Below are 115343 nucleotides of genomic sequence, written 5' to 3'. Positions count from 1 at the left end.
GGACGCTATCGAGTACATGTGTTCCGTGGGCCCGGAAGCGGTGTTCGAACTCGAGCACATGGGTCTGCCGTTCTCCCGTACCGAACAAGGCCGTATCTATCAGCGTCCGTTCGGTGGCCAGTCGAAAGACTTCGGCAAAGGCGGCCAGGCTGCCCGTACATGCGCCGCTGCTGACCGTACCGGTCACGCGTTGCTGCACACGCTGTATCAAGCCAACCTGAAAGCCAACACGGTATTCCTCAACGAATACTATGCAGTGGATCTGGTGAAGAACCAGGACGGCGTTTTCGTCGGCATCATCGCTATCTGCATCGAAACTGGTGAAACCTCGTACATCCGCGCCAACGCCACCGTGCTGGCAACGGGCGGTGCGGGCCGTATCTACTCGTCGACCACCAACGCCCTGATCAACACCGGTGATGGTGTTGGTATGGCGCTGCGTGCTGGCGTGCCGGTACAAGACATCGAAATGTGGCAGTTCCACCCCACCGGTATCGCCGGCGCTGGTGTACTGGTTACCGAAGGCTGCCGTGGTGAAGGTGGTTACCTCATCAACAAGCACGGCGAGCGTTTCATGGAGCGTTACGCTCCTAACGCGAAAGACCTGGCTGGTCGTGACGTGGTTGCCCGTTCGATGGTTAAAGAAATCATCGCTGGCAACGGTTGCGGTCCGGATGGCGACCACGTGATGCTGAAACTCGACCACTTGGGCGAGGAAGTACTGCACAGCCGTCTGCCAGGTATCTGCGAACTGTCGAAGACCTTCGCCCACGTTGACCCGGTTGTTGCGCCGGTTCCTGTGGTTCCAACTTGCCACTACATGATGGGCGGCGTTGCCACCAACATTCATGGCCAGGCGATCACCCAGGATGCTGCGGGTAACGACCACATCATTCCGGGCCTGTTCGCAGTAGGCGAAGTGGCGTGCGTATCGGTGCACGGTGCCAACCGTCTGGGCGGCAACTCGTTGCTCGACCTGGTGGTGTTTGGTCGTGCGGCCGGCATCCACTTGGAACAAACTCTGAAAGAAGGCGTCGACTATCGTCGTGCCACTGAAACCGACGTTGATGTTGCTCTGGCGCGTTTGAATGGCCTGAACGAGCGCACCAGCGGCGAAGACGTTGCGTCCCTGCGTAAGGAACTGCAGAGCTGCATGCAGAACTACTTCGGTGTATTCCGTACCGGCGAATACATGCAGAAGGGTATTGCTCAGTTGGCTGACCTGCGTGGCCGCATCGCTGCCGTCAAGATCGACGACAAGAGTCAGGCCTTCAACACCGCGCGCATCGAAGCGCTCGAGTTGCAGAACCTGCTGGAAGTGGCCGAAGCCACTGCCATTGCCGCTGAAGTCCGCAAGGAATCTCGTGGTGCTCATGCTCGTGAAGACTACGAAGATCGGGATGACGAAAACTGGCTCTGCCACTCCCTGTATTTCCCAGGCGAGAAGCGTGTGTCCAAGCGTGCCGTCAACTTCGCGCCTAAGACTGTTCCGGCGTTTGAACCCAAAATTCGTACTTATTAAGGGTGGCCATTATGTCTCTTGGTAAAACTCTGCAAGTTAGCGTTTACCGCTACAACCCGGAAACGGATGCCGCACCGTTTATGCAGGACTTCAATGTCGATATCGACGGCAAAGACCTGATGGTGCTGGACGTTCTGGCGTTGATCAAAGAACAGGATCAGGGCTTCTCGTATCGCCGTTCCTGCCGTGAGGGTGTTTGTGGCTCCGACGGCATGAACATCAGCGGTAAGAACGGCCTGGCCTGCATCACGCCGATTTCGGCTGTAGTGAAGGGCAACAAGCTAATCGTTCGTCCACTGCCAGGTTTGCCGGTTATCCGTGACCTGGTCGTCGACATGAGCATCTTCTACAAGCAGTACGAAAAGGTGAAACCTTTCCTGCAGAACAATACTCCGGCGCCGGCTATCGAGCGTCTGCAGACCCCAGAAGAGCGCGAAAAGCTCGACGGTCTGTACGAGTGCATTCTGTGTGCGTGCTGCTCGACGTCGTGCCCTTCGTTCTGGTGGAACCCGGACAAGTTCCTCGGTCCAGCTGCGCTGCTGCAAGCCTATCGTTTCCTGGCCGACAGCCGCGACACCCACACCGAAGAGCGTCTGGCTGCACTTGATGACCCGTTCAGCGTATTCCGCTGCCGCGGGATCATGAACTGCGTGAACGTTTGCCCTAAGGGTCTCAACCCGACCAAGGCAATCGGCCACGTACGCAGCATGTTGCTACACAGCGGTACCTGATTTACTGGCAATACCTGCATAACCAGCAATACCTGCGGCGCCGACCTTTCGGCGCCGTAGTTTAAGACCGGGTCGCTACCCAAAAGGCGGCGGCCCTCACTTTGAAAAATTGACGACCAGCAGGGGCATCCGGGCTGGTACCCGGACTATCTGCGGGATCCGAAGTGGCTTTACCAGGTCGCTGGTTTTGGGCTGGGTAATTTCATGCGGTTTCCACGCCGGTGGTGTCCCCTTACCGAGGGTGACCAAGCATGCAAGAAAGCGTGATGCAGCGCATGTGGGACAGTGCCCACCTATCCGGTGGTAACGCTGCCTACGTGGAAGAGCTCTACGAGCTCTACCTGCACGATCCCAACGCTGTGCCAGAAGAGTGGCGCACCTACTTCCAGAAGCTGCCGGCCGATGGCAACGTCACCAATGACGTTTCCCACTCGACGGTGCGCGATCATTTCGTGCTGCTGGCCAAGAACCAGCGTCGCGCTCAACCGGTGTCTGCCGGCAGCGTGAGCAGTGAGCACGAGAAGAAGCAGGTCGAAGTCTTGCGACTGATTCAGGCGTATCGGATGCGTGGCCATCAGGCCTCTCAGCTCGATCCGCTCGGTCTGTGGCAGCGCCCGGCACCGGCTGATCTGGCGATCAATCATTACGGCCTGACTGATGCCGATCTCGACACAACCTTCCGTACCGGTGAGCTTTACATCGGTAAAGAGGAGGCGACGTTACGCGAGATCTATGTGGCTCTGCAGCAGACATATTGCCGCACCATTGGCGCCGAGTTCACGCACATCGTCGATTCCGAGCAACGCAAGTGGTTCCAGCAGCGTCTGGAAAGCGTGCGCGGTCGGCCGACGGTTTCCCCTGAGGTTCAGAGCCATCTGCTCGAGCGCCTCACCGCCGCTGAAGGCCTGGAAAAATACCTGGGCACCAAGTACCCGGGCACCAAGCGTTTCGGTCTGGAAGGTGGCGAGAGCTTGATTCCGCTGCTCGACGAACTGATTCAGCGTTCCGGTTCCTACGGCACCAAAGAAATCGTCATCGGCATGGCCCACCGTGGCCGTCTCAACGTGCTGGTCAACACCTTCGGTAAAAACCCGCGCGACCTGTTCGACGAGTTCGAAGGCAAGAAGAAGCTGGTCGAGCTGGGCTCCGGCGACGTGAAGTACCACCAGGGTTTCTCATCCAACGTGATGACCACTGGCGGTGAAGTTCACCTGGCAATGGCGTTCAACCCGTCTCACCTGGAAATCGTTTCGCCAGTGGTTGAGGGCTCTGTTCGTGCCCGCCAAGACCGTCGCAACGACACCACGGGTGACAAGGTTCTGCCGGTTTCCCTGCACGGTGACGCGGCGTTCGCCGGTCAGGGTGTGGTCATGGAAACCTTCCAGATGTCGCAGACCCGCGGCTTCAAGACTGGCGGCACCATCCACATCGTGATCAACAACCAGGTTGGCTTCACCATCAGCAACCCGGAAGACTCCCGTTCCACCGAGTACTGCACCGACGTCGCCAAGATGATCCAGGCGCCGATCCTGCACGTAAACGGTGATGACCCGGAAGCCGTGTTGTTCGTGACCCAGCTGGCCATCGACTACCGCATGCAATTCAAGCGTGACGTGGTAATCGACCTGGTTTGCTACCGTCGTCGCGGCCACAACGAGGCCGACGAGCCGAACGGCACTCAGCCTTTGATGTATCAGCAAATCGCCAAGCAGCGCACTACTCGTGAGCTGTATGCCGACGCGTTGATCCAGTCCAACAGCCTTGATGCCGACAGCGTTCAGCACAAGGTCGACGACTACCGCAATGCGCTGGACAACGGTCTGCACGTTGTAAAAAGCCTGGTCAAAGAGCCGAACAAAGAGTTGTTCGTGGACTGGCGTCCGTACCTGGGCCACGCCTGGACTGCGCGTCACGACACCCGCGTACCGCTGAAAACCCTGCAGGAACTGGCGACCAAGTTGCTGGAAGTGCCAGAAGGTTTCGTGGTTCAGCGTCAGGTTTCGAAAATTCTCGAAGACCGCCAGAAGATGGCTGCCGGTGGCTTGCCGATCAACTGGGGCTTCGCTGAAACCATGGCGTACGGCACCTTGCTGTTCGACGGGCACCCGATTCGCTTGACCGGTCAGGACGTTGGCCGTGGCACCTTCTCGCACCGTCACGCGGTGCTGCACAACCAGAAGGACGCCGGCACCCACGTTCCGTTGAAGCACCTGTACGAAGGTCAGCCGCGTTTCGACCTGTACGACTCGCTGCTGTCCGAAGAAGCCGTGCTGGCCTTCGAATACGGCTACTCGACCACCAAGCCGGATGCGTTGGTGATCTGGGAAGCGCAGTTCGGTGACTTCGCCAACGGTGCACAAGTGGTTGTCGACCAATTCATCACCAGTGGCGAGCACAAGTGGGGCCGTCTGTGCGGTCTGACCATGCTGCTGCCGCACGGTTATGAAGGGCAGGGGCCTGAGCACAGCTCGGCGCGTCTGGAGCGTTACCTGCAACTGTGCGCTGAGCACAACATTCAGGTGTGCGTACCGACTACCCCGGCGCAGGTCTACCACATGCTGCGTCGCCAGGTGATCCGCCCGCTGCGTAAGCCATTGGTCGCATTGACGCCGAAGTCGCTGCTGCGGCACAAATTGGCTATTTCGACCCTGGAAGACCTGGCCGAAGGTTCGTTCCAAACGGTACTTCCAGAGATCGATGCACTCGATCCGAAGAAGGTAAAACGGTTGGTACTGTGCAGCGGCAAGGTCTACTACGACCTGCTGGAAAAACGCCGTGCCGAAGGCCGCGACGATACCGCCATCGTGCGTATCGAGCAGCTGTATCCGTTCCCTGAAGACGACCTGGCTGAGGTGCTTGCTCCGTATAAGAACCTGGAGCACGTGGTCTGGTGTCAGGAAGAGCCGATGAACCAAGGCGCTTGGTATTGCAGTCAGCACCACATGCGTCGCGTGACCAGCGCGCACAAGAAAGGCCTGTTCCTCGAGTACGCCGGCCGTGAAGGCTCTGCTGCTCCGGCCTGTGGTTACGCTTCGATGCACGCCGAGCAGCAGGAAAAACTGCTGCAAGACGCCTTTACTGTTTAACGCCTTCGTCCCACAACGGGCTGCAGCGATCCTGCAGCCCGTTCGCTGAAGAACCCGAATTTAAGGAACCGTACACAATGGCTATCGATATCAAAGCCCCGCAATTTCCGGAATCGGTTGCTGACGGCACCGTTGCTACCTGGCACAAGAAGCCGGGCGACGCCGTCAAGCGCGACGACCTGATCGTCGACATCGAAACCGACAAAGTGGTCATGGAAGTGCTGGCTGAGGCCGACGGCGTTCTGGCTGAAATCGTCAAGAATGAAGGCGACACCGTTCTCAGCGGCGAACTGCTGGGCAAACTCGGTGATGGCGCCGGCGCTGCTGCCGCCCCAGCCGCCGCGGCACCGGCTCCTGCAGCCAGCGCTGCTGCCGCTCCGGCTGCTGCCCCGGCTGCCAAGTCCGAAGACCTGATCCTCGCGCCAGCTGCGCGCAAGCTGGCTGAAGAAAACGGCATCGACGTCAACAGCATCGCCGCCAGCGGTAAAGGCGGTCGCGTCACCAAAGAAGACGTAGTTGCTGCCATCGAAGCGAAGAAAAACGCTCCGGCTGCACCGGCCAAAGCTGCTGCTGCACCGGCTGCTGCCGCTCCGGTTTTCGCTGCTGGCGATCGCGTGGAAAAACGCGTTCCGATGACCCGCCTGCGCGCCAAAGTGGCCGAGCGTCTGGTTGAAGCTCAGTCGACCATGGCCATGCTGACCACCTTCAACGAAGTCGACATGACTGAAGTGATGGCCCTGCGCAGCAAATACAAAGACCTGTTCGAGAAGACCCACAACGGCGTGCGCCTGGGCTTCATGTCGTTCTTCGTCAAAGCCTCGGTTGAAGCCCTCAAGCGCTTCCCGGCGGTGAACGCGTCGATCGACGGCACCGACATCGTGTACCACGGCTACCAGGACATCGGCGTTGCCGTATCCAGCGACCGTGGCCTGGTGGTTCCGGTTCTGCGTAACGCCGAACTGATGAGCCTGGCAGAAGTCGAAAACGGCATCGCCACCTTCGGTAAGAAGGCCAAAGAGGGCAAGCTGTCCATCGACGAGATGACTGGCGGCACCTTCACCATCACTAACGGTGGCACCTTCGGTTCGATGATGTCGACCCCGATCGTCAACCCGCCGCAGGCTGCCATTCTCGGCATGCACAACATCATTCAGCGCCCCATGGCAATCAATGGTCAGGTTGTCATCCGTCCAATGATGTACTTGGCGTTGTCTTACGACCACCGTCTGATCGATGGCAAGGAGGCCGTGAGCTTCTTGGTAACGATCAAGAACCTGCTGGAGGATCCGGCGCGCCTGTTGCTGGATATCTAATCCGTTCTCTGATCACGGCGGCCCCCAAAAGGGGCTGTCCGGTTTCATCCGAAAAGGAATGAGTTATGACGCAAAAATTTGACGTGGTAGTGATCGGTGCTGGCCCAGGGGGCTATGTAGCCGCTATCAAGGCCGCTCAACTGGGTTTGAAAACTGCCTGTGTCGAGAAATATCAGGGTAAGGAAGGCAAAACTGCCTTGGGCGGTACCTGCCTGAACGTCGGTTGCATTCCATCCAAGGCGTTGCTCGACAGCTCCTACAAATTCCACGAAGCCCACGAAGGCTTCGCTGTGCACGGCATCAGCGCCAAGAATGTCTCTATCAACGTGCCGGCCATGGTTGCGCGCAAAGACACCATCGTTAAAAACCTGACTGGCGGCGTTGCCACCCTGTTCAAGGCCAACGGTGTCACCCTGCTGGAAGGCCACGGCAAGCTGCTGGCGAACAAGCAGGTTGAAGTGACTGGCCTTGACGGCAAAGCGATTGTCTACGAAGCCGACAACGTGATTCTGGCCTCTGGCTCGCGTCCGGTAGACATCCCGCCAGCTCCGGTTGATCAGGACGTTATCGTCGACTCCACCGGCGCTCTGGATTTCCAAGCCGTACCGAAAACCCTCGGCGTGATTGGCGCTGGCGTTATCGGTCTGGAGCTGGGTTCGGTGTGGGCCCGTCTGGGTGCCGAAGTGACCGTGCTTGAAGCACTCGACAAGTTCCTGCCAGCGGCTGACGAAGCCATTGCCAAGGAAGCACTGAAGATCCTCACCAAGCAGGGTCTGAAAATTAAACTGGGCGCTCGCGTAACCGGTTCGGAAGTGAAGAAGAAGCAAGTCACCGTTACCTACACTGACGCCGAAGGCGAGCAGAAGCAGGTATTCGACAAGCTGATCGTGGCTGTAGGCCGTCGCCCGGTAACCACCGAGTTGCTGGCAGCGGACAGCGGCGTCGACCTCGACGAGCGCGGTTACATCTTCGTTGACGACCACTGCACCACCAGCGTCCCAGGCGTTTACGCCATTGGTGACGTGGTACGTGGCGCCATGCTCGCCCACAAAGCCTCGGAAGAGGGCGTGATGGTTGCCGAGCGTATCGCCGGCCACAAAGCGCAAATGAACTACGACCTGGTGCCATCGGTTATCTACACCCACCCGGAAATCGCATGGGTTGGCAAAACCGAGCAGGCGCTCAAGGCTGAAGGCGTTGCCATCAACGTCGGCACCTTCCCGTTCGCTGCCAGCGGCCGCGCCATGGCTGCCAACGACACCGCCGGTTTCGTCAAAGTCATCGCCGATGCCAAGACTGACCGCGTACTGGGCGTTCACGTAATCGGCCCAGCCGCGGCTGAGCTGGTGCAACAAGGCGCTATCGGTATGGAATTTGGCACCAGTGCCGAAGACCTCGGCATGATGGTGTTCTCGCACCCAACCATGTCCGAAGCGCTGCACGAAGCGGCCTTGGCAGTGAATGGCGGCGCCATCCACATCGCCAACCGCAAGAAGCGTTAATAGCGACAACAAGAACCACGCCGGGCGGCCCGTCGTGCATCTTCACAACGAAGACGCACCGCGGAATGCCCAGGCGGACTGTTTCTAGAAAACGGTCACAGGTGGCGCGGCAATTATCACGCAGCGTCGAATGCGCAATACCTAACGAAGACGGTAGACAAGCATGAATCTTCACGAGTATCAGGGTAAGCAACTGTTTGCTGAGTACGGCCTGCCCGTATCCAAAGGCTTTGCAGTAAACACCCCGGAAGCGGCCGCTGAGGCCTGCGACAAAATTGGTGGCACCGAGTGGGTTGTCAAAGCCCAGGTCCACGCAGGTGGTCGCGGTAAAGCCGGTGGTGTGAAACTGGTCAAGAGCAAGGACGAGGCCAAGGCCTTCGCCGCTCAGTGGCTGGGCAAGCGTCTGGTGACCTACCAGACCGACGCCAACGGCCAGCCGGTCAACCAGATTCTGGTTGAGTCCTGCACCGATATCGCCAAAGAGCTGTATCTGGGCGCAGTCGTTGACCGCTCCAGCCGTCGCATCGTGTTCATGGCCTCCACTGAAGGCGGCGTGGACATCGAGAAGATCGCTCACGACACCCCTGAGAAGATCCTCAAAGCCACTATCGATCCATTGGTTGGCGCTCAGCCGTACCAAGGTCGTGACCTGGCCTTCCAACTGGGCCTGCAAGGCGACCAGATCAAGCAGTTCACCCACATCTTCGTTGGCCTGGCCAAACTGTTCCAGGACTACGACCTGGCACTGCTGGAAGTGAACCCGCTGGTAATCAAAGCTGACGGCAACCTGCACTGCCTCGACGCCAAGATCAACATCGACGCCAACGCCATGTACCGCCAGCCAAAACTGCGCGCCATGCATGACCCGTCGCAAGATGACCCACGTGAAGCCCACGCTGCCAAGTTCGAACTGAACTACGTAGCCCTGGAAGGCAACATTGGCTGCATGGTCAACGGTGCCGGCCTGGCCATGGGTACCATGGACATCGTCAACCTGCACGGCGGCAAGCCAGCCAACTTCCTCGACGTAGGCGGCGGCGCTACCAAAGAACGCGTTACCGAAGCGTTCAAAATCATTCTGTCCGACACCAACGTTGCAGCTGTTCTGGTGAACATCTTCGGCGGCATCGTTCGTTGCGACATGATTGCCGAAGGCATCATTGGCGCAGTGAAAGAAGTTGGCGTGAAAATCCCGGTGGTTGTGCGCCTTGAAGGCAACAACGCTGAACTGGGCGCCAAGGTACTGGCAGAAAGCGGCCTGAACATCATCGCGGCAACCAGCCTGACCGACGCTGCTCAGCAAGTCGTCAAAGCTGCGGAGGGCAAGTAATGAGCGTCCTGATCAATAAAGACACCAAAGTTATCTGCCAGGGCTTCACCGGCTCGCAGGGTACTTTCCACTCCGAACAAGCCATTGCCTACGGCACCCAAATGGTTGGCGGCGTGACTCCGGGCAAAGGCGGCACCACTCACCTGGGCCTGCCAGTGTTCAACACCGTGAAAGAAGCTGTAGAGAAAACTGGCGCTACCGCCAGCGTGATCTACGTTCCGGCTCCTTTCTGCAAAGACTCGATCCTGGAAGCCGCTTTCGGTGGCATCAAGCTGATCGTGTGCATCACCGAAGGCATCGCGACCATCGACATGCTGGAAGCCAAGGTTAAGTGCGACGAATTGGGTGTACGCCTGATCGGCCCTAACTGCCCAGGCGTGATCACTCCGGGCGAATGCAAGATCGGCATCATGCCTGGTCACATTCACCTGCCAGGCAAAGTCGGCATCGTTTCGCGTTCCGGCACCCTGACCTACGAAGCTGTTAAGCAGACCACTGACGCCGGTTTCGGTCAGTCCACCTGCGTCGGCATCGGCGGTGACCCGATCCCAGGCTCCAACTTCATCGACATCCTGAAGCTGTTCCAGGAAGACCCGAAAACCGAAGCCATCGTAATGATCGGCGAAATCGGTGGTTCGGCTGAAGAAGAAGCCGCTGCTTACATCAAAGCTCACGTGACCAAACCAGTGGTTTCCTACATCGCTGGTGTGACTGCCCCTCCAGGCAAGCGCATGGGCCACGCAGGCGCCATCATCTCTGGTGGTAAAGGCACCGCTGACGAGAAATTCGCAGCGCTGCAGGACGCAGGCGTTAAAACCGTGCGTTCGCTGGCTGATATTGGCAAGGCGCTAGCCGAGCTGACCGGCTGGACCGCCAAAAACGCTTAATTGCGTTTGGGCAAGTAAAAGGCCACCCCTCGGGGTGGTCTTTTTTTTGCCCCCGCGATCTCCGGGTCGTCGGCCATGCTGCGTTGCGAACGCTCCTGAAATGCTCACGTACTAAATGTACGCTGCGCTTTCAGGAGCGCCCGCGCCTTGCCTGACCTTAGCCCCGGAGATCTCGACCGAGGCGCCTGTTAGAAGATCGCGTCGAAACTGTAGGAGCGGCTTCAGCCGCGATGCTTTTGATCTTCAAGAGCATCGCGGCTAATCGGAATGCCGCCCAGCCGCTCCCACAGGAAAAACTTGCTCCCGTAGGCCGCAAACCACGCCCACAAAAAAGCCCGCATCTGCGGGCTTTTTCTTTTATGCCCTTCTTCGAAAGAGGGGCAGGGGTTGGTCAGCGGACGCTTGGTAAACCTCGTTGAATTCGCTGAAGGCTTTCAGCGCATCGTCCGGGTCTTTGTCTTCGCGCAGGGCGAAGGCGTCGAAGCCGCAGCGGTGCAGGGCCCAGAGTTGGTCGCGGAGCACATCGCCAATGGCGCGGATTTCGCCCTTGTAGCCGTAGCGGGTGCGCAGCATGTAGGCGGTGGAGGAGTGGCGGCCGTCGGTGAAGGCGGGGAAGTTCAGGGCGATGACCTGGAAGTTGTCCAGTTGATCGGCGATCTCTTCAATTTCTTCACCGGCTTCCAGCCATACGCCGAGACCGCCGTCGCGGGCTTTCAGAGCGCTGCTGTGTTCCACGTACAGGCCCAGCGGTACGATCAGGTCGTCGCAGTTGGACACGCCTTCCAGCGTCGCGTCCTTGGGCAGCAGGTGCCAGGTTTCGTCGACCAGCTGACCGTTCTTAATGATTCGCTGCATATACGCGCTCCTTGAACGGGTCAATGCCGACACGGCGGAAGGTGTCGAGGAAGCTTTCTTCTTCGTGACGGGTTTCCACGTACACGTCGATGATTTTGCTGACCACGTCCGCCATGTCTTTTTCGGCGAACGATGGGCCGAGAATCTGCGCCAGGCTGGCGTCGCGACCCGAGCTGCCGCCCAAGGAGACCTGGTAGAACTCCTGACCTTTCTTGTCCACGCCCAGAATGCCGATGTGGCCTACGTGGTGGTGACCGCACGCGTTCATGCAGCCGGAAATGTTCAGGTCGATATTGCCGATGTCGAACAGGTAGTCCAGGTCGTCGAAACGGCGCTGGATGGCTTCGGCAATCGGAATCGACTTGGCGTTTGCCAGCGAGCAGAAGTCGCCGCCCGGGCAGCAGATGATGTCGGTCAGCAAGCCCACGTTTGGCGTGGCGAAGCCGTTTTCGCGCAGCTCGCCCCACAGGGTGAACAGCTGGCTTTGCTCGACGTCGGCCAGAATGATGTTCTGGTTATGGCTGTTGCGCACTTCGCCAAAGCTGTAGCGATCGGCCAGGTCGGCGATAACGTCGAGCTGCTTGTCGGTCACGTCGCCAGGGGCAACGCCGGTGGGCTTCAGCGACAGGGTGACGGCGACGTAGCCCGGCTTCTTGTGAGCGAACACGTTGCGGCTGGCCCAACGATCAAAACCGGGGTGCTCGGCGCGCAAGGCGGCGAGGGCGTCGGTCTGGTCTTCCAGCGCTTTGTAGGCCGGATCAACGAAGTGAGCTGCAACACGTGCCACTTCAGCTTCGGTCAGGGTGGTGGGGCCGTCTTTCAAATGCGCCCATTCGGCGTTAACGCGTTCAGCGAATACGTCCGGCGTCAGTGCTTTCACCAAGATCTTGATGCGCGCCTTGTACTTGTTATCGCGGCGGCCATAGCGGTTGTACACACGCAGAATGGCGTCGAGGTAACTGATCAGGTGCTGCCACGGCAGGAATTCGTTGATGAAGCTGCCAACGATTGGCGTACGGCCCAGGCCGCCACCGACCGAGACGCGGAAGCCCAGCTCGCTGGCTTCGTTCTTCACCGCTTCCAGGCCGATGTCATGCACTTCGATGGCCGCGCGGTCGCTCACGGCGCCGTTGACGGCGATCTTGAACTTGCGCGGCAGGTGCGAGAACTCGGGGTGGAAGGTCGACCACTGACGAATGATTTCGCACCAGGGGCGCGGGTCCACGATTTCGTCTTTGGCCACGCCGGCGAATTGGTCAGTGGTGGTGTTGCGAATGCAGTTGCCGCTGGTCTGTACCGCGTGCATTTGCACGGTGGCCAGCTCGGCAAGAATTTCCGGTACGTCCTCCAGTTCCGGCCAGTTGAACTGCACGTTCTGGCGGGTACTGATGTGCGCGTAGCCCTTGTCGTAGTCGCGGGCGATCTTGGCCATCATGCGCACCTGTGCCGACGACAGCAGGCCATAGGGCACGGCCACGCGAAGCATCGGCGCAAAACGCTGGATATAAAGACCATTCTGCAAGCGCAACGGGCGAAATTCTTCGCCAGAAAGTTCGCCAGCCAGATAACGGCGGGTCTGATCACGGAACTGCTTGACGCGGCTCTCGATGATGTCTTGATCGTAACTGTCGTAGACGTACATACGGGTCCTGTTTTCAGGCTACTTACTGCCAAATCAGCGCGCACGGCCGCGCACTCCTTGCGGAGCCGGGGGAAGATACCAGTTCAGGTTTATGCGCAAAAGTGATGTTTTAGTATAAGAACGAAACTTATGGTGCTAAGAGCCGCGCGCTATAAGGCGCAGCCCTACATGCCCCATCGAAAGGCTCCTGTCTGATGGGAGAAAACCCCTATCGCGGCAGCTCGATTCTTTCGGTTTCGCCGGGCACCGTTGGCCAATCGCCCGCGGCCCATTTCGCCCGGGCGCGGTCGATCAATGCCGAGTCGCTGGCGACGAAATTCCAGTTCATGCGCCTTGGGCCGTCCAACGGGCTGCCGCCGACCATGATGATCTGGCAGTCGCTCTCGGCGAACAGCGTGTACGTTTCGCCAGCCGGCAATACGACCATGCTGCGCGCCGCCAGAGGTTCGTCTTCCAGGCGCGCTTCGCCGCTGATCAGGTACAGCGCGCGCTGCTCATGTTCGGCGGCAATAAATTGCGCCGAGCCGGTGCTCATATACATGTCGGCGAGCAGGGTAGGCGTTGGCACCGGCACGGGCGACTTGAGGCAGAAGCCTTCTCCGGCAACCAGCCGAATCTTCACCCCCAGTGCTTCGCTCTCGGGCAACTCAGCAACGCCGTGATGGCTGTAGCTCGGCGCGCCTTGTTCCAGGTGCTGCGGCAGGGCCAACCACAGTTGGAGGCCGTGCAGCTGCGAACCGGTTTCCCATAGCTCGCTTGGGGTGCGCTCAACATGGGCAACGCCGTTGCCAGCCGTCATATAGCTGACATCGCCAGCCCCTACGCGCTGATCCGAGCCGAGGCTGTCTTTGTGCAGCAGGGCGCCTTCAAACAGATAGCTCAGCGTTGATAGGCCGATGTGCGGGTGCTGACGCACATTCATGCCGGTGCCCGGCGCGTAGTGGTTGCTGACGATGTGATCGAAGAACACAAACGGCCCCACGCTGCGGCATTGCGCGGACGGCAGCGGCCGCAAAATCGGCTGGCCTTCAACGTCTTCGGGGCGGGGGCGAATCACCAGGGGAGAGGCCATTACGATTACTCAGCAAGTTGGGTGTCGACGTGAATCTCAGTGCTGGTCATCAGCTTGTGCACCGGGCATTTATCGGCGATGGCCAACAACTTGGCGCGCTGTTCATCGGTGAGCTCGCCTTCCAGCGTCAGGCTGACCGCCAAGGTGTAATGGCCTTCACGCTCTTTGCTGGCGTCGCGGCTGACCGCCACCTTAATTCCGGTCAGCGGCATGCCACGGGCGCGGGCATATTGCGTGACGGTCAGGGCTTTGCAGGCGCCGAGGGCGGTGTCGAAGTAATCGTGTGGGTCTGGCGCCGAGCTTTCGCCGCCCAGTTCCGTCGGCATGTCGGTAGCCAACGGCGCCAGTTCGGCGATCTGAATGTCGTGGCGATAGCTGGTGGCGGACTGGCTGGTGATGGTTATGGTCATGGCACATCTCGGCGTCGAAGGGCGTGGTAGAGCATCGTGCTTGGCGCCGCTTGAACCTGCAAGCCCGACGCGGGGTCTATGCTTGTCACGCACTTTCAGGGAGCGAAGCGTTGTCCAGTCAGCCCACGTTCATTGCCACATTCTTTCTCACGCTGCTGCTTGCCAGCCCCAGCCACGGCCGCGACTACCACTACACCGACGCCCATTTGCACTACGTCGATTTCTTCCAGGAAACCGAGGGCATGCCGGCGTTGCTAAAACAGATGGACGCAAACCGCGTTGATCACGTGATGATCGCCGGCATCCCCCTGGCCAAGAAATGGCACGAAGACGAACCCAAGCGTCCCCGTTATTACGCCGGCGATGACGCCGATGCCTACTGGTACAGCGCCACCGATTTCTACGTCGCTGCTGCGTTGGGCGAGCTCAGCCCCAAACAGCGCGAGCGCTTCCACCCGTTTTTGTCCGGCTTTAACCCAGTGGATAAAAACGCCGACGCCCATATCGCACGGATGCTCAAGCTGTACCCCGATTTCTGGCAAGGCATCGGCGAGGTGTTCACCCGCCACGATGACCTGACAGCCATCACTTCCGGTGACACGCCAAGGGCCAACAACGAAGCCATGGCGCGCGTCTATCACCTGGCCGCCGAGCATGATCTACCGGTGCTGCTGCACAGCAACATCACCTCCAAGCGCGAGAAAAACCCGCTTTACCTGGCCGAAATCGAAGAGCCGCTGCGTAACCATCCGCACACGCGGTTCATCTGGGCGCACGCCGGCACGAGCATGGAACTGCACCGCCATCAGACCAAGCTGGATTTCGTGCTGCCGACGCTGCAACGCATGCTCGAGGCGTACCCGAATTTGTATATCGACCTGTCGTGGAGCGTCTTGCACCCGTATTTGCTAGACGAGCAGGGCAAGCCGGATGCCGATTGGGTGGCGCTGGTTAAACGCTACCCGGAGCGTTTTATGCTCGGCTCCGATGTGGTGGGCAAGTTCGACAACGTGGGCAAAGAGCTACGCGGCTTCGACCCGTTTCTCGATGCGCTGCCGGCCGACGTCGCGCAGAAAGTTGCCCGCGATAACTTTCTTGCCGTGCTGCCGCGAAATCTGAAACAGCCGGCGCCGTAACGCGGCGCTGTCATCAGTCTGTCATTGCATGGTCATAAGCTCGCGCCATCCAAAACTAAGGAGCGCGACATGCAAGTCATCCGTAAGAGTTCGCTGGCGGCGTTGCTGCTGTGTGCAGTCAGCCAATTGGCTCAGGCCGAAGTGCGGGTTGAAGGCCCGGTTGAATTCGGCATTTTCGAAACCACCGCCACCGACCTGCAACCCGGCGAGCGCGTGCTGACCCGCAGCAAACAAGCCATTCAGCCAACGGATGTAATTCCCGCCAAGCTCGGCACCAAATTCGGCATTCGCTACACCCTGGCAAACAAGAAAATCGACGACACACCGCTGACCTTGCTCTACCTCACCCCCGGCATCCAATCCGCTGATGGCCGCCACGACAAACTGGTGGTTGAACAGAAATTGGTAGTCGGCGCTCCGCAAGACGTGATGGCATTCGAGTTCAGCGAATACAACGAACTGGTTAAGGGCGACTGGCACTTTATGGTCTTCCAAGGCGACCGCCTGCTGGCCGAAAAGCGCTTCACCGTGCAGTAACTTTCCCCGCTCCACCGAGCCCGAGCCGCCATACTCACCAAACACACCGTCATCCCCGCGCAGGCGGGGATCCAGGCTCGCCGCCCGCCTAAAGCCCTCGAAATTCCGTACGCATTCCCCACAACCAGCTAATTTCTTCCCACCGGTTGGCAGCAAGGCAACACTTTGTTACTTTGCCTGCACTATCGTACCAACTCGAAACGTGCGCACCGGTCACGGTGACGCCGCAACGGACGATGGAGTTTCTGTTGCAGGTCGCAGTTGCGTGCGCGCCGACCTTCAGCAGCCGAGAGATGAATAAAAAACAGGGTGGCCGTTAGCGCTGCCCAAATAATCTTGGCGTATAGGGAGCGATGTCGATGAACACACGTGTGTGCGGTTCCAACGGAAAGGGGCGCCCATGGCGGGCGGGGGCAACGATGGCGTTACTGCCGTTGCTGGTGGCAGGTGCCGCGGAGGGCGCTGAATTCAGCTTTGCCGACAACGAAGTCACCGGCTCGTTGGACACCACCCTTTCATATGGCTCGATGTGGCGCGTGCAGGGCCGCGACAAGGGCAACGTCACCGACATCAACGCCGACGACGGCAACCGCAACTTCGACACCGGCCTGGTTTCCGAAGTGTACAAAGCCACCTCCGACCTCTCGGTCAAATACCAGAACTACGGCGCGTTTGTGCGCGGCACGGCGTTCTACGACACGCAGATCATGGACAAGCGCAACGACTATTACGACACCACCGGCGGTGTCGAGCGCCCCAGCCAGAACTTCCCCAACGACAACGAATTCACCGAAGACACCCGCCACAACGCCGGGCGCAAAGCGCAGATTCTCGATGCGTATCTGTATGGCAACTGGGACATCTACGACAAACCCCTCGCCGCCAAAGTCGGCCGCCAGGTATTGAGCTGGGGCGAGGGCGTGTTCTATCGCGGTGGCGTGAACACCATTAACCCGGTCGACGCGGCCAAATTCCACCTGCCGGGCTCCGAGCTCAAAGAAGTATTGGTGCCGATGGAAGCCTTCAGCTTCAACGTCGGGCTGACCGACGATTTGTCGATGGAAGCGTTTTATCAGTGGAAATGGAAAGAGACCCAGCTGGACCCAGCGGGTACGTATTTTGGTGATACGGACCTGTTCGCGGAGGGGGGGAATACGGCGTATACGACAGACGAGCGCTTGATTCCGGCGATGGTTGGATACAACACAATCTTGGACGTGGCGCCTGGAATTCTAGGCGTGGGGCCAAGAGGGCCTAACGGGTATTTGAATCCGGAAACGGGCGTCTTTAAGGTCGCCAATATTGGCAAAGACATTGAGGCAGACGACAGCGGGCAGTACGGCGTGTCCTTCCGTTATGTGGCCGAGGAACTGAACTCCACAGAGTTCGGCTTCTACTTCGTTAATTACCACGCGAAGGAGCCGCAAATTGCGATCGATCTAAGCAAGTTCGATGGCGTCGATATGGCCACGTTGGGCAGCATCGTCGGGACTGATGCCGGCGCACTGGCAACCTTGGACCTGGCGAGCAACGCCGAGGCGCGCCGCGACTACGTTGAAGACATCCGCATGTACGGCTTCAGCTTCAATACCACCGTGGGAGATGCCTCGTTCTCCGGCGAACTGGCGTATCGCCCCAACGCTCCTATCAGCATTGCCGCGACCGACGACTTGCTAGGTGACCTGCTCATCCAGGGGGTTAACGGTTCGCCATTGGTAGACAGCGCGATAGCTGGCGGCGAGGCGTGCGCAGCGGTTGCAGGCAAACAACTGTGCCGCTCGCAACTCTTCGAAAACTACCAGCGCGCCGAAACTTACAACATCTCGCTTTCCACCATTTACAACTTCGGCCCCATGGTCAGCTTTGACTCGGTCATGGGCGTGGCCGAAGTGGCCTCGCAACACATCCGTGGCAGCAGCTTGAAATACCGCGCCTATGACGGCAGCACGCGCAAATTCGCCAGCACCACCGACAAGGCCTATGTCGACCCTGAAAACGGCGACTCCGACCAGATTACCCGCGACAGCTACGGCTACACCTTGCTGGTTTCCGGCACCTGGAACGACGTTTACGCCGGGGTGAAGTTGGCGCCGTACGTGGTTTACCAAGACGACTTCCAGGGCAACTCCGACCGCACCGGCAACTTTATCGAAGGCCGCAAGGCATACACCCTGGGCATGGACGCTACCTACCTGAACGCCTTCGAAGTCGGGCTGCAGTACACCGAGTACTACGGCGCCGGCCGCAATAATTCCATGCGCGACCGTGACAACGTGTCGTTAAGCGCCAAGTACTCGTTTTGATGCCTGACAGAATTCTGGAGAACCGTGCATGTTGAACAAAAATTCACTGCTGCTCGCCGCCATTCTGCTGGCCGTCGGCACCACCGATAGCCTGGCCGGCGTTTCTGCACAGCAAGCCGCCACGCTGAAAACCACCCTGACGCCGCTAGGCGCGGAGAAAGCCGGCAATGCCGCCGGCACCATTCCCGCCTGGACCGGGGGCATGACCCAGGCGCCGGCCGGCTACAAAGGCCCGGGCGCGCACCACGTCGACCCGTTTGCCGGCGAGAAGCCGCTGTTTACCATCACCAAAGGCAATCTGGAACAGTACAAAGGCAGCCTCACGGCGGGGCAGATCGCCTTGTTCAACGCCTACCCGGAAACCTTCCAGATGCCGGTGTACCCCACGCATCGCACCGGCTCAGCGCCGCAGTGGATCTACGACAACACCTTCAACAACGCCACCAGCGCCAAGGTGCTGGACGGTGGCAACGGCTTTGCCGAAGCCTATGGCGGCACGCCGTTTCCCATCCCGCAGAGCGGCGTCGAAGCGGTGTGGAACCACATCGTGCGGTATCGCGGCACCTACGTGATTCGCCGCTCGGCCGAGGCGGGCGTGCAGCGCAACGGTCAATACTCGCTCGTGACCTCGCAGGACGAAGCGCTGTTTCGCTTCTACAACCCCAAGAGCAACTACAGCGAACTGAACAACACCTTGTTCTATTACATGACCTTCACCACCGCCCCGGCGCGCCTGGCCGGCAATGGTGCACTGGTGCAGGAAATGCTCGACCAGGTTAAAGAGCCGCGCCAGGCCTGGGGCTACAACCCGGGCCAACGCCGCGTGCGCCGCGCGCCGACCTTGGCCTACGACACGCCAATTGAATCGTCCGATGGCCTGCGTACTGCCGATGACACCGACATGTACAACGGCGCGCCAGACCGTTACGACTGGACCCTGGTTGGTAAAAAGGAAATCTACATTCCCTACAACAACTACCTGCTCACCAGCCCGGCGGTGAAATACGACGACTTGCTAAAGCCCGGCCACATAAACCCGCAATACGCGCGCTATGAACTGCACCGCGTATGGGTAGTGGAAGGCAAATTGAAAGCGGGCGCGCGGCACATCTACTCCAAACGCACGCTGTTCCTCGACGAAGACAGCTGGGGCGCGGCGGTAGTCGATCAATACGATGGGCGAGGGGAGTTGTGGCGCGTGTCCATGGCCTACCTGAAAAGCTTCTACGAACTGCCCACCGTATGGACCGCGCTGGACACCTTCCACGACCTGCAAGCGCGGCGCTATAGCGTGCAATGGCTCGACAACGAAGAGCCCGGCACCGCCGACTTCAGCAAGCCCTCACCCGACGACGCCAACTTCAGCCCCGCCGCCTTGCGCCGCAAAGCATCGCGTTAGCCGCCCCCACGGTCGCGATGCACTTGATGCAAAAAGCATCGCGGCTAAAGCCGCTCCCACAGGTACTCGAAATCCTGTAGGAGCGGCTTTAGCCGCGAGCTTTCAGCTTCAGCCCCGCCGCCTTGCGCCGCGACACAGCGCGCCAACCGCACACCAGCAAACTCTGTAGGAGCGACTTCAGTCGCGATGCTCTTGATCTAAAAGCATCGCGGCTAAAGCCGCTCCCACAGTGGTCGCCGATGTCCTGTGGGAGCGACTTCAGTCGCGATGCTCTTGCGCGGCTAAAGCCGCTCCCACAGTGGTTGCCGATGTCCTGTGGGAGCGACTTCAGTCGCGATGCTCTTGCTCTAAAAAGCATCGCGGCTAAAGCCGCTCCTACAGGTGAGTGGCGACGCTGCGGATCAATCGCCGCGGTATTCGCAGCCGCTGGTGCAGGTTTCGTGAATGCGCACGCGCGACAGCTCGGGCAGCAACGGTTTGAGCTGTTGCCAGATCCACTTGCTGAGCACTTCGCTGGTGGGGTTTTCCAAGCCGGGAATGTCGTTGAGGTAGTTGTGATCCAACTGCTCGTACAGCGGCTTGAAGATCGCTTTGATTTCGGAGAAGTCGCGGATCCAACCAGTGTACGGATCGACGTCGCCTTCGATGTAAATGGCAACGCGGAAGGAGTGGCCGTGCAGGCGTCCGCATTTGTGCCCATCAGGCACGTGAGGCAGGCGGTGTGCGGCTTCGAAGATGAATTCTTTAAACAGTTCCACGGCGTAACGCTCTGAGAAAGGGGGCGGCAAAAACAGCCGGCGAGTCTAGCAGTTCGGCCTGGGCTTTACCCATAGCGAGCTTGTCTCGCCGGTCAGGAAGTGCCTTACGCTTTCATGTTCAGGCGCTTGGCCAGGCGGTTGAGGTTGGCGCGGTCCAGGCCCAACTCCCGCGCCGCACCGGCCCAACTTCCTCGATGACGCGCCAGGCATGCGCTGATCAGTTGGCGTTGATAGTCGTCGAGGTGCTGGCGTAAATCGCCCACCGCGCCCTCAGCGGCTGGCACTTCCAAGGTCTGGCCCAGCGCCGCCGGCTGGGCGTCGGGCAAGGCCAGTTCGGCGGCGTTGAGGCTGAGAATTCGTGGCCGTTCGCGGCACGCTGCCAGCGCTTTGAGCGAGGCGCGGCCGATCAGATGCTCCAACTCGCGCACATTGCCCGGCCAGTCGTAGGCCAGCAAGGCCGCCTGCGCATCGGCCGCCAGGCGCAGGCTGCGCAAGCCCAGGCGCGGGCGGTTGTCTTCGAGGAAAAAGCCGGCGAGCAGCAACACATCGCGGCCCCGTTCGCGCAACGGCGGCACCCGCAGCGGATACACGCTCAAGCGGTGATAAAGGTCGGCGCGGAAACGACCGGCGCGCACTTCTTCGGCCAGGTCGCGATTGGTTGCCGCCAGCACCCGCACATTCACGTGGTGCTCTTTGTCAGACCCCACCCGTTGCAGTTGCCCGCTCTGCAGCACCCGCAGCAACTTGGCCTGCACCGGCAGCGGCAGTTCACCGACTTCATCGAGAAACAACGTGCCGCCATCGGCCAGTTCGAATTTACCGCGCCGCTCGTTTACCGCGCCGGAGAACGCGCCACGCACGTGGCCGAACAGCTCGCTCTCCACCAGGGTTTCCGGCAAGGCGGCGCAATTGAGGCTGATCATCGGCGCCTTGGCGCGCGGTGACTGGGCGTGAATGGCCTGGGCCACCAACTCTTTGCCGACACCGGTTTCGCCGCTGACCAACACGCTCAGCTCGCTATTCCCAACCACCGCGATCTCTTCCACCAAACGCTTGTGGGCGGGGCTCTGACCGATCATTTCTTTGGTCTGCGCCTGAGCCGCCGCCTGTTTGTAGACCTCGGCGAGTTGGTGTTGGTCGTGGGCATCGCGGGCCAGATGGCTGATGCGCTCGCCGGCTTTCACGGTGGCCGCCGCCAAGCTGGAAAAGGCCGCCAAGGTGTTCAAATCGGCAGGACTAAAGCAGGCCGCGTCCAGCGCGTCGAGCGTCAATACGCCCCACGGGCGGTCGTCGAGGTACAGCGAGCAGCCCATGCAATCGTGCACTTCCAAATGGCCGTGCACGCCTTCAACCAAGCCGTCATACGGGTCGGGCAAATCGCTGTCGGCGGCAAAGTGTGTGGGCTCGCGGTTTTCCAGCAGCGCTTTTAAACGCGGGTGCTCCGCCACTTTGAAGCGTCGTCCGAGCGTGTCGGCGCTTAAACCATGAACGGCCAGGGGCACCAGCTGCTCGCCTTCCAGGCGCAATAGCGCAGTGGCGTCGCACGGCAACAGGTCGCGCAGGGCGTCGAGCAAACGGCGGTAACGCTCGCTCTCCGGCAGCTCACGTGACAGGTCGGCCACCAGAGGAAGAAAGGCATTGAGCAGCGAAGTGGCGGTCATAACGACCCTCTTTGAGTCATATCGACTCGTGTCATAACGACTTTAAGTATAGGTAAGTCATTGAAAATAAAGGGCTAATAAGCTGGCATGAAAACTGAAATGGTGAGCTCGCGAAAAACCCTACCACAGCCCAGGAAAGAACTCATGCTCACTGCCCCGCAAACCGCTTTGATCAAAGCCACCGTGCCGCTGCTCGAATCTGGCGGCGAAGCGCTGACCACGCATTTCTACGACACCATGCTGCGCGACTATCCGCAGGTGCGCCCGCTGTTCAACCAAACCCACCAAGCCAGTGGTGCGCAAGCCCGGGCGCTGGCCAATGCGGTGCTGATGTACGCCAAGTTTATCGATCGCCTGGAAGCCCTGGGGCCGCTGGTGGGGCAGATCGTGAACAAGCACGTGGCGCTGCAGATTCTTCCCGAGCATTACCCCATCGTCGGCACGTGCCTGCTCAACGCCATTCGCGAAGTACTGGGCGCGCAAGTGGCGACCGACGAGGTGATCGATGCCTGGGCTGCCGCGTACGGGCAATTGTCGAACCTGCTCATGGGCATTGAAGAAAACATGTACAGCGCCAGCGAGCAGGCTGAAGGCGGCTGGCGCGGTGGTCGGCAATTCCGCCTGGCGCGTAGAGAAGCGGAGAGCGAAGAGATCACTTCCTTCTACTTTGTGCCGGCTGACGGCGGGGCGCTGATGGACTTCGTGCCGGGCCAGTACATCGGGTTGCGCCTGGTAATCGACGGCGATGACCTGCGCCGCAATTACTCGCTGTCCGCCGCCCCGAACGGGCGCGACTACCGCATCAGCGTGAAGCGTGAGCCAGGCGGGCGGGTATCTGGTTACCTGCACGAACGGGTGCAAGTGGGCGACAGCCTCGAACTGTTTCCACCGGCGGGCGCGTTTATCTTGCAGGCGTCTGACAAGCCGCTGGCCTTGATCACCGCCGGCGTTGGCATCACCCCGGCACTGGCCATGTTGGAACAGGCGTTGCCCAGTGGCCGCGAGATTCACTTTATTCATTGCGCACGGCATGGCGGGGTGCATGGGTTTCAGGCGTGGCTGGAGACAAAGGCGCAGGACTATCCGCAGCTCAAACGCTTCTACTGCTACAGCGAGCCGCGTGAAGAAGACCAGCACATTGAACAGGGCTTTTTGACCGAAGAGCGCTTGGCCCAGTGGCTACCCGAGAGCCGCGACTTCGACGCCTACTTCCTCGGCCCGCAACCGTTTATGGCCCACGTGAACCGCAGCTTGCGCGGTTTGGGGGTGCCGGCGGAGCAGTGTTATTACGAGTTCTTTGGGCCGGCTGGGAAGCTGGAGTAATGCGTTCGGCTCGAAATTCTGGGTTCCCGCCTGCGCGGGAACGACGGGTTTTTTAAGCAAGCCGCCACGTTCCGCTCCCTCTGCCCGCTTGCGGGAGAGGGCTGGGGTGAGGGTTTTCAACTCGGTCAGGGCGTGCGAATCCGCTGCAATTCCCCATTCAACCAATCGGCCGACGGTTGCTGCTGGCCGTTGCAGTCGACGCTGTAGGCTTTGCCGCTGATGCTGCTGCCGGTAGCCGCGCGTTTGATGAAGTCTTCGCTGCTGTCGACCAGGCCTTTGTTTTCCAGGTAGTCGAGCTTCTGCTGCAGGTGCATGCGCGCTTCCTTACCGTCGTAAGCACTGCCGTTGCGGATAAAACTGCAGCCGCTGTTCTCGACGAACACCAGCAATTTGTCGACTTCGCCACGGCTCTGCGCGCTTAGTGCTGCGTGGGTTTCAGTCGCTGCAAGCAGGCAGCAGCTGATGCAGATAATCCGCCACATAGGCGTGAAAGCCACCATCGTTCCAATACTCCATATGACTCAAAGGGGTGTGCCGTTTGTACCAGGGCCCTACGGCCATGGCACGGTCTTCGTACACCACGTCGGCGTAGTTCGGCAGCGGACGCAAGGGATAGCCCAGTGCATCCGCCGGTGCATAAAGGTTAAGCCAGCGCGCCCGTTCGCGCACGGTCGGGCTCAGGCAATTGCCAGGAAAGCGAATCGGCAGCACCGGGTTATAGGCGAAGGTGAACAGCGGAATATTGCAGCCAAAGGTGATCAGCCCCGCCAGGGTTTCCAAGCCCAGGAAGGGGTCCAGTGGGCAACTGGGCGTGGCATTCAGCTGCTGTTGGTCCCAGGCGTAATTGGAAAAAATATGTCCACCCAGCGAGTGCGCCAACACCACCAGCGGCGTGTCGGCGTCCACCTTGGCGCGCAGCGCTTGCAGGCCCTGACGCACCGTTTGGTGCACTTGTTGGTAGGTGGTGTCGTACGCTTCGCTGACCTTGCGATAGCCGCTGGCATCGCCGAGAAAAAGCGTGACCGCACGGCGCAGCCAGCGCCACGTCACCGGCTCGGCTTTGAGCTTTTCCAGGTAGGCAAATTCGCGGTCATCCAGCACGTCGGCCCAGTACAGGCTCTGAAATGCCACTTGGTCCGCCTGATCGCCGAGGCGCAAGCGCAGCTGACTGATCAGGCCCTGAGCGAATACGTGGTAACCGTCGCTGTTGAACTGCGCGGGTTGTGTGCCAATGCCGTGAATGATGGCAACTGCAAGCTTCATGACCGGTCCTTGGTATTGCTCGGAAGTTTCCCTGTGCGTTTTTACAGCGCCAGCAAGCGCTCGCCAAGTTTGTTGCCGTCAACCAGTTCGAGAAACTCATCGCCCATTCGGCGGCTCGCGTCCATCGCGGTGCGCCAGTAGCGTTCGCGCCCGGCGTCGTCACCAAGGAAACGGGTGAAGTCTTTGCGGTCTGGCAGTTTGCCGAAGGGCAGTTTGGCTAGGTACTCGCGAGAGGGCGCCAGCAGCAACACGTTTTGCAGGCGCACGTTGTCGCCTTTGCGCCACGGCAGGCCTTTGTCGAACCAGCCGGGAATGACTTTGTCGGTGAAGTGCGGATACAGCACCACGTCATCGCCGCTGTACGGCAGGTCGAGGTGGTAATCGAGCAAGCCGCCGTCGCGGTAAGTGCCGGCGCCAGCACCGGGAATATCGCGCACGCCTTCCATCACCATGGGAATGGAGCCGGAGGCGAGCAGGGCGTGGCGCAAGTTATTGGCGTCCAAGTGCAGCAAGCGCGAGGGGAAATCGCTGAGGGCGCTGAGCGGCGGCTGGTTGCGGGCGTCGTGCAAAATCACCCGCTCGAAATGGCGCGACAGGCGCGGGCGGCCAAGCAGGTTGTTGCCGATTACCGACGACAACCCCAACCCCAACGCGCCACGACGGTCGTGGGCGAGCAGACCAAGGCTGCGCACCACCATGATGTTGAGGCTGTAGTGGGGATTATTGAGGACGTGATCGTCTTGGCCTTCAAGCAAGTCGTCGAGCATGCGCACGCAGCTCTGGGTGACTTGCGCCATGGTCACGCCCTTGGCGAAACGCTGCTGGGTATACAGCTCGCCCAGGCGCTGAATGCCGGCCGCCGCGTCAGGCAGACAAGCACTGGCGAAGCGCCAAGAGCCGATGGAAGCACCGATCAGCGCGCGCTGACGCGGCGCACGTGGCAGCCAATCGCCGAACAGGGCCAGGTCTAGTCCTTGAATACCCAACGCCTTCGGACCGCCCGCAGCGCCCGGCAAAATGCCAACGTCCGCTGGCGACAAGCCACGCTCACGAATGCGCGCCAAGGCTTTGCTGCCGGCTTTAAGGATCAGGGCGGGGGACTTGATTTGGATCGCGCTCATGTAGGCCTCCATCACGCAAGGGCGCGATTATAGAGCGGTGAGCGGTAAGACCAAGGAGGTTTTGTTGTGTGAATGTGGGGGTAAAGCGTGCGGGGTGAACAGTACGCTCTTCTCGCCCTGTCGTCCTGCGTCAACTTCAGCCCAACCTCCGTCATTCCCGCGAAGGCGGGAATCCAGAGTTTTGCAGGGAGATGCGTCGTCGGACCCGCTATGGATTCCGAAGCGTCTGACCACCGCCTTCGCGGGAATGACTGCGTCCGGTGTGAAAGACATAAAAAAACCACCGCCCTCGCTAAGAGCACGGTGGTTTGGTGTTACGACCAACAATCAAAAACGGTACGAAACCTGAGTACCGAAACCGTGCGCGCTGTTTTCGTAGGTGGCGCGGTACGAGCCTTTCGCCGGGTCGGTGTCGTTAACTTTGGTGTCTTCTTCCCACAGGTAGGAATAGGCCAGGTCAACAGTCAGATCCTGAGTCGGATTCCAACCTACACCGAAGCTGACAGCAGTACGGTCGCCAGTAGGAATGCGCGGCGAGCGGTTTTCGTTGTTAGTCGGGCTTTGATCGAAAGCCAGACCGGCGCGCAACGTCCATTCCGGGTTCAGCTTGTAGGCGGTGCCCACGGCGTAACCCCAGGTGTCATGCCAGTTCTGTTCTTCGGTGATGGTGGAGAACGAAGCGGACGCACGACCGGCGGGAACGCCATCGTTTTCTACAACGATTTCTTTCAGGCGGCTCCAGCGAGTCCAGGTGCTGCCGGCATATACCGTCCAGGCACTGTCGATTTCGTGGGTGATCGAGGCGTCGACCGATTCCGGGGTGGTCAGGTCGAGCGAAGCATCGTATTTGCCGTAGGCGCCAATCGCACCGAGAACCAGGTTGTCGCCGGTGACTTTGGTGTCACCTTCCAGCTTGTATTTCACTTTCGAGTGATACGTGAGACCGGCACGGGTTTGCGGCGTGAATTCGTACAACACGCCGATGTTGTAACCAATGGCCGTGTCGTCACCTTTGACTTCCACGTTGCTCTCGCGAGGGTCCAGGCCCGGGACGCCGGAAACCGCGCTTTCCAGTTTGCCGCTGATGCGGTTGATGGTCGGACCGAAACCCACCGACAACTCGTCGTTCACGCGGAAGCTCACGGTCGGCTGCACGGTGACCACTTTCACTTCGCTGTAGTCGCCGAATTTACGGCCCTGGAAGTCGCCTTCGTAGTCAGTGATCAGGCCGAACGGGGCGTACACGCCGACGCCAAACGCCCATTGCTCATTCACCGGGTTCACGTAGTAGCCCATGGGCACGGCAGTGAACGGCACCATGTCGCCGTCGTTGCTGCCGGCAGTGGAACCGCTGGCGTGCTTGATGTCGGTTTTGGCGGAGATGGCCGCCGCGCCAACGCTGACTTCCTGGCGCTTGAGGCGTGACATGCCAGCAGGGTTGCCGAACAAGGTGGTCGCATCTTCAGCCGAGGAGGAGCGCCCGGCGAAGGAAGAACCCATGCCGCTGACGCTTTGTTCGTTAAGGGCAAAACCGCCAGCCAGGGAGTAGCTGGAAGCGGCAGAAATAGTCAGGGCTAGGGTGGTCTTGAACCAGGCGTGTTTCATTGAATAGTCCTGTTGTAATTGTGTACGGGTGGCGGAAATTATCAGGATTCATATTTCCTGGCCAGTCGCTCAAGATCCCAAATTTACCCGTAATTGTCCTACAAGTAAGGGCATTGTGATGGCAACGTCGGCAATCTTGTACGAGCGTACTTTTGCCGTTTTGTTCCAGTTGTTTTTACGCCGCCTGGCGAGCTTTGCCGACGTAATGATGCCACGCGCGGCTGAATTCACGCTCGCGGCCCTCCGGTTGAAACACCTGCCGCCACACGCGCGCCATGCCCATTATGTCGTCTCCCTCAGGCAGGCCGGGGCTTTGCGCCTCGACCATAAGCCAGGCAATGGCGGTGGCGTAACGCAGGTTCACCGTCAGTTCCAAATGAGGGGCGGCAAGGAAGGCGTGCTGGCTGGCTAACCCGCGAACGCGGCTGGCCAGTTCTGGGTCGAGTGCGAGGTGGTGGTCCCAGAGCGTTTGGTGACGCAAATCGGCGATTCGGTACAAGCCGTGACCATGCGGGTCATCCAGCGCCGAACCGAGGGCCGACTGACAAGCGGCGGTGCACAGCAGAAAGGATTCAGCGCACGGGCTGTGCCGATCCAGGTAGAGGAGGGTAGGGCGGATGACGTGTTGGCATAAATCACTGGCGGCAATGCCCATGGCAACCTCGAGAAAAGGTGACCGGTGAGACCTTGGCGCCTGGCAGCGGTGTTAAAACGATTTTTCGAAAAGGCCCCACCGGGAGCGGGGTTAGCCGCTCCTGTTGAAGCATAGTCAGACGATTACGCTGTAAAGGGCTGTTTTTAAATCATTTACGCCCCAGGCAAGGCGCGTATATGCCTCAGGGTGATTAAAAGCCGCTTGGAAGGGAGATTGCGGATGGGGTTGTTGGGCTTCGCTTCGCTCAACCCAACCTACGAGATGTAGCCGTAGGTTGGGTTGAGCCACCGGCGAAGCCCAACGGGATGACCGTTACAACCAGTTCGCCACCGCCCACCAGCCCAGCAGGCTCATCACGATGGTGTACGGCAACGCCATCCACGCCATGCGGCCGTACGACAACCGCACCAGCGGCGCCAGCGACGAGGTCAGCAGAAACAGGAACGCCGCCTGGCCATTGGGCGTGGCCACGCTCGGCAGGTTGGTGCCGGTGTTAATCGCTACGGCCAGCGCTTCGAAATGCTCGCGGCTCATGTTGCCGGCGGCGAATTCGCGTTTCACCTCGGTGATATAGATAGTGGCCACGAACACGTTGTCGCTGATGGCCGACAGCAAGCCGTTGGCAATAAACAGCATGGTCGGCTGCTGCTCGGACGGCAGCGCCAGCACGGCCTGGATAATCGGCGTGAACAGCTGCTGTTCGTGAATCACCGCCACCACGGCAAAAAACACCACCAGCAACGCAGTGAAGGGCAGCGCGTCTTTGAAGGCGTTGCCGATGCGGTGCTCGTCGGTGATGCCGCTGAACGCGGTAATCAGCACGATAACCAGCAAACCGATCAAGCCCACTTCCGCCACGTGAAAGGCCAGGCAGCCGATCAGAATCAACGCCGCCAGGCCCTGCACGATCAGGCTGGCTTTATCGGCTTGTGTGCGGTGTTGCGATTCGCGGGCGGCGTGTTCGGCCAATACGTTGCGCACCGACTCCGGCAGCTCGGTGCCGTAGCCAAACCAGCGCAGCTTCTCCAGCAGTACGCAGGTCACCAAGCCAGCCGCCAGCACCGGCAGCGACACGGGCGCCACCTTCAAGAAGAAGGTGATGAAATCCCAGCCCACTTCGTGGCCGATCAACAGGTTCTGCGGTTCGCCCACCAGCGTGCACACGCCACCGAGCGCTGTGCCGACCGCGCCATGCATGAGCAAGCTGCGCAAAAACGCGCGGAATTGGTTGAGGTCGTGGCGTTTCTGTTCGTCGATATCGCTGTCGTCACTGCCGTCTTTCGGCGCGCTGTGGCACGAGGCGAAGTTATGGAACACCTGATAAAAGCCAAGGCAAACGGTGATGACCACGGCGATCACGGTCAGGGCGTCGAGAAATGCCGAGAGGAAGGCGGCCATCAAACAGAACGTCAATCCCAGCAACGCCTTGGACTTGACCCCCAGCAGCAGCTTGGAAAACACCAGCAGCAACAGGTCTTTCATAAAGTAGATGCCGGCGACCATGAACATCAGCAGCAAAATGACCGGGAAGTTATGCACCAGCTCGTCATACAGCGCCTGCGGGCCGGCCATGTGCAGCAGCAGCGCTTCGATCACCAGCAAACCGCCGGGTTGCAGCGGGTAGCACTTGAGCGCCATGCCCAGGGTAAAGATGAACTCGGCCACCAGCATCCAGCCTGCCACCATCGGCCCGAGCGTCCAGAGTGCCAGCGGGTTGAGGATCAGAAAGGCGAGAATGCAGAGCTTGTACCAGCGTGGCGAGTGGCCCAGAAAGTTGCGCGCGAAGGCGGGGGCGAGCGAGGTTGGCATTGCGGGCGGACCTTATTCGAATGTGGGTTTGAGGCGCTGGCAAGATACCAGACAGATCAAGCGCTTAAAGCCTTTAGTCGAGCAGTGGTGTGAAGACCGGCAGCGTGGTCTGCGTCACACCCTCGGCATCGACTTTTATGACGTGCTTGTTATAGTTGCGCGGTTTTATCCACAACAACATTCTATGCGCGCACGCGCAGCAGAAATGAGGAAGGCCAAGATGTCCGCCTACAAAGCGTTCCGTGTAGAACTGGCCGACAAGATCGCCCATGTGGTGATCAACCGCCCAGAAAAGGTCAACGCCATGAGCGCGGACTTCTGGACCGAAATCGTGGAAATCTTCAATTGGATCGACGCCACCGACGACGTTCGCGTGGTGGTGATCTCCGGCGCGGGAAAACACTTTTCCTCCGGTATCGACCTGATGATGCTGGCGCAAGTCGGCAGCCAGCTCGGTAAAGACCCTGGCCGCAACGCCGAAGTGCTGCGGCGCAAAATTCTCGAACTGCAGGGCTCGTTCAACGCCGTCGACGCCTGCCGCAAGCCAGTGCTGGCGGCCATTCAGGGCTACTGCCTGGGCGGCGCCATCGACCTAATCAGCGCCTGCGACATGCGTTACTCGACGCTGAACGCGCAATTCTCGATCAAAGAAATCGACATGGGCATGGCGGCCGACGTCGGCACCCTGCAACGTCTGCCGCGCATCATTGGCGACGGCATGATGCGTGAACTGGCCTACACCGGCCGCACCATTGGCGGCGAAGAAGCGCGCAGCATCGGCCTGGTCAATCGCACGTTTGTAGACGAAGCCGCGTTGCTCGACGGTGTGTTCGGCATCGCCCGGGAAATCGCCAGCAAGTCGCCAATCGCCATTCGTGGCACGAAAAAAATGATCGGCTACATGCGTGATCACCGCGTGGATGACGGCTTGGAATACGTCGCCACCTGGAACGCCACCATGTTGCAATCTGCCGATCTGCGCGTGGCCATGGCCGCGCACATGAGCAAGCAAAAGCCTGAATTCGCAGACTGATGCGCGCGTATTTCTCACTGGCGCGGGAGGCGCAGTAGGCCATGGTTTCTGGAGCCACATCCCTGAGTTTGGTGCGCGACGAGCTGTTCGCCACCATGGAAGAGGCGGAACTGAGCCTTGAGCAGTTTATTGCCGAGCGCAACAACGGCAGCCTGCTGCAACAAGCGGTGGAATACCTGCAGCAAATTCGCGGCACGCTCAATCTGATCGAGCTGGCCGGTGCCGAATTGCTGGCCCAGGAAGTGCTGGAACAGGCCACCGACATTCCCGAAGGCGCCGGTGAAGAGCGCGACGTGCAGCTCTCGGCATTGAACAATGCCTTGCACGTGCTGCGCCGCTACCTCGAAAACGTCGAGATGCATCGCCAGGAGTTGCCGGAATTGCTGTTGCCGGCGATCAACGACCTGCGCGCTGCCGGTTCGCAGCCGCCGCTGCCGGAAAGCTTTTTCTTCAGCGCCCGTCTGGACCAAACCCGTCCGCAAACCGGTACGCTGGTCGATGTAGCCGCCCACGCCGATGACCTGCGGCGCCTGCGGCATATGTACCAGGTTGGCTTGCTCGGTTTTATCCGTGAAGAAAGCCCGCAAGCTGGCTTGAAGCTGATGGGCCGCGCTTTGACCCGGCTCGACAGTCTGTTCGCCAGTCAGCCGCGTGGCCGCCTGTGCTGGATCGGCGCCGCCGCGCTTGAAGCGCAGGTAGACGGCCAGTTGCTGCCGCGTAAAGCGCGCAAGCAATTGTTCGCCCGAATCGACCGCGAGCTGAAACAACTGCTCGGCAATGCCGGTTACGAAGCGCCGCGCAATCTGCTCAAAGAATTGCTTTACCTGGTAGCGCTGGCTGACAGCCATGGGCCGCAAGCGTCTCAGGTGCGCGAAGTGTTCGGCCTGCTGCCGCTGCCTTTTACCGATCAGTTGCTCGAGGAAGAATCACAATTGCTGGCCGGCCCGGGCCGTTCGGTGATGCGCTCGTTGTCCTCGGCCATTCGTGAAGAGTTGGCCAGCGTGAAAGACCTGCTTGATCTGATCGAGCGCGGCACCGTCGACAGCGAACGCCTCACCACCTTGCACGGCCTGCTCGGCAAGTTGGCAAAAACCCTCGGCATGGTGGGCCTCAGCTCGGCGGGTGCGACCCTGCAGAATCAATTGCAGGTCGTGGCCGGCTGGAACGACGCGGAACCGATTGAAGTGCCGGCGTTGCACAAACTTGCCGACGCCGTGCTCTATGTCGAAAGCATGGTCGCCAGCCTGGAAAGCGGCGAGCGCCGTGATGCGCGTCCTCAAACCGCGCAGCCAGGCGATGAAGCCACCTCGTTTGCTCAGCACCAATTGAACGAAGCGCGGATTGTGGTGGTCGATGAATCACAGGCGGGCTTGGTCATGGCCAAGCGCGCGATTACCTCGTACCTCGAATCCAATGGCGACAAGCTGCACCTGGCCAATGTGCCGTTCAGCTTGCAGGCGGTGCGCGGCGGCTTGTGGTTCCTCAATCAGGAACGTGCGGCGCTGCTGGTGGGTGCCTGCGCCGATTACATTCAGACGCAGATGTTGGAGAGCGCGCAAATGCCATCTGAACAAATGCTCGAAACCCTGGCCGATGCCCTGACCAGCCTTGAGTACTACTTGGAAGGCGGCGCCGTGCTGCGGCCGGAAACCGTGCCGAGCGTGCTCGACCTGGCTGCCGAAAGCGTGCGTGCCCTGGGTCTGCAGGTGGCCGCGTAATGAGCAAAAGCTGGGAGCCGGCGGTACTCGATATCAGCCAGAACGGCGGCTGGGCACTGGCGCATTTTCGCCAGGGTTTTCTCGCCGACAGCAACGGCGTGCTGTTTCCCCGCGACTGGCTGAAGCGTCAGGATATACCCGCCTTTGAAGAGCACGGTCTCGGCCATTTCGATGGCGATGCCGTCTACCTGCTGGACTTCGCCCACGCGCCCGAACTGCCCGGCTGCACCTTGCAGAGCTTGCGGCAGTTCATGATGCAGAGCGATGCCGACACCTTCCGCCTGCTAGGCTTCGCCGCGCAGATTGCCACCTGGGCCGACAACTACCGCTTCTGCGGCAGCTGCGGCACGCGCATGCAGCGCTCGCTCACCGACCGTTCCTCAACCTGCCCCAATTGCCAAGTGGCGCATTACCCGCGCTTGTCGCCGAGCATGATCGTGCTGGTCACGCGCGGTGATGAAATTCTGCTGGCCCGCTCGCCGCGCTACGTGCCGGGCATGTACAGCACGCTGGCCGGTTTCGTTGAGCCGGGCGAGTCGGTAGAAGCCTGCGTGGCGCGCGAAGTGCGCGAAGAAGTGGGTATTGAAATTCAGCACATTCAGTACCTGGGCAGCCAGAGCTGGCCGTTCCCGCATTCGCTGATGTTCGGCTACCACGCCGAATACGCCAGCGGCGATATCGTCATGCAGGAAGAGGAAATTGAAGACGCGCAGTGGTTCAGCATCGACAACCTGCCGCCGCTGCCGGCATCGCGCTCGATTGCCCGTTACCTGATCGATGTGTACCTGGCGCGCCGCTCAGGCCTGCCCGAACCAGTGCTGCCAAACTAGCCGCGCGGTCAACGCCAACACCACCAAGATGAACACCGGGCGGATAAATTTAGAGCCGCCCGAAATCGCCGTGCGCGCGCCCAGAAACGCACCGGCCATTAGCGCCACGCCCATGCTCAAACCGAGCACCCACGCCACTTGTCCGCCGATGATAAACACCACCAGCGCGGTGATATTGCTGACGAAGTTCATGGTCCGCGCCACGCCGCTGGCGCGCAGCAGATCGAGCGGGTAGAGCAGCAGCGTGCTCACTGTCCAGAACGCTCCGGTGCCGGGGCCGGCCACGCCGTCATAGAAACCCAGCGTAAAGCCTTGCGGCCATTGGCGGCGGCGCGCGATAGGCGCGTCGCTGTTCACCGGCGCGGTGGGCGTGCGGCTGAACAGCAGGTACAAACCGCAGGCGAACACCACCACCGGCAGCATTTGCATCAGCCATTCGGCCGGCAGCCAATGGGCGACGATGGCGCCCAGCGTTGAGCCGATGGCGGTGGCAATCAAAGCGAAGCGCCAGGCGCTGGGGTCGAATAATTTGCGTCGGTAAAAAGTCAGGCTGGCCGTGGCCGAACCGAAAGTTGCGCAGAGTTTGCTGGTGCCCAGCGCCAGGTGTGGCGGAACGCCAGCGGTGAGCAGCGCGGGCATAGTCAACAGGCCGCCACCGCCGGCTATGGCGTCGATAAAGCCAGCGAGAAAGGCGACGCCCGCGAGAATGGCGAGGGTGGTTGGGTCTACAAGCAGTTCGAAGGGCATAAAAAAGTCGACTGGTGTCAGTTGCGCCGAATGCCGGCTGGCCGTGGCGGGGGAGGCTGCGCATAATGCCGCCTATTTGCCGCAGAAGGAATTGGCTTTATGCAGTATGACGGTCTGGCGTGGGGCATCGCCCTGCTGGCTCTACTGGCCGTATTGGTCGCCGCACGAATTCTGCTCAACCGCAGCTGGTTTCTCGGCTGGTTACGCGGCACGGTCGGCCTGGCCTTTCTGGCATTGGCCGGGCTTATCGGCACCGTCGCCTACGATCTGGTCAGCTACGACGCCATTCCCGAAGACAAACCTGTGGTCACCCTCAGCTTCCAGGCCGATGGCCCGCAGCGTTATCGCGTCACCCTGCTTGAAGGCGCCGATGAGCGCAGCGTAAACCTGGAAGGCGACCTCTGGCAGCTGGACGCGCGCATGATCGAATGGAAAGGGCTGGCTGCGCTGATTGGCCTGCAACCAGGCTACCGCCTGGAAAAACTCTCCGGCCGTTTCCTGGCTATCGAACAACAAGAGTTGGCGCAGCACGCCAGCGCGCCGTTGGCGCAAAGCCCGTTCGGTATCGACCTGTGGCGCTGGCTGCGTCTGGGCCAACACGACCTGTTCCTGTTCAAGCCACAAGCGTTGCGCGTGACCTACCTGCCCATGGCCGATGGCGCGGTGTACGCCGTGAGCCTGGCACCCACGGGGTTGATGGCCAAGCCCCTGAACCAGGCGGCGGATCAGGCGCTTAAAGACTGGAAGTGAAGCGCTAATCCCTGTGGGAGCGGCTTCAGCCGCGATTGGCCGGACCTGAAAACGGCGATATCCGCCCAAAAGCATCGCGGCTAATCGGAATGCCGCCCAGCCGCTCCTACAGAACACTGATTTGTTCGCTAGCAAGCTAGCTCCTACGGGGTCGGTGAACGGCTTCATCTTCGCCCAAAAATAATCATCATCACCCCACCCAGCGTCACCAGGCACGCCACCAGCGCGGCCATTCCCAGGCTTTCGCCCAGCAGCAGATAACCCAACAACAGCGCAATCACCGGGTTAACGAAGGCAAAGGTCGACACCAAACTCGGGCGCACTTCGCGCAGTAGCCAGAAATACGCCGGGTAAACCCCCAGACTCACGGGCAGCACCAAATACGCCAACCACCACCAGCCATGGGCGGACAGCTGCGTCAGGTCGAGTTGATTCCATTCGCCACGCCAGGCGGCAAACAAGGCGAGCATCAGCGCGCCGATGAGCATTTGCAGGCTCATGCCTAACCAAGTGGAGCGGAACGAAGGGCGGCTGCGTAGAAGCCAGGCGCCAATGGCCCACATCAGCGTGGCGGCCACTACAAGGCTGCCGGCGAACCATTGCTGGGCGGTGGCGGCGCTGCCCAAGCCGTTGCTCATCAGCAACACGATGCCGCACGAGGCCAACACCAAACCGCACAACACCCACAGCGGCGGCCGGTCGCCGAGCAGCCATTCCAGCGCCACGCTCCAGATGGGCAGGCTGGTGTAGAGCATCGCCAGCAAACCGGTGGGCAGGTATTGGTTGGCGTAGAGCAGGGCGCCTTGGCCGACGGTGATCAGCATCAGCCCGCCGATAAACGCGCCGCCCCAATCGCTGCGTTGAATGCGCGCCTGGCCGCTGATAAACACCCACGCCAACGCCAGGCTGCCGGCGAGGAAAAAGCGCAGGGTGACGATCACAAACGGCGGCAATTCCAGCAGCAGAAAATGGTTGGCCAGGTACGTGGTGCCCCAGCCGATGTACACCGCTGCAAAGGAAAGCAGCAACACCAGGGAACGAGCACGAGGGGAAAGCGTGGAAGACATGGAGGGCCTGAAATGACGCGCGCCGGCAGGGCGCCGGCGCATCGTTAATAGATGGAGTGATGAGCTTAGTGCGCGGCGCCACCCGTAGCGCCGGACGGCAACGCTTTGGTCAGCAGCACGGCGATCATGCTGATGGCCAGCGCCAGGCCGACAAAATGGAAGGCGTCATTGTAGGCCATGATCATCGCCTGCTGGTGCGTGATCTCGCTGAGCTTGGCCAGCGCGGCGGTCTCGTTGCCCAGGGTTTGCGTCAGGCTGCTAATGCGCTCGGCCACTTGCGGGTTGCTCGGCACAATCGCTTCGCGCAGGTAGTCGAAGTAAATCTTGGTGCGGGCATCCAGCAGCGTGGCGAGCAGGGCAATGCCGATGGCGCCGCCCAGGTTACGCAGAATATTGAACAGACTTGAAGCCGAGCCGGCGTCCTGCGCGCTGATGTACACCGTGGCGATCAGCGAGATGGTCACCATGATCAGCGGCTGGCCGAACGCGCGCAGCAGTTGAATATGGTTGAACTGCGGACCGGCGAAATCCAGGTTCAGCACGCCAGACAGAAAACTGCCCAACCCGAACAAACCAAAGCCGGCCGCGCACAGCCATTTCGGCGAAATGAACTTCATCAATTTCGGCACGAACGGAATCAGAAACAGCTGCGGCACCCCCATCCACATGATCACTTCGCCGATCTGCATGGAGTTGTAGCCCTGGATTTGCGCCAGATACAGCGGCAGCAAATAGATCGAGCCATACAGCCCCACGCCCATGCCGAGACTGGAAATACTCGACAGGCCAAAGTTGCGGTTGCCGAGAATGCGCAGATTAATTAGCGGATTCGGTTTGGAAAACTGCACGATCACAAAGGAGATCAGGCTGATCACGGCAATGCTGCCCAAGGTGACGATAAACGCCGACTCCAGCCAATCCTTGCGATGGCCTTCCTCAAGGAACACCTGCAAGCAGCCCAGGCCGATGCCGAGGGTGAGGATGCCGGCGTAGTCGGTGCTTTTCAGCAGTTCCCAGTGGGGCGCCTTTTTCTCCAAGCCATACAGCAGCCCGGCGATCATCAGCAGGCCGGGCGGCACGTTGATATAGAAGATGTATTCCCAGCCCCAGTTTTCGGTCAGCCAGCCGCCCAACGTCGGGCCGATGGAGGGGGCGAACGTGGCGGTCATGGCGAACATGGCCATGCCGACGGCGCGTTTGCTTTCCGGCAGCTTGATCAGCACCAGGGTGAACGCCAGGGGAATCAGCGCGCCGCCGGTAAACCCTTGCATGGCGCGGAAGACAATCATGCTTTCGAGGTTCCAGGCCATGGAGCACAGCAGCGAGGAAATCAAAAAGCCGATCGAGACGTACACCGACAAACGCCGCGCCGACAGCAGCTGCACCAGCCAGGCGGTGAGGGGAATCATGATGATTTCGGCGACAAGGTAAGACGTGGAAATCCACGAGCCTTCTTCCAGCGTCGCCGACAGCGCGCCCTGAATGTCCTTGAGCGAGGAGTTGGTGATCTGAATATCCAGCACGGCCATAAACGCGCCGAGCATGGCGCTCATCACCGCAATCCAGTCACGCCGCGAGGGTTCGCCGTCCGGGCGAACCAGGGCGTCAGCTGCCACTGTTGTCCGCCTTGATGGTCACTTTCACGGTCACCGACATACCAGGGCGAATCTTTCCCTTGAGCGGGTTGTCGGCGGCAAAGGTGAGTTTCACCGGAATGCGCTGCACCACCTTGGTGAAGTTGCCGGTGGCGTTGTCCGGCGGCAGCAGGCTGAACTGCGCGCCCGACGCGGCGAACAGGCTTTGCACCGTGCCCTCGATGGACTTACCGGGGTAGGCGTCGAATTCCAGCTCGGCTTTTTGGCCTGGCTGCATCTCGCCGATCTGGGTCTCTTTGAAGTTGGCCTGCACCCAGATGTCTTCATCGGGCACCAGAGACATCAGGTAGGCGCCGGCCTGAATGTACTGACCATTGCGCGCGGCACGCTGACCAATCATGCCGCTGATGGGCGCATGAATTTCGGCACGGCTGAGGTTGAGCTTGGCCTGCTCAAGGTCGGTTTTAGCGTTGCTGATCTGTGCTTGCAGCCGCTTGATGTCGGCGTCCAGCGAGTTCACTTGCTGGCGCTGGGCTTGCAGGTCGGCCTGGGCTTTGCTCACGTGTGAGCGGGCGACGCGGCTGTCGGCGGCCAGGGTGGTGACGCGTTCCTCGGACACATAGCCAGGTTTGCGCAGGGTTTGCGCGCGGGACAGATCCATCTGCACGCGGCCCAGCGTGGCTTCGGAAGACGTTACGTCCGCTTCGCTGGCGGCGATCATGCTGCTTTGTTGGGTCAGTTTGCTTTGCGCCTGCACCAGCTCGGCTTCGCGGGTCGCCAGGGCTGCTTCGGCGCGGCTGACAGCGATGCGGAAATCTTCAGGGTCGAGTTTTACCAACAGCTCGCCTTTTTCCACGTGCTGGTTGTCATGCACCAACACTTCTTCGATGCGCGCGCTGAGCTGGCTGGAGACGCGGGTGATCTCGCCCTGCACGTAGGCGTTGTCAGTGGTTTCGATAAAACGGCCGACCAGAAACCAGTGGGCGAAAAAACCACCGGCAATAATCAGCAGAATGGCGAGGAAGATAAATAGACGGCGTTGCAATTGGGCAGGCATGCGAGAGCTCGTAGGGCAATTCCCCGAAGGGGGGCAAAAGTGTAAGCGAATCTAACAGTGTTCCACGCAACCAAGTAGCCGATACAATTCAGAAACTTTGTTGCTTATGGGGAACAATAATGGGGCTGGATGATGCGCTGATCTTCACCCGCGTCGTGGAATGCCACAGTTTCACCCAGGCGGCGCAGGCGCTGGCGATGCAGAAATCGACGGTGAGCCGCCGTATCGCCTTGCTCGAAGAACGGCTCGGCGTGCGCCTGCTCAACCGCACCACGCGCAAACTTCGCCTCACCGAAGTGGGCCAGGCCTACTACGAGCGCTGCCGGCAAATCATGTTGGACTTCGCCGAGGCCGAGCAGGCGGTTATGCAACTGCAGCAAGAGCCGGCGGGTTTGCTGCGCATCACCGCGCCCATCGAGTTCGGCCAATTATTTCTCGGCCGCGTGCTGGGTGCCTTTATGTTGCAGTACCCACAGATCACCGCCGAGGTGGAAATCACCTCGCGGCATGTGGATCCGCTGGAGGAGGGCGTCGACATCGCCATCCTGATCGGCCAGCCGCAAGACTCGACCCTGATCGCGCGCAAATTGTTTTCCAGCGGTCGCCGCCTGTGCGCCAGCCCCGTCTATTTAAAGGCGCACGGCACGCCGCGCGTGGTGGAAGACCTGGCCCAGCACCGCGCCATTCTGTTGCCGCAAGACTCCATTCGTTACTGGCCGCTGCTGGGTGAGAACATTCCCTGCCAGCGCGTGTTGTCGTGCAACAACCTCACCTTCGCCCGCGAGGCGGCGCTTTCCGGCGCGGGCATTGCGGCGCTGCCGTTTATGCTCAGCGAGGACCAGGTTGTGCGCGGGCAGTTGGTGGAATTGCTGCCTGAAGTGCGCTTGCCGGTGGGCGAGGTGTATGCCGTGTACCCGTCGCGGCGCTTCCAGGCCATGAAGGTCAAAGCCTTTCTCGACTTCCTGATGCGCAGCCTGCGCCTGGAGGAAGGCGGTTTGCTGGAGCCTTCCGTGGTGCGGCTGGTAACATTGCCGCCCACTCTTTGAATACCGACCGCCGACGCCCACCAGCGGTGGCCCGATGTCCTTAATTGATCTGCTGATTCGAGACTGTCCATGACTAAAGTACGCACCCGTATCGCGCCATCCCCGACTGGCGACCCCCACGTTGGCACCGCTTATATCGCGCTGTTCAACCTGTGCTTCGCCCGTCAGCACGGTGGTGAGTTCATTCTGCGTATCGAAGACACCGATCAACTGCGCTCCACCCGCGAGTCGGAGCAGCAGATTTACGACGCCCTGCGCTGGCTGGGCATCGAGTGGAGCGAAGGGCCGGACGTTGGCGGCCAGCATGGTCCGTATCGCCAGAGCGAGCGCGGCCCGATCTACCAGAAATACAACGCCGAGCTGGTGGAAAAAGGCCACGCCTTCCACTGCTTCTGCACCGCCGAGCGCCTGGACAAACTGCGCGCCGAGCAAACCGAAAAGAAAGAAACTCCGCGCTATGACGGCCTGTGCATGAACCTGCCAGCTGCCGAAGTGGCGCAGCGCGTCGCTGCTGGCGAGCCACACGTTACGCGCATGAAAATGCCCACCGAAGGCGTATGCGTGGTGCCGGACATGCTGCGCGGTGAGGTCGAAATTCCGTGGGACCGCATGGACATGCAGGTGCTGATGAAGACCGATGGCCTGCCGACCTACTTCCTCGCCAACGTGGTCGACGATCACCTGATGGGCATCACTCACGTATTGCGTGGCGAAGAATGGCTGCCCTCGGCGCCCAAGCTGATCAAGCTGTACGAGTACTTCGGCTGGGAACAACCGCAGCTGTGCTACATGCCGCTGCTGCGCAATCCGGACAAAAGCAAACTGTCCAAACGCAAGAACCCCACCTCGATCACCTTCTACGAGCGCATGGGTTATCTGCCGCAGGCGATGCTCAACTACTTGGGCCGCATGGGCTGGTCGATGCCGGACGAGCGCGAAAAATTCACTCTGGACGAGATGGTCGAGCACTTCGACATTCAGCGCGTGTCGTTGGGTGGGCCGATTTTCGATCTGGAAAAACTGTCCTGGCTCAACGGCCAGTGGATTCGCGAGCTGAGCGTCGAAGACTTCGCCGCGCAGGTGCAGAAGTGGGCGTTGAACCCCGAGTACCTGATGCAAATCGCCCCGCATGTGCAGGGCAGAGTAGAAACCCTGAGTCAGGTTGCGCCGCTGGCCAACTTCTTCTTCGCCGGCGGCTTGCCGCTGGAGGCCGCGCAGTTCGAGCATAAAAAGCTCTCGCCGGAGCAGGTTCGTCAGGTGATGCAGTTGATTCTGTGGAAGCTCGAATCGCTGCGTCAGTGGGAAAAAGACAACATCACCGGCTGCATTCAGGCGGTGGTCGAGCATCTGGAACTGAAACTGCGCGATGCCATGCCGCTGATGTTTGTCGCCATCACCGGCCAGGCAAGCTCGGTGTCGGTGCTGGATGCCATGGAAATTCTTGGCCCGGACCTCACGCGTTTCCGCTTGCGTCAGGCCATTGAATTGCTGGGCGGTGTATCGAAAAAGGAAACAAAAGAGTGGGAAAAGCTGCTGGCGAGCATCGCTTAAGCCGCTTTGTTGGAGGTTGTTAAGCGCTGGATATGCTGGAAGAGCAGGGTAAGTAGTTGTTCTTCCAGCATAAAAAATAAGTATGTAGGAAAAATAGTGTTGACAGCCCCAGGGCTCACGCTTAACATGCGCCCCGTCCTCGAGATGGGGCTATAGCTCAGCTGGGAGAGCGCTTGCATGGCATGCAAGAGGTCAACGGTTCGATCCCGTTTAGCTCCACCAATCTCTAAAGCCGAAAGGCTTGCCACAACCGGTTCCTGGAACGGGTTGAGTTGTTAGAAGGGTTTTGCGTCCCCTTCGTCTAGTGGCCTAGGACACCGCCCTTTCACGGCGGTAACAGGGGTTCGAGTCCCCTAGGGGACGCCACGATTTAAAAGCGCAGCACCGCAAGGCGCTGTGAGCCGAGAGGCGATAAATCTGGGGGTATAGCTCAGCTGGGAGAGCGCTTGCATGGCATGCAAGAGGTCAACGGTTCGATCCCGTTTATCTCCACCAATTTCGCAGTAAACATTGTTAGAACTGCCACGGGCCAGCTTATTGCTGGCCTTGTTTTTGAAGGTTTTGTCCCCTTCGTCTAGTGGCCTAGGACACCGCCCTTTCACGGCGGTAACAGGGGTTCGAGTCCCCTAGGGGACGCCAATTTATCCGCTCTGCGGACTTTTGAAGGGTTGCTCTTATGGAGCAGCCCTTTTGTTTTTTTGGGGCACTCCAAAATATCCGTAGGAGCTAGCTTGCTAGCGAACCCTGCAAACGCAAAAGCTTCGCTAGCAAGCTAGCTCCTACAAGGCCAACGGCCGCCATTCATGATGTTTATCTCTTCGCCCATCGCTCTCGCACGTTGCTAAACTGCCGCCTCGCCGCCATGGAGAGACGTATGAACTGGGATTTGCCGACGCCGTTTGTAATTGACCTGCAGGTGCTCGCCGACGACATCGATGGGCTTGGCCACGCCAATAACGCGGTGTATGTCAGTTGGCTTGAGCGCTGCGCGTGGCGGCATTCGCAGAGTCTGGGCCTGGACCTGAGCGAATACCGCCGTCTGGACCGCGCCATGGCGGTGGTGCGCCATGAGGTGGATTACCTGGCCAGCGCCTACGAGGGCGACGAGCTTCAGGTGGCGACCTGGATTATCGAGTCCGACCAGAAATTGCGCATGAGCCGGCATTTCCAGCTAATTCGCCCCGCTGATGGCGTCACGCTGCTGCGGGCGAAAACCACCTTTGTGTGCATCGAACTCAGCACCGGCAAGCCCAAGCGGATGCCGCCGGAATTTCTCGAAGGGTACGGTCCGGCGGTTCTTCAGCGTTGACGCGCGAACCCCATCGCGGCTAAAGCCGCTCCTACAGGGGCCGCCTTTCGGCGGGAATGACGAACACCTTCCAAACCCCCACCGTCATCCCCGCGCAGGCGGGGATCCAGAATCTCATAGGGAAATGCCGGCGCCGGGTGCTCGTCTTTGCTTTCTGCCGGAATGACGAACACCTTCCAAACCGCACCGTCATCCCCGCGCAGGCGGGGATCCAGAATTCCACAGGGGAATGCCGTCGCCGAACGCTCGTCTTCCTGTGGGAGCGGCTTTAGCCGCGATAGGCCAGACCTGCAAACGGCTAACCCCGCATCAAGGCGCCTGAGTATCAGCCGGCGACAAAAACGCCCCGGTGTCATCCACCACAATCTTGAACTCCCGCGTTTCCCCCGGCGTAAACACGGCAGACTGCGCATTGGCCGGCATATCGCTCACGCAATAGCCCGATCCGCCGCGCGAGACGCTGATCGACACCTCGCCCGGCGGCACATCGACGGCAATCGATTGCTTCGGCGCGAGCTGCGCCACCAATTGGTTTTGCACGTACAAGTCCACGGCGCAGGCGTTCGGCGCGTTGTTGTCGCGGCTGACCACCAGGCGCGCCATGGCTTCGCTGTCGGGTGCGGCGGTGAGTGGTACATCCGGCGGCGGTACCAGCGATTCGGCATTGGCGCTCGTCAGGCAAACGAGGCAGGCGAGGGCGAGCAACAGGCGGGAAATGGGCATGGACGACATCCTTTCATCGGGTTCTATGCGTTGTGACCGCATGCTGGCCAATTGAATTCACTCTCAATCATCGCCTTGCCCGGTGCCGGTCCCTACACTAGGCGCCTTTTTCGCCCGCTCTAAAGAGATTGTCGTTATGCAAATCGCCCTGGCGCCTATGGAAGGCTTGGTCGACGAAATCCTCCGTGACGTGCTGACCCAAGTGGGCGGCATCGACTGGTGCGTGACCGAATTTATCCGCGTCAGCGACCGCCTGTTGCCGGCCTCGCATATGCACAAAATGGCCCCCGAATTGCGCGACGGCGCCCGCACCCGCGCTGGCGTGCCGCTGCGGGTGCAGCTGCTGGGGTCTGATCCGGTGTGCCTGGGCGACAACGCCGCATTGGCCTGCGAGTTGGGCGCGCCGGTGCTGGATTTGAACTTCGGCTGCCCGGCCAAAACCGTGAACAAATCCCGTGGCGGCGCCATTTTGCTGAAGGAGCCGGAGCTGCTCCACGCCATCGTCAGCGAAGTGCGCCGCAGCGTGCCGGCGGCCATTCCGGTGACGGCAAAAATGCGCTTGGGCTTTGAAGTACCCGACGGCGCCCTGGATTGCGCCCGCGCCCTGGCCGACGGCGGCGCCTCGCAAATTGTCGTGCACGCCCGCACCAAGCGCGACGGCTACAAGCCACCAGCACACTGGGAATGGATTGCGCGCATTCAGGACGTGGTCAAGGTGCCGGTGTACGCCAACGGCGAAATCTGGAGCGTTGATGATTGGCGGCGCTGCCGCGAAATCAGCGGTGTTGACGACATCATGCTGGGCCGTGGACTGGTGGCGTTGCCCGACTTAGCCCGGCAAATTGCAGCGGCCCGAGCAGGGCAGGAAATCGTGCCCATGACTTGGGCTGAACTGATGCCCTTGCTGCAATCGTTCTGGCTGCAAGCCCGGGGAAAGCTGTCGCCGCGTTACGCGCCGGGTCGACTGAAACAGTGGCTCGGTCAGCTCACCCGCAACTACCCGAAGGCCATGGAATTGTTCAGCCAGATTCGCCGGGAAAGCGATTGCGTGCGGATTGATGAGTTGCTGCACGTCAGTTTCGTAGGAGCCGGCTTGCTGGCGAACCCTGCTGACGAAGAGCTTCGCCAGCAAGCTGGCTCCTACGGGATGGGTGTTTAACTGCCGCTCGTCGGTCCCCCTTGAAAATAATCAGCCTGTCCTTATCTAGCGGTTACGGGATGCCGAAGTCGGGTCCCGGACTTAACCACTTGCTGATTTTTTCAGGAGAGCAACACCATGAGTACTGCATTTTCCCTGGCTCCGCTGTTCCGTAGCTCCGTTGGCTTCGACCGTTTCAACGACCTGTTTGAAACCGCCATGCGCAACGATCAGGGCAGTTCGTATCCACCCTATAACGTGGAAAAACACGGTGACGACCAGTACCGCATCGTGGTCGCTGCAGCTGGCTTCCAAGACGAAGACCTGGAGCTGCAAGTCGAGCGCGGCGTGCTGACCGTAAGCGGCGGCAAACGGGCTGACGCCAACAAAGAAGTCACCTACCTGCACCAGGGCATTGCCCAGCGTGCGTTCAAGTTGTCGTTCCGTCTGGCTGACCATATCGAGGTCAGAAGCGCTGACCTGGCCAACGGCCTGCTGAGCATCGAGCTTGAGCGCGTAGTGCCGGAAGAAGCCAAGCCAAAACGCATCCCGATTGCGGGTTCGCGTCCGGCGTTGAATAGCTGATCGCAACCCCTGCGCGGGGTGACATCAGCAAGACAAGGGCGCCCCAGGGCGCCCTTGTCATGTCTGCCTTACGGCCGTTTCACCGCCGGTGGCAGCAGGGCACGGAAGTCGGCCAGTGGCACGGGGCGGCTGTACAAGTAGCCCTGATAGAAGTGGCAACCTTCCTTGAGCAGGAAATCCAGCTGGTCTTGCTGCTCCACGCCCTCGGCAATCATTTCCAGTCCCAGGCTGCGCGCCATGGCCACAATCGCGCGGATGATCTCGGCGTCGTTGGGGTCATTGGTGGCGTCGCGCACGAACGATTGGTCAATTTTCAGCACGTCTACCGGCAGGCGCTTGAGGTAAGTGAGCGACGAATAGCCCGTGCCGAAATCGTCCATGGCAAAGGTCACGCCGATTTTTTTCAGGCGCAGCATTTTGGCGATGGTGTCGTCGATGTTTTGAATCACTATGCCTTCGGTGATTTCCAGCTTGAGCATCGAATGCGGCAGTTCGCTGTCGCGCAGGCTGTTGGAAACCCGTTCGACAAAGTTGTTCTGGCGAAACTGCAGCGGGCTGATGTTCACGCACAAGCTGAAGTTGTCAGCGTTGATCAGCCCGTCAGCCAACAAGCGGGCGCAGGCGTGGCAGGCTTCCGCCATCACCCAGCCGCCGACTTCCAGAATCAGACCGCTTTCTTCCAGCACATGAATAAACTGCGCCGGCGACTGCGGCCCGAGCGTCGGGTGGCTCCAACGCAATAGCGCCTCGGCGCCGATGATGGCGCCGTTGCGGGCGTCGACTTGTGGCTGGAAGTGCAGGTTGAATTCGCCGCGCACCAGCGCCTGGCGCAAATCGTTTTCCAGGCGCAGGCGCTCGCTGGCCGCTTCTTGCATGCTCTTGCGGAACATTTGAATGGCGTTGCGGCCGGAATCCTTGGCGCGATACAGCGCAATGTCCGCGCGCTTGAGCAGGTCCGCAGGGGTGTTGCCGTGGTCGGGAATCAGCGCGATGCCCATGCTCGGCGTCACTTGCAGGCGGTGGCTGTCGAGCAGCATCGGCTCGGCCAGCAGCTTGCGCAGCTTGTCGGCGATCTGCCGCACTTGGCGCATCACTTCCGAGCGCTTGCCTTCCAGGCCGGAGAGCAGCACCACAAATTCGTCGCCGCCCAGACGCGCCACGGTGTCTTCCTGGCGCACGCTGGCCTCCAGGCGCGCGGTGACCATTTTCAGCACCGAGTCGCCGACCGGATGGCCCAGCGAGTCGTTGATGTGTTTGAAGTGGTCGAGGTCTAGAAACAGCAGCGCACCGCGCAGGTCGTGGCGGGTGAGCAGGGCGATCTGCTGGGTCAGCCGGTCCATCAGCAAGGCGCGGTTGGGCAGGTTGGTCAGCGGGTCGTGGTAGGCCAAGTGCTGAATCTGCGCATGGGCTTTTTTCAGTTCGTCGATGTCGCGCGCCGTGAGCAGCAGGCAGCTCTGGCCGTTGAGGTCGATAGGCTCCACCGACACTTCCACCTGTTTGAGCGTGCCGTCGCGGTGGCGGCCAAGCATTTCCAGGTGATGCACCCGACCGTCGCGCTCCAGCAGCTCAACCAGGCGCTCGCGCTCGCTGGGCTTGGCCCAGACGTTGAGGTCTTCGGGGGTGCGGCCAATCACTTCGTCCGGGCGGAAGCCGGTGAGGCGGAAGAAGCCCTCGTTCACTTCGATATAGCGGCCTTCTTGGCGCTCGGTGATGGTGATGGCGTCGGGGCTTGAGTGAAACGCCTTGGCGAATTTCTCTTCACTGGCCTTGAGCGCGGCTTGCGCCTGCTGGCGCTCGGTGATGTTGCGGAAGGTCGTGGTGATGCACAACTGACGGTCGACGTTGATATAGCGGCTCGACACCGCGCAGGTCAGCTCTTCGCCGCTGTGTGTGAAGTAACGCGCCTCGACGTTGTTCAGTTCCTTGTTCTGCCGCAACTGGGCCCCGAGGCGCTCACGAACGTCCGGATCGGCCCAGAAGCGGATCTCCTTGGCACTTTTGCCCGTGATGTCTTCGGCCTTCCAGCCGAAGGTGCTGGAAAAGCTTGGGTTGACCTCGATAAACACGCCGTCCACTACGCGCGAGACGCAAATCGGGTCGGGACTGGCCTGGAACAGCGTGGAGAACTTTTCTTCGGACGCAGCCAGGCGCTGAACGCGCTGCACCCGCTCGCTGATGTCCATCAGAATGCCGACCATGCGCAGCGGCTGGCCGTCGTTGTCGCGATACAGCTTGGCGGTGCTCTCCAGATAATGAACTTCACCGTTAGCGAACTGGGAGCTGTAGGTGATCTGGTAATCCTTGCGTTCGCCCTCGACCACGTCGCGATACGCCTGGCGCATGGCGTGCTGCTCAGCTTCAGGCACGCTGCCGAAAAAGCTGGCGAAGCTGCCGTGATACGGCTCGTTGGCCATGCCATGCAACTGCGAAGCGCGGGGCGAGCCGTACAGCATGTTGCTCGGAATGTGCCAGTCCCAGGTGCCGAGTTCCGCTGATTCCAGGGCTAGCGAAAGTCGCTCGCGGCTGTCGCGCAGTTCCTGTTCCTGCTCGCGCTGCTGGGTGATGTTGCGCATCGACAACACCAGGCAGGGCCGACCATCCAGCTCGATCTTGCCGCCGAACACCACATTGATGCTTTGCCGGCCGGCGCGGTCGTGCAGCACGATTTCCAGCTGCTCAATGCGGCCTTTCTGTTCCAGGGTTTCGAGCATGCGCCCGCGGTCATCGATGTTGTGCCACAAGCCTAATTGCACCGACGTTCGGCCCAGCGCCTCGGCAGCGCTCCAGCCGAACTGCGCCTCGAAGCCTGGGTTCACTTCAATAAATTCGCCGGTCGGGTGGTCAGTAATCACCACGGCATCGGGCGTGTTGCGAAAGGCTTTGGCGAATTTGTCTTCGTTGGCCCGCAACGCCTGCTCGCGGCGCTTGTGCTCGCTGAGGTCGAGAAAGGTGCTGAGGATAAAACTCTGGTCTTCCAGCTCGATCAGTTGGCTGGATAAGCGCCCGTCCAACACACGGCCGTCTTGTGTGCGTAGCTGCACTTCGTGGCTTACGGGTTCGATGGTTTGCGTCAGGTCGAGCAAATATTGCTCGTGCTGCGCGGCGTCGGCCCACAATTTAAGCTCGCCCACCGACCGCCCAATGCACGCCTCGGGCGCCCAGCCAAACAGGGTTTCGAAGTGCTGATTGGTGGCGATGAGCACGTTGTCTTCATAACGCACCAACAAAATCACGTCGGGGCTGAGGTGGAACAGGCTGGCGAAGCGTTGCTCGGAGGCGCGCAAGGCGTGCTCGCGCTCTTGCTGTTCAGTGACGTCGCGAATCACGCCCATCATGCTTGGCTTGCCGTTATCGTCGTGCTGCAGGCTGCCGGAAATTTCCAGCCAGTGCAGGCTGCCGTCGGGCCAGCGAATGCGGTGGCGAAAGGCGCGGGTAGTGGGCAAACCGCTGATGGCTTCCTGGAACAGGGTCTGAACCGTGTCGCGCTCGTCTTCGGGTATCAGCGAGAAGTAGTCGACCGGTTGGCGCACCGGGCGGTTGGGGTCGAGGCCGAAAATCGCCTGGGCACCGCGCGACCAGTTGATACGGCCGGTTTCCAGTTCCCAGTGCCAGGCGCCGAGGCGCGCGCCATTGAGTGCGGCGAGCAGGCGCGGTGCGTCTTGCCAGGCTTGTTCCCGTTCGACCGGGTCGGACACAGGAATATGCGGCCGTGGCGGCAGGGAATCAGATGGTTTGGGCATAAATGCCCCATTCGATGGAGGGGTACGACGCGGTTACATGCAAGCGGGGTGGGGTCATGGGCTCGCCCTTCTTATCATTATGTGTAGCACGTTAGCGTCTGCCTGCCCGCTTAGGCAAGACGCCACTATTGATCGCTGCGCGGCGTTTCTTCGCGTTGGGCGTCCAGCAGCGCCATAAACGCTTTGGCTGCGTTAGACAGGGTTCGTTCGGTATGAAAGATGTAGCCCAATTGGCGACGCAACTGAATGCCCGGAATAGGCAGGCGCGCCACTTGGTCATCGAGCATGGTGCGCGGCAATACGCTCCAGGCCAGGCCGATGGAGACCATCATCTTGATGGTCTCCAGGTAGTTGGTGCTCATGCCGATATTGGGCGTCAGGCTCTGTTCGGCAAACAGCTTGCTGACGATGCGGTTGGTAAACGTGTTTTCGCCCGGAAATACCGCGGGGTGCTCGGCGATGGCCTTGAGGTTGATTTTCTTCAGCCGCGCCAGTGGGTGCTCGGGGGCGGCGACGAAATCCAGCGGGTCGTCCCACACGGGTACGGCACGCACCGGGGCGTGCGTTTGCGGCGCCAGGGTAATCACCGCCACCTCGGCACGGCCATGGAGGATTTCCTCATAGGCCACTTCCGAGTCCATAAACTGAATATCCAACGCAACCTGCGGATAGGCGCGGGTAAAGGCGCGCAGCAGCGACGGCAGGCGGTGCAGGCCGATGTGATGGCTGGTGGCCAAGGTCAGCCGGCCACTGATTTCGCCATTGAGGTTGCTCAGCGCACGGCGCGTATCATCCAGCACGTTGAGAATCTGATACGCACGCGGCAGCAGGGCGCGGCCCGCTTCGGTCAGGCTCACCTCGCGGCCAAGGCGGTCGAACAGGCGCATGTCCAACTGCTGCTCCAGGCTGGCGATGCGTTTGCTGATGGCCGGTTGGGTGAGGTGTAGACGCTCGCCGGCGCCGGAGAAGCTGGCGGTTTCGGCGATGGCGATAAAGGCGTTGAGGTTGGCCAGATCCATACTGGGATTCCACTTGGTTATCCAAAGTATGAAAAATATGAATTTGAGTTATTTAAAGCAAGTCCTTACGATCCAACCCCATAAGCAGAAGGGTTATTCGGACAGGGGCAAACGCTCAGCCGACAAGGCCCAAACGCAAACCTGATGAGGAATAACTGATGGCCGGCAAGACGCTCTACGACAAACTTTGGGAAGCGCACGAGGTAAAACGGCGTGACGATGGCTCGTCGCTGATCTACATCGACCGCCACATCCTTCACGAAGTGACGTCGCCGCAAGCGTTTGAAGGTCTGCGTCTGGCCGGGCGCAAACCGTGGCGCATTGACGCCAACATCGCCACCCCGGACCACAACGTGCCGACCACGCTCACCGAGCGCAAAGGCGGCATCGCGGCCATCGCTGACGAAGTGTCGCGCATTCAGGTGCAAACCCTGGACGACAACTGCGACGAATTCGGCATTCTCGAATTCAAAATGAACGACATCCGTCAGGGCATCGTTCACGTCGTCGGCCCGGAGCAGGGCGCTACCTTGCCGGGCATGACCGTGGTGTGCGGCGACTCGCACACCTCGACCCACGGCGCGTTCGGCGCGCTGGCCCACGGCATCGGTACCTCGGAGGTCGAGCACGTGCTCGCCACCCAGTGCCTGGTGGCCAAGAAAATGAAAAACATGCAAGTGCGCGTCGAAGGCCAGTTGCCGTTCGGCGTGACTGCCAAAGACATCGTGCTGGCCGTGATCGGCAAAATAGGCACCGCAGGCGGCAACGGCCACGCGTTGGAATTTGCCGGCAGCGCCATCCGCGATTTGTCGATCGAAGGGCGCATGACCATCTGCAACATGTCCATCGAAGCCGGCGCCCGCGTGGGCTTGGTGGCTGCCGATGAGAAAACCGTCGCCTACATTCAGGGCCGTCCGTTCGCACCGAAAGGCGCCGATTGGGACGCCGCTGTTGAGGCCTGGAAAGACTTGGTTTCCGATGACGACGCTGTGTTCGACACCGTGGTCGAACTCAACGCCGCCGACATTCAGCCGCAAGTGACCTGGGGCACCTCGCCGGAAATGGTGTTGCCGGTTGACGCCAACGTGCCGGACCCGAGTAAAGAGTCCGACCCGGTGAAAAAAGACTCCATCGAACGTGCGCTGAAATACATGGGTTTGGCCGCCAACCAGGCGATCACTGATATCCAGCTCGACCGCGTGTTCATTGGTTCGTGCACCAACTCCCGTATCGAAGACTTGCGCGCTGCTGCCGTGGTCGCCAAAGGCCGCAAAGTGGCCTCGACCATCAAGCAGGCGATGGTGGTGCCGGGCTCCGGTCTGGTGAAAGCGCAGGCCGAAGAAGAAGGGCTGCACACCATTTTCCTCGAAGCCGGTTTTGAATGGCGCGAACCAGGCTGCTCCATGTGCCTGGCGATGAACCCGGACAAACTCGGCAGCGGCGAGCATTGCGCCTCCACCTCCAACCGCAACTTCGAAGGCCGTCAGGGCGCCGGTGGGCGCACTCACCTGGTGAGCCCGGCCATGGCCGCCGCCGCTGCGGTAACCGGCCGCTTTATCGACGTTCGCGAATTGACCCAGGCTTGAGGACCAGCACATGAAAGCGTTTACCCAGCACACCGGCCTGGTCGCTCCTTTGGATCGCGCCAACGTCGACACTGACCAGATCATCCCCAAGCAATTCTTGAAATCGATCAAGCGCACCGGTTTTGGTCCGAACCTGTTCGACGAGTGGCGTTACCTGGATGTCGGGCAGCCGAACCAGGACAACTCCACGCGCCCGATCAACAAAGACTTCGTGCTCAACCACCCGCGCTACCAAGGCGCCAGCGTATTGCTCGCTCGCGAAAACTTTGGCTGCGGCTCGAGCCGCGAGCACGCCCCGTGGGCACTGGAAGAGTACGGTTTTCGCGCCATCATCGCGCCGAGCTATGCCGACATCTTCTTCAACAACAGCTTCAAGAACGGCTTGCTGCCGATCATCTTGCCGGAAGCGGAAGTGGACGAGCTGTTCGACCTGGTGGAAGCCAACGTCGGCTACCAACTGAGCGTCGACCTGGCCGCGCAAACCGTGACCCGTGCCGATGGCAAAGTGATTGGCTTCGACGTCGATGCCTTTCGCAAACACTGCCTGTTGAACGGTCTGGACGATATCGGTTTGACCTTGCAGGACGCAGCGGCGATCAGCACGTTTGAAACCAAGCACCGCGCTTCGCAACCGTGGTTGTTTCGCGATTAAAGGCTGAACCTGTAGGAGAGGCTTCAGCCTCGATTCCTGGAAACGGGGAATCAAGCGCATCGAGGCTAAAGCCTCTCCCACAGAAAGCGCTCCGCACATAGAAGGACGTATCCATGACCAGCAACGCCCACGCTCAAGTCGTACAGAAACAATTCGGTGAACAGGCTGCCGCCTACCTGAGCAGTGCTGTGCACGCCCAAGGTCCTGAATTCGCTCTGCTACAGGCCGAGCTGGCCGGTCATGAGACGGCGCGGGTGCTGGATTTGGGTTGTGGTGCCGGGCACGTCAGTTTTTATGCCGCGCCACTGGTACGCGAAGTGGTGGCCTACGACCTGTCGGAGAAAATGCTCGACGTGGTCAACCACGCTGCTGCCGAGCGCGGGCTGAGCAACATCCGCACCCAGCACGGCGCCGCCGAACAGCTGCCGTTCGCGGATGGCGAATTCGATTTCGTCTTCAGCCGTTATTCGGCGCACCACTGGAGCGACGTCGGCCAGGCGTTGCGCGAAGTGCGGCGTGTATTGAAGCCGGGCGGGGTGGCGGCGTTTATCGACGTGATGTCGCCGGGCAAGCCGCTGCTCGACACCTATTTGCAAACCGTGGAAGTGCTGCGCGACACCAGCCATGTGCGCAACTACGCTGCCAGCGAATGGCTGCGCTTTATCAGCGATGCCGGCCTGCACACCCGCAGCTACAGCCGCCAGCGTTTGCAGCTGGAATACAGCTCGTGGGTGGAACGCATGCGCACGCCGCCAACCTTGCGCGTCGCGATTCGCGAACTGCAGCAAGCGATGGGCGCGGAAGTGCGTGAGTATTTCGAGATTGGTGAAGACGGTACGTTTAGTACGGATGTGTTGGTGGTTTGGGCTGAGAAGTAGGGCGTTGGGTTAAGGCTGCTGAGTCTTTGCGCGCAGTAAAGACGCAGATGCCTGTCTCACCGCCGTCACTCCCGCGCAGGCGGGACTCCAGAGTCGTTCAGGAGGCGGTGCTCGACGAGGCATTCTGGATTTCGAATCGTCGAACCGCCGCTTTCGCGGGAATGACGGAAATAGGTCAACCACCACCGTCATCCTCGCGAAGGCGGCGGTCCGACGATTCGGGATCCAGGCTCGTTCAGCAGACGGTGTTCGACTTGGATTCTGGATTCCCGCCTTCGCGGGAATGACGGAGTTGGGTCAGATGGCACCGTCATTCCCGCGAAAGCGGCGGTTCGACGATTCGAAATCCAGAATGTAACGACGGGCGCTGTCGCTTGAAGGAGTCTGGATCTTCCCCCTTTCACGCAAAAAACGATGGTGGTTTTTAAGGTTTTTGTACGACGCGCCCCAAAGCCCGTCCATTTATTAATTTGAGGAACCTATGAGCAAGCAAATCCTGATTCTCCCCGGCGATGGCATCGGCCCTGAAATCACCGCTGAAGCGGTGAAAGTTCTCGAGCTGGCCAACGAAAAATTCCAGCTGGGTTTTGAATTCAGTGAAGACGTCATCGGCGGCGCTGCCATCGACAAGTACGGCGTGCCGTTGGCTGACGAAACCCTGGCCCGCGCCCAAGCTGCGGACGCCATCTTGCTGGGCGCTGTCGGCGGCCCGAAATGGGACAAGATCGAGCGCGACATTCGCCCTGAGCGCGGCCTGCTGAAAATCCGTTCCGCCCTGGGTCTGTTCGCCAACCTGCGTCCGGCCATTCTGTACCCGCAACTGGCTGACGCCTCGTCGCTCAAGCGCGACATCGTTGCGGGCCTGGATATTCTGATCGTCCGTGAGTTGACCGGCGGCATCTACTTCGGCGCGCCGCGCGGTACCAAGCAATTGGAAAACGGCGAGCGTTTCGCCTTTGACACCCTGCCGTACAGCGAAAGCGAGATTCGCCGTATCGCTCGTGTCGGTTTCGACATGGCGCGCGTGCGCGGCAAGAAGTTGTGCTCGGTAGACAAAGCCAACGTGCTGGCTTCGAGCCAACTGTGGCGCGAAGTGGTTGAAGAGGTGGCCAAGGATTACCCGGACGTCGAACTCAGCCATATGTACGTCGATAACGCCGCCATGCAACTGGTGCGAGCGCCCAAGCAATTTGACGTGCTGGTAACCGACAACATGTTCGGCGACATTCTGTCGGATGAGGCTTCCATGCTGACCGGTTCTATCGGCATGCTGCCGTCCGCCTCGCTGGATGCCAACAACAAGGGCATGTACGAGCCGTCTCACGGTTCGGCCCCGGACATCGCGGGCCAAGGCATTGCCAACCCGTTGGCGACCATTCTCTCGGTGTCGATGCTGCTGCGTTACAGCTTCAACCAAAACGCTGCGGCCGATGCCATTGAGAAAGCGGTTGGCGTGGTGCTGGACCAAGGCCTGCGCACCGGTGACATCTGGTCGGAAGGCTGCAAAAAGGTCGGCACCCGTGAAATGGGCGATGCCGTGGTAAAGGCGCTGCGTGAACTGTAAATAGCGGCGCCAAGCAACAACCGCTTTCGGGGTCGCACGGGCGACATCAACTCGGTTACTCTCTGCGACCCCCTCGAAAGCGGGGGTTCGTATTCATGTTTTCTTAAGGTGTAGTTGCGATGAAGCGTGTAGGTCTGATCGGTTGGCGCGGGATGGTCGGTTCCGTACTCATGCAGCGGATGCTCGAAGAGCAGGATTTCGACTTGATCGAACCGGTGTTCTTCACTACCTCCAATGTCGGCGGCCAAGGCCCGGCTGTGGGTAAAGACATTGCGCCGCTCAAAGACGCTTACAGCATTGAAGAGCTCAAAGGCCTCGATGTGATCCTGACCTGCCAGGGCGGCGACTACACCAGCGAAGTATTCCCCAAGCTGCGCGAAGCGGGCTGGAACGGTTACTGGATCGACGCGGCGTCCTCGCTGCGTATGGACGATAACTCGGTGATCGTGCTCGACCCGGTGAACCGCAAGGTCATCGACCAGGCGCTGGACGCCGGCACCAAAAACTACATCGGCGGCAACTGCACCGTCAGCTTGATGCTGATGGCGTTGGGCGGCTTGTTCGAAGCCGGTCTGGTGGAGTGGATGAACGCCATGACCTACCAGGCGGCCTCGGGCGCCGGTGCGCAGAACATGCGCGAGCTGATCAAACAAATGGGCGCCACCCACGCCGCTGTCGCTGATGAACTGGCCAACCCGGCCAGCGCCATCCTCGACATCGACCGCAAAGTGGCCGAAGCCATGCGCGGCGACGCGTTCCCTACCGAAAACTTCGGTGTGCCATTGGCCGGCAGCCTGATTCCGTGGATCGACAAGGAATTGCCCAACGGCCAAAGCCGCGAAGAGTGGAAGGGCCAGGCCGAGACCAACAAGATTCTGGGCCGCTTCAAGAGCCCGATTCCGGTCGACGGCATCTGCGTTCGTATCGGCGCCATGCGTTGCCACAGCCAGGCGCTGACCCTGAAGCTGAACAAAGACGTGCCGCTGAGCGACATCGAAGGCCTGATCAGCCAACACAACCCTTGGGTAAAACTGGTGCCAAACCAGCGTGAGCTGAGCATCAAGGAACTGACCCCGACTGCTGTGACCGGCACCCTGACCGTTCCGGTTGGTCGTCTGCGCAAGCTGAACATGGGTTCGCAGTACCTGGGCGCCTTCACCGTGGGCGACCAACTGCTGTGGGGCGCCGCCGAACCGCTGCGCCGCATGCTGCGGATTCTGCTGGAGCGTTAATCGCCGCACCCCTTCTTCTATAAAGAAGGGAAGGGCGCACAGATAGTCGATGTAAAAAAACAGCCTTGGAGCGCACGGGTTAACGCCTGTGCAATACCAAGGCTGTTTTTTTATGTGCGGGCGGGTACAGTGCCGCTCCCCGGGTTACACCCGGCGTTCAACAGAGGTAGCAGCATGAGCCAGACTTTCGATATCGCCATCATTGGCGCCACCGGCACCGTCGGCGAAACCCTTGTTCAAGTGCTTGAAGAGCGCGAATTTCCTATTGGCAGCTTGCAGCTGCTGGCCAGCATTGAATCGGCCGGCGCGTCGGTGCCGTTTCGTGGCAAAAACGTGCGGGTGCGTGAGGTCGAGAAATTCGATTTCGCTCAGGTGCAGCTGGTGTTTTTCGCCGCCGCCGAGCAGGTCACCCATAGTTTTGTCGCGCGTGCCCAGGCCGCCGGTTGCCATTTGATCGACTTGTCCGGCGCGCTGCCAGCCGCCGAGGCGCCGCTGCTGGTGCCCGAGGCCAATGCCGATGTGTTGAAACAGCTTAAAGCGCCATTCCAGATCAGCAGCCCGAGTCCTTGCGTGATTGCCTTGGCCGTCGCGCTGGCGCCTTTGCGCGCGGTGTTGGATATCCAACGGGTGACCACGACGGCATGTCTGGCAATTTCGAGTGTCGGTCGGGAAGGGGTGTCGGAACTCGCCCGACAAACAGCGGAATTGCTAAATGTGCGTCCGCTGGAGCCGCGCTTCTTTGATCGTCAGGTGGCTTTCAACGTATTGGCGCAGGTGGGTAAGCCGGATGCCAGTGGTTTCAGCCGCGTAGAGAAGCGCCTGGTTGAAGAGCTGAAAGCGGTGATGGCCAAGGCAGACCTCAAGGTGTCCGCCACCTGCGTGCTCGCGCCAGTGTTTTTCGGCGACAGCCTGAGCGTTTCATTGCAGTGTTCGAACGCCGTGGATGTGGCTGCCGTGAACGCCGCTTTGGAAGCGGCTGAGGGTATCGAGCTGGTGGAAGAGGGCGATTATCCGACCGTGGTCGGGGACGCCGTTGGCCAGGATGTGATCTATGTCGGACGGGTTCGTGCTGGATTCGACGATTTGTCCGAACTCAATTTGTGGATTGCGTCTGATAATGTGCGCAAAGGCGCCGCTCTGAACGCTGTGCAAATTGCTGAGTTATTGATAAAACACTATCTGTAAAAGATACTTACCTAGAAATTTGAAGAATCATTCTAGCTTGGCCTATCTTGGTACAACCGGGGGCTGAGCTGTTGTTGGTTGGGGAGCCGCCGCAAGGCGGAACAGGCAGCAACTGTAATAAGACCCTCTCGCAGTTCGAGAAGAAAGATAAAACAAGGGATATCGCTATGGCTCGGGTTCGCAAACTGGTGCTGGCAATCGCGGCTGCTTCGGCGCTGACGTCCGGTATGGCGCACGCGTTGGGGCTCGGGGAAGTGACCCTGAAGTCGGCGCTGAATCAGCCATTGGACGCAGAAATCGAACTCGTCGAAGTTCGGGATCTGGCTTCTAACGAGGTGGTTCCGAATCTGGCATCCCCTGAAGAATTCAATAAAGCCGGTATTGACCGTCAATACTTTCTAACTGATCTCAAGTTCACGCCGGTGCTCAAGCCTAATGGCAAGAGCGTTATTCGCGTGACTTCCAGCAAACCGGTTCGCGAGCCTTACTTGAACTTCCTGGTGGAAGTGCTTTGGCCAAGCGGCCGCGTGATGCGCGAATACACCCTGCTGCTCGATCCGCCGCTTTATTCCCCACAAACTGCCGCCGCTGCCGCGCCCAAGCCGCCTGTGGCTGCGCCGGCTGCCAAACCAGCCAGCAAGCCAGCCGCCGTTGCGCCTACAGCACGTCCAGCCGCACCGGTCGCCGCTGCGCCTGCGCCATCGGCACCTGCCGCCCGCCCGGCAACGCCTGCGCCAGTTCCGGCACCTGCCGCCGCACCGGCTGGGAAAGTGGCCGACGACACCTACAAAACCACCTCCAGCGACACGCTGTGGGAAGTCGCCCAGCGCACCCGCTCCGGTGGCTCGGTGCACCAGGCCATGTTGGCCATTCAGGATCTCAACCCTGATGCCTTCGTCGACGGCAACATCAACCGCATGAAAAGCGGCCAGGTGCTGCGCCTGCCGGACGATCAACAGATCAAATCGCGCTCGCAGAGCGAAGCGATTGCCCAGGTGGCGTCGCAGAACACCGCTTGGCGTGAGCGCCGCAGCGTAGCCGCCACTGGCGCTCGCCAGCTGGACGCCACCAAACGCGACACCGCTGGCGCCGCGCCTGCGAAAACCGACGACAAAGACAGCCTCAAGCTGTTGTCCGGTGATGCCGGTAAAGCCACTCGCGGCGCTGACAAAGGCACCGGTGCCGACACCAAGGCCCTCAACGACAAACTGGCAGTCACCAAAGAAAGCCTGGATTCCACTCGCCGTGAGAACGACGAGCTGAAGAGCCGCATGGGCGACCTGCAAAGCCAGGTCGACAAGCTCAACCGCCTGCTCCAGCTCAAAGACAGCCAGATGGCCAAGTTGCAGGCCGATCTGGCTGCCAAAGCCAAACAGCCAGCCGCAGCAGCTGCGGGCTCTTCGACGGCAACGGCAACGCCGAGCGCTTCGGCCACCCCGGCCGCACCGGCCAAAGTCGAAACGCCTGCTCCAGCCACCGCCCCGAGCGCCGCTGCGCCAGCACCTGCACCGGCACCGACCGTGGACGCCGCCAAGCCAGCTGAAACCACACCAGCGGCCCCGGCTGCAACTCCTGCAACCCCAGCGCCGGCTGCGAACGCAAGCGGCGAGACCGACTACAACTACAGCGAAGAACCGGCCGAGAAATCAGCTGCTGAAGCCGCCAAAACCCCAGCCGAAGCCGCAACGGCGCCAGCGCCAATGCCCAAGCCAGCCGAAGCTCCGGCCAAGCCGAAGCCCGCTGTCGTGTCCGCGCCTGAGCCAGCCGAAGAAACCAGCTTCGTCGATGACCTGATGGCCAACCCGATGATGCTTGGCATCGCTGGCGGTGGCGCGCTGTTGTTGCTGCTGATCGGCTTGATGGTGCTGTCGCGCCGCAATGCGCAGAAAGAAGCTGCACTGCACAACGAGATTCACATCCACGAAGAGCAAAGCCCGTTCGACAACGATCTGGATACCCCAGATACCTCGTTCGCCGGCCTGGACGACGCCACCGACGACAACTTCGCACCGGTCAAAGAGGAGCGCGTGACCGCGCAAACCGGTGACGTGCTCGGCGAAGCCGACATCTACATCGCCTACGGTCGCTTCACTCAGGCTGCCGAGCTGCTGCAAGACGCCATCAACAACGAACCGCACCGCGCGGATCTGCGCTTGAAACTGATGGAAGTGCAAGCCGAGCTGGGCGACCAGGAAGGCTTTGCTCGTCAAGAGCGTGAGCTGAACGAAATCGGCGGCGCCCACAGCGAAGTTGAACAGCTGAAATCCCGCTACCCAGGCATGGGCGCTGCGGCACTCGGCGCGTTCGCTGGCGTAATGGCTGCCTCGGCGCTTGATAACCACAACGATGATTTCAACAACAGCGACGCTGACAACTTCAGCCTCGACGACCTGACCCTCGACGAACCTGCGCCACTGGCGGCTCAGCCAGCCGACGACATGGACTTGAGCCTGGACGACCTGGAAGCTGAACTGGATCGTGACCTGAACGCCGCCGGCAACGACTCGCTGAACGACTTCGGTGATCTGAGCCTGGACGACGAGCTGGCGCTGTCTTCGACTACTAGCCCAGCCGCCAGCGGCATGAGCGACCTGGACTTCGACCTGAGCCTGGACGACACCCCAAGCACCACCAGCAACGCCGCTCTCAGCGACGATCTGGCCGACTTCAGCCTGGATCTGGACGAGCCGAAAGCCAGCGCCACCAGCGAAGAAGACGACTTCCTGCTGAGCCTGGACGACGACCTCAACAGCACCACGAGCAGCAATGATTTCGCTGATCTGAACTTGGAGCCTGACGCTACTCCAGAGCTGCACGCTGGCTTGGACGCCGAGCACGAGCTGCCAGCCGACTTCGACCTGTCGCTGGCTGACGATGAGCCAAGCGCACCGGTATCCAACGAAACGTTCGCCGCCAAACTGGACGAAGTGACTGCCGAGCTGGATCAGATGAATGACAAGCTGGACCTCCCAGAAGAAGACGACTTCGACTCGTTGATCGCTCCAGCTGCTAGCCCATCGGTGGCCAACCTGGACGCCGACGATGACTTCGACTTCCTCTCCGGTACCGACGAAACCGCCACCAAGCTCGATCTGGCCCGCGCCTACATCGACATGGGTGACTCCGAAGGCGCCCGCGACATCCTCGACGAAGTGATCAGCGAAGGCACCGACGTTCAACAACAGGAAGCGCGCGAGCTGATCGCCCGTATCGTCTGATTAATGACTGAAGCAATACCCACAGCGGCGGCCGAAATGGCCGCCGTTGGCTTTTCCAGAATTGCCCTTGGCGTTGAGTACAAAGGCTCCCGTTACCGTGGCTGGCAGCGCCAGGCCTCGGGTGTGGCGACTGTCCAGGAAGAACTGGAAAAAGCCCTGTCGCGGGTCGCCGATTCGCCGGTCACGCTGCTGTGTGCGGGCCGCACCGACGCTGGTGTTCACGCCTGCGGGCAGGTCGTGCACTTCGACACCCAAGCCGAGCGCAGCCTCAAAGCCTGGGTGATGGGCGCCAATATCAACTTGCCCCATGACATCAGCGTGACGTGGGCCAAGGTGATGCCGGCGCACTTTCACGCCCGCTTCAAAGCCATCGCCCGGCGCTACCGCTACGTCATTTACAACGACCAGATCCGACCGGCGCATTTGGGTGAGGAGATCACCTGGAACCACCGGCCGCTGAACATCGAGCGCATGCGCGAAGCGGCTCAGTATTTGGTCGGTGAGCATGACTTCAGCGCCTTCCGCGCCGGCCAATGCCAAGCGAAATCGCCGATTAAAAAGATGCACCACCTTCGTGTGACGCAGCACGGCAAAATGATTGTGCTGGACCTGCGCGCCAACGCCTTTCTGCACCACATGGTGCGCAACATTGCCGGCGTGCTGATGACCATTGGCGCGGGCGAGCGGCCGGTTGAGTGGATGAAAGAGGTGCTGGAGTCGCGTATTCGCCGCACCGGCGGGGTGACGGCGCATCCGTTTGGCTTGTACCTGGTGCAGGTCGAATACCCCGCGGAGTTTGTGTTGCCGGAGCGCTATATCGGGCCGCATTTCCTCTCGGGTCTGCCGGACCTTGGCTGACGCCTGCCGATTGCCTTTGCTACCATTCCAGGCCTTGTGTTCAACAGCCGGTTATTCAGGTGTCTGCCGTGTCCGTCGTTCGTAGCAAAATCTGTGGCATCACCCGCCTTGAAGACGCACTCGCGGCCATCGAGGCGGGCGCCGACGCGTTGGGTTTCGTGTTCTTCGCCAACAGCCCGCGGGCGATGACGGCAGAGCGAGCCGCCGCCATCATCGCCGCGCTGCCGCCATTCGTGACCACGGTCGGGCTATTCGTTGATATGCCGCGCACTGAGTTGGAAGCCTTGCTGCAACAGGTGCCGCTGGACCTTCTGCAATTCCATGGCGACGAAACGGCAGCCGATTGCGCCGGTTATGGCCGCCCGTATGTCAAAGCCCTGCGGGTGCGTACCGGCGATGACGTTGCGTCAATGATCGCGCGCTACCCCGAGGCTTCAGGCATTCTGCTGGACACTTTTGTCGCCGGCATCCCGGGTGGCACCGGTGAAGCGTTTGATTGGGCGTTGGTGCCAAAGCAGGCGAGCAAGCCGATTATCCTGGCCGGTGGGCTGACGCCTGAGAATGTGCGCGCCGCGATTGAACAAGTGCAACCGTATGCCGTGGATGTAAGCGGCGGGGTAGAGCAGAGCAAAGGCATTAAAAGTACGTCGAAAGTGCAGGCGTTTATCCGCGCCGTAAAGGGGGCGTGAAACGCCCGCCAGGCATGTGACGGCTGGCCATCGCGTGCCGTCCATAACCCTGTCGCTGCGCAAGGCGCGTGAACTTCGCCGGTTCGTTGCGGTTAAACCCATACGGCAATGAGCGGCATCAGCGGGTCCGAGGCGGTACTTGATGTGATCGACCGGACCGCCAACCTGAATTTTTTGCTTTGCGACAGGCAGCCGTAAACGCCGCCTGTACAGGCCAACAGCTTTGGAGAATGAGTGCATGAGTAACTGGCTGGTAGATAAGCTGATCCCATCGATCATGCGTTCCGAGGTGAAAAAGAGCTCTGTCCCCGAGGGCTTGTGGCACAAATGCCCATCCTGCGAAGCGGTGCTTTACCGTCCTGAGCTGGAGAAAACCCTGGATGTTTGCCCCAAGTGCAACCACCACATGCGCATCGATGCCCGCGCTCGTCTGGACATCTTCCTCGACCCCGAGGGCCGCGAAGAAATCGCCGCTGATCTCGAGCCGGTTGATCGCCTGAAATTCCGTGACAGCAAAAAGTACAAAGACCGCCTCACCGCCGCGCAAAAGCAGACCGGCGAGAAAGACGCGCTGATCGCCATGCGCGGCACCCTGCAAGACTTGCCGGTCGTGGCCTGCGCCTTTGAGTTCGCCTTTATGGGCGGCTCGATGGGCGCCATCGTCGGCGAGCGTTTTGTTCAGGCCGCCAACGTCGCGCTGAAAGAGCGTTGCCCGCTGGTGTGCTTCGCCGCTTCCGGTGGTGCGCGTATGCAGGAAGCGCTGATCTCGCTGATGCAAATGGCCAAGACGTCGGCCGTATTGGCCCGCCTGCGCGAAGAGGGCGTGCCGTTTATTTCTGTGCTGACCGACCCGGTGTACGGCGGCGTTTCGGCCAGCTTGGCCATGTTGGGTGACGTAATTGTCGCTGAGCCCAAAGCGCTGATCGGTTTCGCTGGCCCGCGAGTGATCGAGCAAACCGTGCGTGAAAAGCTGCCGGAAGGCTTCCAGCGCAGCGAATTCCTGCTGGCCCACGGCGCCATCGACATGATCATTTCCCGTCAGGAATTGCGTCCTCGTCTCGCCCGTTTGCTGGCGCAAATGCAGAACCTTCCGACCCCGGTCGCCATCCCTGCGCCTATCAGCGCATGACCCAGCCCACGGTGCAGCGCAACCTGGCTGAATGGTTGAGCTATCTGGAGCAGTTGCACCCGGTGGCCATCGACATGGGCCTGGACCGCACCCGCGAGGTGGCCAGCCGCCTCGCTCTGGGGCGGCCGGCGGCGAAAGTCATCACCGTGACCGGCACCAATGGCAAAGGCTCAACCTGCGCCTTTCTCGCCTCGCTGCTTGCCGAGCAGGGGCTGAAAGTGGGCGTCTACAGCTCGCCCCACCTGCTGCGTTACAACGAACGCGTGCAAGTGGCGGGAGTGGAAGCCACTGACGCCGAACTCTGCGAAGCCTTCGCCGCCGTTGAAGCGGCCCGTGGCGAAACCTCCCTGACCTATTTCGAAGTTGGCACCCTGGCCGCGTTCTGGTTGTTCCAGCGCAGCGGCCTGGATGCGGCGGTATTGGAAGTAGGGCTGGGCGGGCGATTGGATACGGTCAACCTGATCGATCCGGACCTGGCGCTGATCACCAGCATTGGTCTCGACCACGCGGACTACCTGGGTGACACCCGTGAGTCGGTGGCATTCGAGAAGGCCGGCATTTTCCGCACTGGCGTACCGGCTATTTGCGGCGACCTCAAACCGCCAGCGCCGATTCGTGAAAAGGCCAACTCGCTTCCTTGCCCATTGCTGCTGCGCGGCCCCGATTACGACCTCGCCTTCGGCGAGCACAGCTGGCACTGGCGTGGCTTCAACGCCGCCGGCGAGCCGCTGAGCCTGCATGACCTGCCGCTGCTCGATCTGCCCATGGAAAACGCCGCGCTGGCATTGCAGGCCTACGCCATGCTCGACCTGCCTTGGCAGCCTGACCAATTGGTCACGGCGCTGCAACGCACGCGGGTGACCGGTCGCCTTGATCGCCGCGCAATAAATTGGCATGGCAAGGCACTCACGCTGTTGCTGGATGTTGGGCATAATCCCCACGCCGCCGAGTATTTGGCGCAGCGCCTGGCAGATCGCCCGGTGGCGGGCAAGCGCCTGGCGGTGTTCGGTTTGTTGGCCGATAAAGATTTACCCGGCGTGCTCGCTCCGTTGCTCACACAAGTGACGACTTGGGCCGTGGCGCCGCTGCCAACGCCGCGCAGTCGGCCCGCCGCCGAGTTGCAGGCCGCGCTGCTGAACCTGGGCGCAAGCGCTCAAGCGTATGGCGACATCGCCGCCGCCTTGGAAGCGCAACTGCAGCAGGCGACGGCAGAAGACGAAATTCTGTTGTTTGGTTCTTTTTACTGCGTGGCCGAGGCCCTGGAATGGCTGGCCCGCCATGCCATGGGAGAAGTGGGGAATGGCTTTGCTGGATAAAGGATTGAAGCAGCGGATCGTCGGCGCCTTGGTGCTGATTGCCCTGGCGATCATCTTCTTGCCGATGCTGCTGTCGCGCCAGGATGAATCCCGTCACGTGGTGGTCGACGCCCCGGCCATGCCGCAAGCCCCGGCCATGCCGGAAGTGGCGCAAGAGCCGGTGTCGGTTCCAGAGCCAGAACTGCTGCCCGAAGAGCCCGTGCCGGTCGAGCAGGTGGCAACTACGCCGGCCCCGCTTCCGACCACGCCTAGCGCTTTGCCACCGCCGACCACGCCTATCGCTCCGGCGCCTCCCGCACCGCCAGCCAGCAAACCGCCGGCCACTGCCAGCGCCACGCCCGCTGCGCCAGCGGCAGCGCCAGCGACGCAGAACCGTCTGGACGCCAACAGCTTGCCGATCAGTTGGTCGATTCAACTGGCCAGCCTGTCCAACCGCGCCAGTGCCGAAAGCCTGCAGAAAACGCTGCGTAGTCAGGGCTATAACGCCTACATTCGCAGCGCTGAAGGCATGAATCGGGTATTTGTCGGGCCGCTGATTGAACGCGCCGAGGCGGATCGCCTGCGTGATCAGTTGACCAAGCAGCAAAAACTCAAAGGCTTTGTGGTGCGCTTTCAGCCGGAAAGTAGCTGATGGGCCGGTAAGAGCATCGCGGCTGAAGCCGCTCCCACAGGAATGTACGATTCTTGGGAGCATCTTTGCCGCGACGCTTTCAGCCGTTAGGTTTGGTCGGTCCGCGCTCTTTGAGCACAGCGAAGCCCAACGCGCCATCAGCATTTTCGCCCAGTGGCAGGGAATTAATCGGTGTTCGATAAATCCCGGCTTACTCCTTGCCGAACGCTCTGCTAAAATCCCGCGCCTCTTCCGTCGGTAGGCCTGTAACGTGCCATTTACCTGGGTCGATTGGGCGATCATCGCCGTTATCGCAATTTCCAGTTTGATCAGCTTGAAACGCGGCTTCGTCAAAGAAGCGCTGTCGCTGGTAACTTGGATCATTGCTGGAGTCGTTGCCTGGATGTTCGGCGGCGCGCTTTCCCAGCACCTCGTGGATTACATCGACACCCCATCAGCCCGCGTTATCGCCGGCTGCGCCATTCTTTTCGTGGCCACATTATTAGTGGGTGCCCTATTTAATTTTCTTATTGGCGAGCTGGTTCGCGTTACCGGACTATCGGGCACTGACCGCGTGCTAGGCATGGTGTTCGGTGCCGCTCGGGGCGGTTTGCTGGTGGTGTTGCTGGTTGGATTATTGAGCCTGGCGCCTGTTACTCAGGACGCCTGGTGGAAAGAGTCATCGCTGGTGCCGCACTTTCTGATCGTGGCGGACTGGTCGAAAAACATGATTCTTACCCTGGCCAGTCAATGGCTGGCCAGCGGTGTGAGTGGGCCGGCAGAACTGTCGTTTAAGGATGTTCTGGCGCCCAAGCCGTTGTAGAAGTTAGCAGTGGCGGTAACGAAGTAAGCAGTCGCGGTAATTCAGAAACGTAGCGAGCGAAGGTTGGGCGTGTTTTCTAATGCCTAGCCGAGCGCAGTAGTTCAGAAACGTAGCGAGCGAAGGTTAGGCGAGGCGAAAGCAGGTGAAAAAAGCGGAGTTGGCTCTAGCCAATGAGCATTTTTGAATCCTGTTTTCAACGAAGCCTAGCCGAGCGCAGTAGTTTCCCACTTCAAAGGGGTTGGTCGCATGTGTGGCATCGTGGGTATCGTCGGTAAGTCAAACGTCAATCAAGCGCTGTATGACGCGCTTACCGTGCTCCAACATCGCGGCCAGGACGCTGCCGGTATCGTGACCAGCCATGACGGCCGGTTGTATCTGCGCAAAGACAACGGACTGGTGCGCGATGTGTTCCACCAGCGCCATATGCAGCGCCTGGTCGGGCACATGGGCATCGGTCACGTGCGTTATCCGACAGCGGGCAGTTCCACGTCTGCTGAAGCGCAGCCTTTCTACGTCAACTCGCCCTACGGCATCACCCTGGCGCACAACGGCAACTTGACCAACGTCGAGCAGCTGGCCAAGGAGATCTACGAGTCTGATCTTCGCCACGTCAACACCAGCTCCGACTCCGAAGTGCTGCTCAACGTGTTCGCTCACGAGCTGGCCGTTCGCGGCAAGTTGCAGCCGACCGAAGACGACGTGTTCGCCGCCGTCACCGACGTGCACAAGCGCTGCACCGGCGGTTACGCCGTGGTGGCCATGGTCACTGGCTACGGCATCGTCGGTTTCCGCGACCCTAACGGCATTCGTCCGATCGTATTTGGCCAACGTCACACCGACGAAGGCGTGGAATACATGATCGCTTCGGAAAGCGTGTCGCTCGACGTGCTCGGCTTCACCCTGATCCGCGACCTGGCGCCGGGCGAAGCGGTGTACATCACCGAAGAAGGCAAGATCTCTACCCGCCAATGCGCGACCAACCCGAAATACGCCCCGTGCATTTTTGAGCACGTGTACTTGGCGCGTCCGGACTCGATCATGGACGGCATTTCGGTCTACAAAGCCCGCCTGCGCATGGGCGAGAAACTGGCCGATAAAATTCTGCGCGAGCGCCCGGATCACGACATCGATGTGGTTATCCCGATCCCGGACACCAGCCGCACCTCCGCGCTGGAACTGGCGAACCACCTGGGCGTGAAATTCCGCGAAGGCTTCGTTAAAAACCGTTACATCGGCCGCACCTTCATCATGCCGGGCCAGGCGGCGCGCAAGAAATCGGTCCGCCAGAAGCTCAACGCCATCGAGCTGGAATTCCGCGGCAAGAACGTGATGCTGGTCGACGACTCCATCGTGCGCGGCACCACCTGCAAGCAGATCATTCAGATGGCCCGCGAAGCCGGGGCGAAGAACGTGTACTTCTGCTCGGCAGCGCCGGCGGTGCGTTACCCGAACGTGTACGGCATCGACATGCCGAGCGCCCACGAACTGATCGCCCACAACCGCACCACCGAGGAAGTGGCTGAACTGATCGGCGCCGACTGGCTGGTGTATCAGGACCTCAGCGACCTGATCGACGCGGTAGGCGGCGGCAAGGTGAAAATCGACCAGTTCGATTGCGCGGTGTTTGATGGCAAGTACGTCACCGGCGACGTCAACGAGGCGTACCTGAACAAAATCGAACAGGCGCGCAACGACTCGTCGAAGCTCAAGACCAACGTGGTCAGCGCCATCATCGACCTGTACAACAATTGATAACCCCCCAGCCCGCGAAAGCGGGCTGAACGTTTTAGTGCTGAAGAATTGATGGAGAACGGGCATGACGCAGGAATGGGATGCGGGTCGGCTGGACAGTGACCTCGAAGGCGTAGGCTTCGACACCCTGGCGGTACGGGCCGGGCAACACCGTACCCCTGAAGGCGAGCATGGCGAGGCGATGTTCTTCACCTCCAGCTACGTGTTCCGCACTGCCGCCGACGCCGCTGCGCGTTTTTCCGGCGAAGTGCCGGGCAACGTCTATTCGCGTTACACCAACCCCACCGTACGCACCTTCGAAGAGCGCCTCGCCGCGCTGGAAGGGGCGGAGCAGGCGGTCGCAACGGCGTCTGGGATGTCGGCGATCATGGGTGTGGTCATGGCGTTTTGCAGCGCCGGCGACCACGTGCTGGTCTCGCGCAGCGTGTTTGGTTCGACCATCAGCCTGTTCGAGAAATACCTGAAACGCTTCGGTGTGCAGGTCGACTATGTCGAGCTGACCAACGTCGCCGGGTGGGGCGAAGCCTGCAAGCCCAACACCAAAATGTTCTTTGTCGAATCACCCTCCAACCCGTTGGCCGAGCTGGTGGACATCGCCGCGTTGGCCGAAGTGGCTCATGCCCACGGCGCGAAACTGGTGGTCGATAACTGCTTCTGCACGCCGGTGCTGCAAAAGCCACTGGCGCTCGGCGCCGACGTGGTGGTGCATTCGGCTACCAAATTTATCGACGGCCAGGGTCGTTGCCTGGGCGGCGTGGTGGCCGGCAGTGCCAAGCTGATGGCCGAACTGGTGGGCTTCGTGCGCACCGTTGGCCCGACCATGAGCCCGTTCAACGCTTGGGTGTTCCTCAAAGGCTTGGAAACCCTGCGCATCCGCATGCAAGCCCATTGCGCCAGTGCGCTGCACTTGGCTCAGTGGTTGGAGCAGCAGCCGGGCATCGAGAAGGTTCACTACGCCGGCTTGCCGAGCCATCCGCAACACGAACTGGCCAAGCGTCAGCAACGTGCGTTTGGCGCCGTAGTGAGCTTTGAAGTGAAAGGCGGCAAAGAGGGCGCCTGGCGCTTTATCGACGCCACGCGTTTGCTCTCGATTACCGCCAACTTGGGCGACAGCAAATCCACCATCACCCACCCGAGCACCACGTCCCACGGTCGTTTGACGCCCGAAGAACGCGCTGCAGCGGGCATCCGCGACAGCTTGATCCGCGTGGCCGTTGGCCTCGAAGAAGTCGACGACATCCAGGCCGATCTGGCCCGGGGCCTCGCGGCGCTGTGATCGGGCGTCGCTGATGGTCGAGTTGGAAGTGGAGCGCCCGCTAGCCAGCAACGGCAAAGTCGCGTTGGTCACCGGCGCCGCTCGTGGCATTGGCCTGGGCATCGCCGCCTGGCTGATCGCGGAAGGCTGGCAAGTGGTGCTGGCCGATACTGAGCGTGAACGCGGCGCCAAGGTCGCCAAAGCGCTTGGCGATAACGCCTGGTTTGTGGCGATGGACGTCAGCCAGGAAAGCCAAGTGGTTGAAGGCGTTGCGCAGGTGCTGGGCCAATTCGGCCGGCTCGATGCGCTGGTCAACAACGCCGGTATCGCCGACCCGTACAACGCGCCGCTGGACAGCCTTGAGCTGGCTCAGTGGAATCGCGTGCTGGCCGTCAACCTGACGGGCCCGTTGCTGCTGGCCAAACACTGCGCGCCTTACCTGCGCGCGCATTACGGCGCCATCGTTAACATCACTTCCACCCGTGCCCATCAAGCTGAAGCCGACACCGAAGCCTATTCGGCGAGCAAAGGCGGGCTGCTGGCACTCACTCGCGCGCTGGCAATCAGCCTGGGGCCGGACATCCGCGTCAACGCCGTCAGCCCAGGCTGGATCGACGCCCGCGACCCCAGCGAACGCCGCGCCGCGCCACTGACCGACGCCGACCACGACCAACATCCCGCTGGCCGCGTAGGCACGGTTGAAGATGTGGCCGCGCAAGTGGCGTGGCTGCTGTCGGCGAGCGCCGGGTTTGTGACTGGGCAAGAGTTTGTGGTGGATGGCGGGATGACGTGCAAGATGATTTACGTCGAGTAACGTCTGTCGCTAACGCTGGTGGCTTCAACCTCGCCTATTGGAAAAGCATCGCGGCTAAAGCCGCTCCTACAGGAATTTGCGTAGCCTGTGGGAGCGGCTTCAGCCGCGATGGGGTTTCCCAGACGACAACGAACGCGCCTGTTTACTGCGGCCGCAGATCAATCGCCGAATCGCCCTGACCATCAAACAGCTGCCCTGGCTTCTGCGGCAAAATGCTCGGCCGTGCGCTATCCGCCGCGCCGCCTAATACGCGAATGTCGCTGTACTTCTTGCCCGAAAGCGCTGCCAAACCCGCGCCATCACGCACGACGCTCGGTCTGAGGAAGACCATCAAATTGCGCTTGGTATGGGCCTCTTTGGTTGAGCGAAACAGTCGGCCCAGCCATGGGATATCGCCTAACAGCGGCACTTTCGAATCCGTCATGGTCACGTCGTCCTGAATCAGGCCGCCGAGCACAATGACCTGGCCGTCTTCGGCGAGGATGGTGCTTTTGATCGAGCGTTTGTTGGTGATCAAATCCACCGCCTGCGCAGACAGCGTGGCGCTGGGGGCAATCGAGGAAATCTCCTGTTCGATCTCCAGCCGCAGCGAGGCGCCGTCGTTAATGTGCGGGGTGACCTTGAGGGTGACGCCGATATCTTTGCGTTCGATGGTCGTGAACGGATTGCTCGCGCCGTCGGTAGCGGTGGTGTACGAGCCGGTTTGGAAGGGCACGTTTTGCCCCACCAGAATCTCGGCTTTCTGGTTGTCGAGCGTCAACAGGCTTGGCGTGGAGAGCAGGTTGCTTTTGCTGTTGGCCGACAACGCCGTTATCAGCGCGCCGAAGTTCTTGCTGCCAATTCCGATAATGGCGCCGTCGGGCAGGGTGTCCGGCACGGTGTCATCCTGGATGGCTTGCAGCACGGAACCGACAGAAAGCCCGGTATTGCCGAAGTTGACGCCGCCGACGCCACCGGTACCGCCCCGTGCATCCACAGCCCACTGCACGCCGAGCGCGTCGGTAATGTCGCCGGAAATCTCGACAATCGCTGCTTCCACCATTACCTGCGCGCGCGGTACGTCGAGCTGGTGCACGATGTCTTCGAGCATGGCCACGGTGTCTGGCTCTGCCAGCAATACCAGGGCGTTCAGGCTCTCGTCGGCGCGAATCAGAATGTTCTGCGGCTTGCCCGCTCCGGCTTCGGCAGTGCCGCCGCCAGCCGGGTTTTTAATACCTTCGGAAATCTCGCCCAGCACGGTGGCCAATGCTTTGGCATCGTTATGCCGCAGCCGAATAACGCGGGTATTGGCAGAGCGGCTGCTGGGCGTGTCGAGGGATTTCGCCAGACCGACCATTCGCGCGCGGGCGGCGGGCGGGCCGATGAGAATCAGGCGGTTGGTGCGCGTGTCGGCAATCACCTGCGTACCGGCGGCCCCCTTGGCCTGCCCGTGCGCCACGCTGGCATTGAGCGCTTCGGCGGCATCGGTGACCCAGGCGTATTGCAGGTTGACCACGCTGTAGTCGTTGTTGCTCTTCTGATCCAGCTGATGAATCAGGTCTTCGATGCGCGTGATGTTGGCGCTGCGGTCGCTGATGATCAGGGCGTTGGCCGAGGTCACCGCTGCCAGGTGGCCATATTGCGGAACGAGCGGGCGAATCAGTGGAATCAACTCGGCGACGTTGCCGTGCTGCACCTGAATCAGTCGCGTCTCCAGGCGATCCGGCGCAGCGCGACCGGTGTCGGCATCGGCCTTGGCTTCGGCGTTCGGCACGATGCGCGCCTGGTCGCCCTGGGTAATCACGCTAAAACCGTGGGTGGCCATTACCGAGAGGAACAGCTGGTACACCTCGCTGAGATTCAGCGGCGCTTTGGACACCACGTTGACCTGGCCTTTGACGCGCGGATCGACCACAAAGGTTTGCCCGGTGATGTCAGCGATCTGGTCGACGAACTCAGCGATGTCGGCGTCCTTGAGGTTGATCGTCCAGCGTTCCTCGTTCTGCTGCTGTTCATCGTCGGCCGTGCCGTTCGCCGGTGTTATCGCGGCGCCAGCCGTGGCGCTGATGCTAAGCAGACCGCAAGCGAACAGGGCCAGGGTCAAGCGTGAAAGAGTCAATGGCATCGGCTTAATCGCTTTCCGTAGGCGGGTCGGTAGGGAGGGGTTCGGTTGAGCGCGGCGCGGCAGGGGGCTCGGGTTCGTTCACCGGCTCCTGATCGGGTTCGTCCTGGCCGCCAGCGCTTTCCATCTGTTGACGCAAGGCTTCCATGCGCTCTCGCAGCTGCTGTTCATCTTGCTGTTGCAGCGTGGACAGTGCGTCCACGGCGTCGTAGCTGCTGGGAAGCGGGCGGCTGGCCGGGGCGTTTTTGTTCTTGTTGAACATCAGCGTTTCCAGGCGGCCGTTGCGCTCGATTTCGACGCGATCGCGGTACACCGCATGCAGGCGGATGCCTTTGTCGATTTCGGAACCTACGCCGAAGCGCAGCGGCTTGGCGTTTTCCCGTTGGATGATGGCGCTAGAGCTGCGCGCATCGCTGTGCACAAAGCTGCCGCGCAAGGTCAGGCGCAGGCTGGTGGCGGGGGGCGCGGTAGTTTGTGTGACGCGGGCGGGGCCGAAGAGGGTTTCTATACTGTCCAGGGCCGGTGCGCTGGACAGCTCGCTGGCCTCATCGGTCTGCACGCTTACTTGGGTGCGGTTGAGTTGGAGCCATTCGATGGTTTGCGTGGCGAAACTCAAACTGATCAACAGGATCAACAACACGCCCAGCAATGTCGGGGCATTGTGCATCAGCCTGCGGAGGGTTTCGGGCACGGTCAAAGACGTTTCTCGCACTGTCGGATTTGCTGGCGGCCGATCATAGAGCAGCCAAGTGTTTTTACGCATCCACTTCGCGCCGTAGTCCTATTCTGTTTTATATGGCGGGGCGATGTGTTTTTTCGGCAGTGTGGTAAAGATAGCCGCCGTTGCACACTCTACGAGTCGCCTCGTCTAAAAATCGATAAAAAAACAGCAGCATGGCGAATGATCGTCATCCTTAATCTTGAACATGGGCGCTGAACAGCAGCCCCTTCCACAATGCCAAGGTCGGATTACAGATGAACGTTTCTCCGGTGGAAACCGTGTCACGCCGTTTACCGTTCAGTTACGCCAAGCGTAATGGCGTGGTGTTGATGCTCGATAAAGACCAGGTGTGCCTGGGCTTTCGGCCGGCTGTGGAGATGGTCGCGCTGGCCGAAGCGCAACGGTTTGTCGGCCGCCGCTTGCCGCTGCGAGCGCTCAGCCCGACCGATTTCGATCAGGCCATGGCGGCGGCCTATCAGCATGATTCTGCGTCCATGCAACTGGCTGAAGACATCGGCGGGCGGCTCGACCTGGCTGCGCTGGCCGATCAGGTGCCCGAAACCGAAGACTTGATGGAGCAGGAAGACGACGCACCGATCATTCGTTTGATCAACGCCATTCTTGGCGAATCGATCAAGGAAAACGCCTCCGATATTCACCTCGAAACCTTTGAAAAACGCTTGGTCGTGCGCTTTCGCGTCGACGGCGTGCTGCGCGAAGTGCTGGAGCCCAAACGTGAGTTGGCGGCGTTGCTGGTGTCTCGTATCAAGGTGATGGCGCGCCTGGATATCGCCGAAAAACGTGTGCCACAGGACGGTCGTATTTCCTTGCGCGTGGGCGGGCGGGAAGTGGACGTGCGGGTGTCGACGTTGCCCTCGGCCAACGGTGAGCGCGTGGTGTTGCGGCTGCTCGACAAACAAGCGGGGCGCTTGAGTTTGCAGCACTTGGGCATGTCCAGCCGCGACTGCCAACTAATGGAAAGCAGCGTGCGCAAACCGCACGGCATCATCCTCGTCACCGGCCCCACGGGCTCGGGGAAAACCACCACCTTGTACGCCAGCCTGGTCAGCCTCAACGACCGCACGCGCAACATTCTTACCGTCGAAGACCCCATCGAATATCACCTTGAAGGCATCGGCCAAACGCAGGTCAACACCAAGGTCGACATGACCTTTGCCCGCGGCCTGCGCGCCATTCTTCGGCAAGACCCGGACGTGGTCATGGTCGGCGAAATTCGCGACGCTGAAACCGCGCAAATTGCCGTGCAGGCCTCGCTCACCGGCCACTTGGTGCTCTCGACCTTGCACACCAACAGCGCGATTGGCGCCGTAACGCGCTTGGTCGATATGGGCGTTGAACCGTTTCTGTTGTCGTCCTCGCTGCTCGGTGTGTTGGCCCAGCGCCTGGTTCGTGTGCTCTGTCCGCACTGCAAAGAAGGCCTGCCAGTCACTGAAGCCGAAGCCCAGGTGCTGGGCGTGCGCAGCGGCGAAACGCCGGTCATTCATCACCCGCGCGGCTGCCCGGAATGCAAGCAGCAGGGCTATCGCGGGCGCACCGGTATTTATGAGTTGGTGGTGTTCGATGACCACATGCGCACGCTGGTCCACAGCGGCGCCGGTGAGCAGGAGATGACCCGTCATGCACGCGGCAACGGCCCGAGCATCCGCGATGATGGCCGGCGCAAAGTGATGCAGGGCGTCACCAGCCTGGAAGAAGTGCTGCGCGTGACGCGCGAAGACGAAGCGCCGACCACCGCTGCGCAACGACGCGAACTATCTGCCAGCTCACCGAATCAACACCAACGTAGGGGCGAGCGACGTGAAGACCGTTAAGTCCGTCGCCCGCGCTCTGACCGTCACCCAACCGGGCACATTCTGATGGCAGCGTTCGAATACCTTGCCCTGGACAACGCGGGGCGCCAGCAAAAGGGCGTGATGGAAGCCGACAGCGCGCGGCAAGTGCGGCAGATGCTGCGCGAAAAGCAACTGGCGCCGCTGCAAGTCAACGCCACGCGTACCCGTGAGCAGGCGAGCAACGACGGTCATTTCACCTTTGTGCGCGGGCTGTCGGCACGCGATCTGGCGATGCTCACGCGCCAGTTAGCCACCCTGATTCAAGCCGCATTGCCTATCGAAGAAGCGTTGCGCGCCGCCGCCGCTCAGGCCTCCGCACCGCGCGTGCAGGCGATGTTGCTGGCAGTGCGGGCGCGGGTGCTGGAAGGCCACAGCCTGGCGGCAGCGCTAAAAGAATTTCCCGCAGCATTCCCCGACCTGTACCGCGCCACCGTGGCAGCGGGCGAGCACGCCGGGCACTTGGGCCCGGTGCTCGAACAATTGGCCGACTACACCGAACAGCGCCAACAGTCGCGGCAGAAAGTACAGCTAGCGTTGTTGTACCCGCTGGTGCTGATGATCACCTCGCTGATTATCGTCGGCTTCTTGCTCGGCTACGTGGTGCCGGATGTGGTGCGGGTGTTTATCGACTCCGGGCAAACGCTGCCAGCTCTGACGCGCGGCCTGATCGCCCTCAGTGATGCGGTGAAAAGTTGGGGCTGGTTATTTGTGCTGCTGGTGATTGCCGGTGGCTTCACCACGCGTTGGGCGCTGCGCGATGACAACGTCAAACGGCGCTGGCACGGCTTTCAATTGCGCTTGCCGCTGGTGGGCCGATTGGTGCGTGCCACCGACTGTGCACGCTTCGCGTCGACCCTGGCCATTCTCACGCGCAGCGGCGTGCCGCTGGTGGAAGCGCTGAGCATTGGTGCCCAGGTGATTTCCAATCGCGTCATTCGCGCCGACGTGGTCTTGGCTGCGCAAAAAGTCCGCGAGGGCGGCAGCCTGACCCGCGCGCTGGAAGCCAGCGGACAGTTCCCGCCGATGATGCTGCACATGATCGCCAGCGGCGAACGCTCCGGCGAACTGGACCAGATGCTGGCCCGCACCGCGCGCAATCAGGAGGGCGACCTGGCCGCCCAAATCGCGCTGATGGTCGGCCTGTTCGAACCTTTTATGCTGGTGTTTATGGGCGTTGTGGTGCTGCTCATTGTGCTGGCGATTCTTCTTCCAATTCTGTCTTTGAACCAACTAGTGGGGTGATCACGATGCAAGCAAACGTCATGCAAAACGGGCTGCGACAACGGCAACGCCAGCGCGGTTTTACCCTGATTGAAATCATGGTGGTGGTGGTGATTCTCGGCATTCTCGCGGCGCTGATCGTGCCCCAGGTAATGAGCCGCCCCGACCAGGCAAAAATCACTGTGGCCAAAGGCGACGTCAAAGGCATTAGCGCCGCGCTGGACATGTACAAGCTCGACAATCACGCCTATCCGAGCACCCAGCAAGGCCTCGAAGCGCTGGTGAAAAAACCGAGCGGCAACCCGGTAGCGAAAAACTGGAACGCTGACGGCTACCTCAAACGCGTGCCCGTCGACCCATGGGGCAACCCGTATCAATACCTGGCGCCGGGCAGCAAAGGCCCGTTCGATCTCTACTCCTTCGGCGCCGATGGCAAAGAAGGCGGCAGCGACAACGATGCAGATATCGGTAACTGGGATCAGTGAGTTTCAAGCGGCCGCAGGCCCTGGCCGGTTTCACGTTAGTGGAGCTGCTGGTGGTGCTGGTAATTCTGGGCACCCTGGTTGGGCTGGCGGTGCTCAGCACCGGCATCGCCGGCCCGGCGCGCGAGCTGCGCAACGAGGCCGAGCGGCTTAGCGGGCTGATTGGCGTGCTGGCCGATGAGGCCGTGTTGGACAACCGCGAATACGGCCTGTGGTTCGACGCTTCGTCCTATCAAGTGCTGCGCTACGAGCCCGGCAAAAACCGCTGGCAGCCCGTGGATCGCGCGCCGCACCAGTTGCCTGCTTATGCCGTGCTGACGGTCGAACTCGAAGGTGCCGCGCTGAAACTTCCCAGCCAACACGCTGAAGAAGACCAACCCAAAGACGCCGAGCGCAGCCCGCAAGTGCTGATTCTATCCAGCGGTGAACTCAGTCCCTTTCGCCTACAACTGGCCGAGAAGCGTGCCCAAGGCGCGCGCTTGCAGATGTCCACCGACGGTTTTCGCCTGCCAAAAGTCGAAGCGGCAGACGGCAAAGGAGCCGGCAAGTGAGCCGCTGCCGTGGCTTCACTTTGCTCGAAGTGTTGGTAGCCCTGGCGATATTTGCGTTGGTGGCGGCCAGCGTTCTGGGCGTTAGCGCCCGCAGCTTGCAGACGGCCGCGCGGCTTGAAGACAAAACCCTGGCCATGTGGATCGCCGACAACCAACTCAGCGACATGCAATTGGCCCCCGCCGTGCCCAGCATCGGCAATCAGCAGGGCCAGGTCGATTTCGCCAACCGCCAGTGGCAATGGCAAAGCACCGTCGAAGACACCAGCGAGCCAACCATGCGCCGCATCACCGTGTGGGTCGCCGCGCGCGACGAGCGTGGGCGCGGGGGCGAAATTAAAGACCGCGCCGTCGCCAGCCTGGTCGGCTTTGTCACCACCGAGCCCATCGAGGCCGGGCAATGAAACGCGCGCAAGGCTTTACCCTGCTGGAGCTGCTGATTGCCGTGGCCATCTTTGCGCTGCTGGCCTTGGCGACCTATCGCATGCTGAGCAGCGTGATGCAGGCCGACAGCGCCACGCGCAGTCACGAGCAGCAATTGCGCGAACTGGTGCGCGGCATGGCCGCGTTCGAGCGTGATGTGTTGCAAGCGGTGCCGCGCCCGGTGCGCGATCCGTTTGGCGATGAACGTGCCGCGTTGCGCGGTGAAGACGGCGACGCCACTGCTCTGGAATTCACTCGCACCGGCTGGCGCAACCCCATGGGCGCCGGTCGGTCGCGCTTGCAACGGGTGCGCTGGGAACTCAGCGGCGAGCAACTGCAACGCCGCTACTGGCCGGTGCTCGATCAAGCGCAAGACAGCCAGCCGCAGGTGCAAGCCGTGCTCGACGGCGTCACCCGCATGACGCTTCGCTACCTCGACCGCCTGGGCCAATGGCAAGCCAGTTGGCCGCCTGCCGACGGCAACGAAAGCGAGCGCCTGGAACAGTTGCCCAAAGCCTTGGAGCTGGTGCTCGAACACCGTCGCTACGGCCAGATTCGCCGCGTGCTGCGCCTGCCCGACCTGCCCGCTGGAGGCAATCCTGGCGACGGTCAGAACCCGGATAATCCTAACGCCAACCCAGACGCCAACCCGGACGGCCAAAGCCCGGCGCCCGATGATTCGCAGGTGCTGGAATGAAGCGTCAACAGGGTGTGGCGCTGATCACCGTGCTGCTGGTCGTGGCGGTAGTCACTGTGGTGTGCGCCGGCATGATCGCCCGCCAACATGTGGCCATTCGCAGCAGCGCCAATCTGCTCGATACCCGTCAAGCCTGGCAGTACGCGCTGGGCGGCGAGACGCTGGCCAAGGCCGTGCTTAAACGCGATGCGCGCGGCGGCGACCCGCGTCAGTCGGTGGATCATCTTGGCGAGAACTGGGCCAAGCCCATGCAGCCGTTTGCGCTGGATGAAGGCGGCGTGCTCAGCGTGCGCATCGAAGACCCCAGCGGCCGCTTTAACCTCAACAGCCTGGTGCGCCAGCAGCAAGTCGACGAACCCTCGGTGCTGCGCTTTCGCCGCCTGCTGCTGCGCCTGGACATTGCCACGCCCTATGCCGAACGCCTGGTGGATTGGCTTGACGTGGACCAGGAAGCCACCGGCAGCGAAGGCGCCGAAGACAATCAGTATCTGCTTGCCAAGCCGGCCTATCGCGCCGCCAACCGTCGCCTGCAAGACGTCTCCGAGCTACGGTTATTACTGGGCATGACCGAGGCCGACTTCCGCCGGTTGCAGCCGTACGTGAGTGTCTTGCCGGGCGACGCGCCGCTGAACGTCAACACGGCTGGCGCCATGGTGCTGTCGTGCCTGGCCGACGGCTTGACGCCGGACCTGGCACAAGGGGTGGTGCTGGCGCGCGGCAAGGAAGGTTTCGCCTCCGTGGACGCGTTTCTCGCCCAGCCCGGCCTGGCCGGGCAGGGAATCGAGGGGCAGGGCTTGGCAGTCGGTAGTGCGTATTTTCAAGTGATCAGCGAGGTGCGAATGGGTGATCGCCGGCAAGTGGTGGTGAGTAACATGCACCGAGATCAACAGGGGCGCGTGCGTGTACTGGCGCGCGACCTTGGACAAGACGGGCTGATCGCCATTGGCGCGACCGCCCCCGCAACAAATGAGGAGCAGGCACGATGAGCCTGGTAACGATTTTTCTGCCGGCGGCCGCTGCGGTGGCCGTCGACGAAACCCTGCTAGTGCATCGCATCCGCGCGGGCGTACACGACCAGCTGTTGCTCGCCGAAGCGATGGTGGAGCTGGATGAACCGTGGCGCCTGGTGATTCCGGTCGAGGCTGTCACCGCCTGTGCCGTAGCGCTGCCCACGCAGAAAGCGCGCTGGCTGCGTCAGGCCTTGCCGTTTGCTGTGGAGGAATTGCTGGCCGAAGACGTCGAGCAATTTCACCTGGCCCTCGGCACACCGCTCGGGGACGGGCGTCACCGTATTGTCGCCGTACGCGCAGCCTGGCTGCAGGGCTGGCTCGCCGCGTGCCCGGTGGCGCCGGTGAGCATTCATGTCGATGCCGATTTGCTGCCTGACGTCGGCACCCAGATTTGCTGGCTCGGCGAGCGCTGGCTGCTGGGCGGTCAGTTGGCTACGCGTATGGCGGTGGCGCAGGATGATTGGCCGCAGATTGCCGACCAGTGCCCGTTGCCCTTGCACGCCATCGCGCCGCCGACCCAAGCCTTGCCGGACGGCATCGAAACCGCCCAGCGCGAAGAGGATGTGTACCTCTGGCTCGCGGCCCAAACGGCCGGCTGCAACCTGGCCCAAGGCGAGCTGGCCAGTCGCGAAGACAGCCAAGGCTGGAAGCGCTGGCGCCCGGTGCTGGGGCTGGTGGGGTTATGGCTGGTGCTGCAATGGGGCTTCAACCTGGCGCAGGCCTGGCAGTTGCAACACAAGAGCGACACCATCGCCGCCGCCAATGCGGCGCTGTACCGCGAGTTGTTTCCGCAGGACACCAAGCTGGTGAACCTGCGTCATCAACTCGACGAACACCTGAGCCAAGGCCGCACGGCCGGGGGCAGTCGCTTTCTTGCCCTGATGGACCTGGCCAGCACCGCTGTGCAAGCTGATGGCGGTCTGGTGCGCGTTCAACAGTTGGACTTCAGCGACACCCGTGGCGACCTCGCGCTGCAACTGCAAGCGCCTGACTTCAGCGCACTGGAGCGCCTGCGCCAACGCCTGGCAGATGCCGGTTTGCCCGTGCAACTGGGCTCGGCGAGTCGGGAAAACAACGGCGTCAGCGCCCGGTTAGTCGTAGGAGGGCAGGGATGAATACCGCCACAGTCAAAATGCAGCTGCTCGACCGCTGGCAGCGCTCACCGCTGCAACGGCGCTGGACCACCCTGGCGCCGCGCGAGCGTTTGGCGCTCGGGCTGATGGTTATCTGCGTGCTCGGTGCGCTGCTCTACATCAGCTTCTGGCAACCGGCCCAACATCGTCTGCACAACGCGCGTGAAGCGCTGGCGCAGCAACTGGAACTGAGCGGCTACCTGCAAGCCAAAGCCCCGCAAGTCCGTGCCTTGGTGGAAAAACCCACCACCAGCCTGGCGCCGGAACAGCTGCAAGGGTATGTCACCAGCAGTGCAGCGGCCGCCCAGCTGACCATCGAACGCCTCGACAGCTCCGGTGATGGCAGCTTGCAAGTGAACCTGCAACCGGTGGCCTTCAACGTACTGCTGCGGTGGTTCCAGGAGCTTGAAGGGCAGGGCGTACGAATTGACGAGGCGGGCATGGACCGCAATGAAGAAGGTTTGGTGACAGCGCGGTTGACATTGCGGGTTGGGCAATGACGTTGGGCTTTGCCTTCGGCTCAACCCAACCTACGGCTCAGCGAAAACATAGCCGATTGATTAATTTCAGAAAATTTCTATACAGGGTGTTGACTTAGGTATGCCCCCCGCGTAAATTTCGCGCCTCGCAAGCAAGGGGTGATTAGCTCAGCTGGGAGAGCATCTGCCTTACAAGCAGAGGGTCGGCGGTTCGATCCCGTCATCACCCACCACTTGTGAAACCGGACGAAAGTCCACCGACGCGCAGCGGTAGTTCAGTCGGTTAGAATACCGGCCTGTCACGCCGGGGGTCGCGGGTTCGAGTCCCGTCCGCTGCGCCATTATTTGCCAAGTCCGACGTTGTCGAGCTTGAGATCAAAAGCCAACCAGGGCTTTACGATCAGACGCAGCACGTTTCACGTTGTACCGGACGAAAGTCCACCGACACGCAGCGGTAGTTCAGTCGGTTAGAATACCGGCCTGTCACGCCGGGGGTCGCGGGTTCGAGTCCCGTCCGCTGCGCCATATACGAAACCCTTGGATCGAAAGGTCCAAGGGTTTTTTATTGGCTGCGATTTAATGATTGGCTGTTTGGGTTCGTTCATCTGTTAGTCATCTGCGGGTTTTTAGGCTTGGCCTTGACCCAAACGAAAATAGAGCGAGCACAAGCAAATGGACGAGTACCAAGAAGAGTTGTTGGAATACCGCGCCGATGAGCAGGATGAGCCGGCTGAATTAGTGGAAGACGCTACAGAGCTTTAAATCTGCGCCGGCTTCCCCCCTCACCCTAGCCCTCTCCCCTAGGGGCGAGGGGACTAAAAGCAAATCGCGTTAGTCAGCAGAAAGGCGATTGGCTCCCCTCGCCCGCGAGCGGGAGAGGGGCTGGGGGTGAGGGCCGGGCAAAACGCGGTCACCCCGCCTTACGCTGCGCCTTCCTGAATTCCCCCGGCGTCTGCCTATTCCAGCGTTTGAACGCCCGTTGGAACGCCTCCGCCGATGCAAACCCCAGCAAATACGCAATTTCCCCGAACGCCAATTCCGTGTCGCGGATATACGCCATGGCCAGGTCGCGGCGGGTGTCGTTGAGGATGGCGCGGTACTGCGTGCCTTCTTCGGCCAGCTTGCGCCGCAAGGTCCACGTCGGCAGTTGCAGGCGGTTGGCCACTTCCTCCAGGTCCGGCTCGCGGCCGTTTAGCAGCGGCCCGAGCAACTGGCTGATGCGCTCGCGCAGGCTGCGGGTGCGGGTCAGTTGCTCCAGCTCGCGCTCACAAATATCCAGCAGGTGCCGCCATGTGCTCGGGCAATGCTCTGGGTTGCGCAAGGCAAGCGTGGCCTGGTTCAGGCGCAGTTGGTTAGTGTCGCTGGCGAACTCCACGGCGCAACCAAACAGCTCGCCGTAGCGTTCGGCGTAGGGCGTGGCAGGAAATTCGATGTCGACTTTTTCCACGTCCAGGCGCTGTCCGGCCAGCGCGCCCAGTTGCGCTGCCCAGCCGGCCAATACCGAGTCGACGACGAAGCGGTTGTAGGCGTTATAAGGGTTGATCGAGTAGAAGCGCAGCCAGGCGCCACGGGTGTCTTCGTGAAAGCTCGATTGGCCTCGGTAGTTGTAGGCGTACAGCGGCTCGAAGCGGATCAAGGCGCGCGCGGCCTCGCGCACGGTGGGGGCTTGCGCGGCGGTGACGCCGGCCAGCCCAACCTGGCTAAGACGCGTGTGCACGCCCATGCTCAAGCCCAGCGCTGAATCGCCGGTCAGTTGAATCGCCGCATGGCCCAAACGCATGTAGCGTGGAATCGACAACCGCGCCCGCGCTTCGGCCAGGCGCGCCGGGTCGAGCCCGTATTGCTCCAGCAACGGCAGCGGATCATGCCCGGCATGGCGCACCGCATCTGCCAGGCCATGCACAAAGCCGACCGACAAATCTCCCAGCCGAACCCGTACCGGCTTCATGGCTTACAGCCAAATGTTCAGCAGCCGGCCACCGGGCCCGCCGCTGTCGTCGAGCGTGCTCACGGCCTGGTCTTGCATCAGCAGGCTGTGGCCGTCGCTGCGCAGGTTCCAGAACTGGCCATGGAGAAAAACCGTCATGCCCAGGCGCGCGCTGCTGCCGTCCACTGGCGGCGCCGAATGGGTTTCGCTATTGCTGATCTGGAAGGCTGGAACGGCGAGCACCTGCACGCCCTGTTTGCTCAGGTCGGCAAACGCATCGGCGCGCTGGCTGTCGCTGCCGAGCACCACGGCCAAGCGCCCAGCTGGCGTGTCGATCATCCGAAGCTCGCGCGGTGCGGCGGCGACAAAACCCAGCTCATCGGCGGTGGGATACGCCTTGCGTTGTGGTTGCCCCAGCGGCGCACCGTCGCTGCCAAACACCAGGCTGACGTTGTACAGCGGGCCGCTGCCGACCACCAATTGGCCGTCTTCCACGCTCGGCTCGGGCAGCACGATCGAGCCGGCCACCAGGGTGATGCCGAAGTCTTTGGCCAAGCCGCCAAACACCGTTTGGTAGTCGCGCGCCATGTGCTCGCCCTGCATGCGCAGCAGGGCGTCGTGCAAGCGGTTCTCACCTTTGGCGAACAGAAGCGCGCGGCTGAGTTTCAGTGGATTGCTCGCCGCCAGCCAGGCCATCGCGCTGTTGACCGTGTGCGCCTGATACACCTCGACTTTCTCGCCGCTGATGACCAGGCCCGTGCCGATATGTTCGGGCAGCACGGCGACAGTTTTGCCATTGAGCAAGCCCGCTTCGTTGGCTTTGTGCAGGTAGGCGGCGAGCTTCAAGCGCAGCAGCTCGGCGCTGTGGTAGTCGCCGGAATACAGCAGCGGCTGAATGCCCAGCAGGTTGCCGTTGGTGCCCGGCTGGCCCTGATTAAGCGCCACTTCGCTGCGAAGGTCGGACAGGTAATGGGCCTCGGACGGCAAATCGGTCCACAGCGCATAAGCGCCCAGCAGAACGATGGTGGAAGAGGCGAGGGCGTTGCCAAATAGTCTGCGCATGGTCGTCGGGGTGTGAAATTAGGCCATAAGGGTAGGGGGCCGAACCGCGCTTGCCAAGTCGCGCTGCGCGTTTGGATCAATAACTTGTCACTTTGGATCATTGAGAGGGCGCGGCGCGCTCTTTATCGTCTGCTCACAACTGACCGCCGCCCACGCTTTGAACACAAAGCCGGATTCATGAGGCAGCGGCATTCCGTGCATTAACCCTCGATGTGGAGCTATCTATGACCGCCGCTCAATTCCCCCACCTGTTGGCCCCGCTGGACCTGGGTTTCACCACCCTGCGTAACCGCACCCTGATGGGCTCCATGCACACCGGGCTGGAAGAAAAACCGGGCGGCTTCGAACGCATGGCGGCGTACTTTGCCGAACGCGCTCTGGGCGGCGTCGGCCTGATGGTCACCGGCGGCATCGGCCCGAACGTAGAAGGCGGCGTTTACTCTGGCGCGGCCAAGCTGAGCACCCCGGAAGAAGCCGAGCAGCACCGCATTGTTACCCGCGCCGTGCACGAAGCGGGCGGCAAGATCTGCATGCAGATTCTCCACGCCGGCCGTTATGCCTATAGCCCGAAATCGGTAGCGCCGAGCGCCATTCAAGCGCCGATCAACCCGTTCAAGCCCCATGAGCTGGACGAAGAGGGCATCGAAAAGCAGATCGCCGATTTCGTCAATTGCTCCAGCCTCGCCCAAGTGGCCGAATACGACGGCGTGGAAATCATGGGCTCCGAGGGTTACTTCATTAACCAATTCCTTGCCGCTCACACCAACCAGCGCACCGACCGCTGGGGTGGCAGCTACGAAAACCGCATGCGCCTGCCGGTGGAAATCGTGCGCCGCGTGCGCGAAGCCGTCGGCCCGAACTTCATCATTATTTATCGCCTGTCGATGCTCGACCTGGTGGAAGGCGGCAGCACCTGGGACGAAATCGTCACCCTGGCCAAGGCCATCGAAAAAGCCGGCGCCACCATCATCAACACCGGTATCGGCTGGCACGAAGCGCGTATCCCCACCATCGCCACCAAAGTGCCGCGCGCAGCGTTCACCAAAGTAACGGCCAAACTGCGTGGTGAAGTCAGCATTCCGCTGATCACCACCAACCGCATCAACACCCCGGAAGTGGCCGAGCAAGTGCTGGCCGATGGCGACGCCGACATGGTGTCCATGGCCCGCCCGTTCCTCGCCGACCCCGAGTTCGTTAACAAAGCTGCTGAGGGTCGCAGCGACGAAATCAACACCTGCATCGGCTGCAACCAGGCCTGCCTGGACCACACCTTCGGCGGCAAACTCACCACCTGCCTGGTCAACCCGCGCGCCTGCCACGAAACCGAGCTGAACTACATTCCCACCGCAGCTGTGAAGAAAATTGCCGTGGTCGGCGCTGGCCCGGCGGGTCTTTCCGCTGCCACCGTGGCGGCCGAGCGTGGCCACAGCGTGACCCTGTTCGACTCGGCCAGCGAAATCGGCGGCCAGTTCAACATCGCCAAGCGTGTACCGGGCAAAGAAGAGTTCTACGAAACCATTCGCTACTTCGGCCGCAAGCTGCAAACCACCGGCGTTGATCTTCAACTGAACACCCGCGTCAGCGTTGAAGACCTGGTTAAAGGCGGCTTTGACGAAATTATCCTGGCCACCGGCATCGCCCCGCGCACGCCGGCCATTCCGGGCATCGACCACCCGAAAGTGATCAACTACCTCGACGCCATCTTGCAGCGCAAACCGGTTGGCCAAAAGGTGGCCGTGATTGGCGCCGGCGGCATTGGTTTCGACGTATCGGAATTCATCGTTCACCAAGGCGACGCCACCAGCCAGGACCGCGATGCGTTCTGGAAAGAGTGGGGCATCGACAAAGCCCTGGAAGCGCGCGGCGGTATCGCCGGCATCAAAGCTGAAGTGCACGCCCCGGCGCGTGACGTGTTCCTGCTGCAACGCAAGAAAACCAAAGTGGGCGACGGCCTGGGCAAAACCACCGGCTGGATCCACCGCACCGGCTTGAAAAACAAAAACGTGCAAATGCTCAACAGCGTCGAATACCTCAGCGTTGATGACGCCGGTTTGCACATCCGCATCGCCGAAGGTGAGCCGCAGCTGTTGCCGGTCGACACCATCATCATCTGCGCCGGCCAAGACCCGCTGCGTGAACTGCAGGAAGGCCTGGAAGCAGCCGGCCAAGTGGTGCATTTGATTGGCGGCGCGGACGTGGCGGCGGAGCTGGATGCCAAGCGTGCGATCAACCAGGGTTCGCGTCTCGCTGCTGGGCTGTAATTGATCAGCTCCCTCTCCCGCTTGCGGGAGAGGGCTGTTTCTGCTGTTTCTGTGGGAGCGGCTTTAGCCGCGATGCGTTTGATTGTTTTAAAGGCATCGCGGCTAAAGCCGCTCCCACAGAGGGTGTGTATTCCTCAAAAAACAAAAAAGGAGTTGCCATGACCACTTCCGCCCTCAGTTCCAACCCCGCCGTCACCGCTGCCCTCGAGCAGTGGCACCACATGATCGCCAGCAAAAGCCTCAAGGCCTTGCCCGAGTTGTTGGATGCCAAGGCGGTGTTTCGTTCGCCCATGGCCTACAAGCCGTACGAGGGCGCGCAGATGGTCAATGTGATTCTGAATACCGTGATTCAGGTGTTCGAGAACTTCGAATACCACCGCGAACTGGTCAGCGCCGACGGCCTGAATGTGGTGCTGGAGTTCAGCGCCACGGTTGGCGAGCGTCAGCTCAAGGGCATCGACATGGTGCGCTTCAATGAAGACGGCAAAATCGTCGACTTCGAAGTGATGATCCGCCCCATGAGCGGCCTGCAAGCGCTGGGTGATGAGATGGGCAAACGCCTGGCGCCGTTTCTGGCCAAGGCCAACGCTTCGGCGTGATGCCGCAAACCTGACCGCTTGTACCGATTCCGTCACACTTTCATGTCAGCGCCTGTTCACCAGGCGCTCGGCACGGGTGACTGCCAACCCAGTCACATTGCCGTCGATACTTTTTACCCTAGACTTGAGCCAAATGTAGGAATACGCCTACTTTCTCGCCGTGCGCGCAGAAAAAATTGAGCGTATTCATAAGCGCGAAAGTCGCCATGTATCTGGGTTAGGGGTTCGTTGATGAGCATGCAGATCAAGCCGCAAATGGTTGAAGCCGTGATGTTCTTCAGTGAGCGCGGCATCTGCAAAGAAATGCTGTACCCCGAATTCGAGGCCCTGCTCGACGGCGTGGTCAACATGCCCGAGTTCAGAGACCAGCAAATGCGCGTGGCCTACGTGCTGATCAACCCACGCCTGCTGGTGCGCGCGGCGGTGTTTTTCTTCCTCGACTTCGACGAACGTGGCTCGCCCGATAGCGGCTGGAACATTCCGCTGCGCCACCTGGCCGAGCGCTCTGGCCGTGGCCCGGACCTGGGCGCCGGTCCCATCCGCTTGGCCTGCCGCAGCCAGTGCCCGGTGTCGTGGCATCAAATGCACTTGTGGGACCCCAGCTTGGTGCCCGGTCAGAACGATCTGGTGTTGCTGCGCGATACCGTGCGGCGCAATCAGCTCGGCTTGCTGGTGGAAGACGACTCCGGCCAGAGCGTTGCCCCGGAGCGTCTGCAATTGGCGCCAGAAGATCAGTGGCACGCGCCGGATCCGGCCAAAGAAGCCGCTGACCAGATGGCGGAGAAAATCGAACAGGAGCACCGCCTCAAAACCGCTCAGCTCATCAAGCAGCAACGCCTGCGCATCAGCAGCCAAACCCAGCAGTACGAAGAAGAGCTGGCCAAGCTAAAGCTCGCCGCCGCGCAAGACACACAAACCATGCTCGGGCAAATTCAAAGCCTGCATCAGGCGCTGCGCCAGCAGGAAGAATTGAACGTCAGCCTGAAATCGCAATTGGCTGCCCAGGCCGACACCTTTCAGAAAAACCGCGAGGAAATGACCGAGCAACTGCGCGCCATCGAGCGTCACGGGCGCGCTGAGGCGGACATTCTGCGGGCGCAATTCGACAGCGAGCTGCAAGCGCGAATTTCCTCCGCTGTGGTCGAGTACAAAGAGCAGATCGCCATTCGCGACGTCGAGCTGGCCTACCGCAACGAGCTGGACACCCAGTTGGAAGAAGAGGTCGAGCGCCTGAAGAAAGAGCGCGACGCCTTTGCCAGTCAGGGTGGCGAGCAGATTCTGGAGCGCCTGTCGAAACTCGGCGTGGTGTTCGTGGTGTACCACCCGGGCGCCGGTCACCTGACCATTCCGCTGCAAGACATCGCCCGCTACCAAGACAACCCCATGGCCTACGCGGCGGCCAAATGCTTTGTCGCCGAGCCGCAGTATCGCCAGTGGCTGGCCCATTACGAAAAACCCAGCTGCGACGCCAGCTTGCCAAACGGTGACCGCTGCGGCATTCCCCTGGACCGCATCGACACGCCGAGCCGCTTTGTCATCGGCGATTCCAACTGCTGCGCCCGCCACAAAGCCGGTGCCCGCCTGCGGACTGTCAGCTAACCCTTGTCCCTCGACGTTTCCGATTGGTCACCCCAGGCGCCGCTCCAGCGCCTGGCCACGCCGTGGCTGCAAGAAGCCGGCGTCGACGTGGCGGTGCTGCGCCTGGATGAAATCGACCCGCTGATCAGCGGCAACAAATGGTTCAAGTTGCGCCACCACCTCGACGCTGCTGCGGCGGCTGGCGCGCGCGGGGTCATCAGCCTGGGCGGCGCCCATTCCAATCACTTGCATTCCCTAGCCGCTGCCGGCCAGCGCTTTGGTTTCGCCACGGTCGGTCTGCTGCGCGGCGATGCGCTCGACACGCCCACCGTGCGCGACCTTCAAGCCTGGGGCATGACGCTGCATTGGCTTGGCTACGGCGGCTATCGGCAGAGGCATCAGCCGGACTTCTGGCAACCGTGGCTGGCTCAATACCCCGGCTTCTACCCGATTCCCGAAGGCGGTGGCGGCTTGCCCGGCGCGCTGGGTTGCATGGGCCTGCGCGAGATGGTGCAGGCACAGCTGGCGAATATCGGCTGGGATGACTTCGACGCCTGGTGGCTGGCCGTTGGTACCGGCACCACGCTGGCTGGGCTGGTTCTGGCCGAGCAAGGCCAGCGGCGGGTTTACGGGGCGTCGGCGGTGCCGGCGGGGCACGGTGTGGAGGAAAACCTTCGGCACATCTTCGAGCAGGCTGGTTACACAGGGGACGGGTACGACGTGCTGCAAGCGAGCCGAGCAGGGTTTGCTAAGGTCGATGAAGCGCTAACGGCATTCATCAGCCAGAATGAGCGCGAGGGCCAATTGCCGTTGGAAGCGATTTACACCGGCAAGGCGCTAATGGCGTTGCGCCTGCACGTGGCGGCCGGTAACGTGGCGCGCGGCACTCGCCTGCTGTTCGTCCACACCGGCGGTTTGCAGGGCCGCCGCGCCACGCAAGTGAGCATTGCCCGCCCGTTGCACCAGCCCTTTCATGAGTAGCCGCCTTCCATGAGTGAACCCCTGAACCTTGAGCAACTGCGCAGCCTGACGCCGCTCAACGTGCTGTCGGAACAGCAGTGGCGCGAATTGCGCAGCCAACTGGTGCCGCAGCCGATGCTGGCCGGGCAGCTATTGTTCAGGGCGGGCGACCAGGCGCGGGTTACGTATTTCCTGCTGGCCGGCGAATTGGTATTGACCGACGCCGACGGTCGCAAGCAGCGCTTGCAGGCTGGTAGCGAAGCCAGTTGTCATCCCGTGTCACCCAACCTGCCGCGCCTGCACGAAGCGCGGGCGCTCACCGACATCAGCATTCTGGTGCTCGACAGCGCGACCCTCACGCGCCTGCTGACCTGGCGCCTGGCGTATCAGGATTTGCTGCTGGAGCTGGGCCAACGCGGCGGCGATGTCGAATGGCTGGAGCGCCTGCTGCAAAACCCGCTGTTCGCCAAAGTGCCGCCGCCGAACGTGCGCGCCATGCTCGACCGCTTGCAGCGCCTGGAACTGAAAGCGGGCAGCACCGTGCTTAGCGAAGGCGAAACCGGTGACTGCTGTTTTTTCCTCAACAGCGGCCGCGCGGAAGTGATGCGCAGCGCCGGCAGTGAAAAACAGGTGCTGGCCGAACTGGAAGAGGGCGCCTGCTTTGGCGAAGAAGCGCTGCTGGCCGACCAGCCGCGCAACGCCACGGTGACCATGCTCGAAGACGGCGTGGTGCTGCGCCTGGACCGCCAGGATTTTTTCGCCCTGCTCAAGGCGCCGATTGTCGACGAGGTGTCGTTCGGCGAAGCGGCGCGGCTGCTATCGGCCGGCGCGCAGTGGCTGGACGTGCGCCTGCAAGAAGAATACGAACGCGGCCACGCCCTGGAATCGCTGAACATGCCGCTGCAACTGCTGCGCTTGAAAGCGCGGCTGCTGGACAAAACCCGCACCTACCTGTGCTACTGCGACAGCGGTACGCGCAGTACCAGCGCGGTGTTTTTGCTCTCGCAGCTGGGGTTTAACGCTTATGCGTTGCGTGACGGGTTGAATGCGTTGCCGGCGGTGTTGCGTGACGGGTTGCTGTGTGAGAGCGGGTCGGGGTATTTGGCGCGGTCGGGGGGGAGGACGGAACGGAGTCGGTAGGGGTGTTTTTGGGTTCGAGATGTGGTCGGGAAGCGAGGTTGCCTGAACGAGCCTGGATTCCGAATCGTCGGACCGCCGCCTTCGCGGGAATGACGGTGCTCTCTACACATAACGCCGACACATCCGAGATTCTGGATCCCCGCGTTCGCGAGGATGACGGTGAGTTGATTAGAGACATCCGTCATTCCCGCGCAGGCGGGAATCCAGAATTTTAAGCCGAGCGGTGATGCCTCGGCGACCGTAAGAACCTAGCAAGAAAGCCCTTCACCCACCCCACTGCGGCCACCCATCCCCCACCAAAAACACCCGCTCAGCCTCCCGCCAATCCCCACTCCCATCCCGCTCAAACCGCACCAACAATTGCGCCTGCGCATCAGCCTCCAGCTCCCCCAACCACTGTCCAAACCGCTCAGCCGTCCACACCGTCCCAGCCTGTTCCCGCGCCGGCGCCAGCCACGTCTGCCGGGGAATCGGCTGCCACAGCCCGGTTCCCTCATGCTCAGCCGCAAACGCGGCCCAATCTTTGCGATGCAGCCAACGCCCACGCAAATGCTCGCTCAGCGCGCCAGCGGGCGGCTGGCTATGGCCAGGCCAGGGGTAAAACAGATAACCCGCCAACCACAGTTGCGGCTGCACATTGGCAATGCCCAGCTCGGCCAGCGCCGCCTGCGCTTGCGGCGTGGCAGACAACGGCAGTTGATGGTCCAGCAAATGGCTGAGCTTGCGCGCCAGGCGGTCTTGGCTGCCGGGGCCGAGCCATTCGTGGGCGTTGCGGCCATCGCCCTGTTGCGGGCCGAGGTAGAGCTTGATGGCCAGTTCCTGGTGGTGCACGCCGTCATCGTCTTGCAGCAGCAAATCCAGCTCACCCAAGGTATGCCCGCCCTCGCGAATCGCCAGGTTGGCGGCCAGCAGTTCCACGCCAGGCGCGGCCATCAGGGCGAATTGCCAGAGGCGTTCGTAATACAAACCCAAACGCCGGATGCTGTGTTGCGCCAGCCACTTGCTGAGCGCAGCAGGGTCGCGGTCGAGTTGTTGCAGCCAGTCGGCCAATCGCTCAGGCGCGGCGGCCCAGGTGCTGGCGGTTAATGGATGACGTTGCCGGCAATGCGCCGGGTCCATGAGTGGCGGCGACAGCAGCACCCAGGCCAGATCGCGCACGGCGGGCTGGTGCAGGTGCTGGGGCAGGGCGGTGAGCGTGGGAAAAAGCGTCATGGTGCGAGCATAGCGGGTCGCTGGGGTGAAGTGCGCCTTGGTTTGGCCCGCCGCTTTCGCCCATAATTGAGCTCACCTCTCTGGATAGAGGGCGTCTTTTTCATTTTCTGCCAGCGTCTGCCAGGAGCCTCATGGAGCAATTTCGCAATATCGGCATCATTGGCCGCTTGGGCAGTTCGCAGGTGCTGGACACCATCCGCCGCCTGAAAAAACTGCTTATCGAGCGCCAGTTGCACGTGATCCTCGAGGACACCATCGCCGAGGTGTTGCCTGGCCATGGCCTGCAAACCTCGTCGCGCAAAAGCCTGGGCGAAGCCTGCGATCTGGTGATTGTGGTCGGCGGTGACGGCAGCATGCTCGGCGCCGCGCGCGCTCTGGCGCAGTTCAATGTGCCGGTGCTGGGCATCAACCGGGGCAGCCTGGGTTTCCTTACCGACATTCGCCCCGACGAGCTGGAAAGCAAAGTGGCCGAAGTGCTCGACGGCCAGTATCTGGTGGAAAACCGCTTCCTGTTGCAAGCCGAAGTGCGCCGTCACGCCGAAGTGATCGGCCAGGGCGATGCGCTCAACGATGTGGTGCTGCACCCCGGCAAGTCGACGCGCATGATCGAGTTCGAGCTGCACATCGATGGCCAGTTCGTGTGCAGCCAGAAGGCCGACGGCCTGATCGTCGCCACGCCCACCGGTTCCACCGCGTACGCCTTGTCGGCAGGCGGTCCGATCATGCATCCCAAGCTGGACGCCATTGTGGTGGTGCCGATGTACCCGCACACCTTGTCCAGCCGCCCGATTGTGGTGGACGGCAACAGCGAGCTGAAAATTGTCGCCTCCAAAGACATGCAGATTTATCCGCAAGTGTCGTGCGACGGTCAGAACCATTTCACCTGCGCCCCAGGCGACACGCTGATTGTCAGCAAGAAGCCGCAGAAACTGCGCCTGATTCATCCGCTGGACCACAACTATTACGAGGTTTGCCGGACCAAGTTGGGGTGGGGCAGTCGCCTCGGGGGCGGTAACGACTGATGGAACTTGATCCGGCGCGCGGGTATGACTTGATTGGTGACGTGCATGGTTGCGCGCACACCTTGGCGCGCCTGCTCGACGGCCTCGGTTATCAACGCCAGGGCGGCGTGTGGCGTCATCCGCGGCGTATGGCGATTTTCCTGGGCGACATCGTCGACCGTGGCCCGCGTATTCGCGAGGCGCTGCACATGGTGCATGACATGGTCGAAGCCGGGCAGGCGCTGTGCATCATGGGTAACCACGAATTCGACGCCCTCGGCTGGAGCACCCCGGCACCGCCCGGCAGCGGCCGCCAGTTCGTCCGCGAGCACACGCCGCGCAACGCCCGCCTGATTACCCAAAGCCTGGCGCAATTCGATGCCTATCCCAACGAGTGGCGCGAATTCCAGCGGTGGTTTTACGAGCTGCCGCTGTTTATCGACGCCGGGCATTTTCGCGTGGTGCATGCCTGCTGGGACGCCGGCCTGATCGACTCGCTGCGCGCTCAGCACCCTGACGGCCGTGTGGATGAAGCTTTTATCCAGGCCTCGGCAGTGCCCGGCAGCTTCGCCAATAAAGTGTTCAGCCGCTTGCTGCGTGGCACCGATATGCGCCTGCCCGATGGCCTGACGCTTACCAGCGGCGACGGCTATACCCGCGCGTTCTTTCGCACCAAGTTCTGGGAAGAAGACCCGCAAACCTACGGCGATATCGTCTTCCAGCCCGACGCTTTGCCCGAAGACGTGGCGCGCACGCCGCTGACCCCGCAAGAAAAAACCCAATTGCTGCGCTACGGCCCAAAAGAGCCGCCATTGTTTGTTGGCCACTACTGGCGCAAAGGCCGGCCAGCGCCGATTCGGCCGAACCTGGCCTGCCTCGATTACAGCGCCGTGCTGTACGGCAAGCTGGTGGCGTATCGCATGGACCAGGAAACCCGCATCGATCCGAATAAATTCGCCTGGGTAGACGTCGAGCGCCCGGAGGTTCCCGTTGAGTGACACGGCATCGAGCAGTAACGCCATGAACCCGGTTGAAGTGTTGCGCCTGCCCGTGAGCGCCAATCTGGCTGGCTTCGTTCAGCTGTTGCAGCGCTTGCAGGTGCCGCATCGGGTCAGCGAAGAGTCGGGCGAGCAGGTGCTGTGGGTGCCGGGCGAGCAGTTGGCGGCGGATGTGCGCGGGTTGTATCAACGGTATCCGGATGGCGATCCTGAGCAGCGTTTGCAGGTGCCCGAGCAGGAAAAGCCGGTGAAGGTCGGGTTTGTGGCGCAGCTGCGGCAGAGCCCGCTGACCACGTTAATGATGGTGCTGACCTTAATCGTCGCAGGCATCACCTTGCTGGGCGACAACTTCGACGCCATCCGCTGGTTGAGCTGGATGGATTTTCACGTGTCCGGCGACTACGCCACGTTCGTGCCCTGGCCTGACACCATGTCCGCCGGCCAATACTGGCGGCTGATCACGCCGATCTTTATTCACTTCGGCATTCTTCATCTGGCCATGAACGGCATGTGGTACTGGGAGCTGGGGCGGCGCATTGAGTCGTACCAAGGCGGTATCGCGTTGCTGGGCCTGACCGTGCTGTTCGGCCTGGCCTCCAACTCCGTGCAGTTCTGGTGGGCCGGGCCTTCGATCTTTGGCGGCCTGTCCGGCGTGCTCTACGGCCTGCTTGGCCACTGTTGGATTTACCAGTTACTGGCCCCAAATCGTGCCTACCACTTACCCAAAGGCGTGGTGGTGATGATGCTGATCTGGCTGGTCATCTGCATGAGCGGCATCACCGAGGTGGCCGGCATTGGCGCCATCGCCAACGGCGCTCATGTCGGCGGTCTGGTTATGGGCTGCCTCACCGGTCTGTTCGGCGGTGCACTGGCGCGCCGTCGTCGTTAAACTGCGACTTTGTTTTTGGAGGCGAATATGTCGTCCTTTGCTGAAATGATTGAAAACATCACCCCGGATATCTACGAAAGCCTGAAGCTGGCCGTGGAAATTGGTAAGTGGTCGGACGGGCGCAAGCTGACCCAGGAACAGAAAGAACTGAGCATGCAGGCCGTCATCGCCTGGGAACTGCAAAACCTGCCGGAAGACCAGCGCACCGGTTACATGGCCGTGCAGGAATGCAGCTCGAAATCGAAAACCGTGCCGAACATTCTGTTTAAGTCGGACGCTATCCATTGAGTGAATTGGGTCGCGGTGCCTTGAGCAAAATGGCCGCCCGCCTGGGCGCGCCGGTGCAGTACGCGTTTCGGTTGGGTGACGACGAAATTCCGGTCAACCCGCTGATCGGCAAGACTGTGCGGTTGGAGTATTTGGGTGCGATTCACTGCAGCCACTGCGGGCGCAAAACCAAAACCAGCTTCAGCCAGGGTTATTGCTACCCGTGCATGACCAAGCTGGCGCAGTGCGACACCTGCATGATGAGCCCCGAGCGTTGCCACCATGAGGCCGGCACCTGCCGCGAGCCGGAATGGGCGGCGCAGTTCTGCATGACCGATCACATCGTTTACCTGGCCAATTCGTCGGGCGTGAAAGTGGGTATTACCCGCGCCACGCAAGTGCCCACCCGCTGGCTCGACCAGGGCGCCAGCCAGGCGCTGCCGATCATGCGGGTCAGCACCCGCCAGCAATCGGGGTTTGTCGAAGACTTGCTGCGCACCCAGGTGGCCGACAAGACCAACTGGCGTGCCCTGCTGAAAAGCCACGCCGCGCCGGTCGAACTCAAAGCCGTACGCGAGCAGATTTTCGCCGCTTGTGCCGAAGGCATGCTCGGCTTGCAACAGCGCTTCGGCTTACAGGCCATTCAGGCGCTGACCGACGTCGAGCCCATCGAGATCACGTATCCGATCGAGGCGTACCCGGCAAAAATAACCAGCTTTAATCTGGATAAAGACCCCATTGCCGAAGGCACGCTACTGGGCATCAAGGGCCAGTACCTGATGTTCGATACCGGCGTCATCAATATCCGCAAATACACGGCCTACCAACTGGCCGTGCATTCCTGAACGTAAGGGCAACTGCCATGCGCACCGAACAACCGAAGATGATTTACCTGAAGGACTATCAGGCGCCGGATTACCTGATCGACGAAACCCATCTGACTTTCGAGTTGTTCGAGGACCACACCCTGGTTCACGCGCAACTGGTGATGCGCCGCAACCCGGTGCGCGGCGAAGGCCTGCCGCAGCTGGTGCTGGATGGTCAGGAGCTGGAGCTGTTGTCCCTCAGCCTCGACGGTAAAACCCTGGAGCCGGGCGATTACCAGCTCAGCGACAGCCACCTGACCCTGCAACCAGGCGGCGAGCGCTTTGTAATCGACAGCAGCGTGCGTATCCACCCGGAAACCAATACCGCGCTGGAAGGTTTGTACAAATCCAGCGGCATGTTCTGCACCCAGTGCGAGGCCGAAGGCTTCCGCAAAATCACCTACTACCTCGACCGCCCGGACGTGATGAGCAAATTCACCACGACCCTCAGCGCCGAACAGCACAAGTACCCGGTGCTGCTTTCCAACGGCAACCCGATTGCCAGCGGCCCGGAGGAGGGCGAGGGCGGCCGCCATTGGGCGACGTGGGAAGACCCGTTTATGAAGCCCGCCTATTTGTTCGCGCTGGTGGCGGGCGATTTGTGGTGCATCGAAGACACCTTCACCACCATGAGCAACCGCGAAGTGGCGCTGCGCATTTATGTCGAGCCGGAAAACATCGACAAATGCCAGCACGCCATGGACAGCCTGAAAAAATCCATGCGCTGGGATGAAGAGGTCTACGGCCGCGAATACGATCTGGATATTTTCATGATCGTCGCCGTCAATGACTTCAACATGGGCGCCATGGAAAACAAGGGCCTGAACATCTTCAACTCCAGTTGCGTGCTGGCCAAAGCCGACACCGCCACCGACGCCGCGCACCAGCGCGTTGAAGGCGTGGTGGCGCACGAGTACTTCCACAACTGGTCTGGCAACCGTGTCACGTGCCGCGACTGGTTCCAGCTGTCGCTTAAAGAAGGCTTCACCGTGTACCGCGACGCCGAGTTCTCGGCCGACATGAATTCGCGCACGGTTAAACGCATTGAAGACGTCGCTTACCTGCGCACCCACCAGTTCGCCGAAGACGCCGGCCCCATGGCTCACGCCGTGCGCCCGGACAGCTTTATCGAGATTTCCAACTTCTACACCCTGACCGTGTACGAAAAGGGCTCGGAAGTGGTGCGCATGCTCCACACCCTGCTGGGCAACGAGGGTTTCCGTAAAGGCAGCGACCTGTACTTCGAGCGCCACGACGGTCAGGCGGTGACCTGCGACGACTTTATCAAGGCCATGGAAGACGCCAACGGCGCCGACTTCACCCAGTTCAAACGCTGGTACAGCCAAGCCGGCACGCCGCGTTTGCAGGTGAGCGAGGCGTATGACGCCAACGCGAAAACCTACACACTGACCTTCCGCCAAAGCTGCCCGCCAACCCCAGGGCAAACCGAGAAGCTGCCGTTCGTGATTCCGGTCGAACTGGGCTTGCTCGGCACCCAGGGCCAGGCGCTAACCTTGAAGCTGCAAGGTGAAAGCGAGGCGCGTGGCGAGTCCACGGTTATTGCGGTGACTGAAGCCGAGCAGAGCTTCACGTTTGTGGACGTGGCCGAGCAGCCGTTGCCCTCGTTGCTGCGCGGCCTGTCGGCGCCGGTGAAGCTGAGCTTCCCGTACAACCGCGACCAACTGATGTTCCTCATGCAACACGACGCCGACGGCTTCAACCGTTGGGAAGCCGGCCAGCAACTGTCGGTGCAAGTGCTGCAAGAGCTGATCGGCCAGCATCAACGCGGCGAAGCGCTGGTGCTGGATCAGCGTCTGATCACTGCGCTGGGCACCGTGCTCAGCGATGCCAGCCTCGATCAGGCCATGGTCGCCGAAATGCTTTCGCTGCCAAGCGAGGCGTACCTCACTGAAATCAGCGAAGTGGCAGACGTCGACGCCATTCACAGCGCCCGTGAATTCGCCCGTCAGCAACTGGCCGAGGCGTTGTTCGAGCCGCTGTGGCAGCGTTATCAGCAGAACCGCGAGGTCTCGCGTAACAGTGAGTACGTGGCGCAAGCCGAGCATTTCGCCCGCCGCAGCCTGCAAAACATCGCGCTCTCATACTTAATGCTGAGTGGCAAACCGCAAGTGCTCACCGCGTGCCTGGAGCAGTACGACGCGTGCGACAACATGACCGAGCGCCTCACCGCGCTGGCCGTGTTGGTCAATTCGCCGTTCGAGGCCGAGAAAGCCAAGGCGTTGGCGGCGTTTGCCGAACACTTCAAAGACAACCCGTTGGTGATGGATCAGTGGTTCAGCGTGCAAGCGGCGAGCGCTCTGCCTGGCGGTTTGGCGCGGGTTAAAGCGCTGATGGAACACCCGGCCTTTACCCTGAAAAACCCCAACAAGGTGCGTGCGCTGATCGGTGCTTTCGCCGGGCAAAACCTGGTCAACTTCCACAGCGCCGATGGCTCGGGCTACCGCTTCCTCGCGGACCTGATCATCACCCTCAACGGCTTCAATCCGCAGATCGCTTCGCGGCAATTGGCGCCGCTGACCCGCTGGCGCAAATACGATGCCGGCCGTCAGGCGCTTATGAAGGCCGAGCTAGAGCGGATTCTCGCCTCTGGCGAGCTGTCTTCCGACGTCTATGAAGTGGTCAGCAAGAGCCTTGCTTAAGATTTGATTCATCCCTTCCCCGAAGAACAGAAAGTGTTACTGGCGAAATGCCGGTAACACTTTTCTGTTACTTACCGAAATAACGCCCCCGCTGCTTATTAGAAAACCCTTAATAGGTTGGGGCTTCGCCCTTGACTCTTTTCTGATTGTGCGGCAAGGAATTTGAGCTGGAACGGCGGCGAGTGGCTATCCGCGCCACATCGTAGGACAAACCGCGCAATAGTTTCCTGAATAGTGCGTGCGTTGGTTAATGAATGATCAGTCACGTCTTGTCTGGCAAACCATAAAACGTTGGCGTCATTAAATTGAATTAAAACGCTTGTTTGGCACCATGGTTGCATTGCTCGACTGTAATTGGCCCCGCAATGGTGCAGACAATGCTCGGGGGTGCGTGCTAGACGCGTTGGAGGGGAATCTTCCAATCAACTAAAAAGACCGCCTCTAAACAGCGGCGTACATGAGCCCGCTTGCTACTAAGCGCGGGCCGATAAGAATAACGATCTGTCCACGGAGTAAAGTCTCGATGGAATTCAAGTCCCGTAGTCCTATGTTGCGTTTCGCGCCGTCCAAGGCAGGCTTTGCCTTCGCCGGTCTTCTGCCGTTGCTGGTGGCTGTTCAAGCCCAGGCCGTGGAATTCAGCTTTGCCGACAATGAAGTCAGCGGTTCCATCGACACCACCGTGTCTTACGGCCAGTTGTGGCGCGTGCAAGGCCAGGACAAGAACAACAACGACATCAACACCAACGACGGCAACCGTAACTTCGATACGGGCCTGGTTTCCGAGGTGTACAAGATCACTTCCGACTTGGAGGCGACCTACAAGAACTACGGTGTGTTCGTTCGCGGTACCGCTTTCTATGACACCCAGATCATGGACAAGCGCACCGACTACAACGACAACAATAATCCGAATCAGCCGAGCCAAAGCTTCCCGGATAACTCCAGCTTCACTTACGAGACGCGCCACAAAGCCGGTCGTGATGCGCAGATTCTCGATGCCTATGTTTATGGCAACTGGGACGTAGCAGATAAGCCGGTGACGGCGCGTTTGGGTAAACAAGTTTTCAACTGGGGTGAAGGTCTGTTCTACCGTGGCGGTGTAAACACCACTAACCCGGTAGACGCTGCAAAATTCCGTCTGCCTGGTTCCGAGTTGAAAGAAGTGTTGGTGCCGGTTGAAGCGCTGAGCTTCAACGTGGGTCTGTCCGACAACCTGTCGATGGAAACCTTCTACCAGTTCAACTGGAAAGAATCGGCCATTGACCCGGTTGGTACTTACTTCTCTGAGACCGACCTGTTTGCTGACGGCGGTAACACCGCGTACTCCAATCAGCCGGCATTGGCCGCCGTCGCTGGTGCGTACAACCAATTGAGCGCGATAAACGCCGGTGGGTTGCAAGGCGGTCGTGGCGTTAGCTCTGATGGCACCATTAAAGTGGCTTCCATTCGCTCGGACTTGAACGCCAAGAACGACGGTCAGTTCGGCGTCGCGTTTCGCTACATTGCCGAAGAGCTGAACTCCACCGAGTTCGGTCTGTACTTCGTTAACTACCACTCTAAAGAGCCGACCATTGCGGCTAACTTGGGCAGCTACGCGGGTCTGGACCTGCAGAGCATTGCTACCAGTATTGTTCAAGGCCAGACCCTGGCAGGTCTGCAAGGCGCAGGCTTTAGCCTGGCGCAAATCCAAACCGTTCTTTCCGGCGGCAGCACCGGTAGTCCTGCTGCGGATGCCGCGATTGGCGGTGCTTTCGCAGCCATCCCCGCGACCGTAGCCACTGGTCTTTCGAACCCGGCCTCGACGCTGTCTCGCGCCACCGGCGGTGTTGCGACTGTCGACGTAGCCAACCAAGTCAACGCCCAACGCGAGTATGGCGAAGACGTGCAAATGTACGGGTTCAGTTTCAACACCACGCTGGGCGATGCTTCCGTATTCGGTGAGCTTGCCTATCGCCCGAACCTGCCAATCGGCATCGCCACTACCAACGACCTGTTGGGTGACCTGCTGTTGCAAGCGCCACGTCTGGCTACGCCAGGCACGTCCGTTAACATTGGTGGCCAGCAAGTGCAGTTGGGTGACGAAATCCACAACTCCGAGCGTGTTGAAGCCTTCAACACCTCGTTGGGCACCATTTATAACTTCGGCCCGGTTGCCAGCTTCGACTCCCTGTTCGGTGTAGCAGAACTGGCTTCCGAGCACCTGCGCGGCAGCGACCTGAAGTACACCGACTACCTCGGCGAAACCCGCTACTACTCCGGCCGCGGCAACACCTCCTACATCAGTGGCGGCGACCGCGACGACCAAGTCAACAAAAACGCCTACGGCTACACCTTGGTGCTTTCGGGTACCTGGAACGACGTATACGCCGGCGTAAACGTTTCCCCGTACGTGGTTTACAAAGACGACTTCGAAGGTAACTCCTACCAGACCGGTAGCTTCATCGAAGGCCGCAAGGCTTACACCCTCGGCGTCAAAGCCAGCTACCTGAACAGCCTGGAAGGCGAACTGGCGTACACCGAGTTCTCCGGTGCCGGCCAGAACAACTCCAGCCGTGACCGCGACAACATCGGCGTCAACGTTAAGTACTCGTTCTAACACCCTCTATATAAGAAGCCGGGCGCCTACGGGCGCTCGGACGATGATTGACCACGGAGAATCAAGATGCTGAAAAAGCACACGCTGATTAGTGCAGCGATCGCACTGGCGTTTACCGCCGGTAGCGCGCTGGCCGCTGTTTCGTCTTCGGAAGCCGCCAAGCTCGGCACTACGCTGACGCCGTTCGGCGCCGAGAAAGCGGGTAACGCGGCAGGCACCATTCCGGCTTGGACTGGCGGTATCACCAAGGCACCGGCTGGCTACAAAACCCCGGGCCAGCACCATGTCGATCCGTTCGCTGACGACAAGCCGCTGTTCACCATCACCAAAGCCAACATGGACCAGTACAAGGCCAACCTGACCCCAGGCCAGATCGCCTTGTTCAACGCCTACCCGACTGACTACCAGTTGCCGGTGTACCCGACCCGTCGCTCCGGCTCCGCGCCGCAGTGGGTCTATGACAACACGCAGAAAAACGCTACCACCGCCAAACTGCTCGATGGCGGCAACGGTTTCGCTGACGCTTACGGCGGCATCCCGTTCCCGATTCCGCAGAACGGCGTCGAAGCGGTGTGGAACCACATTGCTCGTTATCGCGGCACTTACATCGTGCGTCGCGCTTCGGAAGTAGCCGTGCAGCGCAATGGTGATTTCACCTTAGTGACCTCGCAGCAAGAAGCGATGTTCCGTTTCTACGACCCGAAAAGTAACTACTCGAACCTGAACAACATCCTGTTCTACTACCTGTCCTTCACCAAGAGCCCGGCACGCCTGGCTGGCGGCGCGGTACTGGTACACGAGACCCTGGATCAGGTGAAAGAGCCGCGTCAGGCCTGGGGCTACAACGCCGGTCAGCGTCGCGTACGTCGTGCGCCGAACCTGGCATACGACACCCCGATTGCTGCCGCTGACGGCCTGCGTACTGCAGACGACACCGACATGTTCAACGGCTCGCCAGACCGCTACGACTGGAAGCTGATCGGCAAGAAAGAAATCTACATTCCGTACAACAACTACAAAATCAGCAGCCCCGACGTGAAATACGCCGACCTGCTGAAAGTAGGCCACTTGAACCCGGCTTACACCCGTTATGAACTGCACCGTGTGTGGGTAGTTGAAGGCACGCTGAAAGCTGGCGCCCGTCACATCTACTCCAAGCGCGTACTGTTCCTCGACGAGGACAGCTGGCAAGCAGCAGAAGTGGACCAATACGACGGCCGTGGCGAACTGTGGCGCGTGTCGTTGGCGTACCTGAAAAACTTCTACGAACTGCCAACCACCTGGACTGCCCTGGACGTGTTCCACGACCTGCAAGCCCGTCGCTACCACGTACAGAACCTGGACAACGAAGAGCCGACCACCATCGACTTCAGCCAGCCGATTCCAGACGACGGCTACTTCAAGCCGGCTGCTCTGCGTCGTCGCGGTACGCGTTAATAGCGTGATGCTGTAGGAGCGGCTTTAGCCGCGATGCTCTTGAGGTAGAAAAGCATCGCGACTGAAGTCGCTCCCACAGGGTTCGAGGTTGCGAGCTTTTGATGGTGTGGGAGCGGCTTTAGCCGCGATGCTCTTGATGCAAAAAAGCATCGCGACTGAAGTCGCTCCCACAGGGTTCGAGGTTTCGAGCTTTTGATGGTGTGGGAGCGGCTTTAGCCGCGATCTCTTGATGCAAAAAAGCATCGCGACTGAAGTCGCTCCCACAGGGTTCGAGGTTTCGAGCTTTTGATGGTGTAGGAGCGGCTTTAGCCGCGATGCTCTTGACGCAAAAAAGCATCGCGACTGAAGTCGGCTCCCACAGGTTTCGAGGTTTCGAGCTTTTGATGGTGTAGGAGCGGCTTTAGCCGCGATGCTCTCGAGGTAAAAAAGCATCGCGGCTAAAGCCGCTCCCACAGAGTTCAGGGTTCGTTCCTACAAGACCATAGGCAACACAACTCAGGTTGTGTAGTGTTCGGCAAAGGCCGCTACAGTCGTAGCGGCTTTTGTGCATCAGGGGTATCTATTCCGATGCATCAGAGGTGCCTATAACGCGTCAATCACGCGGGTTTGCCTTAACAAAACATAACGTCACGTTGATTGTCAGACCTTTCGAAAGCTGGATAGGATAGGCGGCCTGCAAAAAGGCTGATATCCCATAACAATAAAGGGGAAAGGTGTATGAGTGAGCCCGTCATGCGGCGCACCCAGTCTGGTGAGGCTAAGAAGTTGCGCACACCAGCGTTCCGCTTCCACTCGCCGCTGGCTAACGTGCTTTCGCTGTGTAGTGTGTTGTCCGTTCTGAGTTTTGTTGCACCCTTCAATGTGCACGCGGCGACCGAAGACTCGGCGACCGTCTACTCAATCCCATCCGCCAAAGCTGCAGACTCTCTGTTGCTCGACATCGACAACGCCGGCAAACGCCTGGTCGCTGTGGGTGACCGTGGCCACATTCTGTATTCCGACGATGAAGGCAAAACCTGGGTGCAGGCCAAAGTGCCAACCCGGATGATGCTCACAGCGGTGGCGTTCGGTGACGACAAACACGGTTGGGCGGTTGGTCACGACGCACTGATCCTCGCTACCGAAGACGGTGGCACCACCTGGAACCAACAATTCAGCGACCAGGAACGGGAGGAGGGCGCGCCTTTCCTCGACGTCTGGTTCAAAGATGCTTCCATCGGTTTTGCGGTTGGTGCGTATGGCGCGTTGTTCGCCACCACCGACGGCGGCAAGAACTGGGAAGATGCCGGCGACCGTCTCGACAACCCCGACGGTTACCACATCAATGCCATCACCGAAGTCAAAGGCTCGGGCCTGTTTGCCGTCGGTGAAATGGGCAGCATGTTTAGAAGTGCCGACGACGGCGAAACCTGGGAAACCCTCGAGGGCCCGTATGAAGGTTCGCTGTTTGGTGTGATCGGCACCAATGAGCCCGGCACGCTTCTGGCCTATGGCCTGCGCGGCAACCTGTTCCGCTCCACCGACTTCGGCACCACCTGGACACCCATCAAGGTCAAGTCGCCTCGCGGCAAACTCGACTTCGGTTTGTCTGGCGGCGCACTGCTTAAAGATGGCTCTGTGGTCATCGTCGGGCACGGCGGCAGCGTACTGAAAAGCACCGATAACGGCCTGACCTTCAGCCTGATCAACCGTCCGGATCGCTTGTCCTTGTCCAGCGTTGCAGCTGACGACAAAGGTGATCTGGTGTTGGTCGGTCAAGGTGGCGTCCATGTCACTTCGCCCACCGGTGAAGACGCTAGCCCAAAACAATAAGCCGTGGCTTTGAGGTATGAGTACGATGAGTAACCATCATCAGGATAAGGGCTCCTTTCTCGAGCGCCTGATCTTCAACAACCGGCCGACAGTGATCCTCATCTGTCTGCTGGTCAGCGTCTTCCTGTGCTACCAAGCCTTGCAAGTGCGCCCGTCCACCAGCTTCGAAAAGATGATTCCGCTGCAGCATCCGTTCATTCAGAAGATGCTCGAGCACCGCAATGATCTGGCCAACCTGGGCAACACCGTGCGTATCTCGGTGGAAGCCAAAGATGGCGATATCTTCAGCAAGGAATACATGGAAACCCTGCGTCAGGTGAACGACGAGGTGTTCTACATTCCAGGCGTCGACCGTTCCGGTCTGAAGTCGCTGTGGAGCCCGAGCGTTCGCTGGACCGAAGTGACCGAAGAAGGCTTCGCCGGCGGCGAAGTGATTCCGCAAACCTACGACGGCTCGCCAGACAGCCTCGACGAGCTGCGCAACAACGTGCTCAAGTCGGGCCAGATCGGCCGCCTAGTGGCGAACAACTTCAAGTCGAGCATTGTCGATGTGCCGTTGCTGGAGTCCTACCCGGACCCGCAAGACCAAGGCACCTTGCTGAAACTCGACTACCGCCAGTTCTCCCACGAACTGGAAGCGAAGATTCGCGACAAGTACGAAGCGCAAAACCCGAACGTGGAAATTCACATCGTCGGTTTCGCCAAGAAAGTCGGCGACCTTATCGACGGCCTGGTGATGGTGGTGGCGTTCTTTGCCATCGCGTTCCTGATCACCCTCGTCTTGCTGATGTGGTTCACCCGCTGCATCCGCAGCACCATCGCCGTGCTGTTCACCACCTTGATTGCCGTGGTGTGGCAACTGGGCCTGATGCACACCGTAGGGTTCGGTCTGGACCCTTACTCGATGCTCGTGCCGTTCCTGATTTTCGCCATCGGTATTTCCCACGGCGTACAGAAAATTAACGGTATCGCCCTGCAATCGAGTGAAGCCGATAGCCCGCTGACCGCTGCGCGCCTGACCTTCCGCCAACTGTTCCTGCCGGGCGCCATCGCGATTCTGGCCGACGCCGTGGGTTTTATCACGCTGCTGATTATCGACATCGGCGTGATCCGCGAGCTGGCCATTGGCGCGTCCATCGGTGTGGGCGTGATCGTGTTCACCAACCTGATCCTGCTGCCGGTTGCCATCTCGTATGTCGGCATCAGCAAAAAGGCCATCGAGCGCAGCAAGAAAGACGCCGTGCGTGAACACCCGTTCTGGCGCCTGCTGTCCAACTTCGCTCACCCGGTGGTGGCACCGATTTCCGTGGTTATCGCCCTGGCAGCCTTTGGTGGCGGCTTGTGGTACGGCCACGGTCTGAAAATCGGTGACCTTGACCAAGGTGCGCCGGAGCTGCGTCCGGACTCGCGCTACAACCAGGACAACGCCTTCATTATCAACAACTATTCGACCAGTTCGGACGTGTTGGTGGTCATGGTCAAGAGCAAGCCTGAAGGCTGCTCGATTCACGAAACCATGCAGCCCATCGATGAGCTGATGTGGACCATGAGCAACACCGAAGGTGTGCAATCGGCCATCTCCCTGGTTACCGTCTCCAAGCAGATGATCAAGGGCATGAACGAGGGCAACCTGAAATGGGAAACCCTGTCGCGCAACAAAGACGTGCTGAACAACTCCATCGCCCGCGCTGATGGCTTGTTCAACAACGACTGCTCGCTGGCCCCGGTGCTGGTGTTCCTCAACGACCACAAAGCCGAAACCCTCGACCGTGCGGTTAACGCGGTGAAAGCCTTCGCCAAGGAACACGACAACGAGAACCTGCAGTTCCTGCTCGCTGCCGGTAACGCCGGTATCGAAGCGGCGACCAACGAAGTGATCAAGGAAACCGAGTTCACCATTCTGATCCTGGTGTACATCTGCGTGGCCACCATGTGCCTGATCACCTTCCGCTCGTTCGCGGCTACCTTGTGCATCGTGCTGCCGCTGATCCTCACCTCGGTGTTGGGTAACGCGCTGATGACCTTCCTGGGCATTGGTGTGAAGGTGGCGACGTTGCCGGTGATCGCGCTGGGTGTGGGTATTGGTGTCGACTACGGCATCTATATCTACAGCCGACTGGAAAGCTTCCTGCGCGCCGGCATGCCGCTGCAAGAAGCCTATTACCAGACCCTGAAATCCACCGGTAAAGCGGTACTGTTCACCGGTTTGTGCCTAGCCATCGGCGTGTGCACCTGGATTTTCTCGGCCATCAAGTTCCAGGCCGACATGGGCCTGATGCTGACCTTTATGCTGCTGTGGAACATGTTCGGCGCGCTGTGGCTGTTGCCAGCGCTGGCACGCTTCCTCATCAAGCCTGAGAAGCTGGCAGGCAAGAAAGGCGGCTCGCTGCTGGCCCACTAAGGCCCGGGTGAGCAACAAAAAAACCGCAGCCTGGGCTGCGGTTTTTTTATGCCTGAAACGTCGTTTCCTGGAATCGCGGCTAAAGCCGCTCCTACAGGACTGCACCGACTGTGGGAGCGGCTTTAGCCGCGAGTTTTTGATCTTCCCGCTCAGCCGTGCCCCTTCAACCACTCATCAATCATCCCGCGCAAACGCTCGCCGGAAAAACTGTCGAAATGCCCGCCATGCACCGTGCGCACGGGCAGCCGCCGCAAGCGTTCGAGGCTGGCGGCGTAGTCGTCGAGGTTGGAGTGGTAGGCGTCTTCGATCAGCGGGCCGTCGTAGATGATGTCGCCGCTGAACAGCGTTTCGGTGCTGGCTTCCCACAGGCTGATGCCGCCCGGCGAATGACCCGGCGTGTGCAGCACCTGCAACACGCGGTTGCCCAGGTCCAGCACATCGCCATCTTCGACAAACCCGGTCGCCGGCGCCGCTTTTACCTGGTACTCGGCGTAGCACAGCGGGCAATCCGGGTGGGCGTCGAACATGTCATCGCCAACGAATGCCGTGCTCAAGGTATTAGCGCCATCGGGGTGCGCGAGAATGTCTGCCTCGGCCGGGTGCACCAGGCGCTCGCTGAATTCGTGGTGGCCGGCGATATGGTCGAAATGGCAATGACTGGCCACGGCCAGCAGCGGCTTTTCCGTGAGCCACGGCAGCTGCTCGCGCAGGCTAACCAGGCCGGAGCCGCTGTCGAGCAGCACGTCTTTATCGCGGCCCTGGATATGCCAGAGGTTGCAGCGGTAGAACGGGCGGATGTAGGGCTCGTGGATAAGGCTGATGCCGTCGTAGCAGTGGCGGACTTCGAACCATTTGTCGCGGGTGACGATTTTCATGAGGGGCACATTCTTGCGGATATGTTGTCCTGTGGGAGCGACTTTAGTCGCGATGCTTTTGAAAGCATCGCGACTAAAGTCGCTCCCACAGTAAGGTGTTATGCGGGAGTAAACGGCGCTGCCTGAACAATCTCAATCACAAACGGCCGGTCACCCGGCGCCGTCTCCAACAACCTAGCCAAATGCCCCAAATCCACCGCACGCTCCGCCACACACCCAAACCCCCGCGCAATGGCAATAAAGTCCGGCGTGTAAATATCCACCCCAATCGGCTCAATACCCCGGCGCTCCATGTAGCCCTTGATCTCGCCGTAACCATAGTTGTTCCACAGCAAGATCACGATGCCAACCTTGGCCTCCACCGCGCTGGCCAGTTCCGGCAGGCTGAATTGCAGCCCACCATCACCAATCAGGCAAACAACCGGTGTCTGCGGTTCGGCCAGTTTTGCGCCGATGGCGGCGGGCAGGGCGTAGCCGAGGGTGCCGTAGCCGGTGGAGGAGTTGAACCAGCGGCGCGGGGTGTTCAGATCGACCAGATGATTGCCGCTGTACACGGTTTGCGTGGAATCTCCGACAAAGCGCGCCGTCGGCAACACGCCGAGCACGGTGGCGAACAGATTGCGGTAATGCGCCCAGCCGCTAAACCCTTCAGCCAATTGCGCGCGCACGGCGGCGGCACGCTGAGCGCCAGGGCTGCCGGCATCGCCGGTGCGGCCCGGCAGCTCGGCCAGCAGGGCGACTATGGCCGCGCGCGCATCGCTTTGAATCGCCAGCGTCGGCGCGTGGTTGCGCTGCAATTGCTGGGCGTCGATGTCGATGCGGATCAGCTCGCCATTCAAGGCAAAGCCGCCGTCGAACACCACGTCGTAATCGGTTTCGCCCAGCTCCGTGCCGATGGCCAGAATCACGTCCGCATCGGCGGCCATTTCGCGCACCGGCACCAGTGACTGGTTGCTACCGATCAGCAGCAAATGCTCAGCGGGCAATAAGCCTTTGGCATTGATGGTGAGCGCGGTCGGCGCATCCAGAGCGGTGGCCAGTTGCGAGGCGACGTCGGCCGCCTCAAGGCAGCCGCCGCCGAGCAACAGCAGCGGCCTTTTTGCGCCGTGCAGTTTCGCGGCAGCCTGTTTGATCAGTTCGGCAGAAGGCTCGGGTCGGCTTGAGCGTTCGCGCGGCTGAACGGCCAGGTGGGCGGCCGGCGCGGTGATGATGTCTAGCGGCAGCTCGATGTGCACCGGGCGCGGGCGTTCGCTGTCGAACACGGCGAAGGCGCGGGCCAGCACCTCGGGCAATTCGTCGACGCTGAGCACGGTATGGCTGAACGCGGTGACGCCAGCGGTCAGCCCGCGTTGGTCGGGCAGTTCGTGCAGGTAGCCATTGCCAGTGCCCAGGCGCGAACGCTCGTTGACGCTGGAAATCACCAGCATCGGAATCGAGTCGCCATAGGCCTGCGCCATGGCGGTGAGAATGTTGGTCATGCCCGGCCCGGTGATGATGAAACACACCCCAGGTTTACCGGTGACCCGCGCGTAACCGTCGGCCATAAAGCCCGCGCCTTGTTCGTGGCGCGGCGTGATGTGGCGCAGGGCCGTGGCGGGCAAGCCGCGGTACAGCTCCACCGTGTGCACACCGGGAATACCGAACACGGTGTCGACGCCCCAGGCGTCCAGTTGCTTCAGCAGAAATTCACCGCAGGTGCTCATCGGGCAGTCCTTAGAGGCGAGGAGGGCAACAGGGCCGTCAATGGCTGATCTGCGACAGAAAGGCTTGCAGGCGCGGGTGCTTGGGCTGCTCGAAGAACTCGGTCGGCGCGCCGGTTTCGACAATTTGTCCGGCGTCCATAAACACCACACGGTCGGCGACCTTGCGGGCAAAACCCATCTCGTGGGTCACGCACAGCATGGTCATGCCTTCAAGCGCCAGCTCGGTCATCACGTCCAACACCTCGCCGACCATTTCCGGGTCGAGCGCCGAAGTGGGCTCGTCGAACAGCATCACCTTCGGGTTCATGCACAGCGCCCGGGCAATGGCCACGCGTTGCTGTTGGCCGCCAGACAGTTGGCCGGGCTTCTTCTGCGCCTGGCTGCCGATGTGCACGCGGTTGAGGTAACGCAGCGCTTGTTCCTCGGCCTGGGCACGCGCAATGCCGCGCACTTTCATCGGCGCCAGGGTGCAGTTTTCCAGCACGGTCAGATGGGGGAACAGGTTGAAGTTCTGAAACACCATGCCCACTTCGCGGCGCACATTGGCGCTGCCTTGTTTGCTGGCCACGTCCTGGTTTTCCACGGTGATGGTGCCGGTGTCGTGGGGCGAAAGGCGGTTGATGCAGCGAATCAGCGTCGACTTGCCCGAGCCTGATGGCCCGCAAATCACGATTTTCTCGCCCTGGCGCACGGACAGGTTGATGCCCTGCAACACCTGAAAATCGTCGTAGCGCTTGCCGACGTTCTCGAGCCGAATGATCTCGGTGGTCATCACAATTCCTCAGATGCGGCGCATACGCGCAAGGGTGCGTTGCACCAGGCCGACGTTCTTCGCGGCGGGGCTGACCTGATCCCACGACAAACGCCGCTCCAGGCGGCCTTGCAGCCAGGTCAGGGTGTAAACCATGACCAGGTAGTACACCAACGCCACCGCGTAGTACTCGGAAAACTGAAAAGTCGTGGACACGGTTTGCGAGGTCACGGCCATCAACTCTTGCAGCGAAATCACCGAGGCCAGCGAGGTGATTTTCAGCAACGTGATGAACTCGTTCGCCGTCGGCGGAATGGCGATACGCGCCGCTTGCGGCAGCGTGACGTAGCGGAAAATCTGCCATCCCGACAAGCCCAGCGCGTGGCCGGCGGCGTGCTGACCTTTGTCCAGCGCCTTCAAGGCGGCGCGGTTGATTTCGGCCTGGTAAGCCATTTCATTCAGGCTCAGGGCGATCCAGGCGGCGAAGAACGGGGTGAACCAGGTCTCGCGAAAAATCGGAAAGAACTGCGGCAGCGCGTTCCACACGAACAGCAACTGCAACAGCGTCGGCGCCCCGCGAAATACACTGAGTACACCGCGCAGCAACAGACGCAGCGGATTGGGCGGGCCGTCCAGCGCCAGCGCGGCGGGAATCGACAGGGCGATGCCGACCGAATGGGCGAGCAGGGCGAGCAGCAAGGTAATGCACGCGCCCTTGAAAAAGGGGTAAGAAAACAGCGCGTCCCAGAAGACGGCGACGTCGAATTGCATGGGGGTATCCCCTTTGAGGCGGTGGGAAAAACGCGGCGGTTTCGTTGATCAGCCGCCAACGGTGGTGGGCCCAGCCCTCACCCCCAGCCCCTCTCCCGTAAACGGGCGAGGGGAGCTAAACGGTGTTATCGCAGCGAACCGCGATTGGCTTCCTCGCCCCTCCGGGGAGAGGGCGGGGGTGAGGGGAGTGGGCGCCGCAAATAGTTGAACTTACTCCCCCGCACCTTCCACATTCACCGGATCGAGCTTCCACTTCTCGCTGAGCGCTTTCAGCGTGCCGTCGTCTTTCAGCGACTTGATCGCCGCCGCCACGGCTTTGGTGTTGGCTTCGTCTTTCACCAGATACGCGCCAAATACATCCTTCTCCGGGAAGGTATAGAGCGTTTTGAATTGCCCCGGCGTTTGCAGTTCGCGGTAGGCCAGTTCGGTGTCTTGCGACAACCCGGCGCTGGCGCGGCCGACCAGCACTTGCTGGGCCACGTCGCTGCCCTTGGGGTAGGTCTGAAGGGTGGCGGCCGGTTTGCCGGCGGCTTTGAGTTCAGTGTTGAGCTTTTCCATGATTGCCACGTAACGCGTGCCCGATTGCACGGCCACCACTTTGCCGGAGAGGTCTTCCAGCTTGCTCAGGGTGAGGTCGCCCTTGCCGCTGCCAAACACGATGGTGGCGCTGGACAGATACGGCACTGCATTGAGCTTTTGCGTGCGCTCAGGCGTGATCAACGCACCGCTGATGACCACGTCGCAGCGTTTGGATTCCAGGCCCGGCAGCAAGCCGGTGAATTCGGTGACGATAAAGCGCGCCGGCACGCCCCAGGTCTTGGCCATGGCGCGGATCAGGTCGGCATCGAAGCCGCTGGGCTCGCGGTCGCCGGTTTTCTCAAAGAACTCCAGCGGCGGGAAGGTGGGGTCGGAGCAGACATTGAAGCTGCCGCCGCTGACAAACGAAGGTTTGCTGTCGGCGGCGTGCAGCGTGGCGCTCAGGGCAGCGGCCAGCAGGCCGAGAAGGGCAATGGAACGAGTGCGCATGGGTGACTCCTTAAAAGGCTAAGTGCATCTGTTATTGGCAGTTCAAGAATCAGGCCAGCGAGGGCCTGTAGAGCCGTTTGTTGTTATGCAAAAGCGTTTGGAGCGGGTGGAGCTACTTCCATCTCATCCTTGCCACCGTCATTCCCGCGAAAGCGGGAATCCAGAATTGCCCATGAATAGGTGCACCTGGATTTCCTCCTACGGGGGGAATGACGGGGGACGGGTTTGTGATCTACGCGATTTCCGCGTTGCCTTTCATTTCAGCCTTCTTTGCCAGCGGCATCCAGCGCGGCCCTTGTGGCCCGTACACCTCAGCCGGTTCCGGGAACAGAACCAGCAGCACCAGATACAGCACCGCCGCCAAGCCCAGCGTCACCGGCAAACTCACGTCGATGCCATTGGCCAGATTGCCAAGCGGCCCGACGAACTGCCCCGGCAGGTTGACGAAGCACAAACCGATCAACGCGCTTGGCACCCAGGCGCCCATGCCGCGCCAGTTCCAGCCGTGGGTGAACCAATAGCTGCCACCTTTTTGCCCACGGGTGAACACTTGCAGGTCATCGGCGTGATAAACGCCACGACGAATGATCAGGCCCAGAATCATGATCACCATCCACGGCGTGGTGCAGGTAATGATCAGCACCGCGAAGGTTGACACGCTCTGCACCAGGTTGGCGGCGAAGCGGCCGATGAAGATAAAGGCAATGGACAGCACGCCAATCAGCAGCGTCGCCTTCACCCGCGACAGCACACGCGGGAACACGCTCGACATATCCAGCCCGGTGCCATACAGCGACGTGGTGCCGGTGGACATACCGCCAATCACCGCAATCAGGCACACCGGCAGGAAGAACCAGGTGGGGCATACCGCCAGCAAGCCACCGACATAGTTATTGGCGGTGATGTACTCCGGCGCTTTCACAGCAACGATGGTCGCGGTTGCCAGGCCGAACAGGAATGGAATCAAGGTAGCCAGCTGGGCGAACACCACCGCCAGCATGATCCGGCCTTTCGAGGTGTGCTTGGGGATGTAGCGCGCCCAGTCGCCGAGGAAGGCGCCGAAGGAAATCGGGTTACTCATGGCCACCAGCGCCGCGCCGATAAACGCCGCCCAGAAGCCTTCGGTACCCATGTTCACGCTGCCGGCGTAGGCGCTGTCGAAGGTGCTGGAAAAAGCAAAGATGCCCAGCAGAAACAGCACGCTGGCGCTCCATACCGCCACCTTGTTTACCCACAACAGAAAGCGGAAGCCGTAGATGCACACGGTGAGCACGAGGAGGGCAAACAGGCCGTAAGCCAGGCCCAGGGTCAGGTCGGTTTCCGGCAGGCCGATCAGGCGTTTTGCGCCGCCGATCAACGCGTCGCCCGAGCTCCAGACCGACAGCGAAAAGAACGCGATGGCCGTCAGCAGCGACAGAAACGAGCCGACAATTCGCCCGTGCACACCAAAGTGCGCGCCCGACGACACGGCGTTATTGGTGCCATTCAACGCCCCAAACAAGCCCATGGGCGCGAGGATCACCGAGCCCACCAGCACGCCCAGCAAAATAGCCCACACGCCGGCCTGAAACGACAGGCCAAACAGCACGGGGAAACTGCCGAGCACGGCGGTGGCGAAGGTGTTGGCGCCGCCGAAAATCATACGGAACAGGTCCAGCGGTTTGGCACTGCGCTCGCTGTCCGGGATCTGTTCGACGCCGAAGGTTTCGATGGTCGTCAGTGTTTTTTCGTTGTTGTTATTCATTTTTATCTCCCCGCAAAGACGCACTAAGCGTCTGCGCCCGGCTTCTATTTTTATGGTTTTGCGTGGTTACGCGTTACTGCGGTACAGCCGACAAATGCTCATGACAGGCCAGCCAGCGGCCCGCTTCTACCTCACGGAAAACAATGGTCTCGCGCTCGTAACTGGTGCTTTCGCTGCCGGCTACGCGCAATTGCGTGCGCACCTCATGGACGAAAATCGCCACGTCGCCCTGCACGCTGACGAAGGGTTTGCTCGAGGTGCACTCCAGCACCTCGAAGCCATCCGCCAGCCAGTCGGCCCATACGGCTTCGTACGCTGCGCGACTCAACAACGGCGTGGGCCAGGTGTGGAAGACGAAACTGGCGTCTTCGCTGAACGCGGCGAAGTAAGCGGCCGTGTCGGTGCGGGCGAAGGCGGCGACCAGGCGTTCGGCGGCATTGAGCACTTGCTGTTCTTTTAGCGCGACGGTCATTTGTGGCTGACTCCCGGCAATACGCAGAGCATTTCGTACAGCAGGTTGGCGCCCAGCAGCGAGGTGTTGCCGGTGGTGTCGTAGGGTGGCGACACTTCAACTACGTCACAACCAATCAGGTCCAGCCCTTGGCAGCCGCGGATGATTTCGATGGCTTGAATAGTGGTCAAGCCGCCGATTTCCGGCGTGCCGGTGCCAGGCGCCCAGGCCGGGTCGATGCCGTCGATATCAAAACTCAGGTACACCGGGCCGCCGCCGACTTTCTCACGCACTTCGGCCATCAGCGGCGTCAGTGACTTGTGCCAGCACTCTTCGGCCTGCACCACACGAAAGCCCTGCTTGCGGCTCCAGTTGAAGTCTTCAGCGGTGTAACCCTGTGCGCGCAAACCGATCTGCACCACACGGTCGCAGTCCAGCAGGCCTTCTTCCACGGCGCGGCGGAAGGTGGTGCCGTGGGCGATTTTCTCGCCAAACATATGGTCGTTGACGTCGGCGTGGGCATCGATGTGCACCAGGCCGACCTTGCCGTACTTCTTGGTCAGCGCCCGCAGAATCGGCAGGGTGATGGTGTGATCGCCGCCCAGGGTCAGCGGCAGAATGCCGTGAGAGACGAACTTGTCGTACGAGGCTTCGATGATGCGCACGGCATCCAGCAGATTGAACGTATTGATCGCCACGTCGCCGATGTCGGCCACGTTCAACGAATCGAACGGCGCGGCGCCGGTGGCCATGTTGTAGGGGCGGATCATCACCGACTCGGCGCGAATTTCGCGGGGGCCGAAGCGGGTGCCGGAGCGAAGGGAGGTGCCGATGTCCAGCGGTACGCCAACGAAGGCGGCGTCCAGGGCATTGAGTTCGGCGTCGGTTTGGATATGCGGCAAGCGCATCATGGTGGCGATGCCGCCGAAACGCGGCATTTCGTTACCGCCCAGGGGTTGATGAAGCGTCTTTTCCACGGGGTGGCCTCACGATCTTATGTTTTTAATAGTGGGCGGATTCTGCGCAAGGGGTAGGCGGGAGAAAAATCCGGTGTAGGCAAATACTTAGTTCAGAGATTTCTAAACTAAGTTGGGGTGGGTAGACTGGGTCAGCCCCGACGTACATCTGGCCCCCTCGCCCCTTCGGGGAGAGGGTTGGGGTGAGGGGTAGCGGCAGACATCGGTGTTGGCCCCGGCCCTCACCCCCAGCCCCTCTCCCGCAAGCGGGCGAGGGGAGACAGCTGGCACAATTTTGCCCCTCGCCCCTCCGGGGAGAGGGCTGGGGTGAGGGGAGGCGGCAGACAACGGTGTTTGCCCCGGCCCTCACCCCCAGCCCCTCTCCCGCAAGCGGGAGAGGGGAGACAAGCTGGCACAATTTTGCCCCCTCGCCCCTCCGGGGAGAGGGCTGGGGTGAGGGGAGGCGGCAGACAACGGTGTTTGCCCCGGCCCTCACCCCCAGCCCCTCTCCCGCAAGCGGGAGAGGGGAGACAAGCTGGCACAATTTTGCCCCCTCGCCCCTCCGGGGAGAGGGCTGGGGTGAGGGGAGGCGGCAGACAACGGTGTTTGCCCCGGCCCTCACCCCCAGCCCCTCTCCCGCAGGCGGGAGAGGGGTGACAAGCTGGCACAATTTTGCCCCCTCGCCCCTCCGGGGAGAGGGCTGGGGTGAGGGGAGGCGGCAGACAACGGTGTTTGCCCCGGCCCTCACCCCCGGCCCCTCTCCCGCAGGCGGGAGAGGGGAGCAGAGCATTTGAGTTTGTTTGGAGTTTGTTTTGAGCCAAGTCCTTCCCGACCTAAAACTCCTGCGCATCTTCGTCAGCGTGGTCCGCCATCAAGGCTTCGCCGCCGCGCAGCAGGAGCTCAATCTCTCCACCTCGGCCATCAGCACCTATATGAGCCAACTCGAAGGCCAACTGGGCCTGAGCCTGTGCCATCGCGGTCGCGGTGGGTTCAGTCTGACCAGCAAGGGCGAGCTGTTCTTCCAGGAAACCCTGCGCCTGCTCGGCGAGATGGAAGGCTTCGAGCGCTACGCCGCCGCGCTCAAGGGCGAGCTGCGGGGCACCCTCAATCTGGGGGTGATCGACTCCACCGTCAGCGACCGCGCGTTGCCATTCGCCGAGGTCATCGGCACTTACAGCGAAGAACACCCGGCGGTGCATTTGCATCTGTCTGTGCTCAGCCCTTACGAACTTCAGCTCGGCGTGCTGGAAAACCGCCTGGACCTGGCGATCGGTTCCTTTTCCACGCGCATGAACGGCTTGCTCTATCAGGCGCTATACCGCGAGCAGCACTGGCTGTATTGC

General features: G+C 60.9%; 94 protein-coding genes and 7 tRNA genes (2 of these 101 running past the window's edge). 69 read left to right on the top strand and 32 right to left on the bottom strand.

The window, feature by feature from the left end; genetic code table 11:
- The 7 genes from sdhA to sucD form a co-directional block, all read left to right on the top strand.
- Positions 1-1522 carry the 3' portion of a succinate dehydrogenase flavoprotein subunit gene (sdhA, locus tag ACZZZU_RS06150; RefSeq protein WP_122497108.1) on the top strand. 251 nt of this gene lie to the left of the window's left edge, so the window shows 1522 of its 1773 coding nt (coding positions 252-1773); the start codon falls outside the window, past its left edge; the stop codon is at positions 1520-1522.
- Positions 1523-1533: 11 nt separating this feature from the next.
- Entirely contained in the window at positions 1534-2253 is a 720-nt protein-coding gene (locus ACZZZU_RS06145; RefSeq protein WP_122451280.1) for a succinate dehydrogenase iron-sulfur subunit, read from the top strand.
- Between the two features lie 251 nt (positions 2254-2504).
- Entirely contained in the window at positions 2505-5339 is a 2835-nt protein-coding gene (locus ACZZZU_RS06140; protein ID WP_122497110.1) for a 2-oxoglutarate dehydrogenase E1 component, read from the top strand.
- A 77-nt stretch (positions 5340-5416) separates the two neighbouring features.
- Positions 5417-6652 (top strand): 2-oxoglutarate dehydrogenase complex dihydrolipoyllysine-residue succinyltransferase, encoded by a 1236-nt coding sequence (odhB, locus tag ACZZZU_RS06135; RefSeq protein WP_463382329.1) that lies wholly within the window; start codon positions 5417-5419, stop codon positions 6650-6652.
- Between the two features lie 65 nt (positions 6653-6717).
- Positions 6718-8154: a dihydrolipoyl dehydrogenase gene (lpdA, locus tag ACZZZU_RS06130; protein WP_463550065.1), complete on the top strand. Its 1437-nt coding sequence runs from the start codon at positions 6718-6720 to the stop codon at positions 8152-8154.
- Between the two features lie 163 nt (positions 8155-8317).
- Positions 8318-9484 carry an ADP-forming succinate--CoA ligase subunit beta gene (gene sucC / locus ACZZZU_RS06125; protein WP_122451177.1) on the top strand — a complete coding sequence of 389 codons (1167 nt, stop codon included), beginning with the start codon at positions 8318-8320 and terminating at the stop codon, positions 9482-9484.
- Positions 9484-10371: a succinate--CoA ligase subunit alpha gene (gene sucD, locus ACZZZU_RS06120; protein ID WP_122451178.1), complete on the top strand. Its 888-nt coding sequence runs from the start codon at positions 9484-9486 to the stop codon at positions 10369-10371. The genes sucC and sucD overlap by 1 nt, the downstream gene beginning before the upstream one ends.
- Positions 10372-10728: 357 nt before the next feature.
- On the opposite strand, the gene ACZZZU_RS06115 is transcribed toward sucD, so the two are convergent.
- From ACZZZU_RS06115 to ACZZZU_RS06100, 4 genes are all read right to left on the bottom strand, one after another.
- A complete protein-coding gene (locus ACZZZU_RS06115; RefSeq protein WP_122451179.1) occupies positions 10729-11226 on the bottom strand; it encodes a DUF934 domain-containing protein in 498 nt (165 codons plus the stop codon).
- Positions 11210-12868, bottom strand: coding sequence for a nitrite/sulfite reductase (locus ACZZZU_RS06110; protein WP_463550064.1), 1659 nt, complete (start codon positions 12866-12868; stop codon positions 11210-11212). The genes ACZZZU_RS06115 and ACZZZU_RS06110 overlap by 17 nt, the downstream gene beginning before the upstream one ends.
- A gap of 208 nt (positions 12869-13076) precedes the next feature.
- Positions 13077-13940 (bottom strand): pirin family protein, encoded by an 864-nt coding sequence (locus ACZZZU_RS06105; RefSeq protein WP_463550063.1) that lies wholly within the window; start codon positions 13938-13940, stop codon positions 13077-13079.
- 5 nt (positions 13941-13945) lie between these two features.
- Positions 13946-14350: an OsmC family protein gene (locus ACZZZU_RS06100; protein ID WP_122497122.1), complete on the bottom strand. Its 405-nt coding sequence runs from the start codon at positions 14348-14350 to the stop codon at positions 13946-13948.
- Positions 14351-14460: 110 nt separating this feature from the next.
- On the opposite strand from ACZZZU_RS06100, the gene ACZZZU_RS06095 reads away from it, so the two are divergent.
- From ACZZZU_RS06095 to ACZZZU_RS06080, 4 genes are all read left to right on the top strand, one after another.
- Positions 14461-15486 carry an amidohydrolase family protein gene (locus tag ACZZZU_RS06095; protein ID WP_463550062.1) on the top strand — a complete coding sequence of 342 codons (1026 nt, stop codon included), beginning with the start codon at positions 14461-14463 and terminating at the stop codon, positions 15484-15486.
- Between the two features lie 69 nt (positions 15487-15555).
- On the top strand, positions 15556-16023 hold the full coding sequence (locus ACZZZU_RS06090) for a DUF3859 domain-containing protein (RefSeq protein WP_122497125.1): 468 nt from the start codon (positions 15556-15558) through the stop codon (positions 16021-16023).
- Between the two features lie 359 nt (positions 16024-16382).
- Positions 16383-18326, top strand: coding sequence for a DUF1302 domain-containing protein (locus ACZZZU_RS06085; protein WP_463550061.1), 1944 nt, complete (start codon positions 16383-16385; stop codon positions 18324-18326).
- Between the two features lie 28 nt (positions 18327-18354).
- Positions 18355-19725: a DUF1329 domain-containing protein gene (locus ACZZZU_RS06080; RefSeq protein ID WP_122497129.1), complete on the top strand. Its 1371-nt coding sequence runs from the start codon at positions 18355-18357 to the stop codon at positions 19723-19725.
- A 401-nt stretch (positions 19726-20126) separates the two neighbouring features.
- Here the strand turns inward: ACZZZU_RS06080 and queD are convergent, their stop codons facing one another.
- The gene (gene queD / locus ACZZZU_RS06075; RefSeq protein ID WP_122451187.1) at positions 20127-20483 is read right to left on the bottom strand and encodes a 6-carboxytetrahydropterin synthase QueD; all 357 of its coding nucleotides are present in this window, start codon (positions 20481-20483) and stop codon (positions 20127-20129) included.
- A gap of 104 nt (positions 20484-20587) precedes the next feature.
- On the bottom strand, positions 20588-22144 hold the full coding sequence (norR, locus tag ACZZZU_RS06070) for a nitric oxide reductase transcriptional regulator NorR (RefSeq protein WP_463550060.1): 1557 nt from the start codon (positions 22142-22144) through the stop codon (positions 20588-20590).
- Between the two features lie 144 nt (positions 22145-22288).
- Here norR and hmpA point away from each other — a divergent pair, with 144 nt between their 5' ends.
- Entirely contained in the window at positions 22289-23467 is a 1179-nt protein-coding gene (gene hmpA, locus ACZZZU_RS06065) for an NO-inducible flavohemoprotein (protein ID WP_463550059.1), read from the top strand.
- A 125-nt stretch (positions 23468-23592) separates the two neighbouring features.
- Here hmpA and ACZZZU_RS06060 read toward each other — a convergent pair whose 3' ends face one another.
- The 6 genes from ACZZZU_RS06060 to nhaB form a co-directional block, all read right to left on the bottom strand.
- Positions 23593-23949 carry a YfeK family protein gene (locus ACZZZU_RS06060; protein WP_206000774.1) on the bottom strand — a complete coding sequence of 119 codons (357 nt, stop codon included), beginning with the start codon at positions 23947-23949 and terminating at the stop codon, positions 23593-23595.
- On the bottom strand, positions 23903-24730 hold the full coding sequence (locus ACZZZU_RS06055) for a hypothetical protein (protein WP_463550058.1): 828 nt from the start codon (positions 24728-24730) through the stop codon (positions 23903-23905). The genes ACZZZU_RS06060 and ACZZZU_RS06055 overlap by 47 nt, the downstream gene beginning before the upstream one ends.
- Positions 24731-24771: 41 nt before the next feature.
- On the bottom strand, positions 24772-25851 hold the full coding sequence (locus ACZZZU_RS06050) for a patatin-like phospholipase family protein (RefSeq protein WP_463550057.1): 1080 nt from the start codon (positions 25849-25851) through the stop codon (positions 24772-24774).
- A gap of 327 nt (positions 25852-26178) precedes the next feature.
- Complete coding sequence (locus ACZZZU_RS06045; RefSeq protein WP_463550056.1) at positions 26179-27456, bottom strand: OmpP1/FadL family transporter; 1278 nt, start codon at positions 27454-27456, stop codon at positions 26179-26181.
- A 175-nt stretch (positions 27457-27631) separates the two neighbouring features.
- Complete coding sequence (locus ACZZZU_RS06040) at positions 27632-28111, bottom strand: hypothetical protein (RefSeq protein WP_122497140.1); 480 nt, start codon at positions 28109-28111, stop codon at positions 27632-27634.
- 312 nt (positions 28112-28423) lie between these two features.
- Complete coding sequence (gene nhaB, locus ACZZZU_RS06035) at positions 28424-29920, bottom strand: sodium/proton antiporter NhaB (RefSeq protein WP_463550055.1); 1497 nt, start codon at positions 29918-29920, stop codon at positions 28424-28426.
- 220 nt (positions 29921-30140) lie between these two features.
- On the opposite strand from nhaB, the gene ACZZZU_RS06030 reads away from it, so the two are divergent.
- Genes ACZZZU_RS06030 through nudC form a run of 3 tightly spaced genes read left to right on the top strand, consistent with a single transcriptional unit; the run spans position 30141 to position 33501 of the window.
- Positions 30141-30953, top strand: coding sequence for a crotonase/enoyl-CoA hydratase family protein (locus ACZZZU_RS06030; protein ID WP_463550054.1), 813 nt, complete (start codon positions 30141-30143; stop codon positions 30951-30953).
- A 41-nt stretch (positions 30954-30994) separates the two neighbouring features.
- Positions 30995-32671, top strand: coding sequence for a ferrous iron transporter B (locus tag ACZZZU_RS06025; protein WP_463550053.1), 1677 nt, complete (start codon positions 30995-30997; stop codon positions 32669-32671).
- The gene (gene nudC, locus ACZZZU_RS06020; RefSeq protein ID WP_463550052.1) at positions 32671-33501 is read left to right on the top strand and encodes an NAD(+) diphosphatase; all 831 of its coding nucleotides are present in this window, start codon (positions 32671-32673) and stop codon (positions 33499-33501) included. The genes ACZZZU_RS06025 and nudC overlap by 1 nt, the downstream gene beginning before the upstream one ends.
- On the opposite strand, the gene ACZZZU_RS06015 is transcribed toward nudC, so the two are convergent.
- Positions 33469-34248 (bottom strand): TSUP family transporter, encoded by a 780-nt coding sequence (locus tag ACZZZU_RS06015; protein WP_122497150.1) that lies wholly within the window; start codon positions 34246-34248, stop codon positions 33469-33471. The genes nudC and ACZZZU_RS06015 overlap by 33 nt on opposite strands.
- A 99-nt stretch (positions 34249-34347) precedes the next feature.
- Here ACZZZU_RS06015 and ACZZZU_RS06010 point away from each other — a divergent pair, with 99 nt between their 5' ends.
- Positions 34348-34998, top strand: coding sequence for a hypothetical protein (locus ACZZZU_RS06010; protein ID WP_463550051.1), 651 nt, complete (start codon positions 34348-34350; stop codon positions 34996-34998).
- A 164-nt stretch (positions 34999-35162) separates the two neighbouring features.
- Here ACZZZU_RS06010 and ACZZZU_RS06005 read toward each other — a convergent pair whose 3' ends face one another.
- The 3 genes from ACZZZU_RS06005 to ACZZZU_RS05995 all read right to left on the bottom strand — a co-directional run bounded on the left by ACZZZU_RS06005 (position 35163) and on the right by ACZZZU_RS05995 (position 38717).
- Positions 35163-36065: an EamA family transporter gene (locus tag ACZZZU_RS06005; RefSeq protein ID WP_122451200.1), complete on the bottom strand. Its 903-nt coding sequence runs from the start codon at positions 36063-36065 to the stop codon at positions 35163-35165.
- Between the two features lie 65 nt (positions 36066-36130).
- The gene (locus tag ACZZZU_RS06000; RefSeq protein WP_122497156.1) at positions 36131-37681 is read right to left on the bottom strand and encodes an MDR family MFS transporter; all 1551 of its coding nucleotides are present in this window, start codon (positions 37679-37681) and stop codon (positions 36131-36133) included.
- Positions 37671-38717 (bottom strand): HlyD family secretion protein, encoded by a 1047-nt coding sequence (locus ACZZZU_RS05995; RefSeq protein WP_463550050.1) that lies wholly within the window; start codon positions 38715-38717, stop codon positions 37671-37673. Before ACZZZU_RS05995 ends, ACZZZU_RS06000 begins: the two co-directional genes overlap by 11 nt.
- 119 nt (positions 38718-38836) lie before the next feature.
- Between ACZZZU_RS05995 and ACZZZU_RS05990 the strand changes: the two genes are divergently transcribed.
- From ACZZZU_RS05990 to ACZZZU_RS05960, 7 genes are all read left to right on the top strand, one after another.
- A complete protein-coding gene (locus tag ACZZZU_RS05990; protein WP_122497160.1) occupies positions 38837-39763 on the top strand; it encodes a LysR family transcriptional regulator in 927 nt (308 codons plus the stop codon).
- Between the two features lie 69 nt (positions 39764-39832).
- A complete protein-coding gene (gene gltX, locus ACZZZU_RS05985) occupies positions 39833-41314 on the top strand; it encodes a glutamate--tRNA ligase (RefSeq protein ID WP_463550049.1) in 1482 nt (493 codons plus the stop codon).
- A gap of 146 nt (positions 41315-41460) precedes the next feature.
- Positions 41461-41536, top strand: a tRNA-Ala gene (locus ACZZZU_RS05980).
- A 68-nt stretch (positions 41537-41604) separates the two neighbouring features.
- Positions 41605-41680 (top strand) — tRNA-Glu (locus tag ACZZZU_RS05975).
- Positions 41681-41733: 53 nt separating this feature from the next.
- Positions 41734-41809, top strand: a tRNA-Ala gene (locus ACZZZU_RS05970).
- 68 nt (positions 41810-41877) lie between these two features.
- Positions 41878-41953 (top strand) — tRNA-Glu (locus ACZZZU_RS05965).
- 235 nt (positions 41954-42188) lie between these two features.
- Positions 42189-42623 (top strand): acyl-CoA thioesterase, encoded by a 435-nt coding sequence (locus tag ACZZZU_RS05960; protein ID WP_122451206.1) that lies wholly within the window; start codon positions 42189-42191, stop codon positions 42621-42623.
- A gap of 309 nt (positions 42624-42932) precedes the next feature.
- On the opposite strand, the gene ACZZZU_RS05955 is transcribed toward ACZZZU_RS05960, so the two are convergent.
- Positions 42933-43346 carry a hypothetical protein gene (locus ACZZZU_RS05955; RefSeq protein WP_122497166.1) on the bottom strand — a complete coding sequence of 138 codons (414 nt, stop codon included), beginning with the start codon at positions 43344-43346 and terminating at the stop codon, positions 42933-42935.
- Positions 43347-43482: 136 nt separating this feature from the next.
- Here ACZZZU_RS05955 and ACZZZU_RS05950 point away from each other — a divergent pair, with 136 nt between their 5' ends.
- Both ACZZZU_RS05950 and ACZZZU_RS05945 read left to right on the top strand, forming a co-directional pair.
- Complete coding sequence (locus tag ACZZZU_RS05950) at positions 43483-44505, top strand: tRNA dihydrouridine synthase (protein WP_463550048.1); 1023 nt, start codon at positions 43483-43485, stop codon at positions 44503-44505.
- A gap of 117 nt (positions 44506-44622) precedes the next feature.
- Positions 44623-45069: an Hsp20 family protein gene (locus tag ACZZZU_RS05945; RefSeq protein ID WP_122497170.1), complete on the top strand. Its 447-nt coding sequence runs from the start codon at positions 44623-44625 to the stop codon at positions 45067-45069.
- 68 nt (positions 45070-45137) lie between these two features.
- Here the strand turns inward: ACZZZU_RS05945 and ACZZZU_RS05940 are convergent, their stop codons facing one another.
- Both ACZZZU_RS05940 and ACZZZU_RS05935 read right to left on the bottom strand, forming a co-directional pair.
- Entirely contained in the window at positions 45138-48809 is a 3672-nt protein-coding gene (locus tag ACZZZU_RS05940) for a PAS domain S-box protein (RefSeq protein ID WP_463550047.1), read from the bottom strand.
- Between the two features lie 125 nt (positions 48810-48934).
- A complete protein-coding gene (locus ACZZZU_RS05935) occupies positions 48935-49828 on the bottom strand; it encodes a LysR family transcriptional regulator (RefSeq protein WP_463550046.1) in 894 nt (297 codons plus the stop codon).
- 158 nt (positions 49829-49986) lie between these two features.
- Here ACZZZU_RS05935 and leuC point away from each other — a divergent pair, with 158 nt between their 5' ends.
- The 16 genes from leuC (at position 49987) to ACZZZU_RS05855 (ending at position 69389) form a co-directional block, all read left to right on the top strand.
- A complete protein-coding gene (gene leuC / locus ACZZZU_RS05930; RefSeq protein ID WP_463550045.1) occupies positions 49987-51414 on the top strand; it encodes a 3-isopropylmalate dehydratase large subunit in 1428 nt (475 codons plus the stop codon).
- Between the two features lie 10 nt (positions 51415-51424).
- Positions 51425-52066 carry a 3-isopropylmalate dehydratase small subunit gene (leuD, locus tag ACZZZU_RS05925; RefSeq protein ID WP_122497178.1) on the top strand — a complete coding sequence of 214 codons (642 nt, stop codon included), beginning with the start codon at positions 51425-51427 and terminating at the stop codon, positions 52064-52066.
- Between the two features lie 113 nt (positions 52067-52179).
- Positions 52180-52944: a class I SAM-dependent methyltransferase gene (locus ACZZZU_RS05920; RefSeq protein WP_463550044.1), complete on the top strand. Its 765-nt coding sequence runs from the start codon at positions 52180-52182 to the stop codon at positions 52942-52944.
- A 481-nt stretch (positions 52945-53425) separates the two neighbouring features.
- Positions 53426-54508: a 3-isopropylmalate dehydrogenase gene (leuB, locus tag ACZZZU_RS05915; RefSeq protein ID WP_463550043.1), complete on the top strand. Its 1083-nt coding sequence runs from the start codon at positions 53426-53428 to the stop codon at positions 54506-54508.
- A gap of 119 nt (positions 54509-54627) precedes the next feature.
- Positions 54628-55740: an aspartate-semialdehyde dehydrogenase gene (gene asd / locus ACZZZU_RS05910; RefSeq protein ID WP_122497184.1), complete on the top strand. Its 1113-nt coding sequence runs from the start codon at positions 54628-54630 to the stop codon at positions 55738-55740.
- Positions 55741-55914: 174 nt separating this feature from the next.
- On the top strand, positions 55915-56925 hold the full coding sequence (locus ACZZZU_RS05905; protein ID WP_463550042.1) for an aspartate-semialdehyde dehydrogenase: 1011 nt from the start codon (positions 55915-55917) through the stop codon (positions 56923-56925).
- Between the two features lie 167 nt (positions 56926-57092).
- Entirely contained in the window at positions 57093-60143 is a 3051-nt protein-coding gene (locus ACZZZU_RS05900) for a FimV/HubP family polar landmark protein (protein WP_463550041.1), read from the top strand.
- Between the two features lie 36 nt (positions 60144-60179).
- The gene (truA, locus tag ACZZZU_RS05895; RefSeq protein WP_463552110.1) at positions 60180-61001 is read left to right on the top strand and encodes a tRNA pseudouridine(38-40) synthase TruA; all 822 of its coding nucleotides are present in this window, start codon (positions 60180-60182) and stop codon (positions 60999-61001) included.
- Between the two features lie 68 nt (positions 61002-61069).
- Positions 61070-61690, top strand: coding sequence for a phosphoribosylanthranilate isomerase (locus tag ACZZZU_RS05890; RefSeq protein ID WP_463550040.1), 621 nt, complete (start codon positions 61070-61072; stop codon positions 61688-61690).
- 238 nt (positions 61691-61928) lie between these two features.
- Positions 61929-62819, top strand: a complete 891-nt coding sequence (gene accD, locus ACZZZU_RS05885) for an acetyl-CoA carboxylase, carboxyltransferase subunit beta (protein WP_122497194.1) — start codon at positions 61929-61931, stop codon at positions 62817-62819.
- The gene (gene folC, locus ACZZZU_RS05880) at positions 62816-64135 is read left to right on the top strand and encodes a bifunctional tetrahydrofolate synthase/dihydrofolate synthase (protein WP_463550039.1); all 1320 of its coding nucleotides are present in this window, start codon (positions 62816-62818) and stop codon (positions 64133-64135) included. Before accD ends, folC begins: the two co-directional genes overlap by 4 nt.
- Positions 64119-64766, top strand: a complete 648-nt coding sequence (locus ACZZZU_RS05875) for an SPOR domain-containing protein (protein WP_463550038.1) — start codon at positions 64119-64121, stop codon at positions 64764-64766. Before folC ends, ACZZZU_RS05875 begins: the two co-directional genes overlap by 17 nt.
- Positions 64767-65016: 250 nt before the next feature.
- Positions 65017-65568: a CvpA family protein gene (locus ACZZZU_RS05870; protein WP_122497200.1), complete on the top strand. Its 552-nt coding sequence runs from the start codon at positions 65017-65019 to the stop codon at positions 65566-65568.
- A gap of 246 nt (positions 65569-65814) precedes the next feature.
- Positions 65815-67320: an amidophosphoribosyltransferase gene (gene purF / locus ACZZZU_RS05865; protein WP_122497202.1), complete on the top strand. Its 1506-nt coding sequence runs from the start codon at positions 65815-65817 to the stop codon at positions 67318-67320.
- Between the two features lie 64 nt (positions 67321-67384).
- Complete coding sequence (locus ACZZZU_RS05860) at positions 67385-68596, top strand: O-succinylhomoserine sulfhydrylase (RefSeq protein WP_122497204.1); 1212 nt, start codon at positions 67385-67387, stop codon at positions 68594-68596.
- Between the two features lie 13 nt (positions 68597-68609).
- Entirely contained in the window at positions 68610-69389 is a 780-nt protein-coding gene (locus ACZZZU_RS05855; protein WP_463550037.1) for an SDR family oxidoreductase, read from the top strand.
- Positions 69390-69531: 142 nt separating this feature from the next.
- On the opposite strand, the gene gspD is transcribed toward ACZZZU_RS05855, so the two are convergent.
- Positions 69532-71493, bottom strand: coding sequence for a type II secretion system secretin GspD (gene gspD / locus ACZZZU_RS05850; RefSeq protein WP_122497208.1), 1962 nt, complete (start codon positions 71491-71493; stop codon positions 69532-69534).
- A gap of 4 nt (positions 71494-71497) precedes the next feature.
- A complete protein-coding gene (locus ACZZZU_RS05845; RefSeq protein WP_463550036.1) occupies positions 71498-72157 on the bottom strand; it encodes a type II secretion system protein N in 660 nt (219 codons plus the stop codon).
- Between the two features lie 308 nt (positions 72158-72465).
- On the opposite strand from ACZZZU_RS05845, the gene gspE reads away from it, so the two are divergent.
- From gspE to ACZZZU_RS05785, 12 genes are all read left to right on the top strand, one after another.
- Complete coding sequence (gene gspE, locus ACZZZU_RS05840) at positions 72466-74043, top strand: type II secretion system ATPase GspE (RefSeq protein WP_122497212.1); 1578 nt, start codon at positions 72466-72468, stop codon at positions 74041-74043.
- A gap of 45 nt (positions 74044-74088) precedes the next feature.
- Positions 74089-75306: a GspF family T2SS innner membrane protein variant XcpS gene (gene xcpS / locus ACZZZU_RS05835; RefSeq protein ID WP_463550035.1), complete on the top strand. Its 1218-nt coding sequence runs from the start codon at positions 74089-74091 to the stop codon at positions 75304-75306.
- Between the two features lie 20 nt (positions 75307-75326).
- A complete protein-coding gene (gene gspG, locus ACZZZU_RS05830) occupies positions 75327-75770 on the top strand; it encodes a type II secretion system major pseudopilin GspG (protein WP_122497216.1) in 444 nt (147 codons plus the stop codon).
- Positions 75767-76318: a type II secretion system minor pseudopilin GspH gene (gene gspH, locus ACZZZU_RS05825; protein ID WP_463550034.1), complete on the top strand. Its 552-nt coding sequence runs from the start codon at positions 75767-75769 to the stop codon at positions 76316-76318. The genes gspG and gspH overlap by 4 nt, the downstream gene beginning before the upstream one ends.
- Positions 76315-76719 carry a type II secretion system minor pseudopilin GspI gene (gene gspI, locus ACZZZU_RS05820; protein WP_463550033.1) on the top strand — a complete coding sequence of 135 codons (405 nt, stop codon included), beginning with the start codon at positions 76315-76317 and terminating at the stop codon, positions 76717-76719. Before gspH ends, gspI begins: the two co-directional genes overlap by 4 nt.
- A complete protein-coding gene (gspJ, locus tag ACZZZU_RS05815; RefSeq protein ID WP_463550032.1) occupies positions 76716-77435 on the top strand; it encodes a type II secretion system minor pseudopilin GspJ in 720 nt (239 codons plus the stop codon). The genes gspI and gspJ overlap by 4 nt, the downstream gene beginning before the upstream one ends.
- Entirely contained in the window at positions 77432-78421 is a 990-nt protein-coding gene (gspK, locus tag ACZZZU_RS05810) for a type II secretion system minor pseudopilin GspK (RefSeq protein WP_463550031.1), read from the top strand. The genes gspJ and gspK overlap by 4 nt, the downstream gene beginning before the upstream one ends.
- The gene (gene gspL / locus ACZZZU_RS05805) at positions 78418-79560 is read left to right on the top strand and encodes a type II secretion system protein GspL (RefSeq protein ID WP_463550030.1); all 1143 of its coding nucleotides are present in this window, start codon (positions 78418-78420) and stop codon (positions 79558-79560) included. The genes gspK and gspL overlap by 4 nt, the downstream gene beginning before the upstream one ends.
- Positions 79557-80078, top strand: a complete 522-nt coding sequence (locus ACZZZU_RS05800; RefSeq protein WP_463550029.1) for a type II secretion system protein M — start codon at positions 79557-79559, stop codon at positions 80076-80078. Before gspL ends, ACZZZU_RS05800 begins: the two co-directional genes overlap by 4 nt.
- Before the next feature lie 136 nt (positions 80079-80214).
- Positions 80215-80290 (top strand) — tRNA-Val (locus ACZZZU_RS05795).
- Positions 80291-80321: 31 nt separating this feature from the next.
- Positions 80322-80398 (top strand) — tRNA-Asp (locus ACZZZU_RS05790).
- Between the two features lie 107 nt (positions 80399-80505).
- Positions 80506-80582: transfer RNA gene (locus tag ACZZZU_RS05785), tRNA-Asp, on the top strand.
- Positions 80583-80967: 385 nt separating this feature from the next.
- Here ACZZZU_RS05785 and ACZZZU_RS05780 read toward each other — a convergent pair.
- Together ACZZZU_RS05780 and ACZZZU_RS05775 are read right to left on the bottom strand one after the other, a co-directional pair.
- The gene (locus ACZZZU_RS05780; RefSeq protein ID WP_463550028.1) at positions 80968-82005 is read right to left on the bottom strand and encodes an AraC family transcriptional regulator; all 1038 of its coding nucleotides are present in this window, start codon (positions 82003-82005) and stop codon (positions 80968-80970) included.
- Between the two features lie 3 nt (positions 82006-82008).
- Complete coding sequence (locus ACZZZU_RS05775; protein ID WP_463550027.1) at positions 82009-83046, bottom strand: carbon-nitrogen hydrolase family protein; 1038 nt, start codon at positions 83044-83046, stop codon at positions 82009-82011.
- A 224-nt stretch (positions 83047-83270) separates the two neighbouring features.
- Here ACZZZU_RS05775 and ACZZZU_RS05770 point away from each other — a divergent pair, with 224 nt between their 5' ends.
- From ACZZZU_RS05770 to ACZZZU_RS05750, 5 genes are all read left to right on the top strand, one after another.
- Positions 83271-85307 (top strand): oxidoreductase, encoded by a 2037-nt coding sequence (locus tag ACZZZU_RS05770; RefSeq protein ID WP_463550026.1) that lies wholly within the window; start codon positions 83271-83273, stop codon positions 85305-85307.
- A gap of 158 nt (positions 85308-85465) precedes the next feature.
- Complete coding sequence (locus ACZZZU_RS05765) at positions 85466-85906, top strand: nuclear transport factor 2 family protein (protein WP_463382368.1); 441 nt, start codon at positions 85466-85468, stop codon at positions 85904-85906.
- 231 nt (positions 85907-86137) lie between these two features.
- Positions 86138-87505, top strand: coding sequence for a coiled-coil domain-containing protein (locus ACZZZU_RS05760; protein WP_122497234.1), 1368 nt, complete (start codon positions 86138-86140; stop codon positions 87503-87505).
- Positions 87506-87508: 3 nt separating this feature from the next.
- On the top strand, positions 87509-88465 hold the full coding sequence (locus ACZZZU_RS05755) for a 1-aminocyclopropane-1-carboxylate deaminase/D-cysteine desulfhydrase (protein WP_463550025.1): 957 nt from the start codon (positions 87509-87511) through the stop codon (positions 88463-88465).
- Positions 88466-88474: 9 nt separating this feature from the next.
- Positions 88475-89584, top strand: a complete 1110-nt coding sequence (locus ACZZZU_RS05750; RefSeq protein ID WP_463550024.1) for a cyclic nucleotide-binding domain-containing protein — start codon at positions 88475-88477, stop codon at positions 89582-89584.
- A gap of 264 nt (positions 89585-89848) precedes the next feature.
- On the opposite strand, the gene ACZZZU_RS05745 is transcribed toward ACZZZU_RS05750, so the two are convergent.
- Positions 89849-90796, bottom strand: coding sequence for a DUF1853 family protein (locus ACZZZU_RS05745; protein WP_463550023.1), 948 nt, complete (start codon positions 90794-90796; stop codon positions 89849-89851).
- 131 nt (positions 90797-90927) lie between these two features.
- Here ACZZZU_RS05745 and ACZZZU_RS05740 point away from each other — a divergent pair, with 131 nt between their 5' ends.
- From ACZZZU_RS05740 to ACZZZU_RS05695, 10 genes are all read left to right on the top strand, one after another.
- Positions 90928-91818, top strand: a complete 891-nt coding sequence (locus ACZZZU_RS05740; RefSeq protein ID WP_122451244.1) for an NAD(+) kinase — start codon at positions 90928-90930, stop codon at positions 91816-91818.
- A complete protein-coding gene (locus ACZZZU_RS05735) occupies positions 91818-92795 on the top strand; it encodes a metallophosphoesterase (RefSeq protein WP_463550022.1) in 978 nt (325 codons plus the stop codon). Before ACZZZU_RS05740 ends, ACZZZU_RS05735 begins: the two co-directional genes overlap by 1 nt.
- Before the next feature lie 22 nt (positions 92796-92817).
- Positions 92818-93684 (top strand): rhomboid family intramembrane serine protease, encoded by an 867-nt coding sequence (locus tag ACZZZU_RS05730; protein WP_463552109.1) that lies wholly within the window; start codon positions 92818-92820, stop codon positions 93682-93684.
- 27 nt (positions 93685-93711) lie between these two features.
- Positions 93712-93972, top strand: coding sequence for a DUF1315 family protein (locus ACZZZU_RS05725; RefSeq protein WP_122451247.1), 261 nt, complete (start codon positions 93712-93714; stop codon positions 93970-93972).
- Positions 93969-94796, top strand: coding sequence for a DUF2797 domain-containing protein (locus ACZZZU_RS05720; protein WP_122497246.1), 828 nt, complete (start codon positions 93969-93971; stop codon positions 94794-94796). Before ACZZZU_RS05725 ends, ACZZZU_RS05720 begins: the two co-directional genes overlap by 4 nt.
- 17 nt (positions 94797-94813) lie before the next feature.
- Complete coding sequence (gene pepN, locus ACZZZU_RS05715) at positions 94814-97477, top strand: aminopeptidase N (RefSeq protein WP_463550021.1); 2664 nt, start codon at positions 94814-94816, stop codon at positions 97475-97477.
- A gap of 523 nt (positions 97478-98000) precedes the next feature.
- Complete coding sequence (locus tag ACZZZU_RS05710; protein ID WP_463550020.1) at positions 98001-100073, top strand: DUF1302 domain-containing protein; 2073 nt, start codon at positions 98001-98003, stop codon at positions 100071-100073.
- A gap of 66 nt (positions 100074-100139) precedes the next feature.
- A complete protein-coding gene (locus tag ACZZZU_RS05705; RefSeq protein WP_463541819.1) occupies positions 100140-101510 on the top strand; it encodes a DUF1329 domain-containing protein in 1371 nt (456 codons plus the stop codon).
- Between the two features lie 717 nt (positions 101511-102227).
- Entirely contained in the window at positions 102228-103322 is a 1095-nt protein-coding gene (locus ACZZZU_RS05700) for a WD40/YVTN/BNR-like repeat-containing protein (protein ID WP_463550019.1), read from the top strand.
- 16 nt (positions 103323-103338) lie between these two features.
- Positions 103339-105723, top strand: coding sequence for an efflux RND transporter permease subunit (locus ACZZZU_RS05695; RefSeq protein WP_163016702.1), 2385 nt, complete (start codon positions 103339-103341; stop codon positions 105721-105723).
- A gap of 149 nt (positions 105724-105872) precedes the next feature.
- Here ACZZZU_RS05695 and ACZZZU_RS05690 read toward each other — a convergent pair whose 3' ends face one another.
- The 8 genes from ACZZZU_RS05690 to speB form a co-directional block, all read right to left on the bottom strand.
- Positions 105873-106598 carry an MBL fold metallo-hydrolase gene (locus ACZZZU_RS05690; protein WP_463382378.1) on the bottom strand — a complete coding sequence of 242 codons (726 nt, stop codon included), beginning with the start codon at positions 106596-106598 and terminating at the stop codon, positions 105873-105875.
- 98 nt (positions 106599-106696) lie between these two features.
- Positions 106697-108301: a 5-guanidino-2-oxopentanoate decarboxylase gene (locus ACZZZU_RS05685; protein ID WP_463550018.1), complete on the bottom strand. Its 1605-nt coding sequence runs from the start codon at positions 108299-108301 to the stop codon at positions 106697-106699.
- Between the two features lie 37 nt (positions 108302-108338).
- Entirely contained in the window at positions 108339-109073 is a 735-nt protein-coding gene (locus ACZZZU_RS05680) for an amino acid ABC transporter ATP-binding protein (protein ID WP_463550017.1), read from the bottom strand.
- 9 nt (positions 109074-109082) lie between these two features.
- Positions 109083-109823 (bottom strand): amino acid ABC transporter permease, encoded by a 741-nt coding sequence (locus ACZZZU_RS05675; RefSeq protein WP_463550016.1) that lies wholly within the window; start codon positions 109821-109823, stop codon positions 109083-109085.
- 210 nt (positions 109824-110033) lie between these two features.
- Entirely contained in the window at positions 110034-110849 is an 816-nt protein-coding gene (locus ACZZZU_RS05670; RefSeq protein WP_463550015.1) for a transporter substrate-binding domain-containing protein, read from the bottom strand.
- A 232-nt stretch (positions 110850-111081) separates the two neighbouring features.
- Positions 111082-112593, bottom strand: coding sequence for a purine-cytosine permease family protein (locus tag ACZZZU_RS05665; RefSeq protein ID WP_463550014.1), 1512 nt, complete (start codon positions 112591-112593; stop codon positions 111082-111084).
- A 73-nt stretch (positions 112594-112666) separates the two neighbouring features.
- Positions 112667-113065, bottom strand: coding sequence for a nuclear transport factor 2 family protein (locus tag ACZZZU_RS05660; protein ID WP_122497269.1), 399 nt, complete (start codon positions 113063-113065; stop codon positions 112667-112669).
- Complete coding sequence (gene speB, locus ACZZZU_RS05655; protein ID WP_463382384.1) at positions 113062-114021, bottom strand: agmatinase; 960 nt, start codon at positions 114019-114021, stop codon at positions 113062-113064. The genes ACZZZU_RS05660 and speB overlap by 4 nt, the downstream gene beginning before the upstream one ends.
- Before the next feature lie 791 nt (positions 114022-114812).
- On the opposite strand from speB, the gene ACZZZU_RS05650 reads away from it, so the two are divergent.
- A protein-coding gene (locus ACZZZU_RS05650; RefSeq protein WP_463550013.1) for a LysR family transcriptional regulator crosses the window boundary here: on the top strand, positions 114813-115343 show its 5' portion. It continues 411 nt past the right edge of the window; only the first 531 of its 942 coding nucleotides appear in the window; its start codon is at positions 114813-114815; its stop codon lies off the right edge, out of view.

The organism is Pseudomonas sp. AC136 (assembly GCF_979258585.1).
The sequence above is the reverse complement of the archived record's forward strand: the minus strand, read 5'-3'. Positions and strand labels throughout refer to the sequence as shown.

Bases quoted from the DNA above. Each gene is read 5' to 3' on its own strand.
- ACZZZU_RS06145 (WP_122451280.1), top strand. From the start codon at position 1,534: ATGTCTCTTGGTAAAACTCTGCAAGTTAGCGTTTACCGCTACAACCCG.
- ACZZZU_RS06140 (WP_122497110.1), top strand. From the start codon at position 2,505: ATGCAAGAAAGCGTGATGCAGCGCATGTGGGACAGTGCCCACCTATCC.
- odhB (WP_463382329.1), top strand. From the start codon at position 5,417: ATGGCTATCGATATCAAAGCCCCGCAATTTCCGGAATCGGTTGCTGAC.
- lpdA (WP_463550065.1), top strand. From the start codon at position 6,718: ATGACGCAAAAATTTGACGTGGTAGTGATCGGTGCTGGCCCAGGGGGC.
- sucC (WP_122451177.1), top strand. From the start codon at position 8,318: ATGAATCTTCACGAGTATCAGGGTAAGCAACTGTTTGCTGAGTACGGC.
- sucD (WP_122451178.1), top strand. From the start codon at position 9,484: ATGAGCGTCCTGATCAATAAAGACACCAAAGTTATCTGCCAGGGCTTC.
- ACZZZU_RS06115 (WP_122451179.1), bottom strand. From the start codon at position 11,226: ATGCAGCGAATCATTAAGAACGGTCAGCTGGTCGACGAAACCTGGCAC.
- ACZZZU_RS06110 (WP_463550064.1), bottom strand. From the start codon at position 12,868: ATGTACGTCTACGACAGTTACGATCAAGACATCATCGAGAGCCGCGTC.
- ACZZZU_RS06105 (WP_463550063.1), bottom strand. From the start codon at position 13,940: ATGGCCTCTCCCCTGGTGATTCGCCCCCGCCCCGAAGACGTTGAAGGC.
- ACZZZU_RS06100 (WP_122497122.1), bottom strand. From the start codon at position 14,350: ATGACCATAACCATCACCAGCCAGTCCGCCACCAGCTATCGCCACGAC.
- ACZZZU_RS06090 (WP_122497125.1), top strand. From the start codon at position 15,556: ATGCAAGTCATCCGTAAGAGTTCGCTGGCGGCGTTGCTGCTGTGTGCA.
- ACZZZU_RS06085 (WP_463550061.1), top strand. From the start codon at position 16,383: ATGAACACACGTGTGTGCGGTTCCAACGGAAAGGGGCGCCCATGGCGG.
- ACZZZU_RS06080 (WP_122497129.1), top strand. From the start codon at position 18,355: ATGTTGAACAAAAATTCACTGCTGCTCGCCGCCATTCTGCTGGCCGTC.
- norR (WP_463550060.1), bottom strand. From the start codon at position 22,144: ATGACCGCCACTTCGCTGCTCAATGCCTTTCTTCCTCTGGTGGCCGAC.
- hmpA (WP_463550059.1), top strand. From the start codon at position 22,289: ATGCTCACTGCCCCGCAAACCGCTTTGATCAAAGCCACCGTGCCGCTG.
- ACZZZU_RS06060 (WP_206000774.1), bottom strand. From the start codon at position 23,949: ATGTGGCGGATTATCTGCATCAGCTGCTGCCTGCTTGCAGCGACTGAA.
- ACZZZU_RS06055 (WP_463550058.1), bottom strand. From the start codon at position 24,730: ATGAAGCTTGCAGTTGCCATCATTCACGGCATTGGCACACAACCCGCG.
- ACZZZU_RS06050 (WP_463550057.1), bottom strand. From the start codon at position 25,851: ATGAGCGCGATCCAAATCAAGTCCCCCGCCCTGATCCTTAAAGCCGGC.
- ACZZZU_RS06045 (WP_463550056.1), bottom strand. From the start codon at position 27,456: ATGAAACACGCCTGGTTCAAGACCACCCTAGCCCTGACTATTTCTGCC.
- ACZZZU_RS06040 (WP_122497140.1), bottom strand. From the start codon at position 28,111: ATGGGCATTGCCGCCAGTGATTTATGCCAACACGTCATCCGCCCTACC.
- nhaB (WP_463550055.1), bottom strand. From the start codon at position 29,920: ATGCCAACCTCGCTCGCCCCCGCCTTCGCGCGCAACTTTCTGGGCCAC.
- ACZZZU_RS06030 (WP_463550054.1), top strand. From the start codon at position 30,141: ATGTCCGCCTACAAAGCGTTCCGTGTAGAACTGGCCGACAAGATCGCC.
- ACZZZU_RS06025 (WP_463550053.1), top strand. From the start codon at position 30,995: ATGGTTTCTGGAGCCACATCCCTGAGTTTGGTGCGCGACGAGCTGTTC.
- nudC (WP_463550052.1), top strand. From the start codon at position 32,671: ATGAGCAAAAGCTGGGAGCCGGCGGTACTCGATATCAGCCAGAACGGC.
- ACZZZU_RS06015 (WP_122497150.1), bottom strand. From the start codon at position 34,248: ATGCCCTTCGAACTGCTTGTAGACCCAACCACCCTCGCCATTCTCGCG.
- ACZZZU_RS06010 (WP_463550051.1), top strand. From the start codon at position 34,348: ATGCAGTATGACGGTCTGGCGTGGGGCATCGCCCTGCTGGCTCTACTG.
- ACZZZU_RS06005 (WP_122451200.1), bottom strand. From the start codon at position 36,065: ATGTCTTCCACGCTTTCCCCTCGTGCTCGTTCCCTGGTGTTGCTGCTT.
- ACZZZU_RS05995 (WP_463550050.1), bottom strand. From the start codon at position 38,717: ATGCCTGCCCAATTGCAACGCCGTCTATTTATCTTCCTCGCCATTCTG.
- ACZZZU_RS05990 (WP_122497160.1), top strand. From the start codon at position 38,837: ATGGGGCTGGATGATGCGCTGATCTTCACCCGCGTCGTGGAATGCCAC.
- gltX (WP_463550049.1), top strand. From the start codon at position 39,833: ATGACTAAAGTACGCACCCGTATCGCGCCATCCCCGACTGGCGACCCC.
- ACZZZU_RS05960 (WP_122451206.1), top strand. From the start codon at position 42,189: ATGAACTGGGATTTGCCGACGCCGTTTGTAATTGACCTGCAGGTGCTC.
- ACZZZU_RS05955 (WP_122497166.1), bottom strand. From the start codon at position 43,346: ATGCCCATTTCCCGCCTGTTGCTCGCCCTCGCCTGCCTCGTTTGCCTG.
- ACZZZU_RS05950 (WP_463550048.1), top strand. From the start codon at position 43,483: ATGCAAATCGCCCTGGCGCCTATGGAAGGCTTGGTCGACGAAATCCTC.
- ACZZZU_RS05945 (WP_122497170.1), top strand. From the start codon at position 44,623: ATGAGTACTGCATTTTCCCTGGCTCCGCTGTTCCGTAGCTCCGTTGGC.
- ACZZZU_RS05940 (WP_463550047.1), bottom strand. From the start codon at position 48,809: ATGCCCAAACCATCTGATTCCCTGCCGCCACGGCCGCATATTCCTGTG.
- ACZZZU_RS05935 (WP_463550046.1), bottom strand. From the start codon at position 49,828: ATGGATCTGGCCAACCTCAACGCCTTTATCGCCATCGCCGAAACCGCC.
- leuC (WP_463550045.1), top strand. From the start codon at position 49,987: ATGGCCGGCAAGACGCTCTACGACAAACTTTGGGAAGCGCACGAGGTA.
- leuD (WP_122497178.1), top strand. From the start codon at position 51,425: ATGAAAGCGTTTACCCAGCACACCGGCCTGGTCGCTCCTTTGGATCGC.
- ACZZZU_RS05920 (WP_463550044.1), top strand. From the start codon at position 52,180: ATGACCAGCAACGCCCACGCTCAAGTCGTACAGAAACAATTCGGTGAA.
- leuB (WP_463550043.1), top strand. From the start codon at position 53,426: ATGAGCAAGCAAATCCTGATTCTCCCCGGCGATGGCATCGGCCCTGAA.
- asd (WP_122497184.1), top strand. From the start codon at position 54,628: ATGAAGCGTGTAGGTCTGATCGGTTGGCGCGGGATGGTCGGTTCCGTA.
- ACZZZU_RS05905 (WP_463550042.1), top strand. From the start codon at position 55,915: ATGAGCCAGACTTTCGATATCGCCATCATTGGCGCCACCGGCACCGTC.
- ACZZZU_RS05900 (WP_463550041.1), top strand. From the start codon at position 57,093: ATGGCTCGGGTTCGCAAACTGGTGCTGGCAATCGCGGCTGCTTCGGCG.
- truA (WP_463552110.1), top strand. From the start codon at position 60,180: ATGGCCGCCGTTGGCTTTTCCAGAATTGCCCTTGGCGTTGAGTACAAA.
- accD (WP_122497194.1), top strand. From the start codon at position 61,929: ATGAGTAACTGGCTGGTAGATAAGCTGATCCCATCGATCATGCGTTCC.
- folC (WP_463550039.1), top strand. From the start codon at position 62,816: ATGACCCAGCCCACGGTGCAGCGCAACCTGGCTGAATGGTTGAGCTAT.
- ACZZZU_RS05875 (WP_463550038.1), top strand. From the start codon at position 64,119: ATGGCTTTGCTGGATAAAGGATTGAAGCAGCGGATCGTCGGCGCCTTG.
- purF (WP_122497202.1), top strand. From the start codon at position 65,815: ATGTGTGGCATCGTGGGTATCGTCGGTAAGTCAAACGTCAATCAAGCG.
- ACZZZU_RS05860 (WP_122497204.1), top strand. From the start codon at position 67,385: ATGACGCAGGAATGGGATGCGGGTCGGCTGGACAGTGACCTCGAAGGC.
- ACZZZU_RS05855 (WP_463550037.1), top strand. From the start codon at position 68,610: ATGGTCGAGTTGGAAGTGGAGCGCCCGCTAGCCAGCAACGGCAAAGTC.
- gspD (WP_122497208.1), bottom strand. From the start codon at position 71,493: ATGCCATTGACTCTTTCACGCTTGACCCTGGCCCTGTTCGCTTGCGGT.
- ACZZZU_RS05845 (WP_463550036.1), bottom strand. From the start codon at position 72,157: ATGCACAATGCCCCGACATTGCTGGGCGTGTTGTTGATCCTGTTGATC.
- gspE (WP_122497212.1), top strand. From the start codon at position 72,466: ATGAACGTTTCTCCGGTGGAAACCGTGTCACGCCGTTTACCGTTCAGT.
- xcpS (WP_463550035.1), top strand. From the start codon at position 74,089: ATGGCAGCGTTCGAATACCTTGCCCTGGACAACGCGGGGCGCCAGCAA.
- gspG (WP_122497216.1), top strand. From the start codon at position 75,327: ATGCAAAACGGGCTGCGACAACGGCAACGCCAGCGCGGTTTTACCCTG.
- gspJ (WP_463550032.1), top strand. From the start codon at position 76,716: ATGAAACGCGCGCAAGGCTTTACCCTGCTGGAGCTGCTGATTGCCGTG.
- gspK (WP_463550031.1), top strand. From the start codon at position 77,432: ATGAAGCGTCAACAGGGTGTGGCGCTGATCACCGTGCTGCTGGTCGTG.
- gspL (WP_463550030.1), top strand. From the start codon at position 78,418: ATGAGCCTGGTAACGATTTTTCTGCCGGCGGCCGCTGCGGTGGCCGTC.
- ACZZZU_RS05800 (WP_463550029.1), top strand. From the start codon at position 79,557: ATGAATACCGCCACAGTCAAAATGCAGCTGCTCGACCGCTGGCAGCGC.
- ACZZZU_RS05780 (WP_463550028.1), bottom strand. From the start codon at position 82,005: ATGAAGCCGGTACGGGTTCGGCTGGGAGATTTGTCGGTCGGCTTTGTG.
- ACZZZU_RS05775 (WP_463550027.1), bottom strand. From the start codon at position 83,046: ATGCGCAGACTATTTGGCAACGCCCTCGCCTCTTCCACCATCGTTCTG.
- ACZZZU_RS05770 (WP_463550026.1), top strand. From the start codon at position 83,271: ATGACCGCCGCTCAATTCCCCCACCTGTTGGCCCCGCTGGACCTGGGT.
- ACZZZU_RS05765 (WP_463382368.1), top strand. From the start codon at position 85,466: ATGACCACTTCCGCCCTCAGTTCCAACCCCGCCGTCACCGCTGCCCTC.
- ACZZZU_RS05760 (WP_122497234.1), top strand. From the start codon at position 86,138: ATGAGCATGCAGATCAAGCCGCAAATGGTTGAAGCCGTGATGTTCTTC.
- ACZZZU_RS05750 (WP_463550024.1), top strand. From the start codon at position 88,475: ATGAGTGAACCCCTGAACCTTGAGCAACTGCGCAGCCTGACGCCGCTC.
- ACZZZU_RS05745 (WP_463550023.1), bottom strand. From the start codon at position 90,796: ATGACGCTTTTTCCCACGCTCACCGCCCTGCCCCAGCACCTGCACCAG.
- ACZZZU_RS05740 (WP_122451244.1), top strand. From the start codon at position 90,928: ATGGAGCAATTTCGCAATATCGGCATCATTGGCCGCTTGGGCAGTTCG.
- ACZZZU_RS05735 (WP_463550022.1), top strand. From the start codon at position 91,818: ATGGAACTTGATCCGGCGCGCGGGTATGACTTGATTGGTGACGTGCAT.
- ACZZZU_RS05730 (WP_463552109.1), top strand. From the start codon at position 92,818: ATGAACCCGGTTGAAGTGTTGCGCCTGCCCGTGAGCGCCAATCTGGCT.
- ACZZZU_RS05725 (WP_122451247.1), top strand. From the start codon at position 93,712: ATGTCGTCCTTTGCTGAAATGATTGAAAACATCACCCCGGATATCTAC.
- pepN (WP_463550021.1), top strand. From the start codon at position 94,814: ATGCGCACCGAACAACCGAAGATGATTTACCTGAAGGACTATCAGGCG.
- ACZZZU_RS05710 (WP_463550020.1), top strand. From the start codon at position 98,001: ATGGAATTCAAGTCCCGTAGTCCTATGTTGCGTTTCGCGCCGTCCAAG.
- ACZZZU_RS05705 (WP_463541819.1), top strand. From the start codon at position 100,140: ATGCTGAAAAAGCACACGCTGATTAGTGCAGCGATCGCACTGGCGTTT.
- ACZZZU_RS05700 (WP_463550019.1), top strand. From the start codon at position 102,228: ATGAGTGAGCCCGTCATGCGGCGCACCCAGTCTGGTGAGGCTAAGAAG.
- ACZZZU_RS05695 (WP_163016702.1), top strand. From the start codon at position 103,339: ATGAGTACGATGAGTAACCATCATCAGGATAAGGGCTCCTTTCTCGAG.
- ACZZZU_RS05690 (WP_463382378.1), bottom strand. From the start codon at position 106,598: ATGAAAATCGTCACCCGCGACAAATGGTTCGAAGTCCGCCACTGCTAC.
- ACZZZU_RS05685 (WP_463550018.1), bottom strand. From the start codon at position 108,301: ATGAGCACCTGCGGTGAATTTCTGCTGAAGCAACTGGACGCCTGGGGC.
- ACZZZU_RS05680 (WP_463550017.1), bottom strand. From the start codon at position 109,073: ATGACCACCGAGATCATTCGGCTCGAGAACGTCGGCAAGCGCTACGAC.
- ACZZZU_RS05675 (WP_463550016.1), bottom strand. From the start codon at position 109,823: ATGCAATTCGACGTCGCCGTCTTCTGGGACGCGCTGTTTTCTTACCCC.
- ACZZZU_RS05670 (WP_463550015.1), bottom strand. From the start codon at position 110,849: ATGCGCACTCGTTCCATTGCCCTTCTCGGCCTGCTGGCCGCTGCCCTG.
- ACZZZU_RS05665 (WP_463550014.1), bottom strand. From the start codon at position 112,593: ATGAATAACAACAACGAAAAAACACTGACGACCATCGAAACCTTCGGC.
- ACZZZU_RS05660 (WP_122497269.1), bottom strand. From the start codon at position 113,065: ATGACCGTCGCGCTAAAAGAACAGCAAGTGCTCAATGCCGCCGAACGC.